Genomic DNA, 114,737 nt, shown 5'->3' on the forward strand with positions numbered 1-114,737 from the left:
GCCGGGCCGGTCCGTGACGGGCGGTGAAGGGGGGCGCGCAGGGGTCGTGTCCGGGACACTAAAGCGTGATTTGTGGCGCGCGACCGCCCGTCTTCTGACTGTGGCCAGTTGCGCCGTAAATCATGCCGTCCCGGGCGCGAGCCCCGGAGCGCCACCCGGCGACAACCCGCACACAACCACCGGCCCGAGCCGAAACGCACCGGGACAACGCCCCCCGCCGGAGGCGCACCGCCCCGGAGCGCACCCCGGCCACAACCCGCACACAACCACCGGCCCGAGCCGAAACGCACCGGGACAACGCCCCCCGCCGGAGGCGCACCGCTCCGGAGCGCCACCCGGCGACAACCCGCACACACCCACCGGCCCGAGCCGAAACGCACCCTGGCGACAACCCGCACCCGGAAACCGGCCCCAGCCGAGACGCACCCCGGACAACGGCCCCCCACCGTGAGCCGGACGGCGCTACGCTCAGGGTTTATGGAGCATGAGGTGTTCGTTCCGGTCGCGGCAGAGGCTCTTCGGCGGGCGCTGGGGGATCCCCTTCGCGTCGCCCGTTGTGTGCCTGGGCTTCAGCGCGACGCTGAGGAGTCGGCCGGGCCGCTCTCCGGGCGTATGAAGGTGCGGGTCGGCGGCCACACGATCACCTACCGGGGCGCGTTCACGCTTGTCGAGCGGGACGGTGTCTTCGAGGTGGAGGGCGAGGGCGTGGAGGTCCGGGGGTCGGGCTCCGCCAAGTTGTCGCTCAGTGTGCGGCTGATGGAGACGCCGGACGGTACGACGCTCGTCTTCACCGGCGGATCGCGTTCGGAGGGCCGGCTCGCGGAGCTGCCCGCCGAGACGACGACCGCCGCGGCCCGTCGGCTGCTGGACCGTTTCGTCGCGCGGCTGGGGGAGGAGACGGAGCCCCCCGAGGACGTCGTGCCCATCGCGGAGGTGCTGCCGGACTTCGGGCTCGACGGGGAGACCGTCTCCGGTGAGGGGGACTTCATCATTCCGGACGAGCCGCCGGCCGAGGCCGCGCACGCGCGCCGCACCATGATCGGGCGCAGCGCCGAGGAAGTGGATCACGCACCGCCGCGTGGGCGTTACGCGCCCGTGCCCGCGCCCGACGCCGGTGGCGCGCGGGCCACGCTGCGCTGGGTCGCGCCCGCCGCCGCGCTCGCGCTCGCCTCCGCCGTGGTGGTCGGACGGGCACTGCGCCGGCGCAAGTAGTGTCGTGGTGTGAGTAGCAGCGAAGAGAGCATCCGACTGGCGGCGGGCGACGCCGAGTTGACCATCACCCCGGCGAACGGCTGCCGGATCGGGAGTCTGCGTATCGGCGGGACCGAACTGCTGCGCCAGGGCGAGCGGTACGGCTGCTTCCCGATGGTGCCGTGGTGCGGGCGGATCGAGAACGGCCAGTTCCGCAACGGCGGGGTCGTCCATCAGATGCCGCTCAACTCCCCGCCGCACGCGATCCATGGCACCGGCAGGGACACGGCCTGGCGTACGGCGCGGGTGGCCGGGAGCGAGGCGGTGTTCACGTATGACCTCGTCGACCCCTGGCCGTACAGCGGCCGGGTCACCCAGACCTTCGAGCTGACCGAGGACTCGCTGACGCTCGGGCTCGGGGTGGAGACGTATGACACGTCCTTCCCGGCGCAGGCCGGCTGGCACCCGTGGTTTCTGCGCAATCTGGGGGAGAGCGACGTGCGGGTCGATTTCGACCCGGCCTGGCAGGAGGAGCGCGGGGCCGACCATCTGCCCACCGGCCGCCGGATCACACCGCGCCCGGGGCCGTGGGACGACTGCTTCGGGATGCCCGACGGTGTCGATGTGACGCTGACCTGGCCCGAGCAGCTGGAGCTGAAGGTCACGAGCCGCGCCGAGTGGGTCGTGGTCTACGACGAGCAGGCCGAGGCGGTCTGTGTGGAGCCGCAGTCGGGTCCGCCGAACGGGCTCAATACCGCGCCCCGGCTGGTCACCCCCGTGGAGCCACTGGAGATCGCCGCGACCTGGCGCTGGCGGCGGCTCTGAGGAGAGCACTTAAGCTCGTGGGCATGACTGACGTACGGGCTGAGCTGCTGCAACTGATCAAGGACAAGGCCGTGGTGCACGGCAAGGTGACCCTCTCCTCGGGGCTTGAGGCCGACTGGTACATCGACCTGCGCCGGATCACGCTGGACGGTCATGCCGCACCGCTGGTCGGTCAGGTCATGCTCGACGCCACCGCCGATCTGGACTTCGACTGCGTCGGCGGGCTGACGCTGGGCGCCGACCCGGTGGCGACATCGATGCTGCACGCCGCCGCCGCGCGCGGGCAGCGGCTCGACGCGTTCGTCGTCCGCAAGGCGCAGAAGGCGCATGGCCTCCAGCGCCGGATCGAGGGTACGGACGTCAAGGGGCGCCGCTGTCTGGTGGTCGAGGACACCTCGACCACGGGCGGTTCGCCGCTGACGGCGGTCGAGGCGGTACGTGAGGCCGGCGGCGAGGTCGTCGCCGTCGCGGTGATCGTGGAGCGGGGGGCCGCTCCGGCGATCGCCGAGGCGGGGCTTCCGTACCTCAATGTCTATGGGCTGGATGAACTGGCTCTCGGCTGAGCTGGGCTTTCGTCCGGATCCGGCCGTTTCACGTGAAACAGCCGGGACCCAGGTGGAGTCCGTACAGGAGTCTGGAAGGATGGGGTGTGACGATGACGTCGCCCCCAGGTCAGGGACACGCACCTCTCACCCGCACATCACAAGGAGCGGCCAGATGCCCATCGCAACCCCCGAGGTCTACGCCGAGATGCTCGATCGGGCGAAGGCAGGCAAGTTCGCCTACCCGGCCATCAATGTGACCTCGTCCCAGACCCTGCACGCCGCACTGCGTGGCTTCGCGGAGGCCGAGAGCGACGGCATCATCCAGATGTCCACCGGTGGTGCGGAGTTCCTGGGCGGCCAGTACAACAAGGACATGGTGACCGGCGCGGTCGCCCTCGCCGAGTTCGCGCATATCGTCGCCGCGAAGTACGACATCACCGTCGCGCTGCACACCGACCACTGTCCCAAGGACAAGCTCGACGGCTATGTCCGTCCGCTGCTCGCCATCTCCGCCGAGCGCGTCGCCGCCGGCCGTGACCCGCTCTTCCAGTCGCACATGTGGGATGGCTCCGCCGAGACCCTCGCCGACAACCTGGCCATCGGCGAGGAGCTGCTCGCCCAGGCCGCCGCCGCCAAGATCATCCTTGAGGTCGAGATCACCCCGACCGGCGGCGAGGAGGACGGCGTCAGCCACGAGATCAACGACGAGCTGTACACCACCGTCGAGGACGCGCTGCGCACCGCCGAGGCGCTCGGTCTCGGTGAGAAGGGCCGCTACCTGCTGGCCGCGTCCTTCGGCAATGTCCACGGCGTCTACAAGCCGGGCAATGTCGTGCTCCGCCCCGAGCTGCTCAAGGACCTCCAGGACGGTGTGGCCGCCAAGTACGGCCGGGCCGCGGGCAGCCAGCCGTTCGACTTCGTCTTCCACGGCGGCTCCGGCTCCACGGCCGAGGAGATCGCCACCGCGCTGGAGAACGGCGTCGTGAAGATGAACCTCGACACCGACACCCAGTACGCCTTCACGCGTCCCGTCGCGGACCACATGCTGAAGAACTACGACGGCGTGCTGAAGGTCGACGGCGAGGTCGGCTCCAAGAAGACCTACGACCCGCGCACCTGGGGCAAGCTGGCCGAGGCCGGCATGGCCAAGCGCGTCACCGAGGCGTGCGCCGCGCTGCGTTCCACGGGTACCAAGCTGAAGTAACGCGTGAGAGGGCCCGGCACCGGTAGTGGTGCCGGGCCTTTGTCATGCCGTCCGCCGGGTCGCCACCCGGCCGCGGGGCGAGGATGATCCCCGTATGGACATCAGGCTGTCCTCCGCCCAGGGACGCTGGGTCATTCTGACGACGGTGCTCGGCTCCACCATGGCCCTGCTGGACTCCACCGTCGTCAATGTCGCGCTGCCGCACATCGGGCGGTCCCTCAACGCGGATCTCGCGGACCTCCAGTGGACCGTCAACGCGTACATGCTCACGCTGGCCGGGCTGATCCTGCTGGGCGGATCGCTCGGTGACCGGTACGGCCGGCGGCGGATCTTCGTGATCGGGGTCGTCTGGTTCGCCTGCGGTTCGCTGCTGTGCGGGATCGCGCCAAACGCTCTCGTGCTGATCATCGCCCGCGCGTTGCAGGGTGTGGGCGGGGCGCTGCTCGTTCCGGGCTCGCTCGCGATCATTCAGTCGAGCTTCCATCCGGACGACCGCGCGCGGGCCGTCGGGGTGTGGTCGGGGCTCGGCGGGGTCGGCGCGGCGGTGGGTCCGTTTCTCGGCGGCTGGCTGGTCGACGGTCCCGGCTGGCGCTGGGTGTTTCTGATCAATGTGCCGCTGGCCGCGCTGTGCGTCCCGGTGGCGCTGCGCCACGTACCGGAGACCAGGGACCCCGCGCACCACGGCCGGTTCGATGTGCTGGGCGCCTTCCTCGGTGCGGCGGCGCTGGCGCTGATCACGTACGCGCTGATCGGCAAGGCGCCCTGGTCGGGGGTGGCGGGGGTGCTGATCGCGGTCGCCTTCGTCCTGGTCGAGCGGCGCAGGAAGGACCCGATGCTGCCGCTGTCGATCTTCGCGTCCCGGCAGTTCACCTCGGTGAATGTGGTGACGCTCTGCGTGTACGCGGCGTTCGGCGGCTTCTTCTTCCTCGCGTCGCTCCAGCTCCAGGTGGTCGTCGGGTACTCGGCGCTGGGCGCGGGGGCGGCCCTGCTGCCGACGACCGTGCTGATGCTGCTGCTCTCCGCGCGCTCCGGCGCGCTGGCGGAGCGGATCGGCCCGCGGATCCCGCTCACCGTGGGGCCGCTGCTGTGCGCGGCCGGGCTGCTGCTGATGCTGCGGGTGGGCGCGGGCGCCTCGTATCTCGCGGATGTGCTGCCCGCGCTGGTGGTGCTGGGGATGGGCATGGTGACGCTGGTCGCGCCGCTGACGGCGACGGTGCTGGCCTCCGTGGACAACGCGCGGGCGGGTCTGGCCAGCGGCATCAACAACGCGGCGGCCCGCGCGGCGGGCCTGCTCGCGGTCGCCGCGCTGCCCCTGCTGGCGGGCATGGGACCGGAGACGTACCGCTCGGCGACCCAGTTCGACACCAGCTTCCACCGTGCGATGCCGCTGTGCGCGGGGGTGCTGGTGGCGGGCGCGCTGATCGCCTGGGCGACGGTACGTACGCCGAAGACGGCGGCCGACCGGATAGAGCCCGAGTGCCGGGTGAACTGCGGGCTGTCCGCACCGCCCCTGGAACAGCTGGCCGGGGACGGCGCGAGCGGGGGCGGGACGGCCGGGGACGGCGTCGGACCGGGCGGGGGACCCGGCGGCCCGGCCGGAGGTCCGGGCGGCGGACCCCGGGGCGATACGGGCGGGGGTCCGGGCGCAGGCGGGGACGCGGGGTCCGCCGGGCCGGGGCAAGGCAGACTGTAGGTATGGCCATCCATGAAAACCTCCTGGGGGGACCGCCCCCCACCCAGCTGCCCGACGATCCCGAGCCGCGTGAGCTGCTCGCGAACGGCACGCCGCCCGCCGACGTCGCCGCGAAATATCCGACCTCCTCGCTGGCCTGGGCACAGCTCGCCGACGGCGCGTTCGAGAGCGGCCGCGTCGTGGAGTCGTACGCGTACGCCAGGACCGGTTACCACCGCGGGCTCGACTCCCTGCGGCGCAGCGGATGGAAGGGGCACGGCCCGGTGCCGTGGGAGCACGAGCCGAACCGTGGCTTCCTGCGCGCCCTGCACGCGCTCGCCCGCGCCGCGCAGGCGATCGGGGAGCAGGACGAGTACGAGCGCTGCTCGACGTTCCTGCGCGATTCCTCGCCGCTCGCGGCCGACACCCTCGGCTGACCGGCTCGCTCCGCTGACCGCCCCTCCCGGGCGGCGGCGGATCTCCGCTTGATCGTTCCGCGACGGAACCTATCGAAGGCCCCGCCCGTCATCCAGGGCGCGGGCCTTCGGTCTGATCGATCGCACGCACCGCAGATCATCGGCCCGCCCCGGCACAGAGGCCCCCACCCGCGCCTCTCCCCCCACGCCGGCGTACCAGGGGAGAAGTCCGTTTTGGGTAAGCGTGCTGCCGTACGCCGAATAGGCCGCCGTGGTCGTGACCGGGTCCGTGCCCGTGTGCGCGGGAGACGCCGTCGCGGCCGTCCGCACGCCCGGCTGGTTCTGGCGGGGCTGGGCCTGGGCGCCGTGGTGCTCGGCGGGGGCGCCGCCCTCGCCGCCTGGCGTGGCGGCGATACGGCGGACAGCGGGGCCACCACGACCGCCGACGTGATCAACGAGTCCCCCGTCGCGCCGCCCCCGGAGTCCCCGGCCCCGCCCCCGCCGTCCCCGGAACCGCCGCCGCCGTCGCCCAGTGAGCGCGCCGAGGAGGAGTCCCCGCTCACGTCGTCCGATGTCCCCGCCTCAGGACCCGGCACCTTCACCACCGCGCGGACCGACGGCGACCCCGTCGGCGAGGGACCGCTGCGCCGCTATCGCGTCCAGGTCGAGAACGGGATCGACATCTCCGCGAAAGAGGCGGCGGCCGAGATAGAGCGGATACTCGACCATCCGCGCGGCTGGGCCGCGCACGGCCGGGGCTCCTTCCAACTGGTCTCCGCGAACGCCGACTTCGTCATCCGTATCGCCACCCCCGCCACCGCCGACAAGCTCTGCGGCGCCCAGGGACTCGACACCCACGGCGAGCTGAACTGCGAGACCGTGGACGGTGTCGTGGTCAATCTGCGGCGCTGGGTCCTGGGGTCCCCGACGTTCGACGGGCCGGCCTCCGAGTACCGGCATCTGATCATCAACCACGAGGTCGGCCACGAGATCGGCCTGCGCCGGCATCTGGGCTGTTCGGGCCCCGGCCGGCCGGCCCCGGTGATGATGCAGCAGATCAAGGGCCTGGACGGCTGCGCATCCAACGCCTGGCCGTACGACGAGAACGGGAAGTACATCACAGGCCCCGAACTATGACTCCGGATTATGATGCGGAGAGGGGACCGGGGCTCCGTAACCAACACGGAAGGGGCGGACCGCTACCCGGCAGCACATATCGAGGAGACAGCGATGTCGCACGCCCCCGATGTCCCCGAAGCCGGTTCGGAAGCCCCGAATCTCGACTTCGCCGGGACCACCCCGTACGAGGACTACGTCCAGGCGGACGTCCTCACCCATCTCCAGCACCCGCGCTCCGACGACCCCGGCGAGATGGTCTTCCTCGTCACCACACAGGTCATGGAGCTGTGGTTCACCGTCCTCGTCCATGAGTGGGAGACCGCGTCCCGCGCGCTGCGCGAGGACCGGATCCCGGTGGCGGTCGACGCGCTCAAGCGGTCCGTACGCGAGCTGGAAGCGCTCAACGCCTCCTGGAAGCCGCTCGCGCAGCTGACGCCCGCGCAGTTCAACGCGTACCGCGGCGCGCTCGGCGAGGGCTCCGGCTTCCAGTCGGCGATGTACCGGCGCATGGAGTTCCTGCTCGGTGACAAGTCCGCGTCGATGCTCGTCCCGCACCGGGGCGCGCCGCGCGTCCACGCCGAGCTGGAGAAGGCGCTCCAGGAGCCCAGCCTGTACGACGAGGTCCTGCGGCTGCTCGCGCGGCGCGGACTGCCGGTGCCGGCGGAGGTGCTCGGCCGCGATCTCGCGCAGCGGTACGAGCCGTCGCGGGCGGTCGAGGAGATCTGGGCCGCGATATACGGGGAGCCCGATCAGCACACCGAACTCATCCGGCTCGGCGAGGCGTTGACGGATGTCGCCGAGCTGGTGTGGCGATGGCGCAACGACCATCTGGTGGCGACCCGGCGGGCGATGGGCTCCAAGACCGGTACGGGCGGCTCCGCGGGCGTGGCCTGGCTGGAGAAGCGGGCCACGAAGAACGTGTTCCCCGAGCTGTGGACGGCGCGCAGCCATGTCTGACTCACCCGAGACCGCCGGGACCGCCGGGACCGCCGGGACCTCCCGGGAACACCACGCGTCCCAGGACAAGTCCCTCGCCGTACAGGCCGCGATGCTCGACTCCGCCGACGAACTGGCCGCACTGCGCGACCTGTTCGCCCTCCACGACGACTCCGTCTATCTCGACGGGAACTCGCTGGGCGCGCTGCCCCGCCATGTCCCCGAGCGTGTGCAGGATGTGATCACCCGCCAGTGGGGCGAGCTGCGTATCCGCTCCTGGACCGAGGGCGGCTGGTGGACCGCGCCCGAGCGGATCGGCGACCGTATCGCCCCGCTCGTGGGCGCGGGGCCGGGACAGATCGTGGTCGGCGACTCCACCAGCGTCAATGTCTTCAAGGCCGTGGTGGGCGCGGTACGGCTGCTGGACCCGGCGGAGCCGGCCAGGGACGAGATCCTCGTCGACGCCACGACCTTCCCCACGGACGGGTACATCGCCCGCTCCGCGGCCCGGATGACCGGCCTGCCGATCGTCCCCGTCGACCCGGAGAAGCTGCTCGGCGCGCTCGGGCCGCGTACCGCCGTCGTCCTCGTCAACCATGTCGACTTCCGGACCGGCCGGCTGCACGACCTTCCCCGGATCACCGCCGCCGTGCACGAGGCCGGGGCGCTCGCGGTCTGGGATCTGTGCCACAGCGCGGGCGCCCTGCCGGTCGGGCTGGACGCGCACGGCGTGGACCTCGCGGTGGGCTGCACGTACAAGTACCTGAACGGCGGGCCCGGTTCGCCCGCCTTCCTCTATGTCGCCGAGCGCCACCAGGCCCGCTTCGACTCCCCGCTGCCCGGCTGGAACGGGCACACCGACCCGTTCGCGATGTCCCAGGACTTCGCGGCGGCGGACGGCGCGGTACGGGGCCGGGTCGGCACCCCCGACATCCTCTCCATGCTGGCCCTGGAGGCGGCCCTCGACGTATGGGAGGGGGTGAGCCTGGCGGCGGTACGGGAGAAGAGCCTCGCGCTCACGGACTTCTTCCTGGAGTGCGTGGAGGCGTACGCGCCGCAGGGCCGGGTCCGTTCGCTCACCCCCGCCGCGCACGCCGAGCGCGGCAGCCAGATCGCGCTGCGCTGCGCCGAGGCGCCCGCCGTCATGGCGGCGCTCATCGCCCGGGGGATCGTCGGGGATCTGCGCAGGCCGGACGTGTTGCGCTTCGGATTCACCCCGCTCTATACGGGTTTCGCCGACGCGGAACGGGCGGCGAGGGTCCTCGGCGAGGTCCTGCGGGAGGTGCCGGCCGAAGGCCCGGCCGGGGACGCGGCGGGGAACGCGGCCGGGGACGCGGCGGCCCCGGCGGAGGGTTCGGTGCAGGGCTCGGCCGACGAGGTGTGACAACTGAGGCCACAGTGACCCGGCGGTCGCCCGTGCGGCCGCCGGGGATCGGGGTGATCGGGTCCCCGCGGGGCTGATAGCGTCCCCGCTGATCAGGTCAATTCGGCCCCCGTACCGAAAGGTTGGAGCAAGATGCCGGACCCCGCCGCGCACGATGCCCTTGCTCGTGACGCCGCAGAGACCGAATCGGTCTTCTCCCATCCGGTCGTCCGGCCCGATGCCACCGCCGCGTACGGCGAGCACCCTGATCAGGTGATCGACTTCTACGCTCCCCGGGGCAACCAGGAGCGCGTGCCGCTGGTCGTCGTCCTCCACGGCGGCGCCTGGCGCGCGGCGTACGACCGTACGCATATGACCCCTTTCGCGGACTTCCTGGCGCGGCGCGGATTCGCCGTCGCCAATGTCGAGTACCGGCGGGGTCCCGCGGTCCCGCAGCAGGGCGGCGGGCCGCCGGTGGCGGGGCGCTGGCCCGAGACGTTCGACGATGTGGCCGCGGCGATGGACGCGCTGCCCGCGCTGGCCGCCGGCGCGCTGCCGCAGGCCGACGCGCGGCGGACCGTACTGACCGGCCACTCCGCGGGCGGCCATCTCGCGCTGTGGGCGGCGGCCCGGCATGTGCTCCCGGCGGGCTCGCCCTGGCGGCTGCCGCAGCCCCCGCCGCTGCGCGGGGTCGTCGCGCTGGCGCCGATCGCGGATCTCGTACGCGCCGTGGAGCTGGATGTGTGCGGCGGGGCCATCCTCCAACTGCTCGGCGGTGATGAGCGGTTCGAGCAGCGCAGGGGGAGCGCGGACCCGGCGGTGCTGCTGCCGACGGGGATCGCGACGGCGGTGGTCCAGGGCCGTACGGACCTCACCGTGCCGCACACCGTCTCCGAGGCGTTCGTGGACGCGGCCGGGCGGGCGGGCGAGATGGTGGGGCTGACGCTGCTGGAGGAGGTCGGTCACTTCCCGCTGATCGACCCGGCGGCGGACGCGTGCGCGGTGGTGGCGGAGGAGATCGCCCAGCTCGCCTGGTGACCGAGACGTCGTCCGGGCGGGGCGGGGCGGAGACGCGGACAGAAACCGACCGCAAGTCCTCCTACGGTCTCCCCATGACCAAGAACACCGGGACCACCGGGACCAAGAACACCGGCCAGACCGTGCTCGTGACCGGCGCCACCGGAACCGTCGGCCGCCAGGTCGTCGCCGAACTCCTCCGCCGCGGCCACACCGTCCGTGCGCTCACCCGTGACCCCGAGAAGGCGAAGGCCGGCCTGCTCACCGACTTCCCGTCCGGCGTCCCGGGCGTCTCCGGCGTCTCCGGCGTCGAGGTCGTACGGGGTGACCTCAGCGACCCCGCGAGCCTCGCCCCCGCCCTCGACGGTGTCACCGGGCTGCATCTGATCACCTTCGGCGGCGCGATGTTCGCGCCGCTGGAGACCGGACCCGAGATCGTGGAGCTGGCCCGGAAGGCCGGAGTCCGGCGGGTGACCGTTCTCTTCGGCGGCGAGGAGACCCCGCTCCAGCGGGCCGTCGAGGCGAGCGGACTGGACTGGACCGTGGTGCAGCCCGTCGAGTTCATGTCCAACGCGCTGGAGTGGGCCGAGGCGATCCGTACGGAGGACACCGTGCGCGAGCCGTTCACCGGCCGGCTGAGCGCCATGATCCACGAGGCCGACATCGGCGCGGTCGCGGCGGTCGCGCTCACCGAGGAGGGGCACGCGGGCCGTACGTATCTGATCACCGGGCCCGAGACACTCACCGTGCGGGACAAGGTGGACGCGCTGGCGGCGGCCCGGGGCCGGGCGATCGCGCTCGTGGAGCTGACGGAGGAGGCCGCGAAGGAGCGGTGGCGCGCGGCGGGCCATCCCGAGGACGTGATCGACTTCCTGATCATGGTGTACCGCGACACCCCGCCCGAGGGCAGGACCGTGGTCGGCACGGTCGAGGAGGTCACCGGCAGGCCGGCCCGTACGTTCGCGCAGTGGGCGGAAGAGCACGCGGCGGTGTTCCGCGCCTGAGCGGAGAAGCGTGCGCCCAGTAGTACCTGGGACGGACGGGCAAGGATCCGCTTCGCAGGTGACGACCCCGTCCCTCCCTCCGCTTACCGTGGCAACGTGACCCAGACAGACACCGGGAAGACCCGGAGCCCTGAGATCCGCTTGGCTGCGGACCTGATCAGCGGCCTGCGCGAGGACCTCTTCCACGATGCCTTCGCCTACCGTCCGCTCAAGCCCATGCGGACCGACGGCCCGCTCACCCGCCGGCTGCCGGGCCGGATACGTGAGTACGCGGCCTGGACCCCGCACGCCGTGATCGTGGCGTGCGCGCTGGTGGTGCTGTTCGTCGGCTTCTCCGAGGCCGGCAGTCTGCTCGGCCTCCTTCCGGCGATTCCGGTACTGCTCACCATGGTGAGGCCGATCGGCGCCTGGTGGCTGTCGCTGGGAGCCTCCGGCGTGCTGGGTTTCATCGGATTCGGCGACTGGCCGTGGGGCGCGTCCACTGGGCTCGGGTATCTCACAGTGCTGACGGTCGCCGCGATCCGTACCCGCCCGCGCACGGGTGCCTACATGTGGGCTGCCACGGCGGCGTACGGGTTCTTCGCGGAGGTTCTGTTCACCCGTGGCTACGGGTCCGGAGCCCCCGGCACGATGGTGATTCTCTTCCTCTCCGCGCTCGTCCTGCTGACCGTGACCGTGCGGCACGTCCGCCGGGAGGCGAAGCAGGAGGTCGCCGCCCAGCAGAGCGTCACCGCCGTCGAACGCGACCGGCGCACGCTGCTGGAGGAGCGCACCACCATCGCCCGCGAGCTGCACGATGTGGTCGCGCACCATATGTCGGTCGTCGCGATCCAGGCCGAGGCCGCCCCGTACCGTGTGGAGAACCCACCGCCCGAGCTTGAGCAGGCGTTCGCCACGATCCGGGAGAACGCCGTCGCCGCGCTGACCGAGCTGCGCCGGGTCCTCGGGGTCGTACGGGCGGAGGACTACCAGGCGCCCGACGCCCCGCAGCCCACGCTCGCCGATCTCGACGGGCTGCTCGGGAACGTCCGGGACGCGGGGCTGACCGTGGAGAAGGCGATCACCGGATCCGTCCGGACGCTGCCGCAGGGCGTGGAGCTCTCGGCGTACCGCATCGTGCAGGAAGCCCTGAGCAACGCGCTCCGGCACGCGCCGGGGTCGACCGCGCGGGTCGAGATCTCGTACGTACTGGGCGGCCTCGGCCTGCGGATCGTGAACACGCCGCCGCGCGGCCTGGTCAAACCGTCGCCCGGCTCTGGGCACGGCATCACGGGGATGCGGGAGCGTGTCACGATGCTGAACGGCGAGATGACCGCGGACCTCCTGGAGGACGGCGGCTACGAGGTCGCGGCCTTCATTCCGGTGGCCGCCGTGCAGGACGGGGACGCGTCATGACCATCCGGGTACTGATCGTCGACGATCAGGTGATGGTCCGCGAGGGCTTCTCGGTCCTGCTGAACGCGATGCCGGACATCGAGGTCGTCGGCGAGGCGGTGAACGGCCGCGAGGCCGTCGGCCAGGTCGCCGCGCTCCACCCCGACGTGGTGCTGATGGACATCCGTATGCCGGAGCTGAACGGCATCGAGGCGACCCGCGAGATCGTCGCGGCGAACGCCGACGCGAAGGTGCTGGTGCTGACCACCTTCGACCTCGACGAGTACGTCTACCAGGCGCTGCGCGCCGGCGCCTCGGGCTTCCTGCTGAAGGACGCCTCGGCTCGCCAACTGGCCGACGGCGTACGGGTGGTGGCCTCCGGCGAGGCACTGCTCGCACCGACCGTCACGCGCCGCCTGATCACGGAGTTCTCCAAACTCTCGGAGACCCCGCGCGCCCCGGCGATGGCCCGGATCGGCGATCTCACGGAGCGCGAGACGGAGGTCCTGGTCCTGATCGCGCAGGGCCTGTCCAACGCGGAGATCGCCGAGCACCTGGTGGTCGCGGAGTCCACGATCAAGACGCATGTGAGCCGCATCCTGGTGAAGCTGGGCCTGCGGGACCGTACGCAGGCGGCGGTATTCGCGTACGAGGCGCGGCTGGTGACTCCGGGCTGAGCCGGTGACCCGGGCTGAGCCGGTGTCCTCGGCTGAGCCGATACCGAGCGGGGTGGCGAGCACCGGTCATTTGATCACTCGCGCGGGTGATCGCACCGGAAGGAACCGTTTCGTCCGCTCGGGGGCACGTCACGCTGGTGTCCGCCTGACAGGAGGTGCACCATGACAGTTATGGCAGAGCGCGCGGTCCAGATGTCCGTCGAGGAGTTCGAGAAGATCGCCCGACTCGTCGAGAGGGAGTCCGACACCGTCAGGTTGGAGTTCATCAACGGACGGATCGGGTTCAAGGGTATGACGGACGGCGACCACAGCGAGATCATCAGGTGGCTGCAACAGCGCTGCATGCGGGTTCGGTCCGACCTGTGGCTGTACGCGGGGGGCGAGTTGGGGCTGCTGGTCGAGGAGTACCGCAAGGGCCGGGCCAAACCCGACGCCGTCCTTGCCCCGGAGAAGACCTTCGCCGGACAGGGGGACTGGGCCGACCCGGCACGCGTGTTGATGACGGTCGAAGTCACGTCGTACGACCGGGACACGGACCGGCGGGACCGCAAGGAGAAGCCCGCTGCCTATGCTGCCGCAGGCATCCCGCTCTATCTGCTGATCGATCGCGACCATGGCACGGTCACCGTGCACAGTGATCCGGCGGCGGACGGCTACGGCTATCTCCACGTGGCGGACTTCGGCAAGAAGATCGTCCTCCCCGACCCCGTAGGCATTGAGCTCGACACCGAGGAATTGAAGAACTACGTCCGCTGACGCGGGCGTCGCCGCGCATCGGCCCGCCTTGTCCACAGCCTGTGGACAAGGCGGGCCGATACCCGTCCCCGGTCAGTTCAGGTCAGCAGATCCCGGCGGCGCAGCCCCGCCAGCCCCGTCCCCACCAGCGCCACCGCCAGCGCCGTCAGCACCGCCACCGGCGTCCACGCCATCTCCCCGCCCGGCAGCTTCGGCAGATGTCCGAACGGCGACAGGTTCATCACCGACTGCGGCAGATCCAGCGCCGGGCCGATCCAGCCCAGGGCCAGCGCCAGGCCCGCGACGGCCCAGGCGGCCACGGCGGCCTTCGGGAAGACGCCGTACAGCAGGACCGCCAGCGCGCCGAGCACCCAGACCGCGGGCAGCTGGACCAGGGCGGCGCCCAGGATGGCCGGGAAGCGTGCGCCGTATCCGAGGAAGAGGCCCAGACCGCCGAGCGCCATGATCAGGACCGCGCCGCCGAAGGCGATCACCAGATGGCCGGCGGCCCAGCGGAGACGGCCGACCGCGCCCGCGAGCACCGGTTCCGCGCGCTGGCCGGTCTCCTCGGCGTACAGCCGCAGCACCGACGCGACCACATACAGCGCGGCGACCATCCCCAGGATGCCGACCATCGCGGCGAGGAAGGCATCCGTCAGTCCCTGCTGGCCGCCCATCCGCTGGATGATCTCCTGGGTCTGCTGGTTGTCGCCGACCAGGTCCGCCGCGCCGTCGGTGATACCGCCGAACATGATCCCGGCGAGCAGGAAGCCGCTTCCCCAGCCCAGCACGCTGCCGCGCTGGAGGCGCCACGCGAGCCCGCCCGCCGTGCCGAGTGTGCCCGCCGCCGGTCCCGGTCGCGCCGGCAGGAAGCTCATGCCGAGGTCGCGCCGGCCCGCCAGGGTGTACGCGAGGACCGCCTGTACGGCGATCGCGGCCAGCAGGACGAGCAGCACCCACCAGCGTTCGCCCGCGAAGGCGCGTACGTTCTCGGCCCAGCCGATCGGGGAGAGCCAGGTCAGCGGGGACGAGCCGTCGTCGGCCGACGCGTCGCCCGCCGCTTTGAGGACGAACGCGGCGCCGATGACGGCGGCCGTCAGCCCCTTCGCGAGCCGCGCGTTCTCGGTGATCTGCGCGGCGATGGCGGCGGTGCAGGCGAAGAGCATGCCGACCCCGCCGGTCGCGAGGCCGAGCGCCAGCGCGCCGGTCGCGGCCTGCCCGTTGCCGACGAGCCCGGCGGCGATCGCCAGGACCAGCGCGCCGTTGGCGATCAGCGCCGTGAGCAGCGCGGCGGTCAGCGGCGCGCGCCGCCCGACCATCGCCGACGAGAGCATCTCCTGACGGCCCGTCTCCTCTTCCTCCCGGGTGTGCCGTACGACGATGACCAGGCTCATCACCGCCGCGAGCGCGGCCCCGAAGGCGATCATGCGCCAGGAGGTGAGCCCGCCCACGGAGTCGCTGAAGACCGGTCCGTACAGGGCGCGCAGCGAGCCGTTGGCGGACATCGACCGGACGAGGTCGGCCCGTTTGGCGTCCGTGTCGTACAGCGCCGAGACGGACTGCGTGACGGACAGGAACGAGGCGCCGAGCACCAGTACCCACACCGGCAGGATGATCCGGTCCCGGCGCAGGGCGAGCCTCAGCAGCGTGCCCGTACCTGCCAGTTGCCGGGTGCCGCCGGTGCGCGCCATCGGTACGGCCAGGGTGGTGGCGGTCATGACGCGACCGCCCGGCCCGCCGCGTAGGTGTCATCGGCGTCATCGGCCGCGTAGTGGCGCATGAACAGCTCCTCCAGGGTGGGCGGAGTGCTGGTCAGCGAGCGGATGCCGGACTCGGAGAGCGAGCGCAGCACGGCGTCCAGCTTGTCGGTGTCGACCTGGAGCCTGACCCGCTTCCCCTGGATGTCGAGGTCGTGCACGCCGGGGAGCCGCCCCAGTCCGTTCGGCTCGCCGGACAGCTCCGCGCTCACGCTCGTACGGGTCAGATGGCGCAGCTCGGAGAGCGAACCCGACTCGACGGTCACGCCCTTGCGGATGATGCTCACCCGGTCGCAGAGCGCCTCGACCTCGCTCAGCACATGGCTGGAGAGGAGCACGGTCCTGCCCCGGTCGCGCTCCTCCTCGACGCACCGCTGGAAGACCTCCTCCATCAACGGGTCGAGTCCGGAGGTCGGTTCGTCGAGGATCAGCAGATCGACGTCCGAGGCGAACGCGGCGACGAGCGCGACCTTCTGGCGGTTGCCCTTGGAGTACGTACGCCCCTTCTTGGTGGGGTCCAGCTCGAAGCGCTCGACGAGCTCGGCCCGCCGGGCCGCGTCGAGTCCGCCCGCCCGTCGCCCACCACCACCCTGCCTGACGCGCTTCGCGCGGCCCCCATTACGCAGCCGCCCGTACAGATCGATGACCTCGCCGCCGGAGAGGTTGCGCCACAGGGTCACGTCCCCGGGTACGTAGGCCACGCGCCGGTGCAGTTCGACCGCGTCCTTCCACGGGTCGCGGCCGAGGAGCTGGGCCGCGCCGGAGTCGGCGCGCAGCAGTCCGAGGAGGACTCTGATGGTGGTGGACTTGCCGGCTCCGTTGGGGCCGAGGAAGCCATGGACCTCACCGGCCTCGACGGCGAGGTCAAGGCCGTCCAGCGCGTGTGTCCGGCCGAACGACTTGTGCAGTCCGGCGACGGTGATTGCCTTCGTCATGCTTCGGAACGTACGCTACTTTCATAAAGTTGTGAAGTTAAGGAAGTGTAAAAAGGGTTCGGGTTAAGATCGAGGGGGACGCCGAGCAGGGGAGACGATGGGCCGATGAGCAGCGAGGACCAGCGCGGGGGCGCGAACGGGAACGGGAGCGCGGACGGCGCCCGGCGGGACGAGGAGGCCGTGACCCGCTTCGTGGAGCGCTTCGCGGCCGATATGACCGAGGCCGGGATGCAGCGCACGGCCTCCCGGGTCTTCGCGGCGCTGCTCAGCTCGGACGACGCGAGCATGACCTCCGCCGAGCTGAGCGAACAGCTCCAGATCAGCCCCGCGGCCGTCTCGGGGGCGGTCCGCTATCTGACGCAGGTCAGCATGATCGGCAGAGAACGCGACCCGGGCTCGCGCCGCGACCGCTACCGGCTGCACACCCAGCCCTGGTACGCCACTCTCACCCAGCGCGAGAATGTACTGAGCCGCTGGGAGAGCACCCTGCGCGAGGGCGCCGAGACGCTCGGCCGGGACACCCCGGCGGGGGCGCGGGTGGCGGAGACGGTCGAGTTCTTCGAGTTCCTCCAGCAGGAACTGTTCGCGCTGCTGGACCGCTGGAAGGACCGCCAGGAGACGAGGCGCGCGGCGGAGGCCCGGGGGGCGGGCACGGGTATGGGTACGGGTGCGGGTACGGGCTGAGGTGCGAGGGCTGTCCCTGGCGTACCGGGGCTGCTGACGGCGTACCGGGGCTCCTGACGTACGAGGCCCCTGACGTGACGAGGGCTATCCGGAGACCGCTCCCGCTGCCGCCCCCGCTGGAAGCGTCAGCTGCCACGCCCCTGGCCGGAGCGTCCACGTCCGTGTCCGGACCGGGCCCGTGACGCGGGTGTCCGCGCGGTAGCGGAAGTCCGCGCCCGAGACCGTGACGGACAGCGCGCTGGCGCGCACCGGCTCGGCCGAGGCGTGCGTACGGATCACGACCTCGGCGCGCCCGCCCCGGGAGGACACCCGTACGCCCTCGACCGGCTCGTCCAGATCGTTCAGCAGCACGCCGTCCGCCTCCACTCTCAGCCGATGGTGCGTATGTGCCGCGAACACATACGGGACCGGCCGTACGAGCGTGCGGACCAGGGAGCGGCAGGTGTGCCAGACCGATCCCGCCGGCGACCCCGCCGCCGGGACCGTGCCCCGCGCGCGCGTCGCGGGCAGCGCCGGGATCCGCAGATCCCCCAGCACCACCCCGTCGCTGTCGTCGACCAGCAGATCGAGCCGGCGCGCCGCGCCGTCCAGCACGGCCCGCGCCGCCGCCACCGCGCCCGTGGGCACGCCCAGGGAGCGGGCCAGCTCCACGGAAGCGCCGATCGGCACCAGCGACAGCGCCCCCGAGGCCAGCTCCCGTTCCCGGTGGAGGAGGGCGACGGTCCGCAGCAGCGCCCGGTCGTCGCCCACGACCACCGGCCGTCTGCTGCCCCGGCGGGCCAGCGCCCGCGCGAATTCCTCGGGACCGTCGGGGAGGCAGTACTTCACCGCCGCACCCGCGCTCAGCACGTCCTTCGCGATCCGGACCGATTCGCCGTCGGTCCTGCGGGCGAAGGGGTCGATGACCACCAGAAGCTGTTGCGCACCGTTCTCGGCGGGCTCTGGAGCCGACACCTCGGTCCTTCCTCGGGTAGCATCTTTGTGCAAGAGCCCCTTGCGCTATTGCGCCAGGGGCTTCGTCTATTCCGGGGCATCCGGTTCGACGGTCAGGACCGCGTCGTACGACGTAGTGCGATGTCATACGCGTAGATATGGCGTACACGCGCCGTATGAACGGCGTTTGCGCGCCCCCTGACCTTGGACATGCCCCGCCCGGAAGGGGTGTACGCCTGTGCCCGCACTTGTGCTGCTCGGTGCTCAGTGGGGTGACGAAGGCAAGGGAAAGGCCACCGATCTGCTCGGTGGGTCCGTGGACTATGTCGTGCGCTATCAGGGCGGCAACAACGCCGGTCACACGGTCGTCGTGGGCGACCAGAAGTACGCACTGCATCTTCTCCCTTCCGGAATCCTCTCCCCGGGGTGCACCCCGGTGATCGGCAACGGAGTGGTCGTCGACCCGGCTGTCCTGCTCTCCGAGCTGAGTGGGCTCAACGAGCGCGGTGTCGACACGTCCAAGTTGCTGATCAGTGGTAACGCGCACTTGATCACGCCGTACAACGTGACCGTCGACAAGGTGACGGAACGGTTCCTCGGCAAGCGGAAGATCGGTACGACCGGCCGGGGCATCGGCCCGACCTACGCCGACAAGATCAACCGCACCGGCATCCGCGTCCAGGACCTCTACGACGAGTCGATCCTGGAGCAGAAGGTCGAAGCGGCGCTGGAGTCCAAGAACCAGCTGCTCGCCAAGGTCTTCAACCGGCGCGCCATAGAGTCCGGCAAGGTCGTCGAGGAGCTGCTGGCGTTCGCGGACCAGCTCAAGCCGTTCGTCGCGGACACGACGCTGATCCTCAACAACGCCATCGACGAGGGCAAGGTCGTCCTCTTCGAGGGCGGCCAGGGCACGCTGCTCGACGTGGACCACGGCACGTACCCCTTCGTCACCTCCTCCAACCCGACGGCGGGCGGCGCCTGCACGGGCGCGGGGGTCGGGCCGACGAAGATCAGCCGGGTCATCGGCATCCTCAAGGCGTACACGACGCGCGTCGGCGCGGGACCGTTCCCGACGGAGCTGTTCGACGAGGACGGCGAGGCGCTGCGCCGCATCGGCGGCGAGCGGGGCGTGACAACGGGCCGCGACCGCCGCTGCGGCTGGTTCGACGCGGTGATCGCGCGCTACGCGACGCGGGTCAACGGCCTGACGGACTTCTTTCTCACCAAGCTGGACGTGCTCACGGGCTGGGAGCGGATCCCGGTGTGCGTGGCGTACGAGATCGACGGCAAGCGCGTCGAGGAACTCCCGTACAGCCAGACGGACTTCCACCACGCGAAGCCGGTGTACGAGTACCTGCCGGGCTGGTCGGAGGACATCACGAAGGCGAAGACCTTCGCCGACCTGCCGAAGAACGCGCAGGACTACGTGAAGGCGCTGGAGTCGATGTCGGGAGCGCCGATCTCGGCGATCGGCGTGGGTCCGGGCCGTACGGAGACGATCCAGATCAACTCGTTCCTGTAGGAACGGGGTTTGGGACGGTGGACAGGCCCCGGGGGGAGAGACCCCGGGGCCTGTTTCGTACCGGGGGAGTCGGGGCGGCCCCCACCTGCCATCAAACGCTCCGGCTCACTCCGATGGGTGAACTCCGTTGACGTGCCGGGGTACTTCTCGCGTGGCCCCGGAGCCCCCCACGTTCGCCGGAAAGCGCAGGTCAGCCCCAATCCAGTGGGCGGGTTTCGGGGCTCCGGTCGCCAACTCAGGTCTATGCCAACGGCACTTGCGCTCGTCACTGTGTGTGCGGCTACAGTCACCGACGTCATCAGGCGGGACATCCCGCCTGAACCCAAGACGTTGAGATGCCCCCGCGGTGCGCCAACACCCGGGGGCTCGACACCAGGAGTCGGACCTCCAGATGCGCATTTACCGTACAAGGCCCACGCGTTCCTTCTCCACCTTCGGCAATGAGCTGCTGCGCGACCGCAGCATCTCGTGGTGCGCGGCAGGCGTACTCATGTACCTCCTGAGCCTCCCTCCCGGCGCCCGCGCCTCGATCCGTTCCCTGGCCGAGCAGCGCAAGGAAGGCCGCGCGCGGATCGCCGAGTCGCTGCGTGAGCTGGAGGAATCCCGCTATCTGCGCCGGGTGGTCGTGAAGAACCGAGCATCCGGCCATCTCTCCACCGTGTACGAGGTGTTCGATGCCCCGTACTCGGACGAGGGGCCGGTCCCGGACGGCGAAAATGGCCGAAACCTGGCCTCCGGTGAGGGGACCCCCGGCGCGTCGGGCCCGCTCCCTTCGGGAGTAAACACTGAAGTACAACAACCTCCCTCCCGGCCCAAGCTGTCCGTTCCCGAACAGCTCAGGTCCGCCACCGAGTTACTGCTCTCCCTCGGCCGCCGCGAGCCCCGGCTCGCACTCGGCACGGTCGAGGCGGTTCGGCTGGCGCCCCTGGTCGAGGAGTGGCGGTCGGTGGGCGCGAGCGACGCGCAGCTGCGCGCGGCCCTGACGGCCGGGCTGCCCGAGGCCGTCCGCTCGGCGCCGGGGATCCTCGCGGACCGGTTGCGCCGCAAGATGCCGACACCGCTCCCGCCGGCCGGTCCACCACCGTCCCGGTCCCGGTCGCCCCGCGAGTGCGAGGAGTGCGGCGTACCAGTCGCGCCGTCGGGCGACTGCCACGCCTGCGCGCCTCCACCGCCCGCGCCCGCGACGGCCGCCTTCGTCAAGGCGGCGAGAAGAGGCCGCGAGAAGGTCCGGGCGGCGCTCTCCGCGCCCGTGACGGCCGCCCTCGCCTGACGTCGGCGAGCGGGGCCCCACAGACCCCCCGGCCCGTTCCAGGGCCGGTTCATCAAGAGAACGGAGTGCCATGACCCTCACACTCGAACGCCCGGCGGAGGTATACCGCAGGTATACTGCGCCCATGGCTGACACCACGATCAAGGTCGACCCCGTAGTCCGAGACCGGCTTCAGGAGCTGGCCAGGGATCGTGGGATGACGATGCGCGACCTGCTGACCGAGCTGGCCGGTGCCACCCCCACCAAGGAAGAACTCCGCAAGCGGTACGAGGAGACCAAGGCGTACGTGGAGGAGCACTTCCTCGGCAGGCCGTACACCGAGGAGGACGAGAAGGCCGGCGAGGAGCTGTGGGCCGGGATCGTGTCCGGGAACATCGGGGAGGTCCAATGAAGAAGGACGACAAGTACCCCCTTCCGCGCGCGGTCATCCTCGATGACACCGCAGCTCTCGCGCTCGGCGCGGGCAACCGGATGGCGTCCCGCCTGGTGGTGGAGGCGGAGAAGGATCCGACACTGAGGATCTACGTTCCCGCCCTGTGCCTCGCGGTTGCCGAGAGCGGCCGGGCGGGCGTGGCCGAGCATGTCGGCGCCCTGGAGTCGGTGGACATCACGGAGTTGGACTTCGCGGGCGCGGCTGCCGTGGGCAAGCGCCTCCGTGACCAGAAGGCCGTTGACGCGGACTGGAGCGGCGCACACGCGCTGCACCTCGCGCAGCCGTCGGTCGAGTGGCCGCGAGGCAGGCCGGTCGTCACCGTCGACCCCGTGCGGTACCGAGGCGCGGGCGTACGGGTGATCCGCATCGAGGTGTAGCCCCACAAGGGCGGGCGGTGCGGGGCCGGACTGCAGCCGGCCCCGCTCCGGGTTATTCGGCCCAGGTGAGGAACCGCGCCCAGGCGTCGGGGGCGACGGTGAAGGTGGGGCCTTCGAGGTTCTTCGAGTCACGGACGTAGACGGAGTGCGGGCAGGTGGCGACCTCTACGCACTCGCCACCGCTGGAGCTGCTGTAGCTGGACTTGCGCCAGTCGAAGGCGACTTCGATGCACTGGCCTCCGGCGTCGCTGCTGTAGCTGGACTTGAACCACCGCAGGGTGCTGCTCATTGTCAATCTCCCGCCAACCGCTCGATGAGGCCCAGCGATTCGTCCGGGCCGAGGGCCTGTGCCCGGATTTTCGCATACCGCTGGGCATAGGTGCTCACCTTTGCGGGGTCGCTGATCAGAAGACTTTCGTCTTGGTGCTCTATGTAGACCAAGCGGTCATGCTCCGGAGTCTCCAGCAGGGTCAACCCACCCCGCAACCCGGCGTGATCGCCACGCAGTCCTCTCTTGAGAGGCATCACCTGAAGGGTGACATTGCGGCGTTTCGCGCACTCGGCGAGATAGGCCAACTGTCGGCGCATGACTTCCTCGCTGCCGACCGACCGCCCTAGTACAGACTCTTCAAGGACCAGTTCGATCAGCGCGATGGGGTCCCGGTCGAAGATTGCCTTGCGCACCATCCTGGCCTCAACGAGTTCGTTGACGCGTTGCTCGGAGAGGGGCGGATACCCTCCGCCGATCAGATCGCGTGCGTACTCCTCAGTCTGGAACAGACCGTTGATCACCAGCGTCTCGTATGACGACAGGGTCAGAGCCTTCTGCTCCGGCAACGCGAAGTCCTTGAATAGCTCCGGGTACTTGTCCAACCGTACGTACTCGCGCGCGCCCTCAAAGATGCCCATCCCCTCCCCGAGCACCCTCTCCAGCGCCACCAGCATCTCGTCGCTCGCCGGCTGTGCGCACGTCTCCATCGCGCTTACCGCCGCACCCGAGAATCCCAGCTCCTTTCCCAGCTGTTCCTGCGTCAGCTTTTTCTTCATGCGCATCCTGCGGGCGACATCCGCCACCAACCGCGTCGCAGGGCCCGCCGTTTCCTTGTTTTCCGCTCGCGCCATCGCGATCACCTTTTCGACTCAACCGAACTCAACCGGTCACAACCGAGACTTACGGAATTCCACCTTCCGCAAAGGGTGTTCGGGCAGGTCAACCCCTGTCCGACGTACCCCACGCAGACATGGAAAACGCTAGCCAGTGAGCCCCAGAATGTCCCCATGGATGCGACAACTCGCCAATTAGGTGACATCGATTGGATTCCGGCCTCCGGATTCCAACTCCGTAAAGCGGGGGCGCGATTCGATGCCGTAAGGGTCGACGCGGATGACGGCCGCCGTCTCGCCGACATGCTGGAGGCGCTCTGCGGCGGCGAGCCCGGACCAGTGGTCAGTGAGGCGAATCGGCGGCGCGGAATGTATTTCCTGCTGCCGCCGGGAAGTACCGCCCACCGTTCCTGGCCGCCGGGCGTTCAGCGGTTCAACTCGGCGCGGAATACGGTGAGTTACGTACCGGTGCCCGCGCTGTCAGGGCGTACGTGGCCGCTTTCCTGGTACTTCCCGCCCACGGCTCGCGACCGCTTCGTCCACCCCCTGCTCCTGCTGAACGCCTCGATCGCCCTCCTCAGCGAACCGCCGGGCCGAGACGTCCTGGAGACGATCGGCTTCCGCCTCTCCACGCTCGACGTTCACGACGGCGCTCCACAACCGCCAGGGCCTTGACCTGAACCATGATGAACGGCCTCTGGGGCTGGTGGGCTCGCATGTTGAGGTGTCGCCAAGCTCGCCGTCCGCCACGAGGCGACCGTGCTGGTCGCAGCCGTGAACCAGTGGCTGTGACCGGCACCATCGCGACGGCCCTCAGACGACGTCGAATTCGTTGCCCTCGGGATCCTGCATGGCCGTGGCGTAGAGCCCCATGTCCGGCTCATCCTTGATCCTCAGCACGGTGGCACCGGCTTCGACCAGCTGGTCCACAGCGTCCCTGACCCGCCGCGTGCGGACGTCCAGCGGGACGTCACGGCCGCCACCGACCTTCAGGTCGAAGTGATACCGGTTCTTGGTGGTCTTGGGCTCCGGAACCTGCTGGAACCACACGCGCGGTCCGCGCCCCGCCGGATCGACGATCGACTCCGGAATGTCGCCGGCCCCGGTCGGCAGCTCTTCCGCGGGCACTCCCATCGCCTCCCAGTAGGCGCGCCACGTGGCGTGCCCGTCCGGCGCGGGCTCGGGCACATAGCCCAGGGCCCGGGCCCAGAACGCCACCATTCTCTGCGGATCGGAGCAGTCGATCGTCAGCTGCAATGTCATCTCCATGCCCGGAGCCTCCCAGACAGGTCTGACAGACGACCCACTCTCACAACGGGCCCTAGGGCCTTTCGTTTGGATCAGGCCGGGCTCGCGGGCCCTGGCACCGCGCCTCGCCGCGTTGTCGTCGGTCCACGACGCTCCGCGTCGCCTCCCTCCTCCGCCTTGCGATCCACGGCACCAGACCCCGCTCCCTGATCCGGCCTGATCCAAACGAAAGGCCCTAGTTGTGCCGGCTCACCCGTCCGTTGCCGGAGGTCCGGCGAGGGGGGTATGGGGCGCTGAGCGCCTTGCTTCCGCCCATTCGCCGCTCTCCGACCGCAGCAGCTCCTCGGTTCGCGCCACGAGTACGGTCGCGGAGTCCGCGCCGTCGTACGGGGCCGACCCACAGCTCCAGTTGACGAGCTCGCCTTGGAGCGCCATCAGCACAGAACTCGCCCGTACCCAGTTCTCGCCCCACCGGAACAGCTGCCGCAGCCCCGCCGAGACCACCACCGCAGCCCCGAGGACCCCCGTCACCGTGACAGAGGCGCCAACCGCCGCGCACGCCGGTATGGACGCGGACAACAGCAGCAGTGCGGCCTCCGAGAGGTAGTGGCCAAGCCGCTGGCGCCGCACATACCGCTCGTACCACATGGCGCGCTCCCGCACGCTGGGCGGAAGCTCGGCCCCGGCCGATCCCCTCAACTCTGCCCACCAGAAGCTCACTTCACCCGCCCGGCCTGCCATGGACGCGACCCTAGGGGATGGTGCCCCGTCCATGTCCCGGGCGTGCCGCACATTCGATGAGCGGGGAACCAGCGTCATGAGACACCACAGCCAGTGCTGTGACCGGGATGGTCCACCGTGATCGGAAGGCGGCTCGCGGGACGAGCGCACGCGCAACGCTGGTATTACTGGGGCATGCAGGAAGAGACGGCACGCTCCGCGATCGACACGTTCATTTCCGCGTTCAACGCCTCGGACGACAGCTATGTGACTGCCCTGCTCTCCCAGGCCCTGACCTCAGACGTGGTCTTCTGGGGGCCGTTGGGCCGCAGCGAAGGAATCGCCGCGGTCGAGCGGTTCGTGCTGGACATCCGGCGCCACCCGGCGGGGACCGGCACGATGGTGCGCTGCTCGGCGGTGGACATGCCTGACGAGTGGGCCCGGTACCAGTGGGTCTTCACCACGCCGGATGGCGGCCCCCGCCTGGCGGGAACGGACGTCGTCCATCTGCGGCGGAGCCTCATCGACCAGGTCATCGTCTTTGCGGGGGAGATCGATGCCGTGGCGCCGGAGCAGGCACCGTAAGGCTTCACGGCCGATGCGGATGACACGTCCGTGCCCTTCCCGCAGTGGGCACGGGACCACGTTCCGCCTCCGGCCCCTCGTCCTCATCAGGCGGGGCGCTTGGCCATGACGACCAGGCTCGGCCCGGAGTGCTCATCCGGAGGGAGCCGGAGTTCGGCGACCGGGTGGAGTCCGGCCCGCTCGATCAGTTCCACGAACTGTTCCGGCCGCCATTTGTGCGTTGTCCAACGTACGGGTACGCCTCCGTATGCCTCGGTGCGCGCGAAGTCTTCGTCGCCGACGTGTGTTCCGGTGATGAAGTGTCCGCCCGGCTTCAGGGCGCGCGCGAACATGGCGAGGACCTGAGGAAGGATGTCGCGCGGGAGGTTGAACAGTGACCACCAGCCGAGGACGCCGCCAAGAGACGCTTCTTCGAGGTCGAGTTCGGTGGCGGAGGCGACGCTGAAGCGGCACTGCGGATGCAGACGGCGCGCGTTCTCGATCATGCGGGGTGAGAGATCGACTCCGGACACGTCGAGTCCGCGTTCGGCGAGGTAGCCGGTCACCGTTCCGGGGCCGCAGCCGACATCGAGGACGGGTCCGAGGTCGCTCACGGTGTCGGCGAAGGCATCGATCGATGCCTTGAGCCATGGGTATCCGCGGATGTCACCCATTCCCGTAGTCAGCACCATGTGGGCGTAGTTGTCCGCCACCCGGTCGTAGGACTCACGGACTATGTCGAGATCGGCCGGGCGGTCAATGGGGTGTGCGCGCATCGGCCAACCATAGGGCGACGGTCCTGGCTCCGGAGGCGGATCCGGAGGTGGATCGCGATCCTGGCCCAGTTCCTCCGGTTCAGCTCTCCTTCGTGTACGTCAGGGACTCGCCGCTCGTTGTCACCCGGGTCAGGCTGCCGTTCGGCTGGATCGTCAGATCCGTGGGGGTGCCGGGGGTGCAGGAGGACATGGGCCGGCCCGTGGTGACCTTGGACGGGCCGATCCGGAGTGGCCCGTCCGGTGATGGTGCCGAGGCCAGGGTGGCCTCGAAGACGCAGTGGTACGTGCCGTCGCCGGGTGGGCCGTCCACCGTCAGGGAGAGGACCGTTTCGCCCACCTCGCCCTGCTGGATGACGAGTCGGCGGGTGCTGCGGCCCGCGCTGGTTTCGACCCCGCTCGTCCAGGTGCCCAGATACTTCGTGGGTACCTCGCCCTCCTTCGTCGTCTCCTCGGAGGGACTGGCGGAAGGTTTCGGCGAGGGGGCGGCGGGATCGCCGGCCGGGGGCGTCGGGTCGGCCGTGCCGCTGACGCGCGTGTTCTTGTCGTCCTTCGTGCCGTCGCCGTCCATGAAGGCGTACACCGAACCGCCCGCGCCGATCGCGACGACCACCGCCACGGCGATCAGCGCGACCGTGGCGCGGGTGCTGCGTGGCGCGGGCTGGGGCTCCGGGGGCGCGACGTGCGTCGGGGCCATGCCGTACGGAGGGGTGGGGCCGAACGACCCGGGCTGCTGCGCGTGGTGCTGGGGGTGCTGCGGGTGTTGCGGGGGCTGCGGGCGCTGGGCGTAGTGCTGCGGGGGAGAGGGCTGCGGCGGGCCGAATTCCGGCTGCGGATACCCGTACGGTGCCGGTGCCGGTGCCGGTGCGGGGGCCTGCGCCTGTGCCGGTGCGGGTGCCGGTCCCTGCGCCTGTGCCTGTGCCGGTCCCTGTGCCTGCGCCTGTGCCGGTCCCTGTGCTGCCGCCGGTGACGGCGTCGGCGTCGCTCCCGGCGTCGGTGCGTGATGGGCGGCCTGCGACGGACTTCCCTGCGCCGGACTTCCCTGCGCCGGCTTCGCGGTCGGCGCCAGCCGTAGCGTCTGCTCGGCCGGTGCCTCCGGCCGCGCCCCCGCCTCCGGCCCCGCCCCCGGCCTCCGCATCTGGCCCGTCGGGTTCTCGTACTCCAGCAACTCCACCGCGTGCCGCCCCAGTTGGGCCAGCAGCCCGCCCGGCAGCCACGGTTCCCCGCCCGGTCGCCCAGCCGCCGTGTCCGCCGTCTCGCCCACCCGGGCCAGTACGTCGCGTGTCGTCGGCCGCGCGGCCGGGTCCTTCTCCAGGCAGCCGCGTACCAGCTCGGTCAGGCCCGCCGGCAGGCCGGTCAGGTCCGGTTCCTCCTGCGCGATACGGAACATCAGCGCGTGCGCACCCGTGTCCGCCGTGCCGAACGGCAGCCGGCCCGTCGCCGCGTACGTCAGCACCGAGCCCAGGCAGAAGACATCGCACGCCGCCGTCACGCGGTCGCCCCGTACCTGTTCCGGGGCCATGAAGCCGGGCGAGCCGATCAGCGAACCGGTCCGGGTCAGGCTGTCGTCGGCGACCGTCTCCAGCGCGCGGGCTATGCCGAAGTCGATGACGCGCGGTCCGTCGATCGTCACCAGCACGTTGGACGGTTTGAGGTCGCGGTGGATGAGGCCAGCCGAGTGGATGTCCTGGAGCGCGTGGGCGAGGCCCGACGCGAGGATACGAACGGAACGTTCCGGCAGCGGACCGTGACCGCCACCAGCCGCGTCCCCGGAGCCGCTACGCCCGCCCGAGACGACCGTGTGGAGCGACGGGCCCGCGACATATCCCGTCGCCAGCCAGGGCACCGCCGCCTCCGTGTCGGCGTCGAGGACCGGCGCCGTCCACCGGCCGCCGACGCGTCGCGCCGCCGCGACTTCCTGCCGGAACCGGCTGCGGAACTGTTCCTGCTCGGCCAGTTCCTGGTGGACGAGCTTGACCGCGACCGTACGGCCACGGTCGGAGCGCGCCAGATAGACCTGGCCCATCCCGCCCACGCCGAGGCGCGCCAGCAGCCGGTAGGCGCCTATGCGTTGCGGATCGTCAGCTGCGAGTTTCTCCATGGCCGGCCGGCCCCTCCCCATCGTCACGCCTCGGATCATCTCGCATGACGTGGCCGAACTCACCGTCCCCCTCGAACGAAACCCCTACGGGACGGTGTTCGCCGGAGTCATAGGCTCCGTTCCCCTCACTCGGGTCCGCTCACTCGGGCCAGGCCGAGTTCTCGATCACGTCCACGAAGTCCGTCCGTACGAACCCGGGCGAGAAGCGCGCCAGCACATCCGCCTTCACATTGCCGAAGGCCGTCTCCGGCCGGTGTTCGATCCCTTCCGTGAACGCCTGGAGGATCCGGCGCTTGAAGTCCGGGCGCGGGTGGGCCGCCACGACCTCCTCCCGCACCTCGTCCGGTACGGAGTCCAGCCCCATCCCCAGCACATCGAACTCCACCCCCGCCGTGACGAGAGCCACCTCGGGCTCCATGTGGGACGGGATCCCCGGCGTCGTGTGCAGGGCGATCGCGGTCCAGACGATCCGCGCGCTCTCCTGCGAGAGCCCGTGGCCCAGCAGGAAGTCGCGGGCCGCGTCGGCGCCGTCGAGCTCGAAGCGCTGCCGCGAGGCGCGGTAGCCCTCGGTCAGACCGAGGTCGTGGAACATGGCGCCGATGTAGAGCAGCTCGGGGTCGTACGTGAGCCCGCGCCGCTGTCCCTGGAGCGAGCCGAAGAGGAAGACCCGGCGGGAGTGGTCGTACAGCAGGTCGTTCGTGGTGTCCCGGACCAGCTCGGTGGCCTCCTTGACGAGGGTGCTGTCGGGGATCTCGATACCGGCGATGCGGTCGGCCGAGGCCGAGGCTGAGGCTGACATGGCGGGTTCCTTTCCAGGAGGGAGCTTTCCTTGAGGGACTGAAGGGACTGCTTCCACTCTCGGTCCGGTCGCCCTGCCCCCGCCATGTCTATCCGGACGCGCATCCCACACATATGGCCATGGATCCGGGCTACCGTTGCCATATGAGAGCCGGAGAGCGCGTCAGGGAGCGCGTCGGGGAGCGCAGAGACATCACTGTGTTCGTGTACGACGGCGTTCGGCTGATGGACGTCGCCGCTCCGCTGGAGGTGTTCGGTACGGCGGCCGGGCTCGGCGGCGCGTACAGCACGGCGGTCTGCTCGGCGGACGGCAGGCCCGTGATCACCTCCACCGGCACCCGGCTGCACGCCGATGTGGCGGCGGCCGAGGTCGGCCGGACGCACACGCTCGTCGTCCCCGGCTCCGACGATCTGCCGCACCGCCCGCCGCCGGCCGGGCTCCTGGACGCGGTGAGCGCACTGGCCGGCGGCGAGCGGTCCCGGCGTATCGCGTCCGTCTGCACCGGCGCCTTCGCGCTGGCCGCCGCCGGGCTGCTGGACGGCAGGCGCGCGACCACGCACTGGCGGCACGCGGCCGTCCTCGCCCGGCGCTATCCCGCGATCACCGTGGACCCGGACGCGATCTTCGTCAGGGACGGCCGTACGTACACCTCGGCCGGGGTCACCGCGGGCATCGACCTCGCGCTCGCGCTGGTCGAGGACGACGAGGGGGTGGAGCTGGCCCGTGAGGTCGCCCGCGATCTGGTGGTCTTCCTCCAGCGGCCGGGCGGGCAGTCGCAGTTCTCCGTGGCCGCGCGTACGCCGAGCCCGCACCACGACGGGCTGCGCGCACTGCTGCGGGAGGTGACGGCCGATCCGGCGGCCGACCACTCGCTGCCCGCGCTGGCCCGGCGCGGCGGGCTGAGCGCGCGCCATCTGACGCGGCTCTTCAACGAGCAGGTCGGCAGCACACCGGCGGCGTACGTCGAGTCCGTACGGCTGGAGGCGGCGAAGGCGCTGCTGGAGGCGGGGGAGACGGTGACGGGCGCGGCGCGGCGCAGTGGGCTCGGCAGTGACGAGTCGCTGCGGCGGGTCTTCCTGCGGCAGTTGGGCGTGACACCGTCGGCGTACCGGTCGCGTTTCCGGACGACCGCGCCCGCGAACTGAGACGAGGCGTACGGCGCCCCGGGGCGGAGCGCGCACAGATCCGGCAGCCTGCTGACCCGACAGCATGCCGACCAAAGCCGCTGACTCCATACAAGGTGGCGATACCGTCCCGCTCCCGCGCCTCCCTACCCTTGCCGCATGACCCCTCATACCGACCCTGTCGGCCCCGCCGAGCCTGCCGGCCCCGCCGGCCCCGCCGATCCGCGGTCCGGCGCCGCGGTGAAGGCCGCCGACCGAGCGCATGTGTTCCACTCCTGGTCAGCCCAGGGCCTGATCGACCCGCTCGCCGTCGCCGGCGCCGAGGGTTCCTACTTCTGGGACTACGACGGCAACCGCTATCTCGACTTCACCAGCGGCCTCGTCTTCACCAACATCGGCTATCAGCACCCCACGGTCGTCGCGGCCATCCAGGAGCAGGCCGGCCGGCTCGCCACCTTCGCGCCCGCCTTCGCCATCGATGTGCGCTCCGAGGCCGCCCGCCTCATCGCCGAGCGCACCCCGGGCGATCTCGACAAGATCTTCTTCACCAACGGGGGCGCCGAGGCCGTCGAGAACGCCGTCCGGATGGCCCGGCTGCACACCGGCCGTCCCAAGGTGCTCTCCGCGTACCGCTCGTACCACGGCGGTACGTCCACCGCGATCAATCTGACCGGCGACCCGCGCCGCTGGGCGTCCGACAGCGGTACGTCCGGTGTGGTGCGGTTCTGGGCGCCGTTCCTCTACCGCTCGCCGTTCTACGCCTCGACGGAGGCCGAGGAGTGCGCACGCGCGCTGGAGCATCTCGAAGCGACGATCGCCTTCGAGGGTCCGGCGACCATCGCCGCGATCATCCTGGAGACGATCCCGGGCACGGCCGGCATCATGACGCCGCCGCCGGGCTATCTGGCGGGTGTCCGTGAGATCTGCGACCGGCACGGCATCGTCTTCGTACTGGACGAGGTGATGGCGGGCTTCGGCCGTACGGGCAAGTGGTTCGCCGCCGAGCACTTCGACGTGGTGCCGGATCTGCTGACCTTCGCCAAGGGCGTCAACTCCGGATATGTGCCGCTCGGCGGGGTCGCCATCTCGGGTGCGATCGCCGAGACCTTCGCGAGCCGTCCGTACCCCGGCGGACTGACCTACTCCGGTCATCCGCTGGCCTGTGCCGCCGCCGTCGCCACGATCGGGGTGATGGCGGACGAGAAGGTCGTCGAGCACGCCGCGCACATCGGCGAGACGGTCCTCGGCCCGGGGCTGCGCGATCTGGCGGCCCGGCATCCGTCGGTGGGCGAGGTGCGCGGTACGGGGGTCTTCTGGGCGCTCGACCTGGTCAAGGACAGGGAGACGCGCGAGCCGCTGGTGCCGTACAACGCGTCGGGCGAGGCGAACGCGCCCATGGCCGCCTTCGCCGCGGCCTGCAAGAAGAACGGCCTGTGGCCCTTCGTGAACATGAACCGCACGCACGTGGTGCCGGCCTGCAACATCACCGAGGCGGAGGCGAAGGAGGGGCTGGCGGCCCTGGACATGGCGCTGACGGTCGCGGACGAGCACACGGCGTAGCCCGAGAGGGAAAGCCCGAGGAGGAAGCCCGAGGGGGAAGCGCCGACTGGCGGGGCGGGCACGCCGGGGCGGGTCCGGCCTGCCCGCCCCGGCCCCCCGCGTCACCTGGCTTAAGGTGTCCCAAGCCGGACGAGGGGACGGAAAACCATGCCCGCCAGCGGAGCTGTGACCCGCAATACCTTGCGGCAGCAGATCGCGGACGCGTTGCGTGACGAGGTGCTCGCGGGGCGTTTACTGCCGGGCCAGGAGTTCACCGTCAAGCAGATCGCCGAGCAGTACGGAGTCTCCGCGACCCCGGTGCGGGAGGCGCTGGTCGATCTCTCCGCGCAGGATCTGCTCGACTCCGACCAGCACCGGGGCTTCCGCGTCCATCAGTTCTCCGTGGACGACTTCCGGCGGATGGTCGACGCGCGCTCGCTGATCGTGGACGCCGTCTTCCGCAGGCTGGAGGGCGAGCATCTGGCGGCCAGGGCGCACGGCGCGGTGCTGGTGTCCGTACGGCGCCGGGCCGAGGAAGCGGCACGGGCGGCCAGGAGCGGGGATCTGACCATTCTCATCGGCTACGACCTGCGGTTCTGGCGCGAGTTGTGCGCGCTGGTGGCCAACCCCTATGTCGCGGACTTCCTGAACCGGCTGCGCGTCCAGGCGTGGGTGTTCTCCGTGCCGTTCCTGCGCGCGGACCCGGAGGTGCGCAAGCGGCTGTGGGGCGGGCACGAGCAGCTGGTCGACGCGCTGACCCTCGGTGACGTGCGGGCGGTGCGTGCCGTGATCGGTGAGTACGACAACCACTCGCTCGCGTGGGCGGACAGGCTGGAGAGTCCACAGCGGTGACCGGCGACATGGCGAGGGCTTCGACAACGAGCACGGAACCGACGAGCACGGAACCGACAGGTACGGACGCGGCCGGCGTCGATCTGTCCGTCGTCATTCCCGCGTACAACGAGGAGGGGCGGCTGCGCCCCACCCTGGACGCCATCCGCGCCCATCTGCGCGCGGACCCCGACCGCTGGGGTACCTGGGAGCTGATCGTCGTGGACGACGGCTCGACGGACGGTACGGCCGCGGTCGCCGCCGAGGCCGCGGCCGGCGAGCCGCGCGTGCGGGTGGTGACGGGCGGCGGCAACTTCGGCAAGGGCCATGCCCTGCGCCAGGGCGTGCTGGCCTCGACCGGCCGGCGCGTGCTGCTGACCGACGCGGATCTCGCGACCCCGATCGATGAACTGGACCGGCTGGACAAGCAGCTCACGGCCGACGGCGGCGGCGCGGCGATCGGCTCGCGCGCGCATCCCGACGCACGGATAGAGGTGCGTCAGCTGGCGCTGCGCGAGTGGCTGGGCCGGCTCGGCAACCGGCTGATACGGCTGGTCGCCGTCGACGGCATAGCCGACACGCAGTGCGGCTTCAAGCTCTTCGACGGCGAGCGGGCGCGGGCCGCCTTCGCCGGCTCCCGGCTGGACGGCTGGGGGATAGACGTCGAGATCCTGCGGTTCTTCCGGCGCTCGGGATGGCCGGTGACGGAGGTGCCGGTGCGCTGGGCGCATCAGCCGGGGTCCAAGGTGAGGCCGCTGGACTACGGCAGGGTGCTGCTGGAGCTGGTACGGCTCAGGGCGGCGCGGCGTGCTCCCGCCCCCGGAGCGGGGGACGTGCTCCCGTACCGTCGCCGCCGTACGGACCTGGTCGTCGGCGCGCTCTTCGTCCTCGCCTCCTTCTTCCTCTACAAGGGGCTGTGGGCGGACCTCGACCGCGGCTATCTCGCCGACGCGGGCTCCGACCAGAACCAGTGGGAGTGGTTCTTCCGGGTCACCGCCGACAATGTCGTCCACCTGCGGAACCCGCTGTTCACGACCCTTCAGAACTTCCCCGACGGCGTGAACCTGATGGCGAACACCGTCATGCTCGGGCTCTCCGTCCCGCTCACGCCCGTCACGCTCGCCTTCGGACCGACCGTCACCTGGGCGCTCGTCCTCACGCTCGGTCTCGCGGTCACGGCGTTCGCCTGGTACTGGCTGTTCGCGCGCCGGCTGGTGCGCGGCCGGTGGGCGGCGGCGCTCGGCGCGGCGCTCGCCGCCTTCGCGCCGCCGATGATCTCGCACGCCAACGCGCACCCCAACTTCCTCGTCCTGTTCATGATTCCGGTGATCATCGACCGGGCGCTGCGGCTCTGCGAGGGCCGGCACGTGGTCCGGGACGGGGTGCTGCTCGGGCTCTTCGCGACGTATCAGATCTTCCTCGGCGAGGAGGCGCTGCTGCTCGCGGTGATGGGCACGCTGCTCTTCGCGCTCTCGTACGCCGCGGTGGACCGCGAGCGCGCGCGGGCGGCGGTGCGCCCGCTGCTGCGCGGGCTGGGGTGGGCGCTGACGGTGTGTCTGCCGTTGGTCGCGGTGCCGTTGTACTGGCAGTTCTTCGGGCCGCAGAGCTATCACAGCGTGCTGCACGGCGACGGCGCGGGAAACAGTCCGCTCGCCTTCCTCCAGTACTCCGGGCGCTCGCTGTTCGGCGACGACGCGACGGCCGACCGGCTCGCGATGAACCGCACCGAGCAGAACGCCTTCTACGGCTGGCCGCTGATCGCCCTGGCGTGCGGGATCGGGGTGTGGCTGTGGCGGGCCGCGGTGGTCAGGGCGCTGGCGTTCACGGCGCTGGCGGCGGCGCTGCTCTCGATGGGGCCGAAGATACGTATCCCCTTCACGGACGTGGTGCTGACGGGGCCCTGGCGGATCCTGGCCCATCAGCCGCTCTTCGAGTCGGTCATCGAGTCGCGGGTGGCGATGATCTGCGCGCCAGCGCTGGGCGCGCTGGTGGCACTGGCGGCCGGCCGGCTCGCCGAACTGCGCGCCGAGGAGCGGGAGCTGAGGCTCGGCGGGACGGCGCTGGAGGAGCGGCGCAGGCTCCGGCTGGTGGCATGCGCGGTGGTGGCCGGGGCCCTGCTGCCGATCGTCCCGACACCGCTGCCGGTACGGGAGCGCGCGGAGGTCCCGGCGTTCATCGCGGACGGCATGTACCGCCGGTACGTCGGGGAGGGCGAGACCGTGGTGCCCGTACCGGTGCCCGATCCCGGCAACGCGGAGGCGCTGCACTGGCAGTCGGCGAGCGGCCTCGGTTTCTCGGTGCCCGGTGGGTACTTCAACGGGCCGTGGGGGGAGGAGCGGATGGGGATCTACGGTGCCCCGGCCCGCTACACCTCCAATCTGCTGCGCGATGTCCGCTACAGCGGCCAGGTCCCGGCCATCGACGCCAAATGGCGCGCGCAGGCCCGCTTCGACCTGGAGTTCTGGAAGGCGGGGGTGGTGGTGCTCGCGCCGCAGCCCAATGACGCGGCGCTGTACGAGACGTTGGAGAAGCTGCTCGGGGGGCCGGGGAAGCGGGTGGGCGGGGCATGGATCTGGGATCTGCCGCCTTACTCGTCCACGGGATGACTGTCTCCGTACGCGCCCTCGCGTACCCCCGCACAGCCCTCACCTACCAGCCCCGTCGCCCCGGGCCTCTTCGCTGAACGTGCCCTCCGCATTACGCTGTCCCGACCGTCGCGACCATCGCGCGCCCCGCGTACGAACTCGTTGGAGAGCGAGCCTCCCTTGGCCTGTGACTTGTGGTTGGTCCCCCTCGTCGATGTGCTGTGCCACAGCCCCGACAACCCCTTCGCCGAAGAGATCGCCGTCTACGACAAGGCGCTCGGTGCTGCCGGGCTGCCGTCCGTTCCCGTCTTCGCCTATATGCCGGGCCTCTCGGGGGATGTCGCCCCCGTCGCCGGTTTCGACTACGACGCGCTGCACTTCCTGCGGCGCGCGTATCTGCTCCAGCTCTGCGGCCTCGCGGTGACGCCGGTCGGTGAACTGGGGGGCGACTACGAGCAGTTGCTGGAGATGTTCGAGTCGACGGCCCAGCAGTCGCATCTGGTCTGGCACTACGACCACGCGGGCGCGTATGTCCCGGTGGACTACGACGCGCCCCTCTCGAACGAGGAACTCCTCGCGGGCGGTGGCCCGCTGGGCTCCACGCAGGGTCTGCTGCGGGAGCTGGAGATCGTCGGCCCGGCGATCGGTATCGACCCGGCCAACCCCCCGTCCGCCCCCGCCCCGCCGGCCCGCCCGACGTCCTTGGAGGAACCGGCGACCTCGATCCCGTACGACGACAGTCCGTTCGCCCGGGAGCGCCATGTGTGGCTCGGTCTGCACGCGGCGGCGACCAGGAGCCTGGGCCAGGGCTCGATGATCATCTTCAGCTGAGGAGCATCTCGACTGAGGAGCGGTGCGGGCCGGGGGCCGGCGAGAGCCCGCCCCCGGCCGCTCTCGCCGGGAGGCAGCATCTTTCACCGACCGTGCATCGGCCGCTCGCTCTCACCGCGCTGCTCTTTCACCGCGCTTCGGGCGGTCGTTGCCTCGGCATGTTCGGGCGGGTGCCCGGCGGGAGCGGGAAGCGTCCCGGAGGCGGTACCACGCCCTCCCCGCGCGCCCCGCCCATCGGCACCGACTGCATCATCAGCGGCGCGGGGCCCGAGCGGAACTCGACCATCCAGTCCGCCGTCTCCGCCCGTACCAGCTCCGTCACGTCCTCCGTGAACCGCCGCAGGACGCCGAGGCAGCGCTCCGCCGCCTCGCTGGCCGTGCCCTCGGTCGGGCCGAGGACCTCCCGTACGCACTCCGAAGCCCAGTCGAACTGGAACGTCTGGAGTCTGCGCTGCACCGCCTGCGCCGTCGCGACCGCCCGCATCCAGCCGGACGTCAGCCCCAGGTACCGGTCGCACCCCACGCAGGCCGCGCCCAGCAGCAGTGAGAGATAGCCCCACCCCGCGGCCCCGGTCAGCGCGCCCGTCAGATCCAGCAGCGGCAGCGCCGCGCCCGCCGTCACCGCGACGGCCGTCGCCGCCCGCAGGGCGCGGGCGGCGCGCCGCTTGCGTACCCGGTCGGCGAGATACCAGTCGACCGTGCGCAGCGCCCCCGTCTCGACCCAGCGGTAGAGCTCGTCGAGCCGCTCCGCGGGCTCTCCCCAGTCCCCGAGCGGGAACGGGCCCCCGGTCAGATCGCCGTAGGGCGGCGGGCCGCTCTCGTCCTCGCCGGTGATCTCCCCGGACGGAGGCCCCTCCTCCCGGGCGGGGCCTCCGGGCTGCATCTCCGGCTGGCTCACCTGGGTACTCCTCTACGGTCTGCTGTGACTCTGTGTGACGATCGGTGTACGTACGTACCGCCCAGGGACCGTCCGGCCATGCGCCTGTCGATGCGCATCCACTTCCTACCGCCAAATGGTGGGCTGTGTGCTCGAAATCCCGGCATTTCCCTCCACATGGGCGCCGTGATCAGGTAAAGGAGCGCGGAAGCTCTCACTCGAAAGAGTTCGCTTGGGGTTCGTTCCGGCGGGGTAGGGCGAGCCGACCGGGGACCACGTAGGCTCGCCTTACGGACAACTCGTCCAGTAACTCGTCGTCGAGATGCCAGGAGTGACCGTGATTCCCGGTGGTGGTCAGCCCAATATGCAAGAGCTGCTCCAGCAGGCCCAGAAGATGCAGCAGGACCTCGCGCGGGCACAGGAGGAGCTGGCGGACGCCGAGGTCGAGGGACAGGCGGGCGGTGGTCTCGTGAAGGCCACGGTCAACGGCTCCGGAGAGCTGCGCGCTCTGGTCATCGACCCGAAGGCCGTCGACCCCGAGGACACGGAGACCCTCGCGGATCTCGTCGTGGCGGCCGTGCACGCGGCGAACGACAACGCGCAGCAGCTCCAGCAGGAGAAGCTGGGCCCGCTGGCCCAGGGGCTCGGCGGGATGCCGGGCCTGCCCTTCTAGCCCGGCCTTCTCACCCGCGCGGGCAGCAACTAGCGTATGTACTCACCGTAGTAGGGAAGGCAGTCCGTTGTACGAAGGCGTGGTCCAGGAACTGATCGACGAGCTGGGCAGGCTGCCCGGCGTCGGTCCCAAGAGCGCGCAGCGGATCGCCTTCCATGTCCTCCAGGCCGAGCCCACCGATGTCCGCCGTCTCGCCCATGCCCTCCTTGAGGTCAAGGACAAGGTCCGGTTCTGCGCCGTGTGCGGCAATGTCGCGCAGGAGGAGCGCTGCGGGATCTGCCGTGACGCGCGCCGCGATGTGACGGTGATCTGTGTCGTGGAGGAGCCGAAGGACGTCGTCGCCATCGAGCGCACCCGCGAGTTCCGCGGCAAGTACCACGTGCTCGGCGGCGCGATCAGCCCCATCGACGGCGTGGGCCCCGATGACCTGCGGATCCGTGAGCTGCTGAGCCGTCTCGCCGACGGTACGGTCACCGAACTGATCCTGGCGACCGACCCCAATCTGGAGGGCGAGGCCACGGCCACGTACCTCGCCCGCATGATCAAGCCGATGGGCCTGAAGGTCACACGCCTGGCCAGCGGTCTGCCCGTGGGGGGCGACCTGGAATATGCCGACGAGGTCACGCTCGGGCGTGCCTTCGAGGGGAGACGACTTCTCGATGTCTGACGCAACGCTGCACGCCGTCAATCAGGATCCGGACGACTTCGCGGTCCAGATCGCCGACCAGATCGAGAGCTTCATCGTCGCCGTCACGGAGGTGGCGAAGGGCGATGAACCGGACAGTGCCGTGCCCTTCCTGCTGCTGGAGTTCTCCCAGCTCATGCTGGCCGGCGGCCGGCTGGGCGCCCACGAGGACATTCTTCCCGACGAGCGGTACGAGCCCGATCTCGGCCCCGAGCCGGACGTCGACGACCTGCGCGAACGCTTCGCCGTGATCCTTGAGCCGATCGACGTCTACTCCGAGGTCTTCGACCCGTACGAACCGCGCAAGGCGCCCGTGCCGTCCCGTATCTCCGACGACATCGCCGGTGTGGTGACGGACCTGCGCCACGGTCTGGCCCACTACCGCGCGGGCCGGACGACCGAGGCGCTGTGGTGGTGGCAGTTCTCGTACTTCTCCAACTGGGGTTCCACCGCCTCGGCCACGCTCCGTGCGCTCCAGTCGCTGGTCGCCCACGTACGCCTGGACCAGCCGCTCCCTGCCCTGGACGGTCTCGACACCGACCAGGGCCTGACCGAGGAGGCCGAGGACGTCCTGGCGGAGGAGGCCGGCAAGGTGATGGCGGAGGAGATCGCGACCCCGCTGGGCATGCGCACGCTCAGGTGACGTGGGCCACGTTCCCGCGTGTACCGCGCCATCGGGGGCATGCATCCTCACCGAGCGGCCGTAACCGTCTCAAGATGATCACGGAGTGGGCTGGACATCTCACGATGTGGTATAGCCGGGACGCCGGGCGGTCGCTCGTTAAACTGAGCCGACAGTGACTATGGACTGAGCGAGGAGCGCACGTGGGCCTTGTCGTGCAGAAGTACGGAGGCTCCTCCGTAGCCGATGCCGAGGGCATCAAGCGGGTCGCCAAGCGGATCGTCGATGCCAAGAAGAACGGCCACCAGGTGGTCGTCGTGGTGTCGGCGATGGGCGACACGACGGACGAGTTGATCGATCTCGCCGGGCAGGTATCCCCCATCCCCGCCGGGCGTGAGTTCGACATGCTGCTGACCGCCGGAGAGCGGATCTCCATGGCCCTGCTGGCGATGGCGATCAAAAACCTGGGCCACGAGGCCCAGTCGTTCACCGGCAGCCAGGCGGGCGTCATCACCGACTCGGTCCACAACAAAGCGCGCATCATCGATGTCACGCCGGGCCGGATCCGTACGGCGCTCGACGAGGGCAACATCGCCATCGTCGCCGGGTTCCAGGGGGTGTCCCAGGACAAGAAGGACATCACTACGCTGGGCCGTGGCGGCTCGGACACCACCGCTGTCGCGCTCGCGGCGGCGCTGGAGGCCGAGGTGTGCGAGATCTACACCGATGTGGACGGTGTCTTCACCGCGGACCCCCGGGTCGTGACGAAGGCCCGGAAGATCGACTGGATCTCCTTCGAGGACATGCTGGAGCTCGCCAGCTCCGGCTCCAAGGTGCTGCTGCACCGGTGCGTCGAGTACGCACGCCGTTACAACATCCCGATCCATGTCCGCTCCTCCTTCTCGGGACTTCAGGGCACATGGGTCAGCAACGAACCGCAAGGGGACCGCAAGGTGGAGCAGGCCATCATCTCCGGTGTCGCCCATGACACCTCAGAGGCGAAGATCACGGTCGTCGGTGTCCCCGACAAGCCCGGCGAGGCCGCGACGATCTTCCGCGCCATCGCCGACAACGAGATCAACATCGACATGGTGGTGCAGAACGTCTCCGCCGCGTCGACCGGTCTGACCGACATCTCCTTCACGCTGCCGAAGACCGAGGGCCGCAAGGCGATCGACGCGCTGGAGAAGACGAAGTCGACGATCGGCTTCGAGTCGCTGCGCTACGACGACCAGATCGCCAAGATCTCGCTCGTCGGCGCCGGCATGAAGACCAACCCGGGCGTCACCGCCGGATTCTTCGAGGCGCTCTCGGACGCGGGCGTGAACATCGAGCTGATCTCGACATCCGAGATCCGTATCTCGGTGGTCACCCGCGCGGACGAGGTCACCGAGGCGGTGCGCGCCGTGCACACCGCCTTCGGTCTCGACAGCGACTCCGACGAGGCCGTCGTCTACGGAGGCACCGGACGATGAACGCGCCCCGTGGCGCCGTACGGAGCGCCGCGCGATGAACGGCGGGCCGACGCTCGCGGTCGTGGGAGCGACCGGAGCCGTCGGCGCCGTGATGCTCCAGATCCTGTCGCAGCACGCCGACGTCTGGGGCGACATCAGGCTGATCGCCTCCTCGCGTACGGACGGCGGCAAGCTGTCCGTACGCGGAGAGGCGACCGAGGTCGTCGCGCTCTCCGAGGCGGCTCTCGACGGTGTCGACGTGGCGCTGTTCCTCGTACCGGACGAGGTGTCCACCCAGTGGGCACCGATCGCCGCGGCCAAGGGCGCCGTCGTCGTGGACAATTCGGCCGCGTTCCGGATGGACCCCGACGTCCCGCTGGTCGTGCCCGAGCTCAACCCCCATGCCGTACGGGCCCGTCCGCGCGGCATCGTCGCGAGCCCGGGGTGCGCGACGCTCTCGATGATCGTGGCGGTGGGCGCGCTGCACGCCGAGTTCGGGGTGCGGGAGCTGGTGGTCTCCTCGTACCAGGCGGTGAGCGCGGCGGGACAGGACGGCGTCAGCGCGCTGCGCGAACAGCTCTCCCTGGTCGCGGGTACGGAGCTGGGCACGCGCGCCGGCGATGTGCGCCGCGCGGTGGGCGATGCCACCGGCCCCTTCCCCGCACCGCTGGCGCTGAACGTCGTGCCGTGGTCCGGGTCGGCGGTGGAGGGCGGCTGGTCCTCGGAGGAGATGGCGATCCGCGAGGAGACCAGGAAGATCCTGGATCTGCCGACGCTGCGGGTGTCGGCGACCTGTGTCCGGGTCCCGGTGATCACCGGCCACTCCCTCGCCGTGCACGCGCGGTTCGAGCAGGAGATCACGGTCGGCCGGGCGCATGAGATCCTGGCGACCCAGCCGGGCGTGGTGCTGTTCGACAATCCCGGGGCGGGCGATTTCCCCACGCCCGCCGATGTGGTGGGGACGGATCCGACCTGGGTGGGGCGGGTACGGCGGTCGCTGGACGACCCCCGGGCGCTCGAACTGTTCATCTGCGGTGACAATCTTCGCAAAGGCGCCGCGCTGAACACGGCCCAGATCGCCGAGGCCGTCGCGGGCGAAATCGGGAAGCCGTAGATCAGTAAAACTTTGTAGAATCTGTGAACGTCCTGTGGGCAATTCTGTGCTCTATGCCTCTTGAACTGGGACGTTGTCGTGTTCGACGATGCCCATCCGTCTTTCCGCGAGAGCTCTGCAACCGCTGGACGGCTGGAAAGCGTCTCTGCGGTCGCCCCTTTGCGGTGTCGCAAAAAATGGGGCATAGGGGGAGAACAGTTACGCATGACGGTATTTGGTGCAGCGTCAAATCGGGTGGTGTGCGCGTACAACCCTGGCGGGGGGAAGCGTGTCCAACTGGCGTGGCAGAGGTTCTCGAATTCACAGCGATCGGCCCGGTGCGCGGCGCGGCAGCGCGTCCGCTCCGGCGGCCACGCACGCCCGGCGGCATGCCGGTGATCGCCCCCATGCCCGCCGCGCGGCCCGCACGCATCCCCTCCCAGCGCGACGGCGCTGACGAGGCGGCGGCCGCGGGCACCACCGTCGACCACCTGACCGAGACCTACCGCGCCCACTACCGGTCGCTGCTCGGTCTCGCCGCCCTGCTGCTGGACGACACGGCCTCCTGCGAGGACGTCGTCCAGGAGGCCTTCATCCGGGTGCACTCCGCGCGCAACCGCGTCCGTGAGCCGGAGAAGACCCTCGCGTATCTGCGGCAGACGGTCGTGAACCTCTCCCGCTCCGCGCTGCGCCGCCGCATACTCGGTCTCAAGCTGCTCTCGAAGCCGATGCCGGACATGGCGAGCGCGGAGGAGGGCGCGTACGACCTGCTGGAGCGGGACGCGCTGATCAAGGCCATGCGCGGGCTCCAGCGCCGGCAGCGCGAGGTGCTGTCGCTGCGCTACTTCGCGGACATGACCGAGGCGCAGGTCGCCGAGACGCTGGGGATTTCCCTGGGCTCGGTGAAGGCGTACGGCTCGCGCGGCATAGCGGCGCTGCGCGTCGCCATGGAGGCCACGGCATGAGTGGGCGCGAGGACCGGCGAGGAATCGGCCGCGGCGATGACGGCGGGGACGAACTGACCGGGCCGGACGCTCCGTTGAACGACCTGACTGGAAACGGAATTGTGAACAACGGGCCGGAGAATGAGCTGAGCGGCCTCGGTGACACGGGTGCCGACAGGTGGGAGAACACCGCCGATGACGACAGGGCCGGCGGTGACCGCGCTGACGGCGGTGACCGTGCTGACCGCGCTGGTGGTGACCGTGCCGACGGCGGTGACAGTGGTGACGGTGACGGCGGCGGGGTCGTGAGCAACGACCTGAACGGCGGCCTGGACGGGGACGAACTGGCGCTGCGGCGGATGCTGCACGGCGCCGTGGGCGACCTGCGGCCGTCCGACGGCGCCCTGGAGCATCTCCGCAAGGCCGTACCGACCCGGCGGGCCAGAAAGCGCCAGGCGGTCGTCGGTATGGCCGCGGCGGCGCTGCTGTTCGGGACGGCGGTCCCCGCCTTCGTGCATGTCGCCAACTCCACGGACACGGCGGACGACCGCGCCGTCAGCACCGGCCACAGCGAGCAGGCGCAGGGCGGCACCGACGCCGGCAAGGGCACCACGGACGGCAAGAAGGACACGGGCGGCCCCTCCGACAAGGTGTCCGCCGGCGAGGACGAGCCCGACAAGAAGGACAAGCCGGAGGGCGGGGCCGTGTCCGGTTCGCCGGAGGGCGGCAAGGGCGGCTCGGACGACCCCGGCGCCCCCTACGAGACCGCTTCCTCGCCCGCCTGCGACCCGAGCCAGCTCCTGGTCGTGGGCCAGTCGGGTGCCCCGGACGCCGGAGGCACGGTCTACGGAAGCTTCCGCGTCTCCAATGTCTCGGCCTCGGGCTGTTCGGTCACCGGCCGCGGCACGGTCAGCTTCCTGGCCACGGGCGCGGCCGACCAGAACAAGATCGCCGTCGCGCAGCACACCGCGGGCGACCCGGCGGCCGGACTGCCCGACCCCTCCCAGGAGGCGACGGCCCTGGTGCTGCCGCCGAACGGCGCGTACGAGGTGAAGTTCGCCTGGGTGCCCTCGGAGACCTGCCCGACGACCGGTGCCTCACCCGACCCCTCCCCGTCCGAGGACGGCTCGGCGGGCGCGACCGGCGACCCCGGTACGGGACCGGGCACCGGCGGGGACGACTCGAACACGGTGACCCAGCTGACCACCGACGGCGGCACGATGGACGGCTCGGTCGCGGTGTCCCACACGGCGGAACCGGGCGCCCCGAGCGGCCAGACCAGCATCCCGAACGCCTGCGCCGGCACCATCTACAAGACGGGCGTTCTCAACGCGTCGTAACCCGTCGTAGGCAGACGCGAGCGGTCGCAGGGACACGAGCCGTCGTGGGGACGTGAGCGGTCCTGGGGACACGGGCGGTCGTAGGGACACGGGCGGTCGTAGGGACACGGGCCGCCGTGGGGACACGGGTTGCCGTGGGGACGTGGGCTGTGCGACAGGGCAGGGGCCGGGCGGTCCGCGGGCCGGGAGGTCCGGCGCGGTCGCGTGGCCTCGCGCCCGGCCGGTGCTACGCGGAGGTCCGTGCTACGCGGCGGTCCCCAGCCCCAGCTTCCGGTCCCTGATCGCCTCCGCCTCGCGCCGGACCAGCCGGAACCACATGAAGACCACGAAGCCGGCGAAGACGAACCACTCACCGGTGTAACCGAGGTTCTGGAACGCCTTGAGGTCGAGCCCGGTGTTCTGCGGCGCGCCCGCCGGCACGGCCCGCAGCCCGTCCGACGCCTTGCTGACAGTGACCCAGGCGTCGTACACGTCGTACGGCACGACGTTGACCAGCGACGCCGCGCTGATCATGGCCAGCTGCCCCTGGGGCAGCCCGCCGCCCGCCCGCACCCCGTCGGAGCCGGTGGACTCGGACGCCTGGAGCGACCCGGTCACGGTGATCTCGCCGGTGGGCGGCGCGGGCACCTTCCCGCCGCTGGGCAGCCAGCCGCGCACCACGGGCAGCGCCTTGCCGCCGTCGGTACGGAGCATGGTCAGCACATACGAACCGTTCTCGCCGTCCAGCTCCCGGTCGGGCACCAGGAACTGATCTCCGTACCGCCCGCTCGCCGTGGCATGGCGGCCCGAGGTCGTCTGGTCGACCGGCAACAGGGTCTCCAGCGCGGCCGCGGGCCGCTCACCGGGATCGGGCGCCGCCTTCGCGGCCTCGTGCGAGGCGACGCGGTCCTCGAAGCGCCCCAGCTGCCAGGTCCCCATGAAAATGCACACGGGGATCGCCAGCAGAACGAAGACGTTGATCCCCAACCAGCGCGGAGTCACCAGGAAGCGGTACACCCCTCCACGGTACGGAACGCCGCCCGGACGCCCGGTCCCGGGTCCCCCGTAGCGGCCCCCCGTCCCGGCCTCGCCTCTTCTCGTCTCAGCTCACCGTGCGTCCACCCCCAGGTGCTTGACGGCGAACTCCAGCTCCAGCCGGACCTGCTTGATCCGCTCCTCCACGACGAGCGAGCCATGGCCCGCGTCGTACCGGTACACCTCGTGGACCGCGCCCCGGGCCGCCAGCCTGTCCACATAGTTCTCCACCTGGCGGATCGGGCAGCGCGGGTCGTTGACGCCCGCCGAGATATAGACCGGGGCCCTGACGGCGTCGACATAGGTCAGCGGTGACGAGGCCGCGAACCTCTCCGGCACCTCCTCCGGCGTACCGCCCAGCAGCGTGCGGTCCATCGCCTTGAGGGCTTCCATCTCGTCGTGGTACGCCGTCACATAGTCGGCGACCGGCACGGCCGCCAGCCCCACGGACCAGGCGTCGGGCTGGGTGCCGAGGCCGAGCAGGGTCAGATAGCCGCCCCAGGAGCCGCCCGCGAGCACCAGCTTCGCCGGATCCGCCAGGCCGGACTCCACCGCCCACTCCCGGACCGCCGCGATGTCCTCCAGCTCGATCAGCCCGACCCGGTGTTTGAGCGCGTCCGTCCACTCCCGTCCGTATCCGGTGGAGCCCCGGTAGTTGACCCGGACGACCGCGAAGCCGTGGTCGACCCACGCGGCCGGGCCCGCCGCGAACGCGTCGCTGTCGTGCCAGGTCGGGCCGCCGTGGATCTCGAAGACCGTCGGGAACGGGCCCTCGCCCTCCGGCCGCTGCACCAGCGCGTGGACCCGGCCGCCGGGGCCCTCCACCCACGCGTCCTCCACCGGCACCGAGGCGGGCGCCGCCGGCCCCGGCGGATCGAGCACCACCCCGCCCGCCGTGGACCGCACCTCCGGCGGGCGGGCCGCCGACGACCACAGGTACTCCACGCTTCCGTCGGGCCTGGCCGTCGCCCCCGAGACCGTCCCGGCCGGGGTCTCCACCTGGATCAGCGCGCTCTTGGCGAAGTCATAGCGCCACAGCTCGCTGCGGGCCTCGAAGCTGTGCGCGACCAGCAGCCCCGATCCGTCCGGATACCACTCCGCATTCACATCACCGGGCAGCTCGATGGCGAGATCGGTCTCCTCGCCGGTCAGCGGATTCCAGACGACCGGCTCCCAGCGCCCCCGCCGCTGATGACCGATGAGCAGCCGGCTGTCCCCTTCCACCGGCGCGAAGCCCAGCACCTCCAGGCCCAGCTCGCGCGTACCGCCCTCCGTGTCGTCCAGCTGGGCCACCACCGAGCCGTCCAGCCGCAGCACCCGCACCGCCGAGTGCATCGCGTCGCCGTGCTCGGTGTGCTCTATCGCCAGCAGCGAGCCGTCGTGCGACAGATCCCCGACTCCGGCCGACTCGCGGTGCCGGTAGATCTCCACGGGCTCCTCGCCGGGACGTACGACATGGAGCGTCGAGCCGTCCTCGTCGGTCGAGCGCCCCACCACGGCCGTGCCGTCCCGGCCGAGCGCGAGCCCGGCCGGATAGGAGGGGCCGAGACCCGGCACCGCCGGCTCGTCACCGGCCGCGTCCGCCCCGGCGGCGAACCGCTGGCGCATCCAGACCCCGAACTCGTCCCCGTCCGTGTCCGAGAACCACCAGATCCACTCGCCGTCGAGCGAGAGCACGCCGTCCGTCGTCCCGTTCGGCCGGTCCGTCGCCTGCCGCTGCTCACCGGTCGCGCGATCCCACGCGTACAGCTCGTACGTCCCTGTCGCATTGGAGACGAACAGCGCGCGCTCCGGCGCGTCCTCCGCCCAGTCGGGCAGCGACACCCGCGGCGCCCGGAAGCGCTTCTCCCACTCGGGCATGGAGGCCGCGGCCGAGCCCGCTGCCGGGACCGCAGGCGAGGCCGCTGTCGAATTCGGTGTCGAACCGGTGATCTCAGTCATGCCCCCTATTCTGCGCCCGGCCCCTGACATTCCGTCGGTGTCCCGCCCAGCCTGTGGATAACTCCTTGAACAGCACCTTCGTGGCCAAGGTCATCCCGGCCTTGAGAGCACCGAGGCGCGTGATGTGTGAGGCGATCTCTCGGGGGGCACAGGAGTAGTGAGAGAGGTGCCTTCGCCCCAGAGTGCTTCCGCCGCTTCGCGGTGGGCGAGCAGGGCGATGGCGGAGACGGCGTCCTCGGTGCCCCGTATCCGCCCACGGTCTCCTGAGCGCCGGAGTGCGCGGCCGCGCGGCGGACGGTTTCCCGCAGTATGTCGAGCCGGCCCCCGGCGCTGACGCACACCGTCTTGACCGCGGTCCCTGCCTGGCGGGCGATCTCGGCGACGGACACCTGCGCGAAACCCCGCTCCAGGCGGGCTTACCTCATATTTCCGAGGGACTGAGAATGACGGTTTCATCCATGCTTCGAGCCGAACGCTCGCGCATATACGACGAACTCCTCGCCGAGCACACGATCATGCGGCGGGGCGCTGCTCTCGACGCCGTCGCGTTCGCCAATCTCGCCGACGGGCAGCCCGTCGATGTCAGGACGCTGGTCAGCACCTCCCGTTGGCTGATCGAGTACATCAGGAGCCATCACGGGAGTGAGGAAGAAGAGCTCTGGCCGACACTGAACCAGCTGTTTCCCACTGCTGTCGCCGATCTCGACCGGATGGTCATCGAGCACCAGGCGCTCGACGCCGAGCTGCACACGCTTTCCAGGGTGGTCGACGCGATCGCCGCCCGGGAGATCACGGGCGGCCCCGCCGAGGTGCTGGTGGTCGTCAGTGAGGCGGCGATGTCCGGGCTGCCGTCGGCCCAGCGCGTCCGCGAGATTCTGACCAGGCACTTCGACGAGGAGGAGCCGGTCCTGCTCGACCTGTTCCCGCAGGTGTCCGACGCCGACCTCGGCCGCGTGCGGAACGGGATCTTCCGCGGCGACTTCCGGGCCGGCCCGCATCTGGTGCTCGGCCTGATGGAGGACCCGGACCGGATCCCCGGGTACGCGGCCGCGCTGAGCGCCTTCCCGGCGTCGGTGCGCTGGCTGCGCCCCGTAATGCTGGCGCGCTACCGCTCCACCAAGAAGGCGCTGGCGGTGACGACGTTCCCGGACAGGGTGTAGACGTTCCTGGACAGGGCGTAGACGAGTAAGCCCGGCTCTGCCGGTCCGGCCCGGCCCTGCCCTGGACGTCGTTCTGTACCTCCCGGACGGAGGTGGTCAGCCGCCGGAGGCGCGTGAACGGGCGTGCAGCGTCCTCGCGACCCTCGGGCCCAGCCAGCGCTTGAGCTTGCGCAGCGCCTCCAGCTGCTCGGCCGCCCTGTCGATCCGGTAGTACAGCTGGGGCGGGACGTGCGGCAGCAGCGGGGAGTGCCGCTGCCCGAGCAGCGCGAACATCTGCGGCGGGGCGAGCTGGATATAGCGCGGAAGGTTCTCGTACCACTGGGCGCTGTAGCGGGCCGCGCTCTGGACGGGGAGGAGGGCGGACCTCCGCTCCCGCTCGTACTGGACGAGGGCGCTCCGCAGTTCCGGGCGTACGTCGTGTCCGTCGGGTCCGCGCTGCCTGCCGGGTCCGCGCTGTACGCCGTGTCCGCGCAGCGCGCCGGCCAGCGCGATGGCGTCTTCCAGCGCGAGTGTGGTGCCCGCGCCGATGGAGTAGTGCGTGGTGTGGGCGGCGTCGCCGAGCAGGACGACATTGCCGTGATGCCAGGTCCGGTTGGTCAGGGTGCGGAAGTTCAGCCACTGCGCGCTGCCGTCGGCGTGCGCCCGGCCGATCAGCCGGTGCCCGTCCAGCGGTCCCGCGAAGAGCCGCTCCAGCAGGGCCAGGCCGTCCGCCTCGCTCGCTCTGTCGAGCCCGAGGCCCGACCAGGTCTCCGGGGAGCACTCGACGATGCAGGTGCTCCCGTCCTCGCTGAACCCGTAGGCGTAGCACCAGATCCAGCCGTGCTCGGTCTCCACGAAGGCGAAGGTGAAGGAGTCGAAGATCTTGGTCGTGCCGAGCCAGATGTATGTGTTGCGCCCGGCCCTGGTCTCCGTGCCGAAGTGACCGGCGAGCCGCTCGCGCAGTGCGCTGCCGACCCCGTCGCAGGCCACGACCAGGTCGGCTGCGGGCAGTTCGGCCGTGTCGGCGATCGGGTGCTCGAACTCGACGCGTACGCCGAGGGAACGGGCCCGCTCGGCGAGGATGTCGAGCAGCCGGCGGCGGCCGATACCGAAGCCCGTGTCGCCGTGGTGCACCGTCTTCCGGTCCCCGACGTGTGCGACCCCGTCGCTCCAGCGGACCGAACTCGCGCTGATGGCGACCGCGGATTCGGGGTCGTGGACATGGAGCTTGTCGATCAGGCTGCCCCAGTAGGTCACGCCCCAGCCGTAGGTGGATCCGGCCGCGTTCCGTTCGTAGACGGTGATGTCGTGGGACGGGTTCTGCCGTTTCATCAGGATCGAGAAGTACAGGCCGGCGGGTCCGCCGCCGACGCATGCGACCTTCACAGGTGCTCCCGGTTGTCCCTTTGTGACGCTAAGTGATCAATGGCGGACGAAGAGTAGCAGGGTGTGAGTGTCTTCCGGTGTGATCGAAGGGGTGACGCGGGGGGTCGGCATGGGTAGGTGCCGGTGGGTGTTGTCGGCTTCGCGGTGGCTCGGTCCGGGCTTGTTGTGCGCTTGCCTCGTACGGGATACTTCTACAGCACTGTAGAAGTCGATCCGATCCGTTACCGGGAGAGAGCAGACCTGATGTTCGGCTTGAGTGAACTGGCCCTGATCCTCATCGTTGTCGCGGTGGTCGTCGGGGTGAAGAGGCTCCCTGAGCTGACCCGCTCCGCCGGCAAGGCCGCCCGCATCCTCAAGAGCGAGACGAAGGCTCTCAAGGAGGACGGCAAGGACGAAGGCAAGGCGGGGGGCAAGGAGGAAGGCAGGACGTCCGATGCCGCCGCGCCGGGGGAGCGCCGCGTCGTCACCGGCATCATCGTCGAGCCGGACGTCCAGCCCGCGCGGGATCCCCGCGACAAGCCGTAGCTCTAGACTGAACCGCTGGTTCGGGCCTTCGGGCCCTCAGACATGAGGACATTCGGGTTGACGGGGTGACGGCCCGCGCGGGACGGGAGAGCGATCGTGACGGCAGGCGGGCCGGTGGGTGCCGGCGGTTTCCAGGATCCTCCTGCCGAAGTGCTGGCCGAGGCCGCCGCCGCGTTCGGGCTGCTGGCGTCGTCGGCTCGGCTGCACATCGTGTGGGTGCTGGCCCAGGGCGAGAGCGATGTGACCGGACTCGCCGAGCGCGTGGGCGGGGCGCTGCCGGCCGTCAGCCAGCATCTGACCAAGCTGAAGCTGGCCGGTCTCGTACGGTCGCGGCGTGAGGGCCGACGCCAGGTGTACTTCGTCGACGATCCGGATGTCGTGACCGTGGTCCGGCTGATGGTCGGCCAGCTGACCGACCGCGCGGCGCACGCTCCGGCACGGCGCGTCCGCGACATCACGGCCTGAGTCCGCGGTGCGCGACTCCGTGGTGTCCGGGCCGGGCGTGGCTGGGCCGGGCGTGGCTGGGGCGGGCGTGTTTACGGCGGCCGGGCACGGGTCCGGGGCGGGGGCCGGTGCGGACCCTGGTCCCACGGATCCGTGGGCGCCGGATGCGGGCGGCACCCCGCACGATCTGACCTCCCTCACCTCCCTCCAGGTGCTGCGGCTGCTGGACAGCGGGCCGCGCGGGCTGACGGACGCGCAGGCCGAGGAGCGGCTGCTCCGGTACGGCGAGAACGCGGTGCCGGAGTGGCGTACGGCGTCCTGGCCACGGCGATTCGTACGGAGCGTGCGGGATCCGTTCACCGCCGTGCTGCTCTGTCTCGGGGTGGTGTCGGCCACCGTCTCCGCCTGGGGCACCGCCCTGGTGATCCTCTCGCTGGTCGTGGTCAGCTGTCTGCTGCGCTCGTCCGGGGAGCACCGGGCGGACCGGTCCATGGCGGCGCTGCGCGAGCTGGTGGCCACGACGGCGACGGTGCTGCGGCGCGGGAGCGACGGGTGTGAGGGCCGGGACGTCCGTGACATCCGTGACGGGCGTGGTGTGCGTGACGGGGGCGGTGCGCGTGATGCGGGTGGCTCGCGTGACGGGGGCGGCTCGCGGCCGAGGGAGATTCCGGTCGACCAGCTCGTGCCGGGCGATGTGATCCGTCTCGGCCCCGGCGATCTGGTGCCCGCCGACGTACTGCTCCTGCGCGCGAGCGGGCTGACCGTACACCAGGCGGCGCTGACGGGGGAGTCGGCGCCGGTCGCCAAGTACGCCGTCGACGCGCCGGGCCTGCCCGGCCTGCCGGGCGTCGGGGGAGACCACCCGGCCGCGGAGGGCGGCGCCGGGTCCGGCGGCGCCCATACGCCCGCGGCCGACGAGGCGTTCGCGGGGGTGTTCGCCCAGCCGCGGCTGTGCTTCCAGGGCAGCAGCGTGGCCTCTGGCAGCGGCACCGCCGTCGTCGTCGCGACCGGGACACGTACGCGGTTCGGCGCCGCGCGCAGCCGTCCGGGGCGCCGTACGGCCAGCGCTTTCGACCGGCAGGTGCACGGGATCTCGTGGGTCCTCATCCGGTTCATGCTGCTCACCCCGCCGCTCGTCCTGATGGCCAACGCCGCCCTGCGCGGCTGGGGCCTGGAGACTCTGCCGTTCGCGGTCGCGGTCGCCGTCGGGCTCACTCCCGAGATGCTGCCGGTCATCGTCACCACGGCCCTGGCCCGTGGCGCCTCACGCCTCGCACGCCACCACGCGGTCATCGTCAAACGCCTGCCCGCGCTGCACGACCTGGGCGCCGTCGACGTCCTGTTCCTGGACAAGACGGGCACGCTCACCCAGGACCGGCCCGTGGTCGGCGGGGCGATGGACGCGTACGGTGCCCCCGACCCCGAGGTGCTGCGCTGGGCCGCCGTCAACGCCTGGTGGACCCTGCAACTGGCCGATCTGCCCGCCCCGGACGCCCTTGACGACGCGATCCTGGACGCGGCGGACGAGGCGGATCCGGCGCGGTACGAGGGCGTTGCGGCCCTCCCGTTCGATCCCGTACGCCGCCTCTCCACCGCGGTCGTACGACGGCCGGGCCGCCTCGGTACGCACACTCTCGTCGTCAAGGGGGCGGTGGAGGCCGTCCTCCAGCGGTGCGCGCTCGACGACGAGGAACGGAACCGGCTCTCCGCGCTGGCCGCGCGCGAGGCGGACCGCGGTCAGCGGCTGCTCGCGGTCGCCACGGCGGAACGGTCCGCCCGTCACCGCGACTACACCCCGGCCGACGAGCGCGGACTCGATTTCCTGGGCTTTGTCGCGCTGCACGACGCCCTCGCTCCGACCGCCGCCGAGGCGCTGAAGGTGCTGGCCGCGCGCGGCGTCTCGGTCAAGATCCTGACGGGCGACCACCCGGGCACGGCGGCCCGCGCCTGTCTGGACCTGGGCCTCGACACGACCGCCGGCGAGGTCGTCACCGCGGAACGGCTCGACGCCCTCACCGACGCGGAAATCGCCGAGGTCGCCCGGCGCACCACCGTCTTCGCGCGCTGCACCCCCGAGCACAAGGCCCGTATCGTCGCCGCCGTCCGCGCCGACGGTCACACCACCGGCTTCCTCGGCGACGGCGTCAACGACCTGCCCGCGCTGTACGCCGCCGACGTCGGGATATGCCCGCGCGACGCCGTCGATGTCGTCCGCGAGTCCACCGATGTCGTGCTCGCGCGGAAGGACCTCACCGCGATCGAGCACGCGATCGGCGCCGGGCGCCATTCGAGCGGCAATATCGCCACGTATCTGCGGATCACGCTCTCCTCCAACCTCGGCAACGTCATCGCGATGCTGGTCGCGGGGCTGCTGCTGCCGTTCCTGCCGATGCTTCCGGCCCAGGTCCTCGTACAGAACCTGTGCTTCGACGCCGCGCAGCTCGCCTTCGCGTACGACCGGCCGCGGCCCGAGGCGCTGCGCCGGCCGACGGAGCTGCGGTCCCGCGCGTTCTTCCGGTTCATCACGGGCTTCGGGCTGATCAACGCCCTCGCGGACCTGGCGACGTTCGCGGTGCTCGCGGCGGCCCTGCACACCCCGGTCGACGTGGGCAGCCAGGCGGACTTCCACTCCGGGTGGTTCACCGAGAACCTGCTCACCCAGGCGCTGGTGATGCTGCTGTTGCGTACGAGCGCACGCCCCGCGACCGGCCGGCGGGCCCCGAGCCCCGTCCGCTGGGCCGCCGCCGGGCTCGCCGTGACCGGGCTGCTGCTGCCGCTCTCGCCGCTCGGTCCGATCCTGGGCATGCCCGCGCTGCCGGGGCTCTACTACGTACTGCTCGCCGCCGTGCTCGGGCTGTACGCGGCGGGGCTGGTCTTCGCGCGGGGGCGTATCGGCGGCGCGCGGCTATAGCGGTGCTCAGCCGCGGACGCGGCTATAGCGGTGCTCAACCGTAAGAGCCGCTATAGCGGTGCTCAGCCGTAGGAGAGGTTCGCGCAGGGGTCGTCGTCGGCGGAGCGTGCGCCGTCGGCCACGGCCGACGGGAGGGGGCCGGGCTGCGCCGGTCCCGGTTCCGCCGAGCTGTACGACCTTCCGAGGATGACGTTGATCCCTCCAGCCGTCTCCGCGGCGGACGCCGATGTCAGCCGTGCGCCGGGGAAGATACGTTCGACGGTCCGCGCCTTCTCCTCCTGGCCGGGGCCGTACTCGATCACCGTGGTCGCGTGGTCCTGGGTGCTCGCGGTCGCCGTACCCGTGACGGTGAAGCCCTGGTCGGTGAGCGTACGGGCGGCACGGGCGGCGAGCCCCGTCACCGTCGTGCCGTTGTAGACGGCGACGTCGATGCCCGCGCCCGAGACGGGCCCGGCGGCGCTCGGCGTGGCGGAGGGTCCGGCGGCCGCCTGGCCCTTCTTGCCGCTGGCGTCCGCGCCGTCGAGCGTACGGTCGGCCCGTAGCGCCGCCCAGAGCGCGGACGCGTCAGGCTCGACGATCGCGACGCGCGACCCCTCGTAACGCCAGGGAATCGTCACGAACTTGGTGTTGTGCAGATCGATGTCCTTGAGCGACATCGCGAAGCCGAGCAGCTTGTCGGCGGAGCCCAGCCCCGGGTCGACCGTCATGGACTGGGTGGCCGCGTCCGCGAGCGGCAGGAGCTTGGCGGGCGTCAGCCCCTGCTCCTTGACCTTCTTCAGCAGGCTCGCGACAAAGGCCTGCTGCCGCTTGATCCGTCCGATGTCGGAGCCGTCGCCCATGCCGTGCCGGATCCGTACGTAATCCAGCGCCTTCTGCCCCGAGACGGTCTGGGTGCCCTTGGTGAAGAGGCGCTCGCCGCGGGTGGTGCGGTTGGGGTTGAGGTCCTTCTGGTAGATGTCCTGCGGGACACACACCTGTACGCCGCCGACGACATCGGTCAGCCGCGCGAAGCCCTTGAAGTCGACGACGACGGTGTGATCGACGCGCAGTCCGGTGAGCTTCTCGATGGTGTTCTGGGTGCAGGCGGGGTTGCCCTTGACCGTCTGCCCCACGGAGAACGCCGCGTTGAACATGGCGTTGCGCTGCGGCTCCGTCCAACCGCCGTCCGCCAGCCGGCAGGGCGGGATGTCCAGAAGGGTGTCGCGCGGTATGGACACGGCGACGGCGTGCCGGTGGTCGGCGTAGACATGCAGCAGGAACGCGGTGTCGGAACGGCCGACGTCGTCCTTGCTGCCGCCGCCCAGCTCGCTGTTTCCGCCGGTGCGCGCGTCCGAGCCGATGACCAGGACGTTCTGTCCCTTCGAGGTGCCCGTCGGCCGGTTGTCGGAGAGTCCGCCGGCGCTGAAGGTGTCGATGTTCCCGCTGAGCTTGAGATAGATCCAGCCGGCACCGGCCGCGGCGAGCACGACGAGGGACAGGGCTATCCCGAGGGCGAGCCGCAATCGGCTCCCCTCTCCACTCCTTCTGCGCCGGCCGCCTGCCATATGTGTGCCTTCCCATGGTTGTACAGTTGCGCAATGTAGCAACTTATAGGGCCATGGTTCGACGAGAGGAAGGCGGGGCGGAGATGTTGCGTAACGGGTTGGAGCCTTGGCACCTGCTGATCGTGGCGATCGTGATCATCGTGCTGTTCGGCTCGAAGAAGCTGCCGGACGCCGCGCGTGCCGTGGGCAAGTCCATGCGCATTCTCAAGAGCGAGACGAAGGCGATGAGGGAGGAGGGGGAGGGTGCCACGCACCCTGCCCCCTCCTCTCACACGTCCCCGGTTCAGGCGTCCCCGGCTCAGGCGGCCTCCGTCCAGGCGCCGTCCGTCCAGGCGGCCTCCGCTCAGGCTCCGGTGGCCGCCGCGCGTCCGGTCGCTCCGGAAGGCGCCGACGCGGCCCGTTGAGCGTGCGGCCCGGCTCAGGGGCTGGCTCTGTCGATCCCGTACCGCAGCGGCTCGCCCTGTACGCGCGGGTCCCGCCGGTACACGTAGACGGCCTCCGCCTGCGCGCCGCCCGCCGGTCCTTCCAGCTCGCAGGGGTATGTCACCTGCACTACGGCCGGCCGGTCGGTGACCCGCATCCGTATGCCGTCCGCGGGCCCGCCGTCGAGTACCGCGGTTTCCCAAACCGTCCTGCCCGGATCCCTGCCCTGATCATTCATGCGAACACTTTAATGGTTGCGCAAGTTTAGAACTATGGCGGGATCCGGACAGGGGCGTGCCTACAGGGTGCGCTCCAGGCGGTCCGCCATCAGCTTGATGAAGCGCGAGGGGTCACTGAGTTCGCCGCCGTCGGCCAGGAGGGCCATCCCGTAGAGGAGTTCGGCCGCCTCGGCCAGTCCCGCGTCGGCGTCCCGCTCGGTGTGGGCCGTCCGCAACCCGGTGACCAGCGGGTGTGTGGGGTTGAGTTCGAGGATGCGCTTGATGTGCGGCACCTCCTGGCCCATGGCGCGATACATGTTCTCCAGGGCGGGCGTCACATCGTGGGTGTCCCCGACGATGCAGGCGGGCGAGACGGTGAGCCGGGACGAGAGCCGTACCTCCTTCACGCTCTCGCTCAGCTCCTTCGTCATCCACGTCAGCAGGCCGGCGAACTCCTGCTGACGCTTTTCGCGTTCGGCCTCGACCTCCTTCTTCTCCTCCTCGGTGTCGAGATCGACTTCGCCCTTGGCGATCGACCGCAGCTGCTTGCCGTCGAATTCCGGTACGGACTGGACCCACACCTCGTCGACCGGGTCGGTCAGCAGCAGCACCTCGAAGCCCTTGGCCTGGAAAGCCTCCATGTGCGGCGAACTCTCGATGGCCGAGCGCGACTCACCCGTCATATAGAAGATGTGCTGCTGCCCCTCCTTCATACGGTCCACGTACTGCCGGAGAGTGGTCAGCCCCTCCTTGTCCTGGGTCGACGCGAACGAGGAGACACCGAGGATCGCGTCGCGGTTCTCGAAGTCGCTGAGAAGCCCTTCCTTCAGGACCCGGCCGAATTCCTTCCAGAACGTCGCGTAGCGCTCCGGATTTCCGGACATCATGTCCTTCAGCGTCGACAGCACCTTCTTCACGAGGCGACGGTGCATCAACTGGATCTGACGGTCCTGCTGGAGGATTTCCCGCGACACATTCAGCGAGAGGTCCTGTGCGTCGACAACACCCTTGATGAAGCGGAGGTATTCGGGCATGAGCGCTTCGCAGTCATCCATGATGAACACGCGCTTCACATAGAGCTGAACTCCGCGCTTGTGCCCCTGCATGAACAGGTCCTGGGGCGGGTGTGACGGGATGAAGAGCAGCGCCTGGTACTCGAACGTGCCCTCCGCCTGCATACGGATGGTTTCGAGCGGGTCGTTCCAGTCGTGACTGATGTGCTTGTACAGCTCGCTGTACTCGTCATCGGTCACCTCGTCCTTGGACCGGGCCCACAGGGCCTTCATCGAGTTGACCGTCTCGACCTCGCGGGGAGTTTCACCGTCCCCGTCGCCGCCCTCGCCCGTGGATTCCGCGGATTCGGCGGACTCCTTGGCCATCTTGATGGGCCAGGTGATGAAGTCCGAGTACCGCTTGACGATTTCCCGGATCTTCCAGGCGGACGTGTAGTCGAAGAGCTGATCCTCGATGTCCTCGGGCTTGAGCCGCAGCGTCACCGACGTACCCTGCGGCGCGTCATCGACCGTCTCGACGGTATACGTCCCCTCACCACTGGATTCCCAGCGCGTGCCCCGGCTCTCTCCCGCTCGCCTGGTCAGCAGCGTGACCTCATCGGCCACCATGAAGCTGGAGTAGAAGCCCACACCGAACTGCCCGATGAGTTCCTCGGAGGCGGCCGCGTCCTTGGCCTCCTTCAACTCCTTCAGGAACTTCGCGGTGCCGGAATTCGCGATCGTCCCGATGAGCTGCACCACTTCATCGTGCGACATCCCGATGCCGTTGTCGCGTACGGTGAGCGTGCGCTGCTCCTTGTCGACCTCGATGCCGATGTGGAGATCCGATACGTCTTCGCCCAGCTCGTCGTTGCGGAGGGATTCCAGCCGCAACTTGTCCAACGCGTCGGAGGCGTTGGAGATGAGCTCGCGCAGAAATACGTCCTTGTTCGAGTAGATCGAATGGATCATCATCTGCAGGAGTTGACGCGCTTCTACCTGGAACTCGAATGTCTCGATAGGCATGTTGCCCGGATTCCTTCCCCGATTACTCGTCAGCGCCAATGCAGTGGGCCGCCCCACATGGTATCCAGCCGCCGCGCCGAGGGCGGGGTGAACCTCGTACGGCCTTGCCTTCGGCGATCTCGTCCAGCGGCGAGTCCGGGCGGATGTCGCGCGGGGACGCGCCGTGATCGGCGACAGCGGATCCTGCGATCCGACGCAGCGGATCCCGCGATTGGCGACAGCGGATCCCGCGATCAGCGGCAGCGGATCCTGCGAGCAGCGGCAGCGGATCCTGCGCGAGGCGCGGGCCGGATCCGGAGGCTTCGCGCGATGTTCACCAGCTGATTCCGGCCGCCACCGGCCGGTGATCGCTGCCGGTGGCCGGCAGCAGCCACGAGCTCTCCGGCTCCACGCCCCGGACCAGGATCTGGTCGATCCGCGCCACCGGGAACTTCGCCGGCCAGCTGAAGCCGAAGCCGTCCCCGGCCGCGTCCTGGGCCGACCGCAGGTGCGAGGTGATGCCGGCGAACGCGCGGTCGTCCATGGTGCCGTTCAGGTCACCGAGCAGCACCACCCGCTCGCTGTGCTCGGCGGCGATGGCCTGGGCGAGTGCCTGCGCGCCGCGGTCCCGGCTGTCCGTCCAGAAGCCGTTCCTGGGAAACACCCGCACGGACCCCAGGTGGGCCACATACACCGCCAGCGGCCCCTGGTCCGTGGCCACCGTGGTGCGCAGCGCCCGGTTGTAGGCCATCTTCACGTCGGCCGGCTTGGTGTCCGCCAGCGATCCGTAGTCCATCTCGATGTCGACCGGCCGGGTGTCCGACAGCGGCAGCTTGCTCCACAGCCCGACCGTGCCCTGCACGGTGTGGTGCGGATACGCCTCCGCCAGCTCCTTCTCGTACAGCGGCTTCGCCTGCGGGGTGATCTCCTCCAGGGCCAGTACGTCCGCGCCGGAGGCGGCCAGGTCGCGAGCGGTGCCGGCCGGGTCGGGGTTGTCGGCGCCGACGTTGTGGCTGACCACGGTGAGATCGCCGCCCGAGTGGGACTTGTCGATGAGCAGCCCGCCGAAGAGGCTCAGCCACACCACGACCGGTAGCAGCAGCGCGACCACCGCGGAGGCCGAGCGGCGCCACAGCGCCCAGGCCAGCAGCACCGGGATGAACAGGCCGAACCACGGCAGGCAGGTCTCCACCAGGCTGCCGAGGCCGCCGATCCGGTTCGGTATCTCCGCGTGCAGCAGCATGAGCAGGCCGAGCAGCAGCGCCGACGCCGCGAGCACCGGGCCGCGCTTCCAGGGCCCCGGCCGGGAGCCGAGGCGGATCGCCCGGCGGACGCCCGCGCGCCAGGTACCGGAGCCGGTGTCCCGGCGGCCGGCGCCCTCCTGTCCGGTCTGTTCCGCCGCGTCGACCCGCACGATCGTCTGTCCTCGCTCACTACCGGTCACTGCTGAGTCCTCGGGTCCTGGGTGGGGTCGGCATACGTACGCGGGCAACGACGATCGATCGCTCCGGAGCGCGGCTCGTAGTGCGTACAGGACGCCGGTGAATCCGGCGGGTCGTTGTTCGCGCTGAAGGCGGGGCGTGGTTCATGCCGCCAATCAAGGCGGTGAGCTGTTGCCGGCACGTATGAGATTTTCGATACGCCGACGATATGCACGGGCTCGTAGCATCGAGAGCATGCGCGTGTTGATCGTCGAGGACGAACCGTTTCTGGCAGAAGCCATCCGCGACGGCCTGCGCCTGGAAGCGATCGCGTCCGACATCGCGGGTGACGGCGACACCGCTCTGGAACTGCTGAGCGTCAACGCCTACGACATCGCCGTCCTCGACCGCGACATCCCCGGACCGTCCGGTGACGAGATCGCCCAACGCATCGTCGCCTCCGGCAACGGCATGCAGATCCTCATGCTCACCGCGGCCGACCGTCTCGACGACAAGGCATCCGGCTTCGAACTCGGCGCCGACGACTACCTCACGAAACCCTTCGAACTCCAGGAACTCGCGCTCAGGCTCAGAGCACTCGACCGCAGGCGCGCCCACAACAGACCGCCCGTGCGGGAGATCGCGGGTCTGCGGCTCGACCCGTTCCGCCGCGAGCTCTACCGGGACGGCCGCTATGTCGCGCTGACCAGGAAGCAGTTCGCCGTGCTCGAAGTCCTCGTCGCCGCCGAAGGCGGTGTCGTCAGCGCCGAAGAACTCCTGGAACGCGCGTGGGACGCGAACGCCGACCCGTTCACCAACGCCGTGCGCATCACCGTCTCGGCACTGCGCAAACGGCTCGGCGAACCCTGGATCATCGCCACCGTGCCAGGTGTCGGCTACCGCATCGACACGGCACCTGGCACCGGACATGCCGAAGGCGAGCGTGGATAGGGCGCCGGGGCTGAGCGTTCGCCTCAGACTCACCCTGAGCTACGCCGCGTTCCTCATGGTCGCGGGCGCCTTGCTGCTCGCCACCGTGTGGGTGTTCCTCTTGCGCGACGTGCGGGTCGTTTCGAGCCGCCCCGGTGAATTCGTGCCTGTCCGCTCCATCATTCTGGGCGCCTACGCCCCGGCGACCGCGGCAGTGCTGGTGTTCCTGCTGGTATTCGGTCTCCTGGGAGGATGGACGCTCGCCGGCCGCATGCTCGCCCCGCTGACCCGGATCACGGACGCGACCCGCACGGCCATGAACGGATCACTCTCCCACCGGATCCAGCTGCCGGGCCGCGAAGACGAGTTCCGTGAACTCGCCGACGCCTTCGACCTGATGCTCGCACGGCTCGAAGCACACGTCGCGGAACAGCAGAGATTCGCGGCCAACGCCTCTCACGAGTTGCGCACCCCGCTGGCGATCTCGAAGGCACTGCTCGACGTGGCCCGCGCCGACCCGAACCACGACACCGGCGAACTCGTCGACCGCCTCCACGCCGTCAACACCCGGGCCATCGACCTCACCGAGGCACTGCTCCTGCTCAGCCGCGCCAACCAGCGGTCCTTCACCCGAGGACATGTCGACCTGTCCCTCATCGCGGAAGAAGCCACCGAAACACTCCTCCCCCTCGCGGAAAAGCACGGCGTCACCCTTGAGACCAGCGGCGACATCGCCCCCACGATCGGATCGCAGGCGCTCCTGCTGCAACTGACCACGAACCTCATGCACAACGCGATCGTCCACAACCTGCCCGAACAGGGCACCGTGTGGGTCCATACCGGCGTCCGCCCCAAGACGGTGGTGCTCACTGTCGAGAACACCGGCGAGAAGCTCACCCCGGAACTGACCTCGACACTCACCGAACCATTCCGGCGCGGCACAGAACGGATACACGCCGACCACCCGGGCGTCGGCCTCGGCCTGGCGATCGTCAAGACCATCACCCGGGCACACGACGGAACGCTCACCCTCACCCCGCGCCCTGCCGGCGGGCTCCGTATCACTGTGGAACTACCCGCGACAGCCCCGCACAGCCGCCACCCATGAGGCTGAGCCCACCGCCCGCTGCACAGACCCCTGCCTCCAGGAGGACAACGCCGGGGCCCGCTGACCCAGTGAGACACGCAGTACGGCAGAGGGCCCGGTGTAACTTACACACCAGGCCCTCTGAACTGCTATTTAGCTGTCGGGGTGGGGGGATTTGAACCCACGACCTCTTCGTCCCGAATGAGGTTCGGACATGATCGCCACCGGTCGATTTGCTGTTTTGCCTGGTCAGGGTGTTGGGGTGGGGCAGTGCCGGTTGGCGCCGAGGGGGCTTGGGGAGCGGGTCGGCTCCCAGACGGCTCCCAGAGCCCAGCTTGGCGCCGACGTCCCTATGTCTGACGTGACAGGTCGTCCACCAGAAGGTCGAGAGTGGCCTCCTCATGGAGCGCGACGCCGATGGCGGTCATGGCGGGGGCGAGATCCGGGTCCCAGTCCGCGCTGATTGGTTGGTTGTTGAGCGCCAGTTGACGTATGCCCTCAGTCTGGCTGCGAGCAGCCAGACGCTCGTAATCCGCGGTGCTCATGCAACACGGCCGGGCTTCGTAACGACGGACGACCCGGTTGGCCAGAGCGATCCCGGGCCCGTCGAAGTCGCCGTGGTACGCGAAGCGGCAGCCCGTGGTGGCGGGGGCATCGAGAAGCGTGAAGACCACCGCGGCCGCGCTGCCGGACGTGCACACGAGGGGCTGGATGCGGGCCACGTCCGCCGCGGCTGTCGACATCCGACCAATCCAGCTCTCCTCGGTCCCGTCCTCATGGCCCGCCGCCGTCTGAGGTGACGGTTCCCATCCGGGATCACGAACAGGAATCCAGATCGTAAGGTCTTTAGTCCCTGACGACCTCACCACGCGGCGCGGAGGCGGAAACCTGGGCCGGAACGCTTGTGGGCTTGGCCTTCATGAGTTCCAGCTGCACCTGCACGTCGTCGAAGCTGACGTCCGGTGTACCGATGCGGCCGACGGATCGGCTGTAGGCGATCAGCATCGCCTCCGCGAAGGGGCTGTCGAGTGTGGCGACCCGCTTCCAAGCTCGTACTTCATCGAGCTCTTCAGACTTGACGTTCTCGAAGTCGATCACGAGGTGCGGGATGTCGAGGTACCGGGGGAGCGCACGGTAGCGGTTGTCGTCGACTCTGAAGGCGCGCTGGGCCTGGGCCTTGTCCTTGCTGCCCTTGGAGCTTGCATGCCACGCGGAGATGGCCGGAGACTCGGAGCGCTTCTCGTCCTCGGTGAAGACCCGGTCGGCCCTGGCCAGGCGTACGTAATGGGCCTTGGCGGTACGAGGCTTCGCCACGTTCGAGTCCGGGTGATCCTCATACAGGTCGCAGGCTGGTGTGAGAACCAGCCACCAACCGCCGTCGGGGTCGACCACGAGATCGGCCGCCGTGAGGTGGTGGGTGACGGGAGGCATCAGGTAGACCCGTGCCGCCGAGGGCCGTGCCGCCACAGCGGCGAGGTCGCCTTCCACGGTCTGGTCAAGCTTGTGGAGACCGTTCTCCCTGAGCCAGGCGGCGAGGCGGTTGACGATGACCGGGACGATCTCGTTCTGGTCGGCGCCCGCCATTTCGTTCCAGTGCGGAGCAACGACATCACGCATGAAGTTGCGGACATAGTCCTCGACCAGCCCCGAGATGCGACGCGTCAGCGCCGACACACCGGACACCAGGCCGTCCCGCACTGCGGGGGCGATGTCGTCCAGAGCGTTCTTCGTCACCACGCGGATGAGCGGAGGCTCCTCCAGAGCACGCACCTGCTCGGGAACACCAGTGAAGAACACCACTGGTACCCAGCGGATCCTGGCGATCCGCTCGTACAGTTCGCGCCCACGCCCTTCTATGTCCGCGGAGGGACTGCCATCGGACGCGTCCCGGACGTCGAGGACGACCAAGTCGAAGTCCGCATGGCTCAGCCGCTCCTCGGCGGCGGCGAAGTCCTGCTCGGCTTCGAAGTGGATGACTCCCAGGTCCTCCAGCTCGTCGGTCAGCAGCTCCTGGAGCTGCTCCGCCATTCTGGCGTCGTCGTCGACGATGAGTACCCGATACGCAACGTCTGGTGACGTCACCCAACTCTCCTTCGCAGTCGTGCCCGGAAACTCGCGCCGGCGAGGGGGCCGGGGCTGACCAGCCACAGGTCGCCGTCGTAGAAGTCCTTCACGACGCTGCCTGCGATGCTGAGGCCGAGACCGATGCCGTCCGGCTTGTCACTGAAGTAGGTGTCGAAGATCAGCTCTCTGATCTCCTCGCGCACCCCGGGACCGCTGTCGCTGACTGTGATGTCCACCACGTCCGCCCCACCCTCCCGGGTGCGCTCGGTCTCGATCAGAACCGCGCGCTCTGTCCCGTCGGGCGTCGTGGACAGCCAGTACACCGCGTTGCTCACGAGATTGAGCACGAGTGTTCTGATGTCTCCCGGCTCGGCGGTGACCGTCACGTCCTCCCCGCCGACCGTGACGTCCACCCGGTGCCTGGTGATCTCCGATTCCAGAACGGAGACCGCCTCGGAGATGCTCTGGTGGAGGGAGAGCTCGCGTGGGCGTCCCCGCTGCCGCCCGCTGAGTGGCTCGATGCGGGTGAAGAGCCGGTCGATGGCCCTCTCCTGTGCGGTGAAGTCCGTTCGCAGGTCCACTAGCGCGGCGGACAGCTCGGCGTCGAGTTCCTCTACCTTCTTCGTGATCTTGCCGAGTTGGCGTAGGTCGAAGGCCATGCGTGCCAAGGCCGTCCGACCGTCGTGGAGTACGACGTCGACGAGGGTGCCCAGTGTCGCGAGCCTGGAGAACTGGGCGATGATCTCCTGGACCTTGCGGACCCCCTCGTTGATCGTCTCCGTGGCCTCTTCGATGGCCCGGCCCAGGACGACGTCGTTCGGGTACCGCTCGGTGGCGACTTGGCGGAGCGGTTCCAGACTGAAGCTCTGGAACACCCCGTGGCCTCGCCCACCGGGCGGGCCGGTAAGGAGGCCGGCCCCAGGCTGCACGATCGGCTCGGGACGGCGCAGCTTGTAGCGCTGGATCTCCAGTCTGGTTATTGCCTGGAGTATGACCGTCTTCAGTTCCTCGTACTCCGGGCTGTCGATGAGTCCTTCTCGGTGGGAACGGTCCTGGAGCCCGGGGTTGTCGTCCGCCGAGATGTAGACGAATCCCGCCACCTGGTTGTTGGACAACCGCATCGTCGGGTTGTTGACGCGTCGTTGGTCGAAACCGAGCCAGTCGAACCCCGGCTCTCCGAAGGGCTGAACGCGAAACCCGTCCCGGTACAGGGTCACACCGCTGTTGTCCTTGATCAGCTTCCGCACCTCGGTGAGGTTTCTCGCGCCCGTGTCGAGATGGAAGAGCGGCTGAAGTGCCGACTTCTCAAGGTCCCACACGCGGAAGTCCAACTTCAGCGGGCCGCAGGACGGTCTGTCTGAATCCTTCCGAAGGTTCTCCTCGACGACTTCCACCGGCTCGTCGCCGTCGGCGTAGACGGCCAGGTGGGCGTTCCCGGCAGTGTCCACGCTCCCGATCAGGCGGTAGCGCGGATGGGCCAGCGCCTCGCTGGCCGCCACGAAGCCGGCGAGATGGCGCAGCGGACCGTCGGGGATGTCGACGTAGATCGCGAACTCCGGCTGATGCGGCACGGACAGCTCTGCCGGAGGCGGTGGAGGGAGAAGTCGGGACAGGGAGCGCTTGAGGGACTCAACGGCCTCCTGCCCCCACTCCATACGCAGCCCCTCTAGCCTCACCACGGTCCCGTGATCCGAACGTGCGTCGGTCGAAGCTGTCGTGAACTCCCGGGCGATCTCGGAGAAGTGCTGCTCCGCCTCGCCGTCCTCCCTGAAGACGGAAGGTGCGGCCGTGGACCAGGAGATCGGAACCTCGTCGAGGTACGCGTCACCTTCCGTGAAGTTGCCCCAGTCGATGCGAAGGGTGACCTCCGGCTCGCCCACACGCCGGGTTGTGATGGCGGTGACGTGAGCCAGGCGGGCAGCGGCGAACCGACCGATACCCTTGGCCCCGAGCACACGCCGTCTCCCCGACTCACTGCGCGGATGTCGGTGCCTGTGTGAGGTCGCGATCTCCATCCAGGTGCCACGCACCGTGTCCGGCGACATGCCGTGGCCGTCGTCCCAGACCTCAATCGAGCCAGCACCCGCTTCGAGTGGGGGGCTGAAACGGATCAGCACCAGGCTGGCGTCCGCGTCGTAGGCGTTCTTCACGAGCTCGGTCAGGGCGACCCGCTCGTTGCTGATCAGTTCCTCGCCGAGCGTACTCATGAGTCGGGCCCGAGGCCGGAGATACGCCTCTGCGCTCTCGGAGTTCACCTGTGCCCCCGCTTCTGGTGACTGTCAGCTGTGCTTCACTGCGGAGCGCAGTGAAGTGAGGGGATTCTACAAACAGTTCGACGGTGAACCACGTGGTTCCTGGGGCCAGTTGTCCGATATCTTGCGACACCATCCCGACGAGTCGAACGTGTCTTCAGCGTCTCGACGTCGTTGGGCAGACAGAGTGAAGCGGGGACTCTTTGCCCACCCCGATGGCAGCGGTGTCGGTGGGTTCCACTATGATCAGTCGCCTCGGAGTGCAACAGAACACCGGTTCGAAGCCGCTGGCTGGGAGCCCTGTTCACCCGCGGTGGGCGCCGGAGGGAACCTTGACAGTCACTCCAGGCAGCCCTCTTGGTCAAGATGCCGGAATTCTTGCTTCCACCAGCGCGTCTGTGATCTCCTGGTGCTCGTTCATCTCATGCGTACGGAGGGCTGTGCTGTGAAGACGGGATGGTACGGCGTACCCCTTGAACGCAGCGACTACCTCAGGCTTGATCCAGACACGAATAGCTGCGAGCCCGAGGGCTTTCAGGGGTGGCTTGAAGACTTCGGCAAGGGCAAGAGGTTGGCTGTCGACCTCTTCTCCGGTGCTGGCGGTCTCAGTTTCGGTGTTCAGCAGGCGGGTTGGACCATCGCGGCCGCCGTGGACTTCGACGACGCGGCGCTGGACACTCACAGGGCGAACTTCCCGGGCCTCAGCCTGAAGATGGATCTCGGTGATCCCGCAGAGCGCGACCGACTCGAAGCGATCCTGAAACCCGCCAAAATCGATCTTGTGTCGGGCGGACCGCCATGTCAGCCCTTCAGCAGGGCCGGGCGCAACAAGATCCGGGATCTCGTCAAGAACCATGGCCGTGACCCGGAGGACCGCCGGAAGGAGCTCTGGAGCGCCTACCTGGACATGGTGAAGCGCATTCGCCCTCGGACGGTCCTCATGGAGAACGTCCCCGACATGGGTCTTCACGACGACTTCTTCGTCATCCGGACGATTGAGGACGAACTGGAGGAACTCGGATACGCGACGCAGGTGCGGCTCGTCGACGCGTGGAGCTACGGTGTTCCACAGCATCGGAAGCGTCTGATCCTCCTCGCCAGGAACGACGTCGATGATTTCAGTTGGCGGAAGCCCGACGAGAAGCGCACCACTCTGCATGACGCCATCGGTGACCTGCCCGAACTGGAGGTCATCCCCACCGAGCGGGTCGGGCAGCGGAAGCTGACGTACCGCACGCCTCGCAACCTGTCTGATTTCGGCAGGAAGATGCGCGAAGGGGCACCTCGCGGGATGGTCTGGGACCACATGACCCGAAGGGTCCGGCACGACGACCACCGGATCTTCGAGGTCATGGAGCCCGACACCAAGTACTCGGACCTCCAAGAGAAGTTGACCGGGAAAGAGAAGAAGTACCAGCGGTACAGCGCGACGAAGTACACGGACAAGTACAAGAAGCTGGCCTGGAACGAACTCAGCCGTACGATCACCGCGCACATCGCCAAGGACGGCTACTGGTACATCCACCCGGAGCAGCTTCGGACCCTCACCGTGCGCGAGGCGGCGCGCGTGCAGACCTTCCCCGACCGGTTCAGGTTCGCCGGCACACGGAGTGATGCCTTTCGGCAGATCGGGAACGCTGTTCCCCCTCTGCTCGGAGAGGCGGCCGCGACCGTACTGAAGCCCGTCAGCGACACGACCACGGAGACCGCCGAGCTTCGACCCCACTGGCGGGAGGTCCGGGCCGCTCTCACGGAGTGGGCGGAGCAACGGCGTGACAGCAGCGACTGGTACCAACTCCCCAGCAAAACGCCCGTTCCGCTTCACGCTGCCATAGTCGCCCTGCTCTCCGGAACAAAGATCAAACCGACCGTCATGGCGGACATGATGGCCGCTGCGAAGAAGTCGAAGCGACTCACCTCCACGCTCTTCAAGAAGCTGGTCGACACGGCTCCCACCACGGCCGCCCGGGCCCGAGTGGATCGGCTGGCACCACTGGTGAACAAGCCGTACGACTGGCAGTGGAGCAAGCGGTTCGACGTACCCTCCAAGCTGGCCATGAAGCCGTCTGAGGAGTCCCTCTATCGACTGCTGATCGGCGAGGACCTCATGTTGGTCGTCCAGGGGACGCTGCGGGTCGCGGCCCGGATGAACGACATCGACACGGACCATGCGAACCGGCTCAGTGAAGGCCGCGTCAATCTGGTGAAACTCGTTGGCGCGGGGGAGGACGCACCCCTCCGGATGGGAGCGATCCGAATCATCGGAACGGACCTGTGCAGGGAGGACCAGCCCGTCTGTTCGGAGTGTCCGCTCGTCGCTCACTGCCCCCGGCAGAAAGCGCTCCCGACGATCTTCTGACGCTGGCTGTCACCTGGGTGCGGTCGGCCGGCGGCGCGACGTCGCTTCGGTCGAGGCAGCGGTCTCCGCCACTCTCTGAGCCGCTCCATCGACGTTTCGACGGATCTCGCACTCCCAGATCCGAACCACGGTCCAGCCGGCGGCTGCGGCCTGCGCGGTGTTGCGTCGGTCCCGCTCTCTGTTGGTCTCGATCTTCTCCTCCCAGAGGGCGGCGTTGGGCCCGCGGAACTCTGCGGGGGAGTGGTCGGGGCAGCCGTGCCAGAAGCAGCCGTCGACGAAGACAGCGACGTGATGTCTGGGAAGCACGAAGTCGGCCGTACACCGGGGCGCTACTCGCTGCTGGAGGCGGAACCTGAGGCCGAGCCGGTGTACGGCCTTCCGGATGGCCACCTCGGGCTTGGTGTCCCTTATGCGCCGACCGCGAAGGTGCTCCCCTTCCGTAGTGGCGACCCACCGCCGGTCCGGTGGTCGGCCCGTTTCGGTCATGGTCACAGCCCCAGCCTGTCGACGTCCTCCGAAAGGGAGGGTGCCACACTCTCCTCATGCTCCGGGAACCAGCCGAACTTCATGTCGACGATCAGGGCTGTGTCGAACTGCCCCTCGGCCTGCTGGCGGAGGCCGGCATCGCGCCAGGTGCCGATGTTGTCGCTTTCAGTGACGGAGACGGTCGCATCGTGCTCAGGCGAGCCGAGGACGCGATCACGGACCTCATCGAGAGGGGCATGCTCTGACGTCTCGGTGGGTTCGCACTCACCGCGCGAACCCACCCCAGGTGCAGCACCTCTTTGCGAGTGAGCGACGCCTGTATGGTCTGCGTCTCGGGAACGCGCTGGCCGAGTTCGAGGCGCCCGTCGATGAACGGGGCCAGCTGTCGCTGCCAGGGCTACCGGGGGCCACCAGTGCTATTCGTCGGAGAATTCCTCAAGCAACTCGGCGAGACCATCGGTCCAGGATGGCCGGGGCAGGGCATCGAAGGCATCGCGCGCAGCCAGGACCGCCTTGCCGAGACCGTGCATGTCCTTGATGGATCGCCCGTAGATGTACCAACGCCCGTACACCTGGTCGATGCCGCAGCCGTTCTGCTCTGTCAGCCGGGCGAGCAGGCTGGCCCGCTCGGGATCGGGCACAGCACCGACCGTTGGGTAGTCGGCGTGATGGCTCACGCCGAGCCCGCTGGAGCAGGAGTAGAAGGTGGCGATTCGGGCGGCGCTGAGCGCCAGACTGAGCCCCGCCACCCCGACGTCGTTCCAGCAGAACGTGTACGCCATCAGTTCGGCGTAGCCGACGTCGTCGGCGTGCTGCAGTTCGTGAAGGATCGCCTCCACCCCGTCGGGCGCTTCGGACTTGTCCGCGCGTTCGAGGAAGATGGCTTCCTCCTTCAGGCACTCTGCGGCTTCTTCCCAGCTCGGGAGCCCCAGGCATTCGTACTCGTGGTGATCCGTGAAGCCCCTGGCCACGTCTTCCGCGCTCAGGCCCGCACGTAGCGTTTCCATGTCGTGGTCGAGACTGATGTCCACATCGAACTCGGGAATCATCCCTCTATCTTGGCGAACTACCGTCTGACATGTCGGTGGTTCGCGCCCAGGACGCGAACCACCGGCTACGGATGAGGGGTGAACCCCAGCCGCAGAGCCTCGGCACGGGCGTGCAGGGCCTGAACGGCCTGCGTCTCGGGAACCTCCTGTTCCAGTTCGAGGCGCCTGCCGACGAACTGGGCCAGCTGCCGCTGCCAGGGTTCGAGATTGCGGGTCTCCTTGGCCCAACGCTCGATCGCGTACCACTCGTCAGCAGGGATCAGCGCTGCCTCCTCACCTGCTCCTTCCTCAGCACCGGTACCGCCGGCGAGCGCCGCCTCGTCCAACGAGTGGTCCAACAGCTCCGCCGCCAGTGCGCGGGGAGCCGTCCAGGGCACCTGGGACACCGCGTCCCAGCACGTAGCTTTCTTCGCCCACTCGCCCACATGGTTCCCTTCAAGGGGCGTGGTCACCGCCCGCATGACGCGGGGACACAGGTCGTGGATCGCGGCCTCCAGCACCGGCGTGACGCCCTGCTCCCGCCAGATCCGGTCGAGATCGATCCGACGGTCGGTCGCAAGGGACAGGCGAGCCACGGTGTAGGCGGTGATCATGCTCTTGTGACTGCCGGCTCCGTGGATGGCGGCGATCCGGTCCACCGCCTTGAACAGGACGGCCATGGCGATCACCCGCTGGCAGTACTGGACGTCGACGCGGGGCGGCGCCTTGTCGACGTTGACCATGAACTCGACGAAGTTCTTCTGCGCTCCGCGACTCACGTGGTATGGCAAGTGGTTCCACGAGTGGACGAACTTGGCGAGGTCCGCCTTCGTGAACTTCTGCTTCGTCGGGTTCAGCTTCTTGAACTGCGCCTGCCTGGCGGGGGTGCGGGCCTTCGCCAGCTCGTCCGTGTACTGGCCGCGCGCACGCTCGTAGAACCAGTGGGTCTCCTGGCCACTGCCGTCCGTTGCGGGGGCCCACAAGGAGCGGGTGATTCGCTGCATGTCGACGTGGTAGTCGTGGTTGGAGCTGAAGTCGACCTGGGTCACCCGGTTCTGTGTGTTGGAGTACTCCGAGATCTTGGGAACGATCTCAGCGAGCCGCTCGGGCGCCACCTCCGTCAGCTTCATCTGGACCCGGACGTGGGACAGGTCGGCCTTGTCGCGGCTCAGCGCGTAGTGGAGCGAGGCGGTCGTCTGGCCGCCGTTCACGATCTGGAGGCCGTGCACTCCGGAGATGTGGGTGGGTTCGCCGTCCGGGCCCCTCACGAAGTCGACCTGCGACGCGGTCGCGGTGATTCCGTTGTTGTAGGCCAGGAACCTGCCAGGTGCGTTCAGCAGGGTCTCCCGGATACCCCGGTTGACCGCACCGCGAGTCTGGAGGAAGGAGCGAACGTTGAGTTCGAGGAGCCGGGTGCCGTACTCGGCGTACAGCTCGGCGAGCATCTCCCCCGGTATGACTGCCAGAACCACGGAATGGTCCTCTTCCGCGCTCGGGGCGGAGACACAGGGCAGCGGAGGGCTGAAGGGCACCATGATGGGCTCGCCGAGAGCGCCCGACGTCGCATGGCGGTGTAGCCGTGCCAGGTCCCACACCTCGTGGGTCACCGGGAGGCCGTCGAATTCCGAGGCCGGTAACTCGGTTGCGGTACCCACCCTGTTGCTGAGCAGGAAGAGCCTGATGCGCTGCACCTCGGTGAGTGCCTTCTCGACTGCAGCGCACATGTCGTACACGTCGAACGACTCGTCGATGTGCTGCTGCAGCCCGTCCCGGCAACGCTGTACGAACGCCAGAAGCCGCCTGAAGGACGTCTCGGTCTGTGCCTTCGTGAGCTTGGACTCCAGTGGTTCCAGCTGGAAGTCCGTCACGAACAGGTCCAGGGACTCGCCTGACTCTCCGATGCCGTAACCGTGCACCTCGTGGCCGTGCATCTTGTGGTAGGCGGTGAAGGTGTTGGACACGACGCCGGCCTGCTCCAGGTCCTCGAAGACCCGGCGTGTGAATGCCTCTGGGGTGGTTGTCCCCTCGGCGTCAGCGGTCGCCTGGACGTCGGCGACGAGGCTCCGCGAGAACTCGGCCAGGTCGAGCTCAGCCATGGGACCCCCCGATCAGTTCCTTCACCTCGTCGGCCGTGGCGCGATAGGCGTCCAGACCCGAGGTGCTCACGTGGTAAGTGCAGTCACCGACGCCCTCGGGCAGGTCCGACTCGACCAGCCTGGGAAATCCTTCCCGTACGTGCCAGAACCGAAGCTCGCGGAGGGTGTACCGGGGTTCTTCGTAGAGGTCATGGTGCCCAGGGAGGTAACCGACCTGGATGAGTAGACCGTCGAACCGGGCCCGAGCGGCGGGACTCGTGAGCTGCTGGCGTATGCCCTCCACCCTCCTGTTCAGGCTCTCTCCCGATCCACCCCGCCGCTCGTCGAGATTCGCGAGTGCGAGTAGCAGCGCGGGCGTCCCGGTTCCGTCCAGCTGTCTCTCGCTGGCGATCCGTATGCTCCGGGGCCGCTTCGCGACACTGGCCTTGGTCTCGATGGCCAGCTCGGACAGCTGGAAGTCCTGGTTGGTCCCCGTGGGACCGGTCCACGCCTCGACCGCCTCGGCTTGGCCCAGAGAGGCCAGGAGGACGTCCCCCAGTACCAGGAGTTCGCCGTAGAGTCCACGACGCGCCTCGGCGCTCAGCCCGTCCCTGCTGACAGCGCGCAGGAGGTCCTGCCACCTCTCGAACCTGTCGACGGCGGCTGCCAGGGCCTCAGCGGCGGCCGGAGCGGACCTGGCGGTCTCGGCAACGTCGGTGACGAGCGGGTTGAACACCTCGCGAAGCCCGTCTGCCGTAAGGATCACCTGGAGCTCGTACTCAATCCGGGACACAGCACTCAGGTTCATCTCGATCCCTGCCGCCTTGGGGAGTCGGCCCACGGACCGCACGACCGGGTCTGCGGAGCGAGCATCCGCCCGGAACACCAGCATGCGCTGGCGGCCAGGGTGGGAGACGGAGAGGAAGATGTCGAGCGGGGACTCCGGGTACAGACGGAGGCTGGACCGCCCTGGGGCGTCCTGGGGTCTCTCCAGTTCACGCCACTCGTCCTCGGTGACGGTCACGCCTCGTCCTCCTCGGCGATGGTGTAGATGTCCTCTTGGAGCCAGACGGTGTTGGCGATGTACTCGGTCTTGGACTGGTAGTCGGAGTGCGGGAAGCTCACCTGGAAGCCCACGAGGGGAGCCGTCGACTCATCGTCGTCGGACTTCGGCAGCTCGATGGGGTAGATCAGCAACAGACCCTGATCAGTCCGCCGCTGTCGCCGTATGTGTGGGCCCGCCGGGTTCTTCGGAACTGACGACTTCTCCTTCTGCGCCGCGGCCTTCCTCGCGGCCTCTCGTGCCGCGGCCTCCTGCGCCTCGTCGAGGTCGATCAGCTCGTCCGGCGGACTGAGTACCCGGCGGATCGTGTACCTTCCCTCGGCCCTGAAGGCGTCATTGAGTGCCTTGCGGGTTACCAGGCCGACGGTGTGATCGCCAATGTCCTGCGGCGTCTTCGACGTCGTGCTGCCGACCAGACACACTGTCCAGTTGCCCAGCTCACCCACCTTGGCGCACTGCTCCACGTATTTCGCGATGAGTCTCGGGCGAACACGCTGAGCCATGCGGTCGGTCTCGTAGGAGGTGAGGAACTCGGAGATGATCTCTGGAGGCACCCCTCCCCACTGCACGTTGCCGCCCGGAGTCCCCGGTACGGGTTCTGCGACGGCGTCCAACCGGCGGACGAGGGTCTCAAGAGTCTTGAAGTTGTTCTCGACGGTCTTGCCGGTGAGCTTGAAGATCACCGTCTCCGGCCCCTCCCCGGAATAGCTGAGCAGGATCTTCGCGCTCTGCCGCATCTTGTTGGCCGCGGTCACCGTGAGCCCCAGGGAGGAAGAACGGACCTTCAGTCCGAACTCCTTCGGGGTGAGGCTGAGCGCCGCCATCTCCTCGACCTCCCTGCGGAGTTCGTCGGTCGCGGCGGTCACCTCCACGTATGCGTCCTCAAGCGCCGGCGTTGTGTACAGGCGGCACACGTCCTCGTAGCCGGGGCGGTATCCGAACCACCGGCCCATCTGAAGGAGGGTGTCGTACGTCTTCGACACGCGCAGGTAGTAGCTGACGGTCAGGCCGTCCAGGGTGAGGCCACGGGAGAGTTTCTGTCCCCCGATGGCGATCACGGACAGACCGTTCCTGCGGTTCTCGTAGTAGTCGAGCGCATCCTTGGAGGTGCCGTTCACCGTCTTGACCTGGATCTTCCTGAGGGCAGGAAGGAGCTGTTCGGAGACCTGCTCCCAGGTCAGGCGTTGTACCTCGTCAGCAGGGAACTCGTCCGTGGTGGGAACGAAGTCGCGCTCCCAGAGGGCCCGGAGTTCGGCACGGAGCTCAGGGCCCTTTCCGTACCGGTCTCGGATCATGTCAACGATGAGCCGCAGGTGGTCGTCGACCTGGTCGCGAACGAGGGCCTGCACCGCGGTGAAGCGGGTGACGTGCACCAGCATCGAGTTGTGGACCTTCGTCTGCCCTCGCGCCCGGCGGGCGGCACAGGCGAGCACGAACGAGAAGATCGCGTCGCGCAGAGACTGCGGGAGCCTGTCGCCCGGGACGTCGCCGGGCTTGTGCTGGGTGGGAAGCCAGGTGTCCGCGTCGTCCACATGGCGAACGAGGGGCAGCGGCTGCACGTCCTCCTCGTCCTCGTCGTCGACCTGGAGCCCGAAGACGCGCTCAGGACCAAGGTAGTTCGACGGCGAGGGAAGGCTGCGGATGAAGCTGTAGGGGAAGAGGTCTTCACCGGCGACGTCGTGGTTCACGCTGGGGTCGATGTAGATGTTGGCGAAGGGGGTGGCCGTGTACCCGACGTACGCGGCTTTGTCGAAGCTCTTCATTAGCCTGCGGATGGCGGCGTTGGTTTTGGTCGGGTCCGCCTCGGGGTCACGGACCGTGTTGATCGAGGCGTTGTCGGCCTCGTCGTCGATGACGAACAGGGGGAGGTCCTTCACGACCTTCTCGCCGTTCTCGTCCTCGGTGCCGTGGACGTCTATCACCCAGTTACGGAGGTATTCCAGGATCTTGTAGTGCTTCTTGACGACGAGAACGACGGGAAAGCTGCCGAGGGGGAAGTTGATGGCCTTGGCCGTCGCGAGCCCGAAGTCCCCCTTCTCCGCGCTGCTGGTCGGCGACGCGATGTCGAGCTTCTTGGCGAGGGGCATGGCTCCTGCACCGATCGCGCGTGAACGGCCGTCCTCGTTCGACCGGTTCTGGTGCTGGGTGTCGAAACCCAGGAGTCCCTCGTCTATCCGGAGTTGTGTCTGGCTCCGGAGGTCGTTGTGGATGCCGGCAAGGACCACGATGAACCTGTATCCCGCGTCCACGGCCTTCGCGGCGAGCCCGATGTACTGGCCGGTCTTGCCCGACTGCACTTGGCCGATCACGAGCCCCTGGCGACGCCAAGGGCCTGAGCGGCGAGGATCCTCCAGCTGGCTGAGTACCTCGTCCGAGCTCTGGTCCAGCCGCCTCACGACCCACGGCGGAAGATTCACCACGTCTTCGAGATACCGCCGGTAGCGCTCCCAGAAGTCCCAGGCACGGTCGTTCTTCGCCTCGGGCAGCCAGGGTTCGTGCCCCTTGGGGTCCACGAGTGCCAGCGACCGCTCCTGGAACACGGCAGTCATGGCCTCGATCTCCTTGGCCAGCTGGTCCCGGTCAAGGTCCTCCCCCTGGGCGGCCAGCATCCCGAAGATGGCGTTGACCGCGTTCTGGACCTCGTCCGGCTTCGGCTGACGATCCTGTGGCAGGAACCCGAGAACCAGGCGCGTGGCCTTGGCCATGGGTTCGTCGGGAACAGCGCTCACGTGGGACCTCCAGCGGGATGTAGACGGTGTCGAGCAGAGTAGGGGCGGCCACTGACAACAACTCAGGGCTCATCCGCTCCAGAAACCCTGCAGTTGGTCGAAGGGAGGCATGGTCCGCAACCTCTCACGCGCGGCGGCTGGCGATCGGCCGCCCGAGACGAGTGACTCGTAGATGCGTTCTGCTACCTCGGTAGCCGCCTCGTCGGCGGGCCCTGGACCACCGAACGGTTCCGGGTCGTCGCTCGTGTCCGTCTCATGCATCACGCGGAGGGCGGCGACGGGCACTGTCTCTTCCAGAAGCCGGATCAACGCTCGTACGTCCGCGACGTTGTTGCCGCCGGGTCGCAGAGCAGCTTGGACCAACGGATGGCTGCGGTTGATCCTGCACGTGACCCTGCCGTCCGGTCGGCGCACGTTCCACGCGTATGACAGGGGGTCTCCGTGGGTACGTGCAGCCACCTGTCCACGGTGCCGCAGAACGTCTGCGGCCCTCGCCCGGGCTTGCCGTGCGATGCGATGGAGGTGCGGACGTAGACCCACGGGCGGGACGACGCTGGACTTCCTCACATCTACGCCCCACTCGACGTCGGTCTCGGCCGGGATGTCGACGGCGATGCGCGCCAGGTTGTACTTCTCCTCACGACGCATCCCTCTCTGCCCCAGCCAGTCGCCGGCCAGGATCAGGCGGTTGCGGCGGTAGACATAGAAGCCCTGCTGGTCGAGCCACCCCTGTGGCCCTGCGGCCATGCCGTACTCCTCCGGGGTGAGCCGGTGGGCGCTGGGGAGGATGAACGCTTCGACCCTCACGGAACTGCCGCTGAGAGGCAGTTCCTCCGTGGGGAGCCGCTGGACAGAGGGGTGGTTACCCATGAACGGATCCCAGGGTTTCACCGAGGTTCCGGACACGCGCAGGTTCCGGCGCCGGCTCCCGGTGAGGAATCGGGCGAAGACCATTCCGAGGTGCGACTCCGTGCGGGCTGCCTCGGCGTAGAACTGCTTCTGGGTGCGCTCGTCGTCCTCGCGAACGGCACTGCTGTTGTAGCCGTTGAGTCGCCGCCACAGCACGATTGTCCCGCGGTCAGTGCTGCTCCGAAGCCTGTCCAGCACGGTGGTTGTGTCGACATCCGCTCCGTGGAGGAGCCTCCACTCGCCGGACTCCTCAACGACATCGAGGTCCCAGGTCCGTACGTGCCACACGCCATCGGTCGCTGTGGCCACGGAGAGTTGCCGCGACTGCGAGAACGAGGCGGACTTCAGACCCACGCCGAAACGGCCCAGGTCCGTGGAGGAACGTGAGGTCGCGGGTCCGCGAGCCGCCACGGTCATTGCCGTGATGAGTTCCTGGGCGCTCATGCCCCTGCCGTCGTCGACGACTGCGATCCACGAGTCCCGTCCCGCCCAGGTGAACTCGACGTCGATGCTCCCGGCCTCAGCTGCGATGCTGTTGTCGACGAGATCCGCGACGGCAGCGGGCAGCGAGTACCCCAGGGAGCTGAGCGAAGCCACCATGCCCGCGGGTTCGGGGGCCGCGATGTCGTAGGTCATGGGTGGTTCCAGCCTGCTTCCCCGATACGGGCCCTCTCGCTGTGCGGCTGACTCATGATCCACATGAACCAAAAGAGCCCCCACGAAATCCAGGAGACGCCCCTCCGCGTCGCCATTTTAAGCATCCGGCAAACGCCCGCCCAAGGTCGATGTTAGTAGAGGCGCGGGATCAATCATCCGGTGTTCTGCGGATCTCCGGTCTGCGCGGTGACAGAGACATGGTGACCTTCATCGCCCTACAGCCACTACCGTCATCCGCGGTCGAACTGCCCGAGGCGTTCGACGAACACTGGAGCCACCTGCTCGGTTGCCGTGAGCGAGCTGTGAGCTTCGCTCGGGAGTGGGGCGGCCTTCCGGTTGGGCTGCGGACGCGTTGAACTTGGTCCCGACGTGTTCGGAGACCTGGAACGCCACCGGTGCTGCAGGAGTCGGGCACACCCGAGCGAGATCGTCGAGCCGGTCGGACCCGCAGCTGCTCGTTCGACCGTCGATTGTCGGCAGGTGGGGTCTAGGTCAGCCGCTACGGCTAGGAGGACTGCGATTTCACCGGGCGAGGGGCGGTCTCTGCGCCGGACGGGCGGCGCCATCGATCGGGCTGTGTTGGATCCCGAGGGCCTCACGGCCCACGGCCTCCGCCACCCCCCCATCGGACCGCGATGGAGGACCTCGGTACCGAGAAGGTACTCATGGATGAGCGCATGGGCCACGTCGGCGGCGTTAGATGGGTGACCAGTCTTTGGGATTGGTGGAAAGAAGCCACGACCCACAAGCAGCCAAGTCGAGGTCGTACGAGACTCGTACGACTCCGCTCGGCAACCCAGTTGGGAAGGAGTCGTGAGTCAGCCGAGGGAATTCGTCCGTGACCTGGTAGAGGCACTCCTCAACAATTCGGTAGGGAATCTCATGGGTCTTACGTTGGACGGGGCTGTAACCTCGACTCCCAATCTTTTGTAGGAATCGTTCTCGGGCGGCCGGGTGATCCGCTAGGTCCGTCGCCACCCTGTCGACGAGCTTGGGCAGCGTGTTGTTGGCCAGTTGGTCCCGCATCACGCGGAGGCTGAAGAGATAGAGTTCACCCGTCTCCGGGGCCGCGAGTTGGTCCAGGCTCCGGATCGTGTGGACGCTGCCAGCATCGCCACTACGGGCGGTGGCTTTGACCTCGACGGATGCGTTCGGCCATTGGAAGTCGTGGCGGGATCCCTCGGATGCTGTCCAGGCGTCTATGTGGGTCGGCGTCACGCCGGCCCACCGCACCAGAAACCAAAGCTCCGCAAAGAGAGCCAATGCGTCGTTGTTGGTGAGGCGACTGGAGTCCACCTCCCAGAACCACTTCCACCGCTCAAGGACGTCACCTACAGCGGTGGCCCGCTCCGCTGCCTGCAATGATCCAGCGAGGTGAATGATGTCTGCGGCCACGGCAGCGAAAGTTGTCACTGCTGCTGCGTCCAGGCAGGCAACATCCAGATAATCGCTGACCGGTTGTCCGGCCACTTGATGCTCGCCCACCCGGACTTGGAGGCCCTTGGTGTGGGTGCTCGGTGCCTGTGTGCCTGGCGGCACGTGTAGCAGTAGATGACAGTGCCCGTCGGCATCTACCGCGGCCCACAGATCATCGGCTGGCAGCTTTTCCGCAGACAGCAGGCCAGGAGCTGGCGCATCCGGAATCTGGCTCCACAGATTCTCTAGCTCAGCCGCGTTCATGGGCGCCCTGCCTTATGTCCAACCACGTAGGGAAGGCTCCTCGGGCTCGTGGAGTAGGGAAAGGATACCGCGTATGCCAAAACGCATTCCGGCCGCTCGATTTCCTCATCGAACAACTTTCGTCGGTTCTTCGCGTTGGCGCCCACTCCGCTGCTCGGATCGATGGGGTAGAGGACGAGCAATCCCTCTCGCGGCGACCGCTGGGACCTGAACGCATCACCAAGCGTGGAGAACGTCCCTGACTCCTGCAGCTTACGGGCCTCTTCGATCTGGGCCGGGGTGAGTCCTTGCAGCTCGTCCTCCGGCTCAGTGACCACACCAAGTGAGCTGGGGTCCTTCGCGAGCCTGCTGCGTTGGATCATTGTCACTTCAGGATGCCCCGAGATGCCCAAATCGACTGTACGGTGCTCGTTTTGCTGGACGCGGGCAGACGAGACCATCACCCGCCAGGATACAAGTTCGTTGTGCTGGGTCTGAGCCTGAATGTAACTCGCGACGGACGGCACGTCGAAAGCGCTTTGGTCGCTGAACCGAAACAATTCGATAAAGCGAACAATGGCCTCGACGCTGACGCCTTCCCAGTTTAGACGCCCAGGGTCTGCGTGGTGTGGTGGCCCCAAGGGGCCCAGTAGAGCGCGAGTGGTTCCGAGGTTCTCACTACACAGGTCAAGAATCATGGGGTCGTCGAACGGGAAGCGGAGGGTCTGGAGTTTCCTGCCATCGAAGGATTCCTGCTGAAGCGAGGTGTCCTTCATCTTGTTCTTGGCTGTCGGCAGCATTTTCTCGTGGCTACGGATTCGTGGCGCGGCATCCCATGGTTTGAGTTTCCGGCGCGCGTAGTGCTCTATCTGCCGTCGAAGCTCCTCCTCGATCGTGGCCAGGTCATGGAACCACGTGACAAGGAGCTGGGTGCTGTACAAGCGCGTCAGGTCGACATAATCGCCTCGGTAACCAAACCAACGCCCCATCTGCAGGAGCGTGTCGTAGTAGGGGCTGCGTCTTACGAAGTACGAGACGAGGAGTCCCTCGATGGTGACACCTCGGGAGAGCTTGTTGCCTCCGACCAAGACGGCCTTAAGGTCCGGTTCGATCTCGAAGTCGAGCTCGTCTTCATGGTTTGAGTTCAGGATCCGGACCTCTACTCCTGGTGTGAGCAGAGCGTCCAAGTGCTGCTCCAGTTTCTCGAACGGCACGTCATTGTCGAGGTCCATCGACGAGGTGAGTGGACGGAACTCCATGTCCCATCGATCACTTAGCACGGGAAGGAAGTTCTCCCGGTCATAGCGCCACTGCTGTCGCATGTGACCGAGCTCGGCGGTGATCTCGGCAGCGAGCTTGTCTTGGGCTTCCTTGCGCATGTCAATATGCACAAGCATGGTGCAAGGCTGATCGGCGCCGTTCCGTGCCATCCGACCAGCAGCTGCCAACAAGAAATCAATAAGAGAAGCTTTGAGAGTGCTTGGGATTACGGGAGTGTAAGGCTTTCGTTTTCCCTTCGGAGGAATGACCTGCTCCACCTCGATTTCCGGAACGATCCGAATTACGTCAAGCCCTTCGACCTGCCCGACCTCGCCGGGGAGCTGCTCGCGGCCGAACAGACGGTCAGAGCCTACGTATTTCTGGCCAGGAGGATGGGGGAGGGTGAGGATGAAGTCCCGTGGGAACAGGTCATCTCCACCTTCGCGGTCTTCCGCGTTGGGGTTGATGAGAATGTTGGCGAAGGGGGTCGCCGTATAGGCAACGTAGGACACCCGCGCGAAACAGCGCAGCAGCCTTCGGATGCGAAGGTTGATCGCGCTGGGGTCCAGTTCGTCGTCTGCCGGTGTCTCGCCGTCGAAGTCCGCTGCCCTGAGGTCAAGGACCTCGGACACTGGCTCGTCATCGGGACGGTTGCCCCCCGTGTTCACTGACGCTTGGTCGGCCTCGTCGTCGACGACAAGCACCGGCACATGTTCAGGAACCTTGTTTTCGAGCCAGTCAAGAAGCCGGTCCAGGCGTGTCTTGTTCTTCTTGACCACCAGGATGACCTGGTTCTGTCCCTGCAGAGGTCCGACATTGACTCCTGGGTCGAAGTCGCCATCGAGGTCGTCCCGGGTCAACCAGGTCCAGTACTTCTCCGGGTCTCCTTGTCCCACGCCTTTGGGGAACGGAACGTTCTCGTGGCCAAGGTCGCGCTGAAGGCGCCTCTGCGTCTGCTGGCGTAGCGTGTTGTGGAGCCCGGAAAGCACGATGATGATCTTGTAGCCGGCGTCGGACGCCTTGGCTATCAGGGCGGAGAAGTTGCTCGTCTTGCCGCTCTGTACGTGCCCCACGACGAGGCCGCGCACAATGAACGGTTCCGGGTGTCGCGGGTTCTCCAGGTGGGCCAATACTCGGTCACTCGCCAGGTCGACGCTGTCGATCTCGTAGTCCTGACGGCGCAGTACGTGGCTGAGGAAGCGCCGCTGACGTGCCCAGTAGTAGCCCTCGGCGGTGTTCCAGTTCTCAGCCCAGGGCCGCGGCCCCCCTGTAGCGGTGAGCTCGGTCGGGCGCACAGTACGGATGATGGTCGTGGTCCGCTGCTGCTGTTCCCAGTGGCGGCGAACGGCGTCGTGGTCCTCTGCCGGCACGAGGCCGGGGTAGCGGGAGAGGCTTTCCTCAAGGGTCAGTTTGTCCCTGTCCATGATGGCCTTGAGGACAAAGAGGTGGCCCTCTACGCGGTCACCAACCGAGGTCATGAGCCACCTCCGGAGACATAGTGTGCAGGGCCGAGACGATCCGGTTGAGTGCCTCGGTCTCGCCGACTTGACTAGCGGCAGCTTCCAGTGCCTCACGCGCTGACAGTGGAGCGGCGTCCGCCACCCGCGAGGTTGTGCCGGCGCCCCGGTGATCTGCCAACGCAGGTGAGAAAGCAGTGGGCTTGAAACTCGACGCCTGCTCGTGGCTGGGGTCGGGCTGGCTGGAGGATGGACGTATGGTGGGCGCTGGTGACGACAACGCGGCACCTGACCGCTTGGGGGGTCTGGGCGGCGGGCTCGGAGGTCGTTGCTTCTGGCGGTAGGCAGTGTCGGCCGCCCTGCCCCAGGTCGTCACCAGGGGTGTGAGCTCCTTGCGGAGCTCCTCGGGCAGTGTGACGGAAGCCTTGGCCACGTTGACGCCGAAGGCGCTGTCGAGCTCCGGGAAGAACTCCAGCGATATACGGGCGAGTTTGGCGTGCTCATCGACGGCTCGCAGGCGACACCAGCCACCGGACTGGATCAGACGTTCGGCTCGGTAGATGTAGAAGCCCTGCTGTCGATTCCAGCCCTTGGGTCCCGAGGCCCGCTTCCATACAGCCTGCGACGAGAAGTGGTTCTGGTTGGGGAGTACGAAGGGACGCAGACGCACAATCCCGTGGCCGTCTAGGGAGCGCACCTCCATGTCCTCCTCCTGCAGGGCGGAGGTGCTCGGCTCTGCACGGCAGAACGGGTCCCACGCTTCCACGGGAGTCCCGTTCACCGTGATTTGAAGCGGCTCCCGGTCGTCAACCTCTCCAGCAAGGAAGCGATGGAACACCATGCCCAAGTGCTGGTCGATGTCCTCGGCATGAGCGATCAGCTGCTTCTTCGCCCAACCTCCGAACGGATCCTGATACCGGAGAACGCGGTCGAGGCCCTCCCACAGGACGACCGTGCCAGAACCCTCACCGAGCACAGCCCGGGTCGGCTCGGGCAACTCATCAGGGGGCAGGTCGAAGATCTCCCAGTCGTCGACCTCGTCGATGTGGTCGAGGTCGAGCTGACGGGCCTCCAGCGCGGCACCGGGAGTGTCCGCACGCGACACCACGGTCATCTTTCGACACTGGGAAGTGGACGCAGACTTGAGCCCGAAGCCGAAGCGCCCCAGCTCCGTCCCGTTGTACTCACGGTCGCTCCCATAGCGGAACGCCTCGCTCAACGTTTCGGCGTCCATGCCTCGCCCGTCGTCCGAGATACGGATCCAGGAACGCGTGCCGTCGAAGCGCACAGTCACGTGCACAGTCGTTGCGTCCGCGGAAACGCTGTTGTCGACGATGTCTGCCACGGCGTGACGCAGGTCGTAACCCAGGTTGCGAAGCGAAGTCAGCGTGCGCCGCGCTCGCGGCACCACTTGGATGGTCTTGCGTACAGCCACGAACGGCCCCCCACTCGAAACTTCCCCAATCCTGCCATCTCCAACGGTTATTGACGACGAGTGCTACCGCTGGTCATCTGGGAAGACGGAGAACGATGGGCCCCTTCAGGTTGTCACTCGTATGAGTTCCTGCGGAGCCCCGGAGCGCAGTACGGGCAGGGGGCCGTGCATCGCTGGTTTGAGAATCGCCACTACGGTGAACCTTCGCTGCCCAGGATCGTCACGCGTGCTGGGGCCAAGCGGCCCCTGGTCAAGCCCCTGTTTCTGGCGACACCCCTTGTTCCAGGTAGGCGGTCAGGCCGGCTGCGTGGGCCTGGATCCCCGCGGTGATTCGGCGTGCGAGGCGGGGGATAGTGAGCTCGGGCAGTTGCTCGGCGTGGTGGAAGTCGTAGCTGCGGAGCTCGTCGGCTTGCAGCGCGATCTGCTGGCGCTGGTGCGCGCTGAGGCGGCCACCGTCGAAGAGGTAGAGGACCTTGTCTCCCTCTCCCGGATTCGGTGCCCAGTCCACGACGAGCAGGCGGCCGATGTGGGGCTTGATCCCCAGCTCTTCGTGGACTTCGCGTACGCAGGCTTGTCGGGGAGACTCCCCATGCTCGACGTATCCGCCGGGGATGTCGCGGTAGTCCTTGTACGAGGGTTCGACGAGCAGGACTCGGTCGGCGTCGTCGAAGAAGAGTGCGCCGGCTGCCATGCGCGGGTGGGCCATCTTCGCTTCGTGCTCGTTCTCGCTCACGGGACGGACTCTAACCGCCGACGACGCCGAGTCTGCGTGCCAGGTCTGCCACCGGCTGGGACGGGCGGCCTCGGGTACCTCGGATCCAGCCGATGACCAGTTCCCGGCTCAGGTAGTGGTGGCGCACCTGCTCGGGGGCAGCCTGTTCGGCGTCCAGCAGGGTGGCCAGGGCTTCGTCGGTCCGGTTCCAGGCGCTGAGTGCTCGGGCGACTTCCAGGTTGTGCCTCACGCGGCGTTCTACCGGCAAGCCGCTGGTGTCGATGCGTTGTCCGAGGTCCGCGGCTATCTGGATGTCTCCGAGCTCTCCGGCGGTGGCGACGCAGTGGATGGCCACGTTGGTCGGGCCGAAGGCCGTCCACAGGTGGTTGGCATCGGTGCCCAGCCGCTGTGCGGCTTCGTCGGCTTCTCGAAGGAAGGTCTGTGTCGTCGCCCGGTCCTCCGCTCGGGCGGCCGCCATGGCGCCGGCGAGGAAGAGGGTGCCGTAGACCGAGAGGTATTCGTCGTTCGCGGTGTCCAGGCCGGGCTGCATCACCGCCGCCGCATCGTTCACCAGCTGGACCGCCGGGGTGAAGCGCCCGGTGGCCAGCAGGCAGTGTGTGACCGCCCGGAAGAGCGAGCCCGTCACCACGCTCTGGCCGCTGTGCTGCGCGGCCGCCAGGCCGCGGTCGGCGGCGATCCATGCCAGCTCCGGCTCCCCGACCTTGCCCAGCACCATGGCCGCGCCTTGGTAGGTCAGGGCGAGTAGGGCATGAGCCTCCTCCCTCTTGCCCCCCGAGTACCCGCGGGATGCGGCGAGGGCATCGGCCAGTACGAGGGGAAGGCGTCGTGTGGCGAAGCCGTATCGAGACGCCTGGTAGGCGTCGAGGATCTCCTTCACGTTGGCCCGAAGGTCCTTCAAGCCGGGCGGTTCGTCATCGGGCGGAGGCCCCAGCAGCGGCGTGAGCTGCTTGTAGTCCATGAGGGCTTCGCGCAGGGCGGGGACCGTGCGACGGCCGCTGTCGTTCGACCACTCCATGAGGGTCGGCTCGGCGAGCAGGTCTCCGAGGGAGACGTCGAGGGCCTCGGCGAGTGAGGTGATCACCGAGAGCCGGTCGAGCTCGATCCGATTGTTCTCCGCTTTGCTCAGCCAGTCCGTGGTCCGCCCGACAAGGCCGGCCAGGACTTCTTGGGAAAGGCCGCGTCGGCGCCGGTACCAGGCGACGCGCTCGCCGATGGTCAGGTTCTCTGTCATCCCTCGCATGTCCTGAGCATCACCTCGTGGCCGGAATCGACCCCGGAAAGATTTTCCGGGGTGCTGCGGGGTGCCGTACCTACTGTCGCAGTAGATCGAAAAAGCCGCCGGGCAATGTGGTCAACTCCCTCTGCTTCGGCTGGCTTTGGTGATCGGTCCTGCTTCTCAAATGGGAGCAGGGCACGGCTCGCTGCTACGGACTGGGGGTGTGGAGGGTGCGCAGCACGAATACGGCGGAGCCGTGGATCGAGCAGGGTCTCGGCCCGTTCGGACCGGCAGCTCTCAAGCCGTACTCCAGAACGCGGTTTGCCACGGACGGCAGTGCCTTGCTGAAGATCTACGTGGGCATCGACCCCGAGGGGCGGCGCCAGCGTGAGGTCGCGACGGTCGAGCGCGCTGCCCTGTGGGGTATCTCGGTCCCGGCGGTCCTGGCCACGGGAAACGATGGGGCCGGGTCTTGGACGGCATTCCGAACGGTGGATGGGTCGCCGTGCTCGGTAAGCACGCGCTCAGCGATTGAGGAGTACATCGGTCACGTCGTGGCTGTGAGCGACAGGCTGCACCGGCCTACCGCTGGCGCCACTCCAGGCTCCGGCTGGGAAGCACGGCAAGCGAGTGTCGCTTCCTCGCACCAGTTCCTGCTCGATCAGTTCTCTCCTCGCTGCTGGTCGCTGCCCTGGTGGACGGTGCTGAGTGAGGCGCTCCAGCCGATCGATTCCCATCCGGTCGTTCACCTGCATGGCGACCTCAAGCCCGAGCACCTCCTCGTGGACGGCGAGCGCCTGCACGTCGTCGACTGGGAGGCGAGCGCCTGCGGACCGGCCGTACTCGACTACACCGACGTGGTGTTCCACCTCGTACGCGACCTGCTGTACCGGGGCATGCCGCCCGGACGCATCCCGGTCGATCTCCTGACTCGGTTGCCGTTCAGCGGGCCGGTCCTGGCCTGGCGCCTGCTCCTCTGGCTCGACCGTCGTCGGACGCAGGACATCGACCTCATCACCGCCCACGACGTCTATCGACTCGCTGCCGAGGAACAGGTGGCCTCCGCGTACCGGTCACTCGCTCAGACGGTCGCGCTTCTCCGCGCTGCCGGCGTTCCTCGCTGAATCCTCCGCTCCACCGCTCGTCCAGGCGTGCTGACGCCTGCGCTCATCCCCTTCTATCCACCCCTGAAAGGGAGTTCGTGATGCCTCGTACGAGCACGACCATCGACAACAGCCACATCGTCATCGACACCGGCATGGCCCAGCCGGACGCGACGACCATCGTGGAACGTAAGGGCCTCGGCCATCCGGACACCCTGGCCGACCATCTCGCCGAGCGGTTGTCCCGCGCCTACAGCCGCTACACCGTTCAGCACTTTGGCGCCGTACTGCACCACAACTTCGACAAGCTCGCCCTCCTCGGTGGAGCCAGCGAGGTGCGGTACGGCGCCGGCCGGATGACATCGCCGGTGAGGGTCCTGGTCAATGGGAGGGCTGCGCCGTTGTGCGGCGGCGAGTCGATCCCGGTCGAGGACATAGTGGAGGCCGAGGTCCGGGCGTTCTTCGCCGAGCGACTGCCCGAGGTCTCGGCTCACCTCGACATCGTCTTCAACATCACCAGCAATTCGAGCCCCGGTGCTGTCCTCACCGGCGACGGGGTGCCCGACCGCACCCGGTGGTTCAACCCGCGTTCCGTCGAGGATCTCCGCGAGCGGCGGGTACGGCTCTCCAACGACACGTCCCTCGGCACCGGCTGGGCGCCGGAGAACCCGTTCGAGTCGTTCGTACGGGAACTGGTAGACCACTTCTCCGGGAAGAGCGAGTTCACGCTCGCCCACGCCTGGTGCGGCTTTGACGTCAAACTCATGGGCTACTGGGACGGAGCCCAGGCCGACATCGTGTTGTGCGTCCCCCAGAAGTCGCGTCACGTCGCCAGCCGAGCGGAGTACGTCCGCAACGCGGAGACCGTCCTCGCCGAGTGCCACCGCCTCGCCGGCCTCCGGCTGCCTGGAGCGGAGGCGCGCTTCCGGCTGAATGCTCGCGACGTTCCGGAGAAGGACGAGCTGTACCTCACCTACACCGGCAGTTCGATCGAGTCCGGTGACGAAGGCGTTGTGGGGCGAGGAAACCGGGTCAACGGGCTGATCACACCCTTGAGGCCGATGAACCTTGAGGGCGCCAACGGCAAGAACCCCGTCTATCACGTCGGCAAGCTGTACAACGTTGCCGCGCAGCGACTCGCCAACCGGCTCCACGAGGCGACCGAGGGGCACGCCGAGGTTCACCTGGTGAGCACGACCGGGCAGCGACTCGACCAGCCCTGGCGGATCCTCGTCCGCCTGTCCTCTCCCCACGCCGAGGTGGACAAGGTGCAGGCCCTGGTCACCGAGGCTCTCGGCGAGTTCCCGGCCCTGACGGACGAGCTGGTCTCCGACGGGATCGTGCTGAGCTGATGGCGACGCGGACGCTCGGAGAGGTTCCCGCAGGGTGCCAGCGGCGGCTACTCGCGCACTACGGGCCGGAAGCCCAGGCGTGGCTGGACACAGCACCGGACCTGCTGGAACAGGCCGCCGAACGCTGGAAGTTGTCCCTCGGTGACTACCACGACGCCGGACACGCCTCGGTGATCGCGACAGCCACCGCCCTCGACGGGCGTCCGCTACTCCTCAAGGCATGGACCGACCCCACCCGGTATCGCCACGAAGTGAGTGCACTGCGGCTGTGGGCCGGCGGACCGACGGCGGACGTCATCGAGGCTGCTGACGACCTGGCGGTGGCCGCCCTGGAGCTGGTGGGAGGGCGCCCTGGTGGCGCCGAGCGGCCAGAGCGCGAGGTTCAGATGGTGGCGGCTGCCCTTCAGGGGCTGCACACTCTCGGCCAGCGCCGAAGGCGACCGAACAGCTTCCCGCTGCTCAGCGACCACCTCGGCACGGAGTTGCTGCCGCGGATCCGGCGACGGATGGAGACGCTCGACCTTGACGCATGGCATCTCCTCCTCGACGCCGCGCTCCCGGCGCTCGCAGGACTGCAGGAAGACCCAGGCAGGACGACTGTCCTGCACGCGGACTTGTATCGGGAGAACGTGCCATTCGACTGGCTGGGGCACCCTCGCCTACTCGATCCGCTGCCCATGCTGGGCGACGCGGCATTCGACTGGGCCTTCTGGACCGTCTACTACAACCTTGGGCACGGGACCGACGGGCGGCTGGCCGCTGCCGCCCGGATCTCGCGGATCCCCATTCCCGTACTCGCGCCGTGGTGCAGAGCGCTGGCCCTCGACGGACTCCTCTACTACCTGGAGGCCGGGGACCCGAGAGCGCCGCAGATGGCGGAAGTGCTCGCCGGCCTTTCAGCGTCGACCCCGAGGAGGGGCTCGTGACCACCTACGTCCTCCGCCACGGACAGACGAACCACAGCAAGCGGTACCTGGTCAACGGCGACCCGTCTCAACCCATCCACCTGACCGAGGAGGGTCGACAATCGCTGAGCCTGGGCTGGTCCACCCTCCCTCTCCACACCGTGCGGACATGGCTGACCAGCGAGTTCCCTCGTGCCCGGCAGACGGCTTCTCTGCTGATGGGCGTGCCGGCGGCGGAACTGGTCATCGACCCTCGCCTGAATGAACTCGACTACGGAGAGTTCGAGGGCCGCCCGTTCCTGGAGTACGCGGTCTGGCTTGACGGCCAGGGTCCGAACGAGTGGCCTGTGGGTGGCACCGAGTCCCAGCGCGCCGGCATCCGGAGGATGCTCACCGGATTGCTTGCCACCCTGGAGCGACCCGGACCCCGCGTTCTCGTAGGCCACGGCCTTTTGGCCTCCGTGCTCCTCTGGCATCAGAATCGATCTCCGAAGGAGGCCATGCCGCTCTTCTTCCCGGAGGCGCCGTACGTCGAGCCGATCGCCATACCCGACGACGAGCTGCCGGACTGGATCACGGCGCTGATGAGTGATCTCGACAGGGACGTTCCCGGAGGTCGTGCCGACCGCGGTGGCGCGGACATATTCCGGATCGGTGAGGGCTCGGCGGTTGCTACGGTCGATTCCGTATCCCACCAGCCGGATCAAAAGGATCTTCCTCATGCATGATGCCCGCGCCCTAATCGAAATGGGTGCCGAAGCGGTTCGTCGGCTCGCTCGTCGTGGTTACTCTCTGGACCTGTCCGAGCTGGAGTCCCTCCAGTCTCGGCGCAACCAGAACATCCGCTCGGCCGACGAGCTGCGGGCTGAGTCCAAGCGGGTGGCGAGTGAGGTCCAGCAGACGGCCAAGCAGGGCGGCGACATCTCCAAGCTGAAGGAGCACGCCCGCGAGCTGAAGGACCAGATCCGGGACATCGAGGCCGGGCAGGTGCAGGTCGAGGAGCAGCTCCGCGACCTCCTCCTCAGCATCCCGAACCTGCCGGACGACGCGGCCCCGGACGGCGACTCCGAGGACTTCGCGGTCGAGATCCGGCGGGTCGGCACTCCGCCGGCCTTCCCGTTCGAGCCGAAGGACCACGTCGACCTCGGTGAAGCCATCGGCATCCTCGACTTCGCTCGGGCGACGAAGCTGTCCGGCCCGCGCTTCGCGGTCTCGCGCGGCGCCGGAGCAGCGCTGGAGCGTGCCCTGGCCACACTCTTCCTCGACCTGCACACCCGTCGCCACGGATACGTCGAGCACGCGGTGCCGTACCTGGTCACCCGAAAGACCATGACCGGTACGGGGCAGCTGCCGAAGTTCGAGGAGGACCTGTTCAAGACCGGCGTCGCCGACCGCGAGCTGTTCCTGATCCCGACAGCCGAGGTGCCGCTGACCAACCTCTACGCGGACGAGATCATCCCTCCGGCCGAGCTGCCGCTGGCGCTCACCGCGCACACGCCGTGCTTCCGGTCCGAAGCCGGGTCGTACGGCCGCGACACCCGGGGCCTGATCCGTCAGCACCAGTTCGCCAAGGTGGAGATCGTCCAGATGGTCGACCCAGCGGACGCGGACGCCACGCTGGAGACGATGGTCGGCCACGCCGAGTCGTGCCTTAAGGAACTCGGCCTCGCCTATCGCGTCGTCAAGCTGGCCGCCGGTGACACGGGCTTCTCCGCCCAGCTCACCTACGACATCGAGGTCTGGATCCCGAGCCAGAACACGTACCGCGAGATCTCCTCGGTCTCCAACTTCGGCACCTTCCAGGCCCGCCGGGCCAACATCCGGACCCGTGGCGAGGACGGCAAGCCCAAGCTCGTCGCCACGCTCAACGGCTCCGGTCTGCCTATCGGCCGCACTCTGGCCGCTCTCCTTGAGCAGTGCCAGCAGCAGGACGGTTCCATCCTCCTGCCCGAATCTCTCGTCCCATACCTCGGCTTCCGCCGGATCTCGGTGGACGGAACACCGGAGGCATAGTGCTCGTCGGCGTCTGCGACTTCCCTGGTAGCTACGCATTTCCACCCGCCGGATACGGCGGAATCGAACGATGGCTATGGGCGGTCGCCGCAGGCGCCCGAGCCGCAGGCGCCGACGTACACCTCCTCGGGCCGGGCTGGCTCACGGACCTGGAACACGACTGGGTCCGCAAGCCGGTCCGCCTGGAGGACATCAAGCCCGGAACCCTCTCCGAGCGAGAGCTGCGCGACAGCGGCTACGACCTCCTGGTCGTGGGTCACGAGTACCCGTCCCTTCCGGCCTGGACCCGCACATGGAACGAGCTGGACTGCGACGTCGCCACGTTCCAGCACTCGCCGGTCTTCCAGCACACCGCCACCGCCTTCGACGGCCAGCGGTCGCGGCTTTACTGCTACTCGCCCGAGATGACCGAGCGCTACGCCGGCCACCGGCCGATACCCGAACTCGCTGTTCACCTGGGCCTCCAGGAGGAGGAGCCTCCGGCCACCGCCGGCACCGACCTCGTCTGGCTCGGCCGGATCGACGAGGACAAGGCGCCGCACATCGCGGTGCGGGCGGCACAGATCCTCGGCCGCCGGATCCGAATTGTCGGTCCGGTTTTCGACAAGGAATATGTGCGCCGCCACGAGGACCTCCTCGGGGCCGAACACGTGGAGTGGGTCGGGGAACTCGGTGGCACCGCCAAGACGGCCGCGATCGCCGAGGCGTCTGTCTTCGTCTATACGTACGCCCGTGAGTACGTGGAGGCCGGTGCCGCTGTCTTCGGTGAATCTCTTCGCGCCGGCACCCCCATGGCGGCTCTGACCTGGCGGGAAGGCACATGCGCCCAGGCGGCCCTGTGCAACGAGACCGGTGGCGTCGCCGCCGCTGACCCCCTGGAGGACGACGAGACAGCGGCGCGAAGGCTCGCCGACTCGATTCAGCAGGCGGAAGACCTCGACCACCGCCGGGTCCAGGCGATCGGGATGCAGCGCTTCGACCCGGTCCGCCACTTCCAGGCGATGGCGACGCGATCGTGCTGACCCGCGCGAACCGCGTGCTCGGGGATGACCTGGCCCAGCAGATACCCGGCGTATTGCGTGCTGCGTTAGGCCCCCACTGGGAGTTCACGGTCGACGGCCATCACATACAGGTCCGTCACCCGAACCGCAGTACCCCCTACAGGCCGCCGCGCAGACCGCCCTCATGGAGGGAGCTGCTCGATTCCCTGGAGACTGGCTTCGCCCGAGTTGGGGCCCCACGCGATGCCTGCCTTCCCCTCCGCTGGGGGCGGGAGACCGAACTGACCATCTCCGCGGTCCAGGCACTTGACCCACTTCTCAAGGACGGGCAACTCCGCACGCACCGAAGCGGGTTCCTTCCCCAGCCAGTCGTCCGCTTCACAGGCCAGCGCGAGGCCACCGGCCACTTGAAGGACGGTTTCTTGACCTCCTTCGTCAACATCTCCCGGGTCCAACCCATAAGCAGCCTGGACGAGTACGGGGCCATCCTCGACGGCTGGCTGACAGTCCTATCCCAACTCGGCTTCCACGCACGGCACCTGAGCATCAACGGCGACCTGAGCTCGTGGCGCCGGCGTCAGGTGGAGGGGATCACGCTGCGCTTCCGCCATCTGGACCGCGCCCTTGGCGACATCGTCCTCCTGTGGAACACCGAACGCCCAGGCCGGATGGCCGTAGACCTCGGCAGTGGCTTGGAACGCCTGGCATGGGCTCGCACCCAGGAGCGCTGGCACCAGCTGATCTACGGCAGCTTCGCCGGGACTGCGCCGCCGCCCACGCTGGATGCCATCCGTACGGCCACGCTCCTCCTCGGACACGGGATCACCCCAGCCGCCCGAGGAGCGGGAGGAATCACCCGGCGAGTCATAGGCGCCATCGACCGAGACGCCGCACGCCTTGGCGTCGGGACCCTGGTCCGGGACGTGTACGGCTACTGGTCGCTCTTCGGCATCCTGCGCGCACCGTGGCCGGAGATCGCTCGGGCCATCGAAGAAGAGATGCGCCTGTAGGACGCGCCCGGTATCAGTTCTGTCCTCTGACAAGCGATGTTGACCGGTTGTCAGAGGACTCTGCTCACGGTGCGGCTCCGGTCGTCAGGGACGCGGCCCGAACAGCATCTGCGCAAGACGCTGGCGTACCTCTGGTCGAGCGAGTGCGTCGCCGGTACTGAAGAACGTGATGTCACCCGAGTCACTGATGAGCTGCGGTGCGAAGTATTCGAGCCGAGGATGCTTCTGCATCACGGGGCACGTCGGCTCGTGCGGCAAGCGGTGGCCTCCCCGCCCAGCGCACGAAGTGCAGCGGCCGGTGGCGTCTCGCCGACGCCCGTCTTCAGGCAGCGGCGTCGCCCACCCTTCGCCTTTGCAGTCCTGACAGACGTTGTCCTTCGCGAGGCACCTACAAGCCTCGGTGGTTTCGGCGACCTGTGACTTCATTAGGTGACGGTAGCCAACGCGCATGGGCTGGCGGTTGCAGATCCAGGGAACGGACACATGGCGATCAAACGCACCTGGCAAACGGTCAAGATCACTTATCAAAGGACAAGTTCGCCGGGGGCAGACAGGAAAGACCCCCTGAAGGGCTGGTGCCCGGCGGCAAGCCATGTCAACGTACAACGCTGCTGGTAACTACCCCCGAGTCCAGGAGGCGCCCCTGCACCCGCACCGCCCCAGCGAACCCTCCCATCCTGACTTCCCGGACCCCGTGTACTGGGTCACCCCACGCCACTTGGCCGGCGATGACGATGCGCTCGCCGAGCGTGTCGGGGACACCTTGGCCGGCCTCGGCTGGCGCATGTGGCCCACTGCCCGCCACACCCTGCTGTACGTGAGTCCCGACGGGCTGTGCGGCGCCGAGTGGATTCTTGCGGCCTACCCCTTCGAGCTGGGTGGACTGCCGGTGGCCTGGCAGCTGAGCGCCCGCCCGCATCCCACGTCCGTGATGCCGGAGTGGAACGCGTACTTCACCACCGGCGTCCCGTACGAGGCGCTTGCCGACCTCCTCATGGAGATCGACAGCCACAAGACGCCCGACGTGGGCTTCGAAGGGCCCGAGACCGTCCTCAACGCGCTCTGTGCCCGTGGCTGGATCCGCGACGTGGATCGGCCTCGCACGACTGCGGTGGACCCCGGGTTCTCCTCAAGCGTGTCCCTGGAGATGCTGCCACCGCTCATTGAGGACGCAGACCCGCGCCCCGACCTGGTGGGCTGGCAGGCGTGGGCGGAACCCGTACCTGGTGTCCCGTATCTGTGGTGCGCCAGCTTCAGCGCCAGCGTCCCTCACGGCCTGGTTGCCGCGTTCGCTTCCTCGCTCGCCTCGCCGGTTCCGGTGCCTCGCCGCACTGTGCCCGAGAGCGCTGAGGGGCGGCTCACGGTCGTCCGCCGCAGCTGACGACTCCGCCCCATTGGAGCCGCTGGTGTGCAGCTCGTTCGCCAGTCTCTCCCAGCAGCCGCACGTTTCCCGTGCCCGCCACATAACAGAGAGGAAGAGATCTTGTTCTTTCGACGCGCTCGTGAGGACCGCGGATTTCGTGAGGCGCAGCGTGCGGGCTTTGTGCTGCTCCTGCAACTGCAGGCCACGCAGCCGTGGCCCGATACCCCCGAGCAGAACGCTCCCGCTCCGGCTGAGGAGGAAGCGGTGGCGCCAGACTTCCTGCCGCCGGACTTGCGGGTGCCGTCCCGGAAGGAGGTGGCGGGACTGATGATGCCCTGGAAGCAGCCGCTCGTCATCGACGGAGAGGTCCGTACATGTTCCGGGTGCGGCGCGTACCGGGACTGGATCGTCCTCTGCCTGCGTGACGACTCGATCTGGCTGCACTGCCGCGCCGGCCATGAGACGAACGAGCCCCGTCTGGACGCGGCCTGGTACAACCGCAACTCCGGTCCCGTCGACAGGTTCCACCCCACTCTCGAAGAGGGCTTGCGTCACCTCGGCCACTGAGCCCCCGAAGCCCCTCCATCTCTTCGCATTGCCGGCGCCCGGAGGACCGGCCTGGTCAACCTGTCCGCCTCGCAGACCACCAGGGGTTCGCATGCGCTTTCACACCACGACCGTCCTCAGCCTCGGCGCCCTTGCCATCCTTGCCCTGACCGGCTGTTCGACCGGCAACGCTGATTCCAGCGCCCCGTCGTCGTCGACGACCGTCTCGGCGCACCCGGACGGCGAGAGTGCTCCGGCGTCCGCTCCGCTTTCCTCGGCCGCACTGGCCAAGTGGCTCTTGGACGAGAACGATCTGGGCGAGGGCTACGCCCGCACGCCGCAGCGTGCCGCGCAGCACGACGACGCGACCGTGATCGGCTGTCCGGCGTTGGAGAAGCTCGGCAGCGAGGCAGCGATCGGCGGCAGCTTCGACTTCCCGCACAAGGCGAAGGCGTCCTTCACCTATGCGGGCGGCAGCGACTCCGAGGTGGCCGAGGAGCTGTACAGCGATGCCGAGGACAAGCTCTCGCGGAGCGTGGGCCGGATCTTTGACGCGATGACCTCGTGCCCCACCTACCAGGTCCTCACCGGCAGTACTTCCGTCACGGTCACGACTCAGAAGGTGACCGCGGCCCGGCTGGGCGACGAGCGGTGGAGTCAGCTGCTGACCTTCTCCGTCGGCGGGCGCAGCAGCATCGTCAAGGAGACGGCCGTCCGCACCGGGACGGTGGTGGTCGTCGTCTCCGGAAGTCCCGGACTTGTCGATACTCACGTGGCGAAGGCCGTTGACAAGGCGCAGCGCACACAGTGACCTCGGGTACGCGAAAGGGGGCCGGTGGCCGGGAAAGCATCCCGGCTACCGGCCCCCTTCTCATCTGGAAATGCGGGCGCTGCTGCTGTTGGTCAGAAGGCGTACGGGGTGAACGGACGGACAGGTTCGGCTGCGGCGTTGACCAGCCGCTGAAGCTCTGCCCGCTCGTCCAGGTTCATGATGTCGATGGCGTTGCCGAAGGATTTCTCGGGAAGCTGCTCCATGAACGGGGCGAGGAAGCGGTCCAGGGCCTCCGGGGCTTCGAGCCACGTCTGCAGGTACGCGTGATACCGGTCTATCTGCTCTCTCGCCTCTTCGACCTCGTCGGTGGTTGGTGCGAGGGCGGCGGCCTGTTCCTTCTTGGTGAAGGGGCCTCCATCGCGGTGGTGCCAGGCATTGGTGCCGAAGTGATATTTGAAGTACGCGCCGGCCAGTTGGGCGACTACGTGGCGGCGGGGTTCGTTGCGGGGAATGCGGGTGCTCCTTGTAGGCGGGTTGGTGCGGTGGGGCAACACGAAGGGCTCGGAGAATCCCCGGTTTCGGTAACCGGGGATGTGCGGCTGCGATCCGTCGCCCGCTTACCGGGACCGACCAGTGCGGGATGGCGGCGGCGTGTACGTGGCTGGGACCCCGGCGCCGGTCTGTGGGGCGGTCTGAGTGTGTGGACTGCGGGCCTGCGCGGCTCGTGCGCCAGGGCCGGGTACGTGTCGTTCGCCGAGGCGTTGGATGCGCCAGACGAGGACTTCGGATGCTGACTTGGCGTCGTCCATGGGGCGTTGTTGGGCAGCTTGGTGGAGGACCGTGGCCGGGTCGTGGCCGGCGGCCTCGGCGGTGGCGAGGGCTGCAGTGAGCGCGGGCCAGGCGGTTTCGGCGATGATCCGCTCGGCGTAGGAAGGCAGGACCTCGTGCAGGGTGCGGGCGTAGCGGTGGACTGTGCCGTCGGTGGGGCGGTGCCGGGCCACTGCGGCGAGACTGTTCGGGGCGATCTGGTCGTACGCAGCCTGGAGGTGGACGCGGGCTTGGCGGGCGGCGGCCACCTGCCGGTCGTGGTGGCGCAGTGCGCTGCGGCGCTGGGCGGCGACGACGACGAGGATGGCGACGTCCAGGAGCATGGCCAGGCCGGTGTGGTCTGCGGGCTGATAGCGCATGCCCTTCAAAGCGCCGCGCAGGGCGCGAGCCTGCTGGTGGTCGGCACGGGCGCGGGTGTGAGCGGCGTGTTCGAAGGCGAGCGCGGCCCGCTGGAGTTCGCCCCTGAGGTGGAGGGGTGCATGGGCGGGCAGGGCATAGAGGACTTCGCTGAAGACCGTCAGGTGAGCCTGGGCGATGTGGTCGTCGGCGTGGTCGAGGTGGTGGGGGATACGTTCTGCGGCCGCGGTGGCCTGGTGCCACGGACTGGGACGGCGACGCCCAGCCGTTGAGGCTGAGGGGATAGTGTGCGTTTCGGCCGCGGCCAGTCGCTGGCGGATCTGAGGGAGGGACAGGTCGGTCGCGAGGCTGGAGCCGGAGTACCAGATGGGCGGGCCGTCGTCGGGCAGGGCGACCTTGTAGCCCTGGAGGTCGCCGGAGGGCAGGGTTCGGGTTTCGACCTGGAGCCCGGCGTCGGCAAGCAGGTTGAAGAACTCGTCCAGGCTCGTCGCGTGGGAGAGCGCGGTGCGCACGGTGTGCCGCAGCCGCTCGCGCGCTGTCATGTCGCGGCCTTGCCGTTTGGCCTTCTCCTGTTCGGCGCGGGTGGGGCGCTTCGCGGCAGGGGTGCCGACGACGGCTTTCGGGCCGCGCGAAACCTGGGTAAGGCCGAAGTCCTTCTCGATCGCTGCGAGTTCGGTCATGGCGCGGTGGTAGTCGTTCCAGTTCCGCGGCGGGCGCAGATCACCGCGCACCTTGGTGGCGACGATGTGGATGTGGTCCTCCGCGTGACGCACGGCAACCCACCGGCAGCCGTCCGGATCGCCATCGGGTGCGATGCCGGTCGCGTGCAGCACGCGCCGGGCGATGGTGGCCCACTCGACGTCAGTGAGGATGCGGTCCTCGGGCGCGGCGCGGATCGAGCAGTGCCACACATGCCCCTCGGGTGCCTTGGCGCCGGCCTGCTTGACTCGCAGGTCCAGGGCCTTGGTGAGCTGGCCGAGTCGCTGCTTGTGGTCGGGGCTGTCGTACGGGCCGGGGTCAGGAATGAAGTTGTCCCAGGAGGCGACGATGTGCTGTTCGGTGTGTTCGTTGGCGTGGCCCTGGTCGAAGAGGTACGCCAGCACGCCGCGGGTGTGGTTGCCCGGCTTGACGATGTTCGCGATCACCTCAGGCCGCCCGCCTTCTGCCCGGCTGCCCGAAAGGCCGCGTCGTCGATCGCCCGGACCGTGTCGTGGGCGGTGGCGAGCAGGCGCTCCGCCCGCTGCAGGATCGCAGCGTCCACAGGGTGTGGATCGCCGCCCGAGTTGAGGCGGCGGGCGATCTGGTTGACGTTGTTGCCGATCCGGGCGATCTGCGCCCTCATAGCGGCGAACTCGTCGACCGCATCGTCGTAGACCGTGCGCTCGGCAGCGATGCTGATCTCACCACGGACGCGGGCCATGGTGGCGTCGGCAATGTAGCGGGCCATGGTCACGTGAGCGGTCTTCGCCGCCGACTGGATGTCGTGCTTCTCGTACGGTGCGAAGCGGGCGGTGACGTGCTCGGAGCGCTGGGCGTCGAGGTTCGCGCGACGGTGCGGCACGCGCTGCTTGGCCCCAGCGGCAGGGGCGGTCGGCTGTTCGCCAGCCCCCACCCGCTCCTGCTCCGGCACGCCCCCGTGCCGGAGCAGCTCCTCTGCCACCCCCGGGGCGGAGGAGTTCGCGATGGACCGGCCTATGGACGGTCCATCGCCATTGCTTGCTGCGCGTGTGACGGGAGTGGTGACCATCTGCTTTTGGGGGATGGGGAGTTCGGGGTACTGGTCGCGTATGACGGGATGTCCTTGTGTCGGGGTTGCGGGGGTGGTGGGTCAGGCGGCGTGCGGTTGCGTGTTGAGCTCGGCGAACTGCTCGGCTGCGAGGTTGAGCAGATCCACCAGGCGCCGCTCCGGGAGGCGAGCCGCGGAGGCCAGGACGCCGTCGATGCGCGGGTCGAGGGCGCTCACGGCATCCAGTCCGGCGGCGCGGGCGACAACCAGGCGCAGCTCGGCCTCCAGCCAAGTCCACTGCTCGATGGCGGGCACCGGGGTGTCGTCATCGATCTGGCCCAGGGGGCCGATCCTGAGTCGGCTCAGGTAGTGTCCGCCGGCAGAGAGGATGTCGGGAAGGCAGATCTCGTCCTGGGCCATCCATCGTCCGCGTTCCAGCAGAGTGAGGATGGCGCAGCGCAGCAGGGTCATCTCGTCGCGCCCAGGCGCGGTGCAGATGGGGCAGGACCAGTTGTGGCAGTCCCAGGCGGGCGTGGTCGAGCGGGGCATGGCGGAAGGGCCCTTTCAGCGATGTGTGGTTAGAGGTGCGGGGGAGAGTTCAGTGGGGGTGGCCGGTACGGGCTGAGTCCTGTTGCTCGGCCTTGACCGCGTTGACGATGCTCTGGGCAAGGTCGGTGCCGACCTGGTGGCCGTCGGCACGGACGGCTGCCTTGAGGGAGTCACGTGAGAGGCGACCCGTCTCGCCGTAGATGCGCTCCGCGTACGCGATGAGGGCATCCCGAGGCAGGTCGGGCTTGCGACCCGGGCGTATCGGCTCCGGCTTCTCGCCAGGCTCGGCACCCGCGTCTCTGCCTGTACTCACCTCCGCGGCTGCATCTGTAGCGGGTTGAGGGCGGCCGATGGATTCCGGGCGGTCCGACCGGTGTACGCTTTCGCCGCCCGGATTCGGTACGGCCTCCGGGCGCTCGGGCCTTGCCCGCTTCGCCGCAACAGTGCGGGGCTGGCTGACTCGGTCTCCGGGCGTCTCCCACCGTTCGGGCAGTGGGAGCGAGGCCAACCGTGTGGCCTGCTGTCGGGTCCCGAGCTTCCGCAGCAGCAGCTCGTCCTGGCGGAGATCACCGTCGACGTCGGCCCTCTCCAGCGCTTCGTGCAGGCGCCGAGTCGCACGCCGGCCACGGCGCTTGTTGCGCTTCGTCTCGGGCATCGCTTCGATGCGGAGGATCAACGTGACGGCCCGGCTCAGGGCGCGTTCGCGGATGAGTCGTGCGGCATCGGCGTCCTGGTCGTGGATGCCCAGGCGTGCCAGCAGTCGCTCGCGTGCCTGTCGGCCGAGGATCGCGAGCAGGCTGCGTGAGGCGGCCTCGGGGGTGTGGTGGCGTAGCTCGATTCCCATGGCCAAGTGCCAGAGGACTGCGGCCATGACCGGGCCGATCAGGGCGCGGACCGTGCCACCGACGGGACCGGACTCGGCGTACGCGGGGATGATCTGGCCTCCGGTGATCACCCATACCAGGACGCCAGGCGGTCCCGGCGTCTGCCTGGGGCCCTTCAGGTTCTGGCGCGCCATCAATGCCATCGCGAACAAGGCCAGTTCAGCGATGGCGAACATGAAGGCGCGCTCGACGGTGCTGCCCATGCCGAGGTAGTCGGCGGCGAAGCGCCAGCTGGTGTCCGCGCTGTAGGCGGTGCAGCCGATCGCGGCGACAGCGGCGACCCGGACGGCGGCGCTGCTACGCCGCTTTCCGTCGCCTAGCTTGCGGGCGCGTGGCCACAGCCATCGCGTGACCAGCGCGAGGGTGATGAGCAGGGTTGCGATGGCCGCAGGCACAGGGATCCAGTGCGGCAGGACGGGCATGCCGATGCTTTCGGCGCTGATGAGCGTGGTGGTGCCAGGTGTCATGCAGAGGCTCTCCATGGGGCCCGCGCGTTCGAGGGCAGGCGGAAGCGAGGGCGGGCGGGGCGGTGGGGAGGGAGCGCGTTCTCGTCAGGCGGCGGGTGCGGTGCGGCGTCGGTCGGGGCCGGTGAGGATGACCCGCTCGGTCATCTCGGCGAGACGGGAGGCGACGCGGTCGCCGAGCGCGATGCGCAGCTCGGCGGTCGGGAGGTTGGTGGTGATGAGGGTGGGGAGCATGTGCTCGTACCGGTGGTTGATCAGCCGGTAGGTCAGCTCCTCGGTCCACTCGCTGGTCTTGGCCGCGCCGAGGTCGTCCAGGAGCAGCAGCGGGCTGCGGGACAGCGTCTGGAGCTCGCGTTCGCCGTCGTGGCCGGCGCGGGGGCGGAGCCGCGCGTGGAGGTCGGCGGATGTGGTGGCCTCCCAGCGCAGGCGGACGCCTCGGGTGAGGAGGGCGCGTACGGCGCCGTATGCCTGGTAGGTCTTGCCGGTGCCGGTGGGGCCGGCGATCAGCAGCGAGGGGCCCTCGGCGATGCCGGGTCCGGTCGGGCCGGGTCGTCCGGCGCGGGCGATCTGGTCGGCCCAGGTGGTGATCTGGGGGTGGTCGGTCAGGGCGCGGCGGTAGCGGGCGGGGATGCGGGCGTCGGCGAGTTCCAGGGCGGTGACGGTCTCGGGCGCCGGCTCCTGGGTGGCAGCGGCGGGGTCGATGCCGCGGTTGGCGAGGATCGTGTTGAGCCGGTCGGCGAGCGGGCCGACGCGCTGGGGTGCGCGGGTGAGGGTGGCGGTCAGAGTTCATCTCCGTAGGCGGCGACGACGTCGGTGGGGTTCGTCCATGCCCGGTGGGCGGCGGGCGTGGCGGGAGAGGTGGCGTTCATGACCTCGTGGACGAGGCTGGGCAGGACGCTCGGGGACAGCCCCTTGGCCCTGTGGCGTTCGAGGGCGGCCCGGAGGTGGGCGGAGGCGATGCCCTCGTCGAGCAGCTTGCGCACCTGTCCGCCGAGATGGTTCAGGAAGGCGTCCGGCGGGCGGTGATTGCACGCCGCGATGTATTCGCCGAGGAGCTGCTTGGCCGAGACGGTGTCGGGCGCGTGGGCGCTTGCGCCCCCCGAAGGGATATCTCCTAGATCCATGGTCCTAGGTCCTAGATCCGGGCAGTGAGGGTTCACAGACGGCTCCGGGAGGACTCCATGAGTCCTCAGGGAGTCCTCCATGAATCCGTCCTGACCTGCGGTTTCGCATGCGGTACCCGGATTCGCTGCGGGCTCGCGCATTCCCCTTGTGTCCTCGCGGAGGGCTCCGTGAGACGGCAGTGAGGGCTCCGTGAATCCGGCCTCGGCTGGGCCCGGTGTGACTCCGGCCGGAACCTCGTGATGCGGGCATGCAGGGAGGCGGCTCTTGCTGGGCCGGTTGATCTTCTGATGGAGGCCCCAGGTGACGATGTGCAGGTACCGCTTGTGATCCGGCGCCTTGTAGCGGCAGATCAGCCCGGCGTCGGCGAGTTGGGCGAGGTCCGTCTCGACATCGGACGGGGTGTGCTCCGGGCGCAGGACCCACAACTGTCCGGCGATGATCGCGGCGTGGTCGCGGTGCCGGCCCTGGTCGTCGGCCTGGGTGAGCAGGCCGAGGAAGGTGCGCTCGGCGGTCAGGGAGACGGCGGCCAAGGACTCGGAGACGAAGGCTTCGGGCTTGATGGTGCGGATTCGTGCCAAGTGCGGGGCGGTCCTCACTCGGTGGCCTGTGCGTGGACAGCACGGCTCACCGTCGGCCGGGGCGGGATTCGAGCGGGGGACGTTGGCGCGGACGCGCGCCGGGAAGCGATTGCGTTTCCGGGGGTGTCGTCAACATAGCCACACCCCCGTCGCGCAAGTCCAGCCCTATCCGGCGCAATCTCTCACGGCAGAAAGGCTGCGAGAAATGGGGCTGGGTGGGGGGCGGGAGGAAAACCGTAAGGCACGATCCGCTGTTGACCAAATAGTTGCCCGGACCGCACAGCCAGAAGCATCACATCGGCAAGCCGTTGACGCGCCGCCGGCAGGGAAGCTACAACACAACACCCCACGTCAGATCCATGATCGACACCCCGCTCCAAGCCGTTCCCGGTCCCTCGGGAACCACTTCGCGGCGGACCGCGCGAGCGCAACATAGCCGACGATCGCCGGTTACCAAAACCGGCGATCGGACCTTTCAATTGGAGTCATGCCCCCACGCTCATTGGAAGTCGGACCCGCTGGAATACAGGCGGCCCGCACCATCGGAATCCTCCGCACCGAACGAGGCTTGTCACAACGGCAGTTGGCTGGCCGGGTGACCGCCCTCGGCCACCCGATGTCCAACACAATGCTGTCCCGCATCGAACGCGCCCAACGACGATGTGATGCCGACGACCTCGTCGTGATCGCCGAAGCCCTCCTCGTCTCGCCTCTCGCGCTGCTGCAGAGGCCGACCGCCACGTGACAAGGCCCGCCCAGCGCCGCTGACAGAGCACGCTCCCACCCAGTAAGGACCTGCCCTTCTTGCACCACTCCGACATATCCCCTGCCCTCGTGCGACGTCTTCCCGGCACCGAGGGCGGAGCCCCATTGCCCCGTCTCTACCGCCCCGAGGAAATCGCCGAAGCCCTCGGCTGTTCCGCCTGGTGGGTCAAGGACCGGGCCCGACGCGGACTCATCCCGCACACACGCGTCGGCCGCGCCTACCGCTTCACCGCCACACACCTCGCCGAGATCGTGCGCCTCCACGAAGAACGCCCGAGGCGATCCGTCAGCAGCGCGACGGCCAGTCCGGCAGCAACAAGACCTCCCACTCCACGAACGCGTGCCGCCCAGCCTCCTGGGCCGACTACGGCTCCGGCGACAGGGCGTCTGCGGGCCCGACCGCCGCGCCGTACCCAGTACGAGACCGTCGCGTAGCACGCCCGCGCCCAGTCACAAGCCGAGAGCAGGGGAGGAAGACGGAAGTTGGGTTTCGCGGAGAAGCGCGGAAACTACTGGCGCGGCCGGTACAAGACCGCGCCCAGCAAGCACCTCACGGTCGTCGACGACAACGGCAAGGCGATCCGGTTCGCCACCAAGGGCGAGGCCCAGCGCGCCGCGAGCGAGGCCGAGAACAAGTACCGGCGCGGCGACTGGCGCGACCCGGCACTCGGCCAGGAGACCTTCGGCGAGTACGCGAACCGCTGGTACGAGGCCCAGGACCTGGCCGCCTCCACCATGCAGAACTACAAGCGCCACATCGAGGAGCACCTGCTCCCCGACTTCGAGGACAAGGCGCTCGCCGGCATCTTGCGCACGGACGTCGACCTGTGGGAGAAGAAGGAGAAGGCCGTCTACGCGGCCTCCAGCGTCAAGACCTGGCGCTCGACGCTCCACCTGATCTTCGAGGACGCGATCGACGAGGGCCTGATCACGTTCAATCCGGCGGCCAAGCGACGCGGTCGCGGCAAGCGCGCCGGCCGCTCCCGCGACCGAGGCCCGGAGAAGGTCGTCACCGACCCCCTCGGCATCTTGCTTACCGCCGAACGAGCGGCCCTGCTCTCTGGCCGCGACGACGAGTTCGTCGCCGTCGTCCTCATGGGGTACACCGGCATGCGTTGGGGCGAAATCGTTGGCCTGGAGACGGAGTTCGCCCGGCCGGGCGCCGTCCGCGTCGAGTGGCAGCTGTACGAACTCGACACCGGCGAGCTGGTGCGCTGCCCACCCAAGGACGACAGCTACCGGACCATTGACGCGATGGACTGGCTGTCAGCCCTGGTCGCCAACCACATCGCCCGTACGAAGCCGAAACCCTGCCCGTGCCACGGCAAGACCTACGTCTTCCGGGGCCAAGGCGCGGCCCGCACCGGCGGCCATCTGGGCGCGAAGCTCGTCGACGTCGCGCGTCGTGCCGAAGTTTCCACGGGCACAGTGTCCAACGTCCTCAATCACCCCGACCGCGTCACCGAAGCCAAACGGGTGAAGGTGCAGCAGGCCATAGCGGACCTGAGGTTCGTGCGGGGCGGCGCGGTCCCGGAGCATGCTGCCCACTGGCGCCGAAACGGCTTCGCGACCTGGCTGTTCACGCCGGCAGTCTCCGGCTGGTACCCGAAGAAGGCACCACAGGAGGCTCGCCCGGTACCGCTACTCGGCGAGCCGTGGCCCGGCGTCCCAGCCCGAGGACGCGGCGCCAGCGGCCGAGCTGACGCCTGCTGGCTTCGGATCGCCAAGGGCCTCACACCCCACGGCCTTCGCCACACCCACCGGACCGTGATGGAGGACCTCGGCACCGAAAAGGTCCTCATGGACCAACGCATGGGCCACATCGACGGCTCGGTCTCAGCACGCTACGCCCACGTTACCCCCGGCATGCGCAAGCGCCTCATGCTCGGACTCACCGACCAGTGGGAGGCGGCGCTTGACGCCCGCCTGGTGATGTGCCCTACGTCACCGGTGCGTGTCCTCGACGCTCTGTTGCGGGCACGCGTCACAGCTTATTAGTCATAGGCTGCGTCGAGCTTCCCTGCGTATGGCACGCCCCACTACTGATGAATGAACCGGGGCGACAGCGGAGGGAGCCCTTCTCGGAGCTCCTGCGTTGTCGCCCTATCCGTTCGAGCGGTTCATTGGCGCTCGGCGACTCGTGACCAGTAGCTGATCTGCGAGTGGGCGTTCATGAGGTGGTTCAGGAGTTCGTTCGGCTTCGCCCATCCTTCCTTGTCGAGGAGCGATCCTCCCTGGGCTTCCTCAACGTTGGCGAGCTCCTCAACATTGAGGTTTATCTGCTCGATGTATTGGCCGATTTGGCTCTTCAGCCGTGTCGCTTTCATCCGAGGTGTCTCGTTGGGAGGTGTCACCGGCCGCGGCAGGGTCGTTCCCGTGGCGTAGACCTCGTATCGCAGCCATTCATCCTCGATCGGCATGGGCTTGCCTGCGGAGTCCTCGTGCCAGCTTCCGTACTCGTCACGGACGCCGCGCTGGAAGTCCCCGTTTTCCGTGACGCGTCGTGGTTGTGTTCCATCCCGTCCATCGATGATCGCTTGGGCCAACAACCGCAAGCCCTGCTCGTCGCGGAGCATCGCTTCTAGGATTTGCTGGGGGCCGCGCGTGTCGGCCCCGGTGTTGCCCATGGCTTCGCGTCGCAGCCCGCCCCAGGCTGTGAGGTGGTATTGGGCTACGGCCGCCAGCTCCAGCCGGTTGACCCACCGGCTGGGGACGGCATGAGAGCTGGAGGGGTTAGCACGCAGTTCCTCCAGAGCCGCCTTAAGAAGGTTCTCTGGCGACCGACTGGTGACCTTCCACTCTGCGGTCGCGTACCGCGTCAGCCGAGCACAACGTAGGTATGCGGCGCGCATCCGCTCCGCCCGCTGGCGCTCGGCGTCCTTGGCTTCCAGGGTGGTGGCGATGCTCCGGGTGGGCCGGAGTGCCAACTCCGCGATCACGTCCGTTCGTCGGCCGGGGCTGACGCTCTTCTTGGCGGTGACGTCGCGGATCCCTCGTTCGACGAGGTCCCGATGCTGCTCGCGAAGCAGGGCTGCGAGCACAAAGGCCGCCTGCTCGTCACGCTCGATGGGGAGTCCCTCGTCCTCGGCTTGCTGCGGGGTGAGAAGACCCGCGAGGTAGTCGTGGACGGGATCGTCGAGTACGTCGGCGCTGCGGAGCACGTCTAGGACCGCCTCGGCCATGGCCTCGAGCTTGCCCGTTTGGCTCCACGGCCGCGGAGGGTCGACGTGCAGCATGCCGACGAAGGCGTTGACGGCGCGCGCGTAGTCGTAGCCCCCCCTGGTAGGAGAGAAGCGGAGAAACACGCGGGCGGGCGTGATCAGCGCGTTGCGCTGTCGTATCAGTCGCCGACGAGCGGCGGGACGCAACGCGTCGGGGTCGGCCTCGCTAATTGCTCCGATGAAGCGTCGGTAGTCGTCACGGTCCGTGGGAAAGTGGTAGTGCGTCTGTGGGTCGGTGAGCCCCAAAAGGTCGTGGGCGTTAGTGATGCGGCTGGAACCGTCTGCTGTCCCCAGGAGGGGCATGCAGGGTTCGTCGTCGCGGTGTCGCAGCTCGAAGAAGACAACGTTCACTGGCATGGCGATGCCGCGTGCCGCGATGGACTCGCGCAGGTTGTTGTTCGCCAGGATGAACTCGCGTGCCCGCTCTGTCTCGTCCTGCACGTGGCTGACGTCCTCGCCCTCGATCCAGAGCGTGGTCGTCTCACCGGACGGGGACCGGGGTCCGGTGAGTGGTCCCGTATACCCCTCGGCGCCGGCCGCCGGGTACACCCGTCGTTCCATTGTCCGGTTGTTGGTAGGGAGTGGCACCAGGCCGGGGACGTAGAGGTCGAGGTCGATTGCCTCGATGACGCCTCCGGCGATGTTGACGCGAGTCGGACGCCTCAGCAATGCCCTCAGCTCACTGGGGTCGACAGCTGCGTGGGCTAGGGCGGTCGCGAACTCTGGAGGCAGTCCGGCCTCAGTGCCTGCTCTGGCGGCGCGGATTACCGCCGCCATCTTCGGCAACGTCGGCAGGTCGCTGTTGCCGAACCGCGACCAGATCATCGCGCTTTCTTGGTCTGTGCCCTCGTCTGCATCAAGTTCGTCGTCCACGGCGTCGAACTCTTCCACTTCATCGGTCATCGCCTCGTATTCGGTGGCGTCCTGACCTGTCACGTCGTCCTCCATGAGGGCTGATCGGCATAGGGGGCGCGGGGTACCGCCGGAAATGAAGGGTCTGTGTGAATGCCGCCAGCGGAGCTTGGTCCGCTGGCGGCCGGTCGTTTCAAGCAGTGGGGGGCAGGTGTGAGCGCTTCCCGAGCTCGTACAGGTCGCTGCGAATCGACCTCTCGGCGTGCCCGAGCAACCGTGCGATGATCGCCGTCGGCACATTCAGGGCGTACAGCTCAGCCACCCGTCGACGCCGTTTGGCGATCTCGCCGGTCTTCCGCCACTTCTTACGCCGCTCCTCGGCGGTCTCCCCGGCCAGAAATACGTGCTCGTCCCGGCCGTCTTGGGCGTAACGGCGGCAGCCATCCAGCAGTGGGCACGTATGGCACATGGCCCGGGCCTGCGGGATGTCCCGCTTCGGTACGGCCGGCTCCCCGTCGAAGGCTGCCTGCTGCACCCTCATATCGGGGAACCGCTTCAGGTCCCACGTGCTACACGCGGCCTCACCCAAGGGCGGTCCGAAGGGCTCCATCGCCCAGAACAGGGCCTCCGGTGGAAGTACGTTCTCGATCTCGTCGTGGGGCTCCACGGCGCTCCTCCTCAGACCACGGGTCGCGTGGCGTGTGAGGACGAGGGGGTCACACCCACGTTCCCTTGATCGTTGCTTGGCGCCGTTCGAGTCTCTGGACGTGCGAGACGATCAGTACTGGGCGATTCCCAAGTCCCGTCGCGTGCCTGCGCCGTTCGGCGCTCGCACGGCCTGCGGAGTGACCCCCGAAGCGAATCCACCACCAGTGTGGCCCTAGACTCCGCTGAAACGGCAGAATTGGAGGGGGCGTTCGGGAAGAACCTGGCGAACTCGCCTTCACGGTGGCTGTGTTCTGGTAGGCGAAGGAGGGGCGAATGGGCCTCTCGTCCGGAGGCCGAGCGACTCACAGCGCACGGTGACTTGTGCCCCGGGAACAGCGACAGGCCCGATCGCGCCGTCATCTCTACCGCCGTGCCGCGCGAGGGCGACGGCAGTGTCTGAGGCATCGTGCTGGGCGGGAGCCTCGGGACCACGTCCATCCGGGACGCGCGACATCGTGAGGTGGTCTATTCGTGGCGCCCGGGCGGCCCAGGGCGCCCCCCACTCTGCCGGACCAGCTGCCACGCCTCATCCCCAAAGCGCGGCGGCATCTGGGCCACGGGGAGCCGTGACCTGAACTCGGCTCCCAAACGGCTCCCAAAACGTCCCATGGAACCACTCAGGGGCCCGACCCGCGAAGCGGATCAGGCCCCTGACCTGGTACTACGGCGTCGGGGTGGCGGGATTTGAACCCACGACCTCTTCGTCCCGAACGAAGCGCGCTGCCAAGCTGCGCTACACCCCGATGTCGCCCGTGTCGCGGCGACATCGATTACTTTAGCCCACCGCTGGCCGGAGACGAAATCCGGTTTCGGGGCCCGACGGCGGCAGCGGTGGGGTCGGCCCCGGTGGTCAGGGGCGGGGCGTCAAGGTCAGGAGCGTGGCTTCCGGGGGGCAGGCGAAGCGGATCGGGGTGTAGCGGTTGGTGCCGCACCCTGCCGAGACGTGGAGGTACGCGGTGTGGCCGCCGGAGCGGTGGGTGGAGAGGCCCTTGACGCGGTCCGTGTCGAGGTCGCAGTTGGTGACCAGCGCTCCGTAGAAGGGGATGCAGAGCTGGCCGCCGTGCGTGTGGCCCGCCAGGATCAGCGGGTAGCCGTCGGCGGTGAAGGAGTCCAGGGAGCGCAGGTAGGGGGCGTGCACCACGCCGATCGAGAGGTCGGCGTCCGCCTCGGGGCCGCCCGCGACCCGCTCGTACCTGTCCCGCTTGATGTGCGGGTCGTCCACGCCCGTGAAGGCGATCTCGTGGCCGTCGATCTTCAGCCGGCCCCTGGTGTTGGTCAGGCCCACCCAGCCCGCCGCGTCGAAGGCGTCGCGCATCGGCTCCCACGGGTTGTGTACCGCGTGGACGGCCGGGGCGTTGCCGTTCAGGCCGTGCCGGCCCTGGGCCTTCTCGAAGAGGTAGCGGGCCGGATTGCGGAGCTTCGGGCCGTAGTAGTCGTTCGAGCCGAAGACATAGACACCCGGGAACTCCATCAGCGGGCCCAGCGCGTCCAGTACCTCCGGTACGCCCTCCGGGTCCGAGAGGTTGTCGCCGGTGTTCACCACGAAATCGGGGCGCAGCCCGGCCAGCGACTGGAGCCAGCGCTGTTTCTTGCGCTGTCCGCTCACCATATGGATGTCGGAGACCTGGAGAACCCGCAGGTCACGCATGCCGCGCGGCAGCACGGGCACGGAGATCCGGCGCAACCGGAACGAGCGAGTCTCGAAGCCCGCGGCGTAGGCGAGGCCGGCCGCGCCGACCGCCGCGATGCCTGCGGTGATTTTCAGGGGAACCCCGTAGCGTGCGCGCATGCGCCCATCGTCGCAGACGCCGTACGGGCACGAAATCCGCGGGCGGGTCCGGCTCAGCACCTGCCACACTTGGCCTTATGACCAGCCTTAAGTCCAAGCTGAAGGAAGACCTCACCGAGGCCATCAGGGCGCGTGACGAGCTCCGCTCCGCCACGCTCCGGCTGACCCTCTCCGCGATCACCAAGGAGGAGGTCTCGGGCACGTCCGCGCGCGAGCTCTCCGACGACGAGGTGCAGAAAGTGATCGCCAAGGAGGCGAAGAAGCGCCGTGAGGCGGCGGAGGCCTTCGCCCAGGGAGGCCGCGCCGAGCAGGCCGAGCGGGAGAAGGCGGAAGGCGTGCTCCTCGACGCGTATCTGCCGAAGCAGCTGACCGACGAGGAGCTGGCCACGATCGTCGCGCAGGCCGTCGAGGAGGCCAAGGGCGCCGGAGCCGAGGGCCCGCGCGCCATGGGCGCCGTGATGAAGATCGTGAACCCGAAGGTGGCCGGCCGCGCCGAGGGAGGCCGGGTGGCCGCCCTCGTGAAGCGCTCCCTCGCCAGCTGAACCCCTGGATCCGGCTGAACCCCTGGATGACGAGAAGGGGCGCCCCATCCCGTCGGATGGAGCGCCCCTTCGTCATTCAGGGGTTCAGTTACCGCGGTTTACGGGAAGCCCCCGCCGCCGTTGCCGTTCCCGCCGTTCCCGTTGCCCTGGGACTGGTTGCCGCCGATCAGGCCCGGCGGGATCGACATGTCCGGGAACGGATCCGTACCACCGTTGCCGCCGTTGTCGCCCGGCTTGCCGTCGCCCCGGCCGCCGTTGCCCTGGCCGCCGTTGCCCTGGCCCCGGTTGTCCCCGCCCGGCTTGTCGGGGTCCCGGCCCTTCGGCGCGTCCGGGATGTCGACCGTCGTGAAGCCGGGGGCGGGCTTGCCCTCCAGCGCGCCGGACACCGCGTCCTTCCAGATCGGACCCGGGACCTGACCACCGAAGACCTTGTCGTGGTACTCGCCCCCGATCGTGATGTTCTCCATCTCGACCTGCTGGGACGGGCTGCCGACCCAGACCGCGCCGGACATGTTCGGCGTGTAGCCGACGAACCACGCGTTCTTACGGGCGTCCGTCGTACCCGTCTTACCGGCGTTGTCGCGGCTCGTCAGGCCGGCCGCCTCACCCGTACCGGAGTCGACCACGCCCTTCAGCAGCGTGTTGATCGTGTCGGCGGTCCGCTCCGACATGGCCTGGGAGCAGCTCGACTCCGGCACCTTCAGGCTCTTGCCCGTCGCCGTCTTGATGGAGTCGATGGCGATGGGGGTGCAGTACGTGCCGCGGTTCGCGAAGGCCGCGTACGCGCTGGCCATCCGCAGCGGCGAGATGCCCTGTGAGCCCAGGGTGAGGGCCGACGGCGACTCGGGAAGCTTCTTGCCGTCGCCCTGGACCACGCCCAGCTTGGCGATCGTCTCCGTCACGGGGCAGAGACCGATTTGCTCTATCATCTGCACGAAGTACGTGTTGACGGACTTTTCCATCGCCTCCCTCAGCGCGTACGGCCCGACCTCCGACTCGTTCTCGTTCTCGGCCGTGTCGCCCTCCGTGTTGACCCACGGCTTGCCGCTGCACGTCTGGATCGAGGCCGGGTACGGCATCTGGTAGGGCGCCGGATACGACTGGGTCGGCGGGACACCGCGCTCGATGGCCGCCGTCGCGAGGAACGGCTTGAAGGTCGAACCGGTCGGGAAGCCGTAGTTCGAGCCGCCCATGCCCTTGTCGACCGAGAAGTTGATCTGGGTCTCGTTCTTGCCGAAGCCGTACGGCTTGGACTGCCCCATGCCGAGGACCTTGCCGGTGCCCGGCTCGACCAGGGTCACCGCCGCGGCGACCTTGTCGCTCTGGTTGACGTGATCCTTTATCGACGCCTGTACCGAGCTCTGGGCCTTCGGGTCGAGTGTCGTGCGGATCGTCAGACCGCCCTGGTTCCAGACCTTGGCCCGCTCCTTGCGGTCCTTGCCGAAGACCGGGTCGGTCAGGAAGACCTCGCGTACGTAGTCACAGAAGAAGCCCGCACCGGCGACGGCCGTGATGCAGCCGTTCGCGGGACGGCTCACCTTCAGCTTGATCGGCGTGGCCTTGGCGCGGTCGGCCTCCGCCTGGGAGATGTCGCGGACGTCGGCCATCCGCTGCAGCACGGTGTTGCGCCGCTTGGTGGCCTCCTCCTCGTCGTTGACGGGGTCGTACCGGCTCGGCGACTGGACGATGCCCGCGAGCATCGCCGCCTCTTCGAGCTTCAGGTCCTTGGCCGGCTTGGAGAAGTAGCGCTGGGCTGCCGCCTCGATCCCGTAGGCCTGCTGCCCGAAGAAGGTGATGTTCAGATAGTTCTCAAGGATCTTCTTCTTGCCCAGCTCTTCCTCGACCTGGATCGCGTACTTCAGCTCCTGGATCTTGCGGCCCAGGGTCTGCTGGGTGGCCTGCGCGACCTTGTCCGGGTCGTCGCCGGCCTCCTCGACGAAGACGTTCTTCACGTACTGCTGGGTGAGCGTCGAGGCGCCCTGGGCGACGCCGCCCGACTGCGCGTTGCGGTTGACCGCGCGCAGGACGCCCTTCAGGTCGATGGCCCCGTGCTGGTAGAAGCGCGAGTCCTCGATCGCGACGATCGCCTTCTGCATATAAGGGGAGATGTCCTTGAGCGGGACGACGGTACGGTCACGTGAGTAGACCGTGGCGATACGGCCGCCCTGGGAGTCGAGGATCGTGGTCCGCTGACTCAGCGGCGGCGTCTTGAGGTTGGCGGGGATCTCGTCGAATCCCTCGACTGTCCCCTTGGCGGCGAGCCCCAGCGCCCCGAAGGCCGGCAGGGCGATTCCCGCGAGCACCGCTCCCGCGAGCACGCTGACACCGAGGAACTTGGCGGCCTGCTGGGTCCCGGTCAGACCCCCGCCCGAGCGCTTCTTTGGCATGAGGGCAGCCTACGTTCTCAATCGCCGGACACGCGTCAAGGCTCTGGCCTAAGCTGTCCCCAACTGTCACAGCAGTGCGGTGGTGTATCAAGCACCCGGCGTGAACTTTCCGTGAACCCGAAACACGGAAAACTGATGCCCGAATCCTCCGCACCGGGCATGGGATGCCCGTTGTGGCTCAAGCGAAATACCCGACTTTGTCGGATGTGCCGGTTATGCCCTCGGCTCACTCCCCTGGGTGATCTGCCGCGTACGCATAGTCCGTTCGGACCATTCAAGATTGGGCCCGAAGGGGGTGTTGCGCTGTGCCCGCCTTCCGTAACGTCCTCAACTGGCAACGGTGAATATGCCGCTGCCGCCGTGGGGGAGCCTCGATTCGGGAGAGGACGGCGCCAGCATGGGCTGGGTAACCGACTGGAGTGCGCAGGCAGCTTGCCGCACTACCGATCCAGATGAACTGTTCGTGCAGGGTGCGGCGCAGAACAGGGCCAAGGCGGTGTGCACCGGATGTCCGGTGCGGACGGAGTGCCTGGCTGACGCGCTGGACAATCGCGTCGAGTTCGGCGTGTGGGGTGGAATGACCGAGCGGGAGCGCCGCGCGCTGCTGCGCAGGCGACCGACCGTCACCTCGTGGCGCCGGCTGCTGGAGACCGCGCGTACGGAGTACGAGCGCAGCGCGGGCCTGCTGCCCGTGGGCTTGGAGGACGACGAGACGTACGAGACGTACGCGGCGGTGGGGTAGTGGTGGGGTAAACGGGGCAAACCGGAAGCTGCTCACCCCTGACCCTGCTGAGAGCGCCATGACTCGGCGCTGAAGTGGGCAGCACTCCGGGTGTGTCGTGCCGGGCAGGGAACGCCGATTGCGGTGTGTCAAACGCGGTCTGCCGATCGCGGTCTGCCTAACACAGTGCGTCGAACGCGGTCCGCCGATCGCGGTGTGTCGATTACGGCGTATGCCGAGCACGGTGTGCTGAACGCGGCGTGTCGGGCATGTCGCGTCGAAGCGGAACCCACGCGACTCGCCGTACGGTGCTCAGCTCGCCGTGCCACCCGTGCTCGTCGCGCCACCCGCCGCGAGGCGATCCGCGATGGCCCTGAGCCCGGCAAGGTCATGAACATCGCCGGGCAGAGCCGGGACCTCCGCCACCGCCACCTCGGGATGCAACGCCGTGAAGCGGTCGCGCGTGCGCTCTTCACGCGCGAGCACCTGCATCCGTTCGGCATGCAGGCGCAGCAGACCCGCCGTCAGCTGTTCCACAGTTGTGACAGACGCGACCGATTCGGGTGCGGCCGAGGCGGCGGGCATGGGGGATACGTCGGATTCATCACGTGCGGGGGCTTCAAGGGGCGGCTCGTGCGTCTCGGCGGCTCCGGGAGAAGAGCCTTCCGGGACTGCACTGCCACGACTCTGAGCATTCCCGGCCTCCTGATCCACAATGCGGCCGTCTTCAAGATTTTCCGCCGCGGCCCGCGCCCGCTCCGCCGACAGCCGCGCCGCCCCGCTCCCGTGGACACGGTTGAGCACCAGCCCGGCCAGCGGCATCTCCTCGGCCGCCAGCCGCTCCACGAAGTACGCCGCCTCCCGCAGGGCGTCCCGCTCCGGCGCCGCGACCACCAGAAACGCCGTCCCCGGCGCCTGAAGCAGCCGGTACGTCGCGTCCGCGCGCGTGCGGAATCCGCCGAACATTGTGTCCATAGCGGTGATGAAGGTCTGCACATCGCGCAGGAATTGGCCGCCGAGCAGCTTTCCCAGCGTGCCCGTCATCATCGACATACCGACATTCAGGAACTTCATCCCCGCCCGGCCGCCCATCTTGGCGGGCGCCATCAGCAGCCTGATGAACTTCCCGTCGAGAAAGGAACCGAGCCGCTTCGGCGCGTCCAGGAAGTCCAGCGCGGAGCGCGACGGCGGTGTGTCGACGATGATCAGGTCCCAGTCGTCGCGGGCCCGCAGCTGCCCCAGCTTCTCCATCGCCATGTACTCCTGCGTGCCTGCGAAGCCGGCCGACAGGGACTGGTAGAACGGGTTCTCCAGAATGGCCCGCGCCCGGTCCGGGTCCGCGTGCGCCTCGACGATCTCGTCGAAGGTCCGCTTCATGTCGAGCATCATGGCGTGCAGTTCGCCGGGGCCCTCGACGCCCTTCACCCGCCGCGGCGTGTTGTCGAGCGAGTCGATCCCCATCGACTGGGCCAGCCGGCGCGCCGGGTCGATGGTCAGGACGACCACCTTCCGGCCGCGCTCCGCCGCCCGTACGCCGAGAGCCGCCGCGGTCGTCGTCTTGCCGACGCCGCCCGAGCCGCAGCACACGACGATGCGGGTGGCCGGATCGTCGAGCAGCGGATCGATCGCGAGCGGGGCGGCCGCGGAGTCCAGGGTCATGCGAAGACCTCCCCGAGTTCCCGTAGCTCCCCCGCCAGCCGGTACAGACCGGCGAGATCCATCCCCTCGCCGACCAGGGGGAGTTCGTACGCGGGCAGCCCCAGCCTGTCCAGGACGGCCCGCTGCTCGCGCTCCAGCTCCACGCGCTGCGCGTGCTCAGCGGCCTGGTCGAGCAGCGGCCCGACGAGCTTCGTGGGCGCGGGCACCCCGGCCATGGCGAGGGCCTTGGCGACCTCCTTGCGGCGATCGCCGGCCGCGGCGCGTACGGCGGCCTCGTCCAGGAGATGCGGCCTGACCATGTTCACGATCACCTTGCCGACCCGCAGCTCCGCGCCCCGCAGTTCGGCGATGCCGTCCGCGGTCTCCTGGACCGGCATCTCCTCCAGCAGCGTCACCAGATGCACGGCCGTCTCGGGAGACTTCAGGACCCGCATCACCGCCTGCGCCTGATTGTGTATCGGGCCGATCTTCGCCAGCCCGGCCACCTCGTCGTTCACATTGAGGAAGCGGGTGATGCGGCCGGTGGGCGGGGCGTCCATCACGACGTAGTCGTAGACGAAACGTCCCCTCTTGTCGCGCCTGCGGACCGCCTCGCACGCCTTGCCGGTCAGCAGTACGTCCCTGACCCCCGGCGCGATCGTCGTCGCGAAGTCGATCGCGCCGATCTTCTTGAGCGCCCGGCCCGCGCTGCCGAGCTTGTAGAACATCTGGAGATAGTCGAGGAGAGCGCGCTCGGCGTCGATGGCCAGCGCGAACACCTCGCCGCCGCCCGAGGCGACGGCGATCTTCCGCTCCTCGTACGGAAGGGCCTCCGTCTCGAAGAGCTGTGCGATGCCCTGTCTGCCCTCGACCTCGACGAGGAGCGTGCGCTTCCCCTCGGTGGCGAGGGCGAGCGCGAGGGCGGCGGCGACCGTCGTCTTACCGGTACCGCCCTTGCCGCTGACGACCTGGAGCCTGCTCACGTATTCGAGCCTAACCAGTCGGGCCGCGGGCTACGCACGAGGCCGCCACGCGGTACGACTACAGTCGCCTCCATGACCAAGTGGGAATACGCGACAGTGCCCCTTCTCGTGCACGCGACCAAGCAGATTCTGGACACCTGGGGCGAGGACGGCTGGGAGCTCGTCCAGGTCGTCCCCGGGCCGAACAACCCGGAGCAGCTGGTGGCCTATCTGAAGCGGGAGAAAGCCGCATGAGCGGAGCCGTCGAGGCCACCCTCGCCGAGCTCGGGCTGAGACTGCCCGAGGTCGTACCGCCGC

General features: G+C 68.8%; 103 protein-coding genes, 1 tRNA gene and 1 pseudogene (1 of these 105 running past the window's edge). 59 read left to right on the forward strand and 46 right to left on the reverse strand.

Annotation, left to right across the window (positions count from 1 at the left end):
• Positions 1-477 precede the first annotated feature (477 nt).
• The 14 genes from ACFRKB_RS24395 (at position 478) to ACFRKB_RS24460 (ending at position 14,099) form a co-directional block, all read left to right on the forward strand.
• A complete protein-coding gene (locus tag ACFRKB_RS24395; RefSeq protein WP_383108527.1) occupies positions 478-1,212 on the forward strand; it encodes an SRPBCC domain-containing protein in 735 nt (244 codons plus the stop codon).
• Between the two features lie 9 nt (positions 1,213-1,221).
• The gene (locus tag ACFRKB_RS24400) at positions 1,222-2,016 is read left to right on the forward strand and encodes an aldose epimerase family protein (protein ID WP_365976494.1); all 795 of its coding nucleotides are present in this window, start codon (positions 1,222-1,224) and stop codon (positions 2,014-2,016) included.
• A gap of 23 nt (positions 2,017-2,039) precedes the next feature.
• A complete protein-coding gene (pyrE, locus tag ACFRKB_RS24405; RefSeq protein ID WP_365976495.1) occupies positions 2,040-2,579 on the forward strand; it encodes an orotate phosphoribosyltransferase in 540 nt (179 codons plus the stop codon).
• Between the two features lie 154 nt (positions 2,580-2,733).
• Entirely contained in the window at positions 2,734-3,765 is a 1,032-nt protein-coding gene (gene fbaA, locus ACFRKB_RS24410) for a class II fructose-bisphosphate aldolase (protein WP_383108529.1), read from the forward strand.
• A 94-nt stretch (positions 3,766-3,859) separates the two neighbouring features.
• Positions 3,860-5,458 carry an MFS transporter gene (locus ACFRKB_RS24415; protein ID WP_383108530.1) on the forward strand — a complete coding sequence of 533 codons (1,599 nt, stop codon included), beginning with the start codon at positions 3,860-3,862 and terminating at the stop codon, positions 5,456-5,458.
• Positions 5,459-5,460: 2 nt separating this feature from the next.
• Positions 5,461-5,874 (forward strand): DUF3151 domain-containing protein, encoded by a 414-nt coding sequence (locus ACFRKB_RS24420; protein WP_365976498.1) that lies wholly within the window; start codon positions 5,461-5,463, stop codon positions 5,872-5,874.
• Between the two features lie 276 nt (positions 5,875-6,150).
• Positions 6,151-6,990: a DUF3152 domain-containing protein gene (locus tag ACFRKB_RS24425; protein ID WP_383108532.1), complete on the forward strand. Its 840-nt coding sequence runs from the start codon at positions 6,151-6,153 to the stop codon at positions 6,988-6,990.
• A 93-nt stretch (positions 6,991-7,083) separates the two neighbouring features.
• Positions 7,084-7,929 (forward strand): tryptophan 2,3-dioxygenase family protein, encoded by an 846-nt coding sequence (locus tag ACFRKB_RS24430; protein ID WP_383108533.1) that lies wholly within the window; start codon positions 7,084-7,086, stop codon positions 7,927-7,929.
• 91 nt (positions 7,930-8,020) lie between these two features.
• Positions 8,021-9,292, forward strand: coding sequence for a kynureninase (kynU, locus tag ACFRKB_RS24435; protein ID WP_383108667.1), 1,272 nt, complete (start codon positions 8,021-8,023; stop codon positions 9,290-9,292).
• Between the two features lie 132 nt (positions 9,293-9,424).
• Positions 9,425-10,309, forward strand: a complete 885-nt coding sequence (locus ACFRKB_RS24440) for an alpha/beta hydrolase (protein WP_383108534.1) — start codon at positions 9,425-9,427, stop codon at positions 10,307-10,309.
• A gap of 74 nt (positions 10,310-10,383) precedes the next feature.
• On the forward strand, positions 10,384-11,292 hold the full coding sequence (locus ACFRKB_RS24445; protein WP_383108535.1) for an NmrA family NAD(P)-binding protein: 909 nt from the start codon (positions 10,384-10,386) through the stop codon (positions 11,290-11,292).
• Positions 11,293-11,388: 96 nt separating this feature from the next.
• The gene (locus ACFRKB_RS24450) at positions 11,389-12,687 is read left to right on the forward strand and encodes a sensor histidine kinase (RefSeq protein ID WP_383108537.1); all 1,299 of its coding nucleotides are present in this window, start codon (positions 11,389-11,391) and stop codon (positions 12,685-12,687) included.
• On the forward strand, positions 12,684-13,343 hold the full coding sequence (locus ACFRKB_RS24455; protein ID WP_030353201.1) for a response regulator: 660 nt from the start codon (positions 12,684-12,686) through the stop codon (positions 13,341-13,343). The genes ACFRKB_RS24450 and ACFRKB_RS24455 overlap by 4 nt, the downstream gene beginning before the upstream one ends.
• 162 nt (positions 13,344-13,505) lie before the next feature.
• Positions 13,506-14,099 carry a Uma2 family endonuclease gene (locus ACFRKB_RS24460; protein ID WP_383108538.1) on the forward strand — a complete coding sequence of 198 codons (594 nt, stop codon included), beginning with the start codon at positions 13,506-13,508 and terminating at the stop codon, positions 14,097-14,099.
• Positions 14,100-14,176: 77 nt separating this feature from the next.
• Here ACFRKB_RS24460 and ACFRKB_RS24465 read toward each other — a convergent pair whose 3' ends face one another.
• Positions 14,177-15,796, reverse strand: coding sequence for an ABC transporter permease (locus tag ACFRKB_RS24465; protein WP_383108539.1), 1,620 nt, complete (start codon positions 15,794-15,796; stop codon positions 14,177-14,179).
• Positions 15,793-16,770 carry an ABC transporter ATP-binding protein gene (locus tag ACFRKB_RS24470; protein WP_383108540.1) on the reverse strand — a complete coding sequence of 326 codons (978 nt, stop codon included), beginning with the start codon at positions 16,768-16,770 and terminating at the stop codon, positions 15,793-15,795. The genes ACFRKB_RS24465 and ACFRKB_RS24470 overlap by 4 nt, the downstream gene beginning before the upstream one ends.
• A 105-nt stretch (positions 16,771-16,875) precedes the next feature.
• Between ACFRKB_RS24470 and ACFRKB_RS24475 the strand changes: the two genes are divergently transcribed.
• Positions 16,876-17,454 (forward strand): GbsR/MarR family transcriptional regulator, encoded by a 579-nt coding sequence (locus tag ACFRKB_RS24475; protein ID WP_383108541.1) that lies wholly within the window; start codon positions 16,876-16,878, stop codon positions 17,452-17,454.
• Between the two features lie 84 nt (positions 17,455-17,538).
• On the opposite strand, the gene ACFRKB_RS24480 is transcribed toward ACFRKB_RS24475, so the two are convergent.
• Positions 17,539-18,408: a diacylglycerol kinase catalytic domain-containing protein gene (locus tag ACFRKB_RS24480; RefSeq protein ID WP_383108542.1), complete on the reverse strand. Its 870-nt coding sequence runs from the start codon at positions 18,406-18,408 to the stop codon at positions 17,539-17,541.
• 217 nt (positions 18,409-18,625) lie between these two features.
• Here ACFRKB_RS24480 and ACFRKB_RS24485 point away from each other — a divergent pair, with 217 nt between their 5' ends.
• The 4 genes from ACFRKB_RS24485 to ACFRKB_RS24500 all read left to right on the forward strand — a co-directional run bounded on the left by ACFRKB_RS24485 (position 18,626) and on the right by ACFRKB_RS24500 (position 21,989).
• A complete protein-coding gene (locus ACFRKB_RS24485; RefSeq protein WP_383108544.1) occupies positions 18,626-19,909 on the forward strand; it encodes an adenylosuccinate synthase in 1,284 nt (427 codons plus the stop codon).
• 391 nt (positions 19,910-20,300) lie between these two features.
• On the forward strand, positions 20,301-21,179 hold the full coding sequence (locus tag ACFRKB_RS24490; RefSeq protein WP_383108545.1) for a hypothetical protein: 879 nt from the start codon (positions 20,301-20,303) through the stop codon (positions 21,177-21,179).
• A 124-nt stretch (positions 21,180-21,303) separates the two neighbouring features.
• Positions 21,304-21,570 carry a hypothetical protein gene (locus ACFRKB_RS24495; RefSeq protein ID WP_365976510.1) on the forward strand — a complete coding sequence of 89 codons (267 nt, stop codon included), beginning with the start codon at positions 21,304-21,306 and terminating at the stop codon, positions 21,568-21,570.
• Positions 21,567-21,989, forward strand: coding sequence for a PIN domain-containing protein (locus tag ACFRKB_RS24500; RefSeq protein ID WP_365976511.1), 423 nt, complete (start codon positions 21,567-21,569; stop codon positions 21,987-21,989). The genes ACFRKB_RS24495 and ACFRKB_RS24500 overlap by 4 nt, the downstream gene beginning before the upstream one ends.
• 52 nt (positions 21,990-22,041) lie before the next feature.
• On the opposite strand, the gene ACFRKB_RS24505 is transcribed toward ACFRKB_RS24500, so the two are convergent.
• Positions 22,042-22,278, reverse strand: coding sequence for a DUF397 domain-containing protein (locus tag ACFRKB_RS24505; RefSeq protein ID WP_383108547.1), 237 nt, complete (start codon positions 22,276-22,278; stop codon positions 22,042-22,044).
• A gap of 2 nt (positions 22,279-22,280) precedes the next feature.
• Positions 22,281-23,111 carry a helix-turn-helix domain-containing protein gene (locus ACFRKB_RS24510; RefSeq protein ID WP_383108548.1) on the reverse strand — a complete coding sequence of 277 codons (831 nt, stop codon included), beginning with the start codon at positions 23,109-23,111 and terminating at the stop codon, positions 22,281-22,283.
• A gap of 156 nt (positions 23,112-23,267) precedes the next feature.
• Here ACFRKB_RS24510 and ACFRKB_RS24515 point away from each other — a divergent pair.
• A pseudogene (locus tag ACFRKB_RS24515) lies at positions 23,268-23,675 on the forward strand (hypothetical protein); the annotation flags it as partial.
• 231 nt (positions 23,676-23,906) lie between these two features.
• Here the strand turns inward: ACFRKB_RS24515 and ACFRKB_RS24520 are convergent.
• Complete coding sequence (locus ACFRKB_RS24520; protein WP_383108549.1) at positions 23,907-24,362, reverse strand: VOC family protein; 456 nt, start codon at positions 24,360-24,362, stop codon at positions 23,907-23,909.
• Between the two features lie 228 nt (positions 24,363-24,590).
• On the reverse strand, positions 24,591-25,082 hold the full coding sequence (locus ACFRKB_RS24525; RefSeq protein ID WP_383108551.1) for a DUF4231 domain-containing protein: 492 nt from the start codon (positions 25,080-25,082) through the stop codon (positions 24,591-24,593).
• Between the two features lie 174 nt (positions 25,083-25,256).
• Between ACFRKB_RS24525 and ACFRKB_RS24530 the strand changes: the two genes are divergently transcribed.
• Positions 25,257-25,646 (forward strand): nuclear transport factor 2 family protein, encoded by a 390-nt coding sequence (locus tag ACFRKB_RS24530; protein WP_383108552.1) that lies wholly within the window; start codon positions 25,257-25,259, stop codon positions 25,644-25,646.
• 86 nt (positions 25,647-25,732) lie between these two features.
• Here the strand turns inward: ACFRKB_RS24530 and ACFRKB_RS24540 are convergent, their stop codons facing one another.
• From ACFRKB_RS24540 to ACFRKB_RS24550, 3 genes are all read right to left on the reverse strand, one after another.
• Positions 25,733-26,401, reverse strand: a complete 669-nt coding sequence (locus tag ACFRKB_RS24540; RefSeq protein WP_383108553.1) for a methyltransferase domain-containing protein — start codon at positions 26,399-26,401, stop codon at positions 25,733-25,735.
• A 79-nt stretch (positions 26,402-26,480) separates the two neighbouring features.
• The gene (locus ACFRKB_RS24545; RefSeq protein ID WP_383108555.1) at positions 26,481-28,499 is read right to left on the reverse strand and encodes a serine/threonine-protein kinase; all 2,019 of its coding nucleotides are present in this window, start codon (positions 28,497-28,499) and stop codon (positions 26,481-26,483) included.
• A 139-nt stretch (positions 28,500-28,638) separates the two neighbouring features.
• Positions 28,639-29,298 (reverse strand): HD domain-containing protein, encoded by a 660-nt coding sequence (locus ACFRKB_RS24550; protein ID WP_383108556.1) that lies wholly within the window; start codon positions 29,296-29,298, stop codon positions 28,639-28,641.
• A gap of 143 nt (positions 29,299-29,441) precedes the next feature.
• On the opposite strand from ACFRKB_RS24550, the gene ACFRKB_RS24555 reads away from it, so the two are divergent.
• The 5 genes from ACFRKB_RS24555 (at position 29,442) to ACFRKB_RS24575 (ending at position 36,208) form a co-directional block, all read left to right on the forward strand.
• Complete coding sequence (locus ACFRKB_RS24555; RefSeq protein ID WP_383108557.1) at positions 29,442-30,443, forward strand: GlxA family transcriptional regulator; 1,002 nt, start codon at positions 29,442-29,444, stop codon at positions 30,441-30,443.
• 138 nt (positions 30,444-30,581) lie between these two features.
• A complete protein-coding gene (locus ACFRKB_RS24560) occupies positions 30,582-31,982 on the forward strand; it encodes an aspartate aminotransferase family protein (protein WP_383108559.1) in 1,401 nt (466 codons plus the stop codon).
• A gap of 147 nt (positions 31,983-32,129) precedes the next feature.
• Complete coding sequence (locus ACFRKB_RS24565) at positions 32,130-32,813, forward strand: GntR family transcriptional regulator (protein WP_383108560.1); 684 nt, start codon at positions 32,130-32,132, stop codon at positions 32,811-32,813.
• Positions 32,814-32,821: 8 nt separating this feature from the next.
• Positions 32,822-35,398: a dolichyl-phosphate beta-glucosyltransferase gene (locus ACFRKB_RS24570; RefSeq protein ID WP_383108668.1), complete on the forward strand. Its 2,577-nt coding sequence runs from the start codon at positions 32,822-32,824 to the stop codon at positions 35,396-35,398.
• Between the two features lie 159 nt (positions 35,399-35,557).
• Positions 35,558-36,208, forward strand: coding sequence for a hypothetical protein (locus tag ACFRKB_RS24575; protein ID WP_030353219.1), 651 nt, complete (start codon positions 35,558-35,560; stop codon positions 36,206-36,208).
• A gap of 127 nt (positions 36,209-36,335) precedes the next feature.
• Here ACFRKB_RS24575 and ACFRKB_RS24580 read toward each other — a convergent pair whose 3' ends face one another.
• Positions 36,336-37,106, reverse strand: coding sequence for an SLATT domain-containing protein (locus ACFRKB_RS24580; protein ID WP_383108561.1), 771 nt, complete (start codon positions 37,104-37,106; stop codon positions 36,336-36,338).
• A gap of 316 nt (positions 37,107-37,422) precedes the next feature.
• On the opposite strand from ACFRKB_RS24580, the gene ACFRKB_RS24585 reads away from it, so the two are divergent.
• The 7 genes from ACFRKB_RS24585 (at position 37,423) to ACFRKB_RS24615 (ending at position 43,896) form a co-directional block, all read left to right on the forward strand.
• Positions 37,423-37,758: a YbaB/EbfC family nucleoid-associated protein gene (locus tag ACFRKB_RS24585; RefSeq protein WP_078490815.1), complete on the forward strand. Its 336-nt coding sequence runs from the start codon at positions 37,423-37,425 to the stop codon at positions 37,756-37,758.
• Positions 37,759-37,825: 67 nt separating this feature from the next.
• Positions 37,826-38,425, forward strand: coding sequence for a recombination mediator RecR (gene recR, locus ACFRKB_RS24590; RefSeq protein ID WP_383108563.1), 600 nt, complete (start codon positions 37,826-37,828; stop codon positions 38,423-38,425).
• The gene (locus ACFRKB_RS24595; RefSeq protein WP_383108564.1) at positions 38,418-39,086 is read left to right on the forward strand and encodes a DUF5063 domain-containing protein; all 669 of its coding nucleotides are present in this window, start codon (positions 38,418-38,420) and stop codon (positions 39,084-39,086) included. The genes recR and ACFRKB_RS24595 overlap by 8 nt, the downstream gene beginning before the upstream one ends.
• Before the next feature lie 182 nt (positions 39,087-39,268).
• Complete coding sequence (locus ACFRKB_RS24600) at positions 39,269-40,540, forward strand: aspartate kinase (RefSeq protein WP_382521090.1); 1,272 nt, start codon at positions 39,269-39,271, stop codon at positions 40,538-40,540.
• Positions 40,541-40,574: 34 nt separating this feature from the next.
• Positions 40,575-41,633, forward strand: a complete 1,059-nt coding sequence (locus tag ACFRKB_RS24605; RefSeq protein ID WP_383108565.1) for an aspartate-semialdehyde dehydrogenase — start codon at positions 40,575-40,577, stop codon at positions 41,631-41,633.
• 281 nt (positions 41,634-41,914) lie between these two features.
• Complete coding sequence (locus ACFRKB_RS24610; RefSeq protein WP_383108567.1) at positions 41,915-42,577, forward strand: SigE family RNA polymerase sigma factor; 663 nt, start codon at positions 41,915-41,917, stop codon at positions 42,575-42,577.
• Between the two features lie 284 nt (positions 42,578-42,861).
• Positions 42,862-43,896 (forward strand): hypothetical protein, encoded by a 1,035-nt coding sequence (locus ACFRKB_RS24615; protein ID WP_383108568.1) that lies wholly within the window; start codon positions 42,862-42,864, stop codon positions 43,894-43,896.
• Between the two features lie 243 nt (positions 43,897-44,139).
• On the opposite strand, the gene ACFRKB_RS24620 is transcribed toward ACFRKB_RS24615, so the two are convergent.
• On the reverse strand, positions 44,140-44,892 hold the full coding sequence (locus ACFRKB_RS24620; RefSeq protein WP_383108569.1) for an SURF1 family protein: 753 nt from the start codon (positions 44,890-44,892) through the stop codon (positions 44,140-44,142).
• A 90-nt stretch (positions 44,893-44,982) separates the two neighbouring features.
• Entirely contained in the window at positions 44,983-46,851 is a 1,869-nt protein-coding gene (locus tag ACFRKB_RS24625; RefSeq protein WP_383108571.1) for a S9 family peptidase, read from the reverse strand.
• Positions 46,852-47,309: 458 nt separating this feature from the next.
• Here ACFRKB_RS24625 and ACFRKB_RS24630 point away from each other — a divergent pair, with 458 nt between their 5' ends.
• Positions 47,310-48,011 (forward strand): hemerythrin domain-containing protein, encoded by a 702-nt coding sequence (locus ACFRKB_RS24630; protein ID WP_383108572.1) that lies wholly within the window; start codon positions 47,310-47,312, stop codon positions 48,009-48,011.
• A gap of 96 nt (positions 48,012-48,107) precedes the next feature.
• On the opposite strand, the gene ACFRKB_RS24635 is transcribed toward ACFRKB_RS24630, so the two are convergent.
• Entirely contained in the window at positions 48,108-49,376 is a 1,269-nt protein-coding gene (locus ACFRKB_RS24635; RefSeq protein ID WP_383108573.1) for an FAD-dependent monooxygenase, read from the reverse strand.
• A gap of 243 nt (positions 49,377-49,619) precedes the next feature.
• On the opposite strand from ACFRKB_RS24635, the gene ACFRKB_RS24640 reads away from it, so the two are divergent.
• The 3 genes from ACFRKB_RS24640 to ACFRKB_RS24650 all read left to right on the forward strand — a co-directional run bounded on the left by ACFRKB_RS24640 (position 49,620) and on the right by ACFRKB_RS24650 (position 53,256).
• The gene (locus tag ACFRKB_RS24640; protein ID WP_383108574.1) at positions 49,620-49,901 is read left to right on the forward strand and encodes a twin-arginine translocase TatA/TatE family subunit; all 282 of its coding nucleotides are present in this window, start codon (positions 49,620-49,622) and stop codon (positions 49,899-49,901) included.
• A gap of 96 nt (positions 49,902-49,997) precedes the next feature.
• A complete protein-coding gene (locus tag ACFRKB_RS24645) occupies positions 49,998-50,366 on the forward strand; it encodes an ArsR/SmtB family transcription factor (RefSeq protein ID WP_383108575.1) in 369 nt (122 codons plus the stop codon).
• Positions 50,367-50,433: 67 nt separating this feature from the next.
• Positions 50,434-53,256 (forward strand): HAD-IC family P-type ATPase, encoded by a 2,823-nt coding sequence (locus tag ACFRKB_RS24650; RefSeq protein WP_383108576.1) that lies wholly within the window; start codon positions 50,434-50,436, stop codon positions 53,254-53,256.
• A gap of 62 nt (positions 53,257-53,318) precedes the next feature.
• On the opposite strand, the gene ACFRKB_RS24655 is transcribed toward ACFRKB_RS24650, so the two are convergent.
• Complete coding sequence (locus tag ACFRKB_RS24655; RefSeq protein ID WP_383108577.1) at positions 53,319-54,800, reverse strand: LCP family protein; 1,482 nt, start codon at positions 54,798-54,800, stop codon at positions 53,319-53,321.
• A gap of 83 nt (positions 54,801-54,883) precedes the next feature.
• Between ACFRKB_RS24655 and tatA the strand changes: the two genes are divergently transcribed.
• Complete coding sequence (tatA, locus tag ACFRKB_RS24660) at positions 54,884-55,204, forward strand: Sec-independent protein translocase subunit TatA (RefSeq protein ID WP_383108579.1); 321 nt, start codon at positions 54,884-54,886, stop codon at positions 55,202-55,204.
• A gap of 14 nt (positions 55,205-55,218) precedes the next feature.
• On the opposite strand, the gene ACFRKB_RS24665 is transcribed toward tatA, so the two are convergent.
• From ACFRKB_RS24665 to ACFRKB_RS24675, 3 genes are all read right to left on the reverse strand, one after another.
• Positions 55,219-55,461: a hypothetical protein gene (locus ACFRKB_RS24665; protein WP_383108580.1), complete on the reverse strand. Its 243-nt coding sequence runs from the start codon at positions 55,459-55,461 to the stop codon at positions 55,219-55,221.
• A gap of 60 nt (positions 55,462-55,521) precedes the next feature.
• A complete protein-coding gene (htpG, locus tag ACFRKB_RS24670) occupies positions 55,522-57,459 on the reverse strand; it encodes a molecular chaperone HtpG (RefSeq protein ID WP_383108581.1) in 1,938 nt (645 codons plus the stop codon).
• A gap of 313 nt (positions 57,460-57,772) precedes the next feature.
• Positions 57,773-58,759, reverse strand: coding sequence for an endonuclease/exonuclease/phosphatase family protein (locus ACFRKB_RS24675; protein ID WP_383108670.1), 987 nt, complete (start codon positions 58,757-58,759; stop codon positions 57,773-57,775).
• A 355-nt stretch (positions 58,760-59,114) separates the two neighbouring features.
• Here ACFRKB_RS24675 and ACFRKB_RS24680 point away from each other — a divergent pair, with 355 nt between their 5' ends.
• On the forward strand, positions 59,115-59,810 hold the full coding sequence (locus ACFRKB_RS24680; RefSeq protein ID WP_383108582.1) for a response regulator transcription factor: 696 nt from the start codon (positions 59,115-59,117) through the stop codon (positions 59,808-59,810).
• The gene (locus ACFRKB_RS24685; protein WP_383108583.1) at positions 59,803-60,897 is read left to right on the forward strand and encodes a sensor histidine kinase; all 1,095 of its coding nucleotides are present in this window, start codon (positions 59,803-59,805) and stop codon (positions 60,895-60,897) included. Before ACFRKB_RS24680 ends, ACFRKB_RS24685 begins: the two co-directional genes overlap by 8 nt.
• Before the next feature lie 329 nt (positions 60,898-61,226).
• Here the strand turns inward: ACFRKB_RS24685 and ACFRKB_RS24690 are convergent, their stop codons facing one another.
• The 3 genes from ACFRKB_RS24690 to ACFRKB_RS24700 all read right to left on the reverse strand — a co-directional run bounded on the left by ACFRKB_RS24690 (position 61,227) and on the right by ACFRKB_RS24700 (position 65,147).
• Entirely contained in the window at positions 61,227-61,619 is a 393-nt protein-coding gene (locus tag ACFRKB_RS24690) for a DUF2399 domain-containing protein (protein ID WP_383108585.1), read from the reverse strand.
• Positions 61,620-61,722: 103 nt separating this feature from the next.
• On the reverse strand, positions 61,723-62,958 hold the full coding sequence (locus ACFRKB_RS24695; RefSeq protein ID WP_383108586.1) for a DNA-binding transcriptional response regulator: 1,236 nt from the start codon (positions 62,956-62,958) through the stop codon (positions 61,723-61,725).
• The gene (locus ACFRKB_RS24700) at positions 62,955-65,147 is read right to left on the reverse strand and encodes a sensor histidine kinase (protein WP_383108587.1); all 2,193 of its coding nucleotides are present in this window, start codon (positions 65,145-65,147) and stop codon (positions 62,955-62,957) included. Before ACFRKB_RS24700 ends, ACFRKB_RS24695 begins: the two co-directional genes overlap by 4 nt.
• A 490-nt stretch (positions 65,148-65,637) precedes the next feature.
• On the opposite strand from ACFRKB_RS24700, the gene ACFRKB_RS24705 reads away from it, so the two are divergent.
• Positions 65,638-67,551 carry a DNA cytosine methyltransferase gene (locus ACFRKB_RS24705; protein ID WP_383108588.1) on the forward strand — a complete coding sequence of 638 codons (1,914 nt, stop codon included), beginning with the start codon at positions 65,638-65,640 and terminating at the stop codon, positions 67,549-67,551.
• Between the two features lie 9 nt (positions 67,552-67,560).
• On the opposite strand, the gene ACFRKB_RS24710 is transcribed toward ACFRKB_RS24705, so the two are convergent.
• Positions 67,561-68,037 (reverse strand): very short patch repair endonuclease, encoded by a 477-nt coding sequence (locus tag ACFRKB_RS24710; protein WP_383108671.1) that lies wholly within the window; start codon positions 68,035-68,037, stop codon positions 67,561-67,563.
• A gap of 56 nt (positions 68,038-68,093) precedes the next feature.
• Here ACFRKB_RS24710 and ACFRKB_RS24715 point away from each other — a divergent pair, with 56 nt between their 5' ends.
• Positions 68,094-68,282 (forward strand): hypothetical protein, encoded by a 189-nt coding sequence (locus ACFRKB_RS24715; RefSeq protein ID WP_383108590.1) that lies wholly within the window; start codon positions 68,094-68,096, stop codon positions 68,280-68,282.
• Between the two features lie 171 nt (positions 68,283-68,453).
• Here ACFRKB_RS24715 and ACFRKB_RS24720 read toward each other — a convergent pair whose 3' ends face one another.
• The 10 genes from ACFRKB_RS24720 to ACFRKB_RS24765 form a co-directional block, all read right to left on the reverse strand.
• Positions 68,454-69,086, reverse strand: a complete 633-nt coding sequence (locus tag ACFRKB_RS24720; protein WP_383108591.1) for a hypothetical protein — start codon at positions 69,084-69,086, stop codon at positions 68,454-68,456.
• Between the two features lie 65 nt (positions 69,087-69,151).
• Complete coding sequence (locus ACFRKB_RS24725; protein WP_383108592.1) at positions 69,152-71,161, reverse strand: AIPR family protein; 2,010 nt, start codon at positions 71,159-71,161, stop codon at positions 69,152-69,154.
• Positions 71,154-72,164 carry a PD-(D/E)XK motif protein gene (locus ACFRKB_RS24730; RefSeq protein WP_381198061.1) on the reverse strand — a complete coding sequence of 337 codons (1,011 nt, stop codon included), beginning with the start codon at positions 72,162-72,164 and terminating at the stop codon, positions 71,154-71,156. The genes ACFRKB_RS24725 and ACFRKB_RS24730 overlap by 8 nt, the downstream gene beginning before the upstream one ends.
• Entirely contained in the window at positions 72,161-74,932 is a 2,772-nt protein-coding gene (locus ACFRKB_RS24735; RefSeq protein ID WP_383108593.1) for a Z1 domain-containing protein, read from the reverse strand. The genes ACFRKB_RS24730 and ACFRKB_RS24735 overlap by 4 nt, the downstream gene beginning before the upstream one ends.
• A gap of 69 nt (positions 74,933-75,001) precedes the next feature.
• Positions 75,002-76,477, reverse strand: a complete 1,476-nt coding sequence (locus tag ACFRKB_RS24740; RefSeq protein ID WP_383108595.1) for an ATP-binding protein — start codon at positions 76,475-76,477, stop codon at positions 75,002-75,004.
• Between the two features lie 717 nt (positions 76,478-77,194).
• Complete coding sequence (locus ACFRKB_RS24745; RefSeq protein ID WP_381198056.1) at positions 77,195-78,178, reverse strand: PD-(D/E)XK motif protein; 984 nt, start codon at positions 78,176-78,178, stop codon at positions 77,195-77,197.
• Positions 78,175-80,895, reverse strand: coding sequence for a Z1 domain-containing protein (locus ACFRKB_RS24750; RefSeq protein ID WP_383108596.1), 2,721 nt, complete (start codon positions 80,893-80,895; stop codon positions 78,175-78,177). The genes ACFRKB_RS24745 and ACFRKB_RS24750 overlap by 4 nt, the downstream gene beginning before the upstream one ends.
• The gene (locus ACFRKB_RS24755) at positions 80,879-82,309 is read right to left on the reverse strand and encodes an ATP-binding protein (RefSeq protein WP_383108598.1); all 1,431 of its coding nucleotides are present in this window, start codon (positions 82,307-82,309) and stop codon (positions 80,879-80,881) included. The genes ACFRKB_RS24750 and ACFRKB_RS24755 overlap by 17 nt, the downstream gene beginning before the upstream one ends.
• Positions 82,310-82,559: 250 nt before the next feature.
• Positions 82,560-83,042 (reverse strand): NUDIX domain-containing protein, encoded by a 483-nt coding sequence (locus ACFRKB_RS24760; RefSeq protein ID WP_383108599.1) that lies wholly within the window; start codon positions 83,040-83,042, stop codon positions 82,560-82,562.
• A 10-nt stretch (positions 83,043-83,052) separates the two neighbouring features.
• Entirely contained in the window at positions 83,053-84,273 is a 1,221-nt protein-coding gene (locus tag ACFRKB_RS24765; protein ID WP_383108600.1) for a helix-turn-helix domain-containing protein, read from the reverse strand.
• 215 nt (positions 84,274-84,488) lie between these two features.
• Here ACFRKB_RS24765 and ACFRKB_RS24770 point away from each other — a divergent pair, with 215 nt between their 5' ends.
• The 10 genes from ACFRKB_RS24770 (at position 84,489) to ACFRKB_RS24815 (ending at position 94,362) form a co-directional block, all read left to right on the forward strand.
• Positions 84,489-85,382 carry a phosphotransferase gene (locus ACFRKB_RS24770; RefSeq protein ID WP_383108601.1) on the forward strand — a complete coding sequence of 298 codons (894 nt, stop codon included), beginning with the start codon at positions 84,489-84,491 and terminating at the stop codon, positions 85,380-85,382.
• A gap of 80 nt (positions 85,383-85,462) precedes the next feature.
• The gene (locus tag ACFRKB_RS24775; protein ID WP_383108602.1) at positions 85,463-86,713 is read left to right on the forward strand and encodes a methionine adenosyltransferase; all 1,251 of its coding nucleotides are present in this window, start codon (positions 85,463-85,465) and stop codon (positions 86,711-86,713) included.
• Positions 86,713-87,639 (forward strand): phosphotransferase, encoded by a 927-nt coding sequence (locus tag ACFRKB_RS24780; protein ID WP_383108604.1) that lies wholly within the window; start codon positions 86,713-86,715, stop codon positions 87,637-87,639. The genes ACFRKB_RS24775 and ACFRKB_RS24780 overlap by 1 nt, the downstream gene beginning before the upstream one ends.
• Entirely contained in the window at positions 87,636-88,346 is a 711-nt protein-coding gene (locus tag ACFRKB_RS24785) for a histidine phosphatase family protein (protein WP_383108605.1), read from the forward strand. The genes ACFRKB_RS24780 and ACFRKB_RS24785 overlap by 4 nt, the downstream gene beginning before the upstream one ends.
• Entirely contained in the window at positions 88,339-89,631 is a 1,293-nt protein-coding gene (gene serS, locus ACFRKB_RS24790; protein ID WP_383108606.1) for a serine--tRNA ligase, read from the forward strand. The genes ACFRKB_RS24785 and serS overlap by 8 nt, the downstream gene beginning before the upstream one ends.
• Positions 89,631-90,653, forward strand: a complete 1,023-nt coding sequence (locus ACFRKB_RS24795) for a glycosyltransferase (RefSeq protein ID WP_383108607.1) — start codon at positions 89,631-89,633, stop codon at positions 90,651-90,653. The genes serS and ACFRKB_RS24795 overlap by 1 nt, the downstream gene beginning before the upstream one ends.
• A 401-nt stretch (positions 90,654-91,054) precedes the next feature.
• Positions 91,055-91,642, forward strand: coding sequence for a hypothetical protein (locus ACFRKB_RS24800; protein WP_383108608.1), 588 nt, complete (start codon positions 91,055-91,057; stop codon positions 91,640-91,642).
• A gap of 694 nt (positions 91,643-92,336) precedes the next feature.
• Positions 92,337-93,023, forward strand: coding sequence for an SPDY domain-containing protein (locus tag ACFRKB_RS24805; protein WP_383108672.1), 687 nt, complete (start codon positions 92,337-92,339; stop codon positions 93,021-93,023).
• Between the two features lie 246 nt (positions 93,024-93,269).
• Positions 93,270-93,572, forward strand: coding sequence for a hypothetical protein (locus ACFRKB_RS24810; RefSeq protein ID WP_383108610.1), 303 nt, complete (start codon positions 93,270-93,272; stop codon positions 93,570-93,572).
• A 91-nt stretch (positions 93,573-93,663) separates the two neighbouring features.
• Positions 93,664-94,362, forward strand: coding sequence for a hypothetical protein (locus ACFRKB_RS24815; protein WP_383108611.1), 699 nt, complete (start codon positions 93,664-93,666; stop codon positions 94,360-94,362).
• Positions 94,363-94,454: 92 nt separating this feature from the next.
• Here the strand turns inward: ACFRKB_RS24815 and ACFRKB_RS24820 are convergent, their stop codons facing one another.
• From ACFRKB_RS24820 to ACFRKB_RS24850, 7 genes are all read right to left on the reverse strand, one after another.
• The gene (locus ACFRKB_RS24820; protein ID WP_383108612.1) at positions 94,455-94,874 is read right to left on the reverse strand and encodes a hypothetical protein; all 420 of its coding nucleotides are present in this window, start codon (positions 94,872-94,874) and stop codon (positions 94,455-94,457) included.
• A gap of 66 nt (positions 94,875-94,940) precedes the next feature.
• A complete protein-coding gene (locus ACFRKB_RS24825) occupies positions 94,941-96,653 on the reverse strand; it encodes a relaxase/mobilization nuclease domain-containing protein (RefSeq protein ID WP_383108613.1) in 1,713 nt (570 codons plus the stop codon).
• Positions 96,650-97,168 carry a MobC family plasmid mobilization relaxosome protein gene (locus ACFRKB_RS24830; RefSeq protein ID WP_383108615.1) on the reverse strand — a complete coding sequence of 173 codons (519 nt, stop codon included), beginning with the start codon at positions 97,166-97,168 and terminating at the stop codon, positions 96,650-96,652. The genes ACFRKB_RS24825 and ACFRKB_RS24830 overlap by 4 nt, the downstream gene beginning before the upstream one ends.
• A 168-nt stretch (positions 97,169-97,336) precedes the next feature.
• Positions 97,337-97,705 carry a hypothetical protein gene (locus ACFRKB_RS24835; protein ID WP_383108616.1) on the reverse strand — a complete coding sequence of 123 codons (369 nt, stop codon included), beginning with the start codon at positions 97,703-97,705 and terminating at the stop codon, positions 97,337-97,339.
• A 127-nt stretch (positions 97,706-97,832) separates the two neighbouring features.
• Positions 97,833-99,134 (reverse strand): hypothetical protein, encoded by a 1,302-nt coding sequence (locus tag ACFRKB_RS24840; protein WP_383108617.1) that lies wholly within the window; start codon positions 99,132-99,134, stop codon positions 97,833-97,835.
• A gap of 84 nt (positions 99,135-99,218) precedes the next feature.
• Positions 99,219-99,914, reverse strand: a complete 696-nt coding sequence (locus ACFRKB_RS24845) for an ATP-binding protein (protein WP_383108674.1) — start codon at positions 99,912-99,914, stop codon at positions 99,219-99,221.
• Positions 99,911-100,834: a hypothetical protein gene (locus ACFRKB_RS24850; protein ID WP_383108618.1), complete on the reverse strand. Its 924-nt coding sequence runs from the start codon at positions 100,832-100,834 to the stop codon at positions 99,911-99,913. The genes ACFRKB_RS24845 and ACFRKB_RS24850 overlap by 4 nt, the downstream gene beginning before the upstream one ends.
• Before the next feature lie 487 nt (positions 100,835-101,321).
• On the opposite strand from ACFRKB_RS24850, the gene ACFRKB_RS24855 reads away from it, so the two are divergent.
• The 3 genes from ACFRKB_RS24855 to ACFRKB_RS24865 all read left to right on the forward strand — a co-directional run bounded on the left by ACFRKB_RS24855 (position 101,322) and on the right by ACFRKB_RS24865 (position 103,597).
• On the forward strand, positions 101,322-101,579 hold the full coding sequence (locus ACFRKB_RS24855) for a helix-turn-helix domain-containing protein (protein WP_352148645.1): 258 nt from the start codon (positions 101,322-101,324) through the stop codon (positions 101,577-101,579).
• Positions 101,580-101,668: 89 nt separating this feature from the next.
• On the forward strand, positions 101,669-102,034 hold the full coding sequence (locus ACFRKB_RS24860) for a helix-turn-helix domain-containing protein (protein WP_383108620.1): 366 nt from the start codon (positions 101,669-101,671) through the stop codon (positions 102,032-102,034).
• 48 nt (positions 102,035-102,082) lie between these two features.
• Complete coding sequence (locus tag ACFRKB_RS24865) at positions 102,083-103,597, forward strand: LacI family DNA-binding transcriptional regulator (protein WP_383108621.1); 1,515 nt, start codon at positions 102,083-102,085, stop codon at positions 103,595-103,597.
• Positions 103,598-103,719: 122 nt separating this feature from the next.
• Here the strand turns inward: ACFRKB_RS24865 and ACFRKB_RS24870 are convergent, their stop codons facing one another.
• From ACFRKB_RS24870 to ACFRKB_RS24885, 4 genes are all read right to left on the reverse strand, one after another.
• On the reverse strand, positions 103,720-105,768 hold the full coding sequence (locus ACFRKB_RS24870) for a hypothetical protein (protein ID WP_383108622.1): 2,049 nt from the start codon (positions 105,766-105,768) through the stop codon (positions 103,720-103,722).
• Between the two features lie 97 nt (positions 105,769-105,865).
• Positions 105,866-106,339, reverse strand: a complete 474-nt coding sequence (locus tag ACFRKB_RS24875; RefSeq protein WP_383108624.1) for a WhiB family transcriptional regulator — start codon at positions 106,337-106,339, stop codon at positions 105,866-105,868.
• A gap of 710 nt (positions 106,340-107,049) precedes the next feature.
• Positions 107,050-107,123 (reverse strand) — tRNA-Pro (locus ACFRKB_RS24880).
• Positions 107,124-107,230: 107 nt separating this feature from the next.
• On the reverse strand, positions 107,231-108,169 hold the full coding sequence (locus ACFRKB_RS24885; protein ID WP_365749667.1) for a metallophosphoesterase: 939 nt from the start codon (positions 108,167-108,169) through the stop codon (positions 107,231-107,233).
• A 77-nt stretch (positions 108,170-108,246) separates the two neighbouring features.
• Here ACFRKB_RS24885 and ACFRKB_RS24890 point away from each other — a divergent pair, with 77 nt between their 5' ends.
• Entirely contained in the window at positions 108,247-108,711 is a 465-nt protein-coding gene (locus ACFRKB_RS24890; RefSeq protein ID WP_383108625.1) for a GatB/YqeY domain-containing protein, read from the forward strand.
• 98 nt (positions 108,712-108,809) lie between these two features.
• On the opposite strand, the gene ACFRKB_RS24895 is transcribed toward ACFRKB_RS24890, so the two are convergent.
• A complete protein-coding gene (locus ACFRKB_RS24895) occupies positions 108,810-111,098 on the reverse strand; it encodes a transglycosylase domain-containing protein (protein ID WP_383108626.1) in 2,289 nt (762 codons plus the stop codon).
• A 397-nt stretch (positions 111,099-111,495) separates the two neighbouring features.
• Here ACFRKB_RS24895 and ACFRKB_RS24900 point away from each other — a divergent pair, with 397 nt between their 5' ends.
• Positions 111,496-111,840 (forward strand): WhiB family transcriptional regulator, encoded by a 345-nt coding sequence (locus ACFRKB_RS24900; protein WP_030353248.1) that lies wholly within the window; start codon positions 111,496-111,498, stop codon positions 111,838-111,840.
• A 291-nt stretch (positions 111,841-112,131) separates the two neighbouring features.
• On the opposite strand, the gene ACFRKB_RS24905 is transcribed toward ACFRKB_RS24900, so the two are convergent.
• Entirely contained in the window at positions 112,132-113,478 is a 1,347-nt protein-coding gene (locus tag ACFRKB_RS24905; protein ID WP_383108627.1) for an ArsA family ATPase, read from the reverse strand.
• Positions 113,475-114,440: an ArsA family ATPase gene (locus tag ACFRKB_RS24910; protein WP_383108628.1), complete on the reverse strand. Its 966-nt coding sequence runs from the start codon at positions 114,438-114,440 to the stop codon at positions 113,475-113,477. Before ACFRKB_RS24910 ends, ACFRKB_RS24905 begins: the two co-directional genes overlap by 4 nt.
• Before the next feature lie 72 nt (positions 114,441-114,512).
• Here ACFRKB_RS24910 and ACFRKB_RS24915 point away from each other — a divergent pair, with 72 nt between their 5' ends.
• A complete protein-coding gene (locus ACFRKB_RS24915) occupies positions 114,513-114,674 on the forward strand; it encodes a DUF4177 domain-containing protein (RefSeq protein ID WP_014178397.1) in 162 nt (53 codons plus the stop codon).
• Positions 114,671-114,737, forward strand: partial view of a RidA family protein gene (locus tag ACFRKB_RS24920; RefSeq protein WP_383108629.1) — the beginning only. 404 nt of this gene lie beyond the right edge of the window; only the first 67 of its 471 coding nucleotides appear in the window; its start codon is at positions 114,671-114,673; its stop codon lies beyond the right edge, outside the window. The genes ACFRKB_RS24915 and ACFRKB_RS24920 overlap by 4 nt, the downstream gene beginning before the upstream one ends.

The sequence above is a fragment of the Streptomyces scopuliridis genome (assembly GCF_042790125.1).
Taxonomy (GTDB): Bacteria; Actinomycetota; Actinomycetes; order Streptomycetales; family Streptomycetaceae; genus Streptomyces; species Streptomyces scopuliridis_A.

Coding starts and splice junctions, on each gene's coding strand:
- ACFRKB_RS24490 (WP_383108545.1), top strand. CDS start 20,301: ATGCGCATTTACCGTACAAGGCCCACGCGTTCCTTCTCCACCTTCGGC.
- ACFRKB_RS24530 (WP_383108552.1), top strand. CDS start 25,257: ATGCAGGAAGAGACGGCACGCTCCGCGATCGACACGTTCATTTCCGCG.
- ACFRKB_RS24420 (WP_365976498.1), top strand. CDS start 5,461: ATGGCCATCCATGAAAACCTCCTGGGGGGACCGCCCCCCACCCAGCTG.
- ACFRKB_RS24725 (WP_383108592.1), bottom strand. CDS start 71,161: ATGGCTGAGCTCGACCTGGCCGAGTTCTCGCGGAGCCTCGTCGCCGAC.
- serS (WP_383108606.1), top strand. CDS start 88,339: ATGCATGATGCCCGCGCCCTAATCGAAATGGGTGCCGAAGCGGTTCGT.
- fbaA (WP_383108529.1), top strand. CDS start 2,734: ATGCCCATCGCAACCCCCGAGGTCTACGCCGAGATGCTCGATCGGGCG.
- ACFRKB_RS24740 (WP_383108595.1), bottom strand. CDS start 76,477: ATGACCTACGACATCGCGGCCCCCGAACCCGCGGGCATGGTGGCTTCG.
- ACFRKB_RS24700 (WP_383108587.1), bottom strand. CDS start 65,147: ATGAGTACGCTCGGCGAGGAACTGATCAGCAACGAGCGGGTCGCCCTG.
- ACFRKB_RS24520 (WP_383108549.1), bottom strand. CDS start 24,362: ATGGAGATGACATTGCAGCTGACGATCGACTGCTCCGATCCGCAGAGA.
- ACFRKB_RS24775 (WP_383108602.1), top strand. CDS start 85,463: ATGCCTCGTACGAGCACGACCATCGACAACAGCCACATCGTCATCGAC.
- ACFRKB_RS24455 (WP_030353201.1), top strand. CDS start 12,684: ATGACCATCCGGGTACTGATCGTCGACGATCAGGTGATGGTCCGCGAG.
- ACFRKB_RS24570 (WP_383108668.1), top strand. CDS start 32,822: ATGGCGAGGGCTTCGACAACGAGCACGGAACCGACGAGCACGGAACCG.
- ACFRKB_RS24500 (WP_365976511.1), top strand. CDS start 21,567: ATGAAGAAGGACGACAAGTACCCCCTTCCGCGCGCGGTCATCCTCGAT.
- ACFRKB_RS24525 (WP_383108551.1), bottom strand. CDS start 25,082: ATGGCAGGCCGGGCGGGTGAAGTGAGCTTCTGGTGGGCAGAGTTGAGG.
- ACFRKB_RS24835 (WP_383108616.1), bottom strand. CDS start 97,705: ATGACCCTGCTGCGCTGCGCCATCCTCACTCTGCTGGAACGCGGACGA.
- ACFRKB_RS24720 (WP_383108591.1), bottom strand. CDS start 69,086: ATGATTCCCGAGTTCGATGTGGACATCAGTCTCGACCACGACATGGAA.
- ACFRKB_RS24780 (WP_383108604.1), top strand. CDS start 86,713: ATGGCGACGCGGACGCTCGGAGAGGTTCCCGCAGGGTGCCAGCGGCGG.
- tatA (WP_383108579.1), top strand. CDS start 54,884: ATGTTGCGTAACGGGTTGGAGCCTTGGCACCTGCTGATCGTGGCGATC.
- ACFRKB_RS24605 (WP_383108565.1), top strand. CDS start 40,575: ATGAACGGCGGGCCGACGCTCGCGGTCGTGGGAGCGACCGGAGCCGTC.
- ACFRKB_RS24655 (WP_383108577.1), bottom strand. CDS start 54,800: ATGGCAGGCGGCCGGCGCAGAAGGAGTGGAGAGGGGAGCCGATTGCGG.
- ACFRKB_RS24465 (WP_383108539.1), bottom strand. CDS start 15,796: ATGACCGCCACCACCCTGGCCGTACCGATGGCGCGCACCGGCGGCACC.
- ACFRKB_RS24895 (WP_383108626.1), bottom strand. CDS start 111,098: ATGCCAAAGAAGCGCTCGGGCGGGGGTCTGACCGGGACCCAGCAGGCC.
- ACFRKB_RS24440 (WP_383108534.1), top strand. CDS start 9,425: ATGCCGGACCCCGCCGCGCACGATGCCCTTGCTCGTGACGCCGCAGAG.
- ACFRKB_RS24540 (WP_383108553.1), bottom strand. CDS start 26,401: ATGCGCGCACACCCCATTGACCGCCCGGCCGATCTCGACATAGTCCGT.
- ACFRKB_RS24715 (WP_383108590.1), top strand. CDS start 68,094: ATGCTCCGGGAACCAGCCGAACTTCATGTCGACGATCAGGGCTGTGTC.
- ACFRKB_RS24505 (WP_383108547.1), bottom strand. CDS start 22,278: ATGAGCAGCACCCTGCGGTGGTTCAAGTCCAGCTACAGCAGCGACGCC.
- ACFRKB_RS24470 (WP_383108540.1), bottom strand. CDS start 16,770: ATGACGAAGGCAATCACCGTCGCCGGACTGCACAAGTCGTTCGGCCGG.
- ACFRKB_RS24745 (WP_381198056.1), bottom strand. CDS start 78,178: ATGAACGCGGCTGAGCTAGAGAATCTGTGGAGCCAGATTCCGGATGCG.
- htpG (WP_383108581.1), bottom strand. CDS start 57,459: ATGCCTATCGAGACATTCGAGTTCCAGGTAGAAGCGCGTCAACTCCTG.
- ACFRKB_RS24665 (WP_383108580.1), bottom strand. CDS start 55,461: ATGAATGATCAGGGCAGGGATCCGGGCAGGACGGTTTGGGAAACCGCG.
- ACFRKB_RS24560 (WP_383108559.1), top strand. CDS start 30,582: ATGACCCCTCATACCGACCCTGTCGGCCCCGCCGAGCCTGCCGGCCCC.
- ACFRKB_RS24550 (WP_383108556.1), bottom strand. CDS start 29,298: ATGTCAGCCTCAGCCTCGGCCTCGGCCGACCGCATCGCCGGTATCGAG.
- ACFRKB_RS24680 (WP_383108582.1), top strand. CDS start 59,115: ATGCGCGTGTTGATCGTCGAGGACGAACCGTTTCTGGCAGAAGCCATC.
- kynU (WP_383108667.1), top strand. CDS start 8,021: ATGCTCGACTCCGCCGACGAACTGGCCGCACTGCGCGACCTGTTCGCC.
- ACFRKB_RS24475 (WP_383108541.1), top strand. CDS start 16,876: ATGAGCAGCGAGGACCAGCGCGGGGGCGCGAACGGGAACGGGAGCGCG.
- ACFRKB_RS24900 (WP_030353248.1), top strand. CDS start 111,496: ATGGGCTGGGTAACCGACTGGAGTGCGCAGGCAGCTTGCCGCACTACC.
- ACFRKB_RS24415 (WP_383108530.1), top strand. CDS start 3,860: ATGGACATCAGGCTGTCCTCCGCCCAGGGACGCTGGGTCATTCTGACG.
- ACFRKB_RS24765 (WP_383108600.1), bottom strand. CDS start 84,273: ATGACAGAGAACCTGACCATCGGCGAGCGCGTCGCCTGGTACCGGCGC.
- ACFRKB_RS24690 (WP_383108585.1), bottom strand. CDS start 61,619: ATGTCGACAGCCGCGGCGGACGTGGCCCGCATCCAGCCCCTCGTGTGC.
- ACFRKB_RS24430 (WP_383108533.1), top strand. CDS start 7,084: ATGTCGCACGCCCCCGATGTCCCCGAAGCCGGTTCGGAAGCCCCGAAT.
- ACFRKB_RS24890 (WP_383108625.1), top strand. CDS start 108,247: ATGACCAGCCTTAAGTCCAAGCTGAAGGAAGACCTCACCGAGGCCATC.
- ACFRKB_RS24915 (WP_014178397.1), top strand. CDS start 114,513: ATGACCAAGTGGGAATACGCGACAGTGCCCCTTCTCGTGCACGCGACC.
- ACFRKB_RS24750 (WP_383108596.1), bottom strand. CDS start 80,895: ATGACCTCGGTTGGTGACCGCGTAGAGGGCCACCTCTTTGTCCTCAAG.
- ACFRKB_RS24495 (WP_365976510.1), top strand. CDS start 21,304: ATGGCTGACACCACGATCAAGGTCGACCCCGTAGTCCGAGACCGGCTT.
- ACFRKB_RS24840 (WP_383108617.1), bottom strand. CDS start 99,134: ATGACACCTGGCACCACCACGCTCATCAGCGCCGAAAGCATCGGCATG.
- ACFRKB_RS24445 (WP_383108535.1), top strand. CDS start 10,384: ATGACCAAGAACACCGGGACCACCGGGACCAAGAACACCGGCCAGACC.
- ACFRKB_RS24625 (WP_383108571.1), bottom strand. CDS start 46,851: ATGACTGAGATCACCGGTTCGACACCGAATTCGACAGCGGCCTCGCCT.
- ACFRKB_RS24640 (WP_383108574.1), top strand. CDS start 49,620: ATGTTCGGCTTGAGTGAACTGGCCCTGATCCTCATCGTTGTCGCGGTG.
- ACFRKB_RS24815 (WP_383108611.1), top strand. CDS start 93,664: ATGCGCTTTCACACCACGACCGTCCTCAGCCTCGGCGCCCTTGCCATC.
- ACFRKB_RS24545 (WP_383108555.1), bottom strand. CDS start 28,499: ATGGAGAAACTCGCAGCTGACGATCCGCAACGCATAGGCGCCTACCGG.
- ACFRKB_RS24710 (WP_383108671.1), bottom strand. CDS start 68,037: ATGACCGAAACGGGCCGACCACCGGACCGGCGGTGGGTCGCCACTACG.
- ACFRKB_RS24885 (WP_365749667.1), bottom strand. CDS start 108,169: ATGCGCGCACGCTACGGGGTTCCCCTGAAAATCACCGCAGGCATCGCG.
- ACFRKB_RS24510 (WP_383108548.1), bottom strand. CDS start 23,111: ATGGCGCGAGCGGAAAACAAGGAAACGGCGGGCCCTGCGACGCGGTTG.
- ACFRKB_RS24595 (WP_383108564.1), top strand. CDS start 38,418: ATGTCTGACGCAACGCTGCACGCCGTCAATCAGGATCCGGACGACTTC.
- pyrE (WP_365976495.1), top strand. CDS start 2,040: ATGACTGACGTACGGGCTGAGCTGCTGCAACTGATCAAGGACAAGGCC.
- ACFRKB_RS24630 (WP_383108572.1), top strand. CDS start 47,310: ATGCTTCGAGCCGAACGCTCGCGCATATACGACGAACTCCTCGCCGAG.
- ACFRKB_RS24395 (WP_383108527.1), top strand. CDS start 478: ATGGAGCATGAGGTGTTCGTTCCGGTCGCGGCAGAGGCTCTTCGGCGG.
- ACFRKB_RS24460 (WP_383108538.1), top strand. CDS start 13,506: ATGACAGTTATGGCAGAGCGCGCGGTCCAGATGTCCGTCGAGGAGTTC.
- ACFRKB_RS24905 (WP_383108627.1), bottom strand. CDS start 113,478: ATGACCCTGGACTCCGCGGCCGCCCCGCTCGCGATCGATCCGCTGCTC.
- ACFRKB_RS24855 (WP_352148645.1), top strand. CDS start 101,322: ATGCCCCCACGCTCATTGGAAGTCGGACCCGCTGGAATACAGGCGGCC.
- ACFRKB_RS24555 (WP_383108557.1), top strand. CDS start 29,442: ATGAGAGCCGGAGAGCGCGTCAGGGAGCGCGTCGGGGAGCGCAGAGAC.
- ACFRKB_RS24565 (WP_383108560.1), top strand. CDS start 32,130: ATGCCCGCCAGCGGAGCTGTGACCCGCAATACCTTGCGGCAGCAGATC.
- ACFRKB_RS24870 (WP_383108622.1), bottom strand. CDS start 105,768: ATGGAGGACGACGTGACAGGTCAGGACGCCACCGAATACGAGGCGATG.